General features: G+C 71.4%; 95 protein-coding genes and 1 riboswitch (2 of these 96 running past the window's edge). Of the genes, 61 read left to right on the forward strand and 34 right to left on the reverse strand.

All coding sequences use genetic code 11. The features are described from left to right. From pgsB to OG254_RS29470, 3 genes are all read left to right on the forward strand, one after another. Positions 1-343, forward strand: the 3' portion of a protein-coding gene (gene pgsB, locus OG254_RS29460) for a poly-gamma-glutamate synthase PgsB (protein ID WP_405587462.1). 1,334 nt of this gene lie to the left of the window's left edge; 343 of the gene's 1,677 nt are visible here — the last part of the coding sequence; its start codon lies beyond the left edge, outside the window; it ends in the stop codon at positions 341-343. A 118-nt stretch (positions 344-461) separates the two neighbouring features. After that, positions 462-944 (forward strand): poly-gamma-glutamate biosynthesis protein PgsC/CapC, encoded by a 483-nt coding sequence (locus OG254_RS29465; RefSeq protein WP_147995173.1) that lies wholly within the window; start codon positions 462-464, stop codon positions 942-944. A gap of 17 nt (positions 945-961) precedes the next feature. Further along, positions 962-2,038 carry an NlpC/P60 family protein gene (locus tag OG254_RS29470; RefSeq protein WP_405587466.1) on the forward strand — a complete coding sequence of 359 codons (1,077 nt, stop codon included), beginning with the start codon at positions 962-964 and terminating at the stop codon, positions 2,036-2,038. 24 nt (positions 2,039-2,062) lie between these two features. Here OG254_RS29470 and OG254_RS29475 read toward each other — a convergent pair whose 3' ends face one another. Then, positions 2,063-2,947: a hypothetical protein gene (locus tag OG254_RS29475; protein WP_405587469.1), complete on the reverse strand. Its 885-nt coding sequence runs from the start codon at positions 2,945-2,947 to the stop codon at positions 2,063-2,065. A 1,090-nt stretch (positions 2,948-4,037) separates the two neighbouring features. Here OG254_RS29475 and rplM point away from each other — a divergent pair. From rplM to OG254_RS29495, 4 genes are all read left to right on the forward strand, one after another. Beyond that, positions 4,038-4,481, forward strand: a complete 444-nt coding sequence (gene rplM, locus OG254_RS29480; protein ID WP_147995176.1) for a 50S ribosomal protein L13 — start codon at positions 4,038-4,040, stop codon at positions 4,479-4,481. A gap of 42 nt (positions 4,482-4,523) precedes the next feature. Next, complete coding sequence (gene rpsI, locus OG254_RS29485) at positions 4,524-5,048, forward strand: 30S ribosomal protein S9 (RefSeq protein ID WP_147995177.1); 525 nt, start codon at positions 4,524-4,526, stop codon at positions 5,046-5,048. Between the two features lie 235 nt (positions 5,049-5,283). Continuing rightward, on the forward strand, positions 5,284-6,642 hold the full coding sequence (gene glmM / locus OG254_RS29490) for a phosphoglucosamine mutase (RefSeq protein WP_405587473.1): 1,359 nt from the start codon (positions 5,284-5,286) through the stop codon (positions 6,640-6,642). 134 nt (positions 6,643-6,776) lie between these two features. After that, the gene (locus OG254_RS29495; RefSeq protein ID WP_405587476.1) at positions 6,777-7,301 is read left to right on the forward strand and encodes a hypothetical protein; all 525 of its coding nucleotides are present in this window, start codon (positions 6,777-6,779) and stop codon (positions 7,299-7,301) included. Here the strand turns inward: OG254_RS29495 and OG254_RS29500 are convergent. Beyond that, complete coding sequence (locus OG254_RS29500) at positions 7,298-8,245, reverse strand: DUF389 domain-containing protein (protein ID WP_405587479.1); 948 nt, start codon at positions 8,243-8,245, stop codon at positions 7,298-7,300. The two genes, OG254_RS29495 and OG254_RS29500, sit on opposite strands and share 4 nt — an antisense overlap. A gap of 16 nt (positions 8,246-8,261) precedes the next feature. Continuing rightward, on the reverse strand, positions 8,262-9,251 hold the full coding sequence (coaA, locus tag OG254_RS29505; RefSeq protein WP_405587482.1) for a type I pantothenate kinase: 990 nt from the start codon (positions 9,249-9,251) through the stop codon (positions 8,262-8,264). A 168-nt stretch (positions 9,252-9,419) separates the two neighbouring features. On the opposite strand from coaA, the gene OG254_RS29510 reads away from it, so the two are divergent. From OG254_RS29510 to glmS, 3 genes are all read left to right on the forward strand, one after another. Beyond that, positions 9,420-10,436, forward strand: coding sequence for an ATP-binding cassette domain-containing protein (locus OG254_RS29510; protein WP_405587485.1), 1,017 nt, complete (start codon positions 9,420-9,422; stop codon positions 10,434-10,436). Next, positions 10,433-11,242, forward strand: a complete 810-nt coding sequence (locus OG254_RS29515) for an ABC transporter permease (RefSeq protein WP_405587488.1) — start codon at positions 10,433-10,435, stop codon at positions 11,240-11,242. Before OG254_RS29510 ends, OG254_RS29515 begins: the two co-directional genes overlap by 4 nt. 93 nt (positions 11,243-11,335) lie before the next feature. After that, positions 11,336-13,183: a glutamine--fructose-6-phosphate transaminase (isomerizing) gene (glmS, locus tag OG254_RS29520; protein ID WP_405587491.1), complete on the forward strand. Its 1,848-nt coding sequence runs from the start codon at positions 11,336-11,338 to the stop codon at positions 13,181-13,183. A gap of 6 nt (positions 13,184-13,189) precedes the next feature. Here glmS and OG254_RS29525 read toward each other — a convergent pair whose 3' ends face one another. From OG254_RS29525 to OG254_RS29535, 3 genes are all read right to left on the reverse strand, one after another. Beyond that, positions 13,190-14,374: an FAD-dependent monooxygenase gene (locus OG254_RS29525; RefSeq protein ID WP_405587494.1), complete on the reverse strand. Its 1,185-nt coding sequence runs from the start codon at positions 14,372-14,374 to the stop codon at positions 13,190-13,192. Between the two features lie 186 nt (positions 14,375-14,560). Continuing rightward, the gene (locus OG254_RS29530) at positions 14,561-15,997 is read right to left on the reverse strand and encodes an NAD(P)H-hydrate dehydratase (RefSeq protein ID WP_405587497.1); all 1,437 of its coding nucleotides are present in this window, start codon (positions 15,995-15,997) and stop codon (positions 14,561-14,563) included. Positions 15,998-16,063: 66 nt separating this feature from the next. Then, positions 16,064-16,435: a holo-ACP synthase gene (locus tag OG254_RS29535; protein ID WP_405587499.1), complete on the reverse strand. Its 372-nt coding sequence runs from the start codon at positions 16,433-16,435 to the stop codon at positions 16,064-16,066. Between the two features lie 99 nt (positions 16,436-16,534). Between OG254_RS29535 and OG254_RS29540 the strand changes: the two genes are divergently transcribed. The 5 genes from OG254_RS29540 (at position 16,535) to OG254_RS29560 (ending at position 20,902) form a co-directional block, all read left to right on the forward strand. After that, positions 16,535-17,437: a L,D-transpeptidase family protein gene (locus OG254_RS29540; RefSeq protein ID WP_351196217.1), complete on the forward strand. Its 903-nt coding sequence runs from the start codon at positions 16,535-16,537 to the stop codon at positions 17,435-17,437. A 69-nt stretch (positions 17,438-17,506) separates the two neighbouring features. Further along, positions 17,507-18,673: an alanine racemase gene (alr, locus tag OG254_RS29545; RefSeq protein WP_405587502.1), complete on the forward strand. Its 1,167-nt coding sequence runs from the start codon at positions 17,507-17,509 to the stop codon at positions 18,671-18,673. A gap of 163 nt (positions 18,674-18,836) precedes the next feature. Further along, the gene (locus OG254_RS29550; RefSeq protein WP_405587505.1) at positions 18,837-20,078 is read left to right on the forward strand and encodes an alpha/beta fold hydrolase; all 1,242 of its coding nucleotides are present in this window, start codon (positions 18,837-18,839) and stop codon (positions 20,076-20,078) included. Continuing rightward, positions 20,044-20,556: a tRNA (adenosine(37)-N6)-threonylcarbamoyltransferase complex ATPase subunit type 1 TsaE gene (gene tsaE, locus OG254_RS29555; RefSeq protein ID WP_351196211.1), complete on the forward strand. Its 513-nt coding sequence runs from the start codon at positions 20,044-20,046 to the stop codon at positions 20,554-20,556. Before OG254_RS29550 ends, tsaE begins: the two co-directional genes overlap by 35 nt. A gap of 157 nt (positions 20,557-20,713) precedes the next feature. Further along, positions 20,714-20,902, forward strand: coding sequence for a hypothetical protein (locus OG254_RS29560; RefSeq protein ID WP_405587509.1), 189 nt, complete (start codon positions 20,714-20,716; stop codon positions 20,900-20,902). Positions 20,903-20,954: 52 nt separating this feature from the next. Here OG254_RS29560 and OG254_RS29565 read toward each other — a convergent pair whose 3' ends face one another. After that, on the reverse strand, positions 20,955-21,509 hold the full coding sequence (locus tag OG254_RS29565; protein ID WP_405587512.1) for a hypothetical protein: 555 nt from the start codon (positions 21,507-21,509) through the stop codon (positions 20,955-20,957). Between the two features lie 114 nt (positions 21,510-21,623). On the opposite strand from OG254_RS29565, the gene tsaB reads away from it, so the two are divergent. From tsaB to OG254_RS29585, 4 genes are read left to right on the forward strand one after another with little or no spacing between them, the layout of a single operon-like run. Next, entirely contained in the window at positions 21,624-22,280 is a 657-nt protein-coding gene (tsaB, locus tag OG254_RS29570; protein ID WP_147995192.1) for a tRNA (adenosine(37)-N6)-threonylcarbamoyltransferase complex dimerization subunit type 1 TsaB, read from the forward strand. Between the two features lie 50 nt (positions 22,281-22,330). Beyond that, positions 22,331-22,804: a ribosomal protein S18-alanine N-acetyltransferase gene (gene rimI, locus OG254_RS29575; protein WP_405595255.1), complete on the forward strand. Its 474-nt coding sequence runs from the start codon at positions 22,331-22,333 to the stop codon at positions 22,802-22,804. Continuing rightward, complete coding sequence (gene tsaD / locus OG254_RS29580) at positions 22,797-23,903, forward strand: tRNA (adenosine(37)-N6)-threonylcarbamoyltransferase complex transferase subunit TsaD (protein ID WP_405587516.1); 1,107 nt, start codon at positions 22,797-22,799, stop codon at positions 23,901-23,903. The genes rimI and tsaD overlap by 8 nt, the downstream gene beginning before the upstream one ends. Next, entirely contained in the window at positions 23,900-24,172 is a 273-nt protein-coding gene (locus tag OG254_RS29585; RefSeq protein ID WP_405587519.1) for a hypothetical protein, read from the forward strand. Before tsaD ends, OG254_RS29585 begins: the two co-directional genes overlap by 4 nt. A 521-nt stretch (positions 24,173-24,693) precedes the next feature. On the opposite strand, the gene OG254_RS29590 is transcribed toward OG254_RS29585, so the two are convergent. After that, positions 24,694-27,015, reverse strand: a complete 2,322-nt coding sequence (locus tag OG254_RS29590; protein ID WP_405587522.1) for a glycoside hydrolase family 3 N-terminal domain-containing protein — start codon at positions 27,013-27,015, stop codon at positions 24,694-24,696. Positions 27,016-27,171: 156 nt separating this feature from the next. Here OG254_RS29590 and OG254_RS29595 point away from each other — a divergent pair, with 156 nt between their 5' ends. The 4 genes from OG254_RS29595 (at position 27,172) to OG254_RS29610 (ending at position 31,281) form a co-directional block, all read left to right on the forward strand. Further along, positions 27,172-28,257 carry a LacI family DNA-binding transcriptional regulator gene (locus OG254_RS29595; RefSeq protein ID WP_405587525.1) on the forward strand — a complete coding sequence of 362 codons (1,086 nt, stop codon included), beginning with the start codon at positions 27,172-27,174 and terminating at the stop codon, positions 28,255-28,257. 218 nt (positions 28,258-28,475) lie between these two features. After that, positions 28,476-29,462: an LCP family protein gene (locus OG254_RS29600; protein ID WP_405595257.1), complete on the forward strand. Its 987-nt coding sequence runs from the start codon at positions 28,476-28,478 to the stop codon at positions 29,460-29,462. Between the two features lie 126 nt (positions 29,463-29,588). Then, positions 29,589-29,945: a YciI family protein gene (locus tag OG254_RS29605; protein WP_405587528.1), complete on the forward strand. Its 357-nt coding sequence runs from the start codon at positions 29,589-29,591 to the stop codon at positions 29,943-29,945. A 46-nt stretch (positions 29,946-29,991) separates the two neighbouring features. Then, positions 29,992-31,281 (forward strand): RNA polymerase sigma factor, encoded by a 1,290-nt coding sequence (locus tag OG254_RS29610; protein WP_405587531.1) that lies wholly within the window; start codon positions 29,992-29,994, stop codon positions 31,279-31,281. Here OG254_RS29610 and OG254_RS29615 read toward each other — a convergent pair whose 3' ends face one another. After that, a complete protein-coding gene (locus tag OG254_RS29615) occupies positions 31,282-32,454 on the reverse strand; it encodes a THUMP-like domain-containing protein (protein WP_405587534.1) in 1,173 nt (390 codons plus the stop codon). A 242-nt stretch (positions 32,455-32,696) separates the two neighbouring features. On the opposite strand from OG254_RS29615, the gene OG254_RS29620 reads away from it, so the two are divergent. From OG254_RS29620 to groL, 4 genes are all read left to right on the forward strand, one after another. Next, on the forward strand, positions 32,697-33,599 hold the full coding sequence (locus tag OG254_RS29620) for a polysaccharide deacetylase family protein (protein ID WP_405587537.1): 903 nt from the start codon (positions 32,697-32,699) through the stop codon (positions 33,597-33,599). Further along, complete coding sequence (locus OG254_RS29625; RefSeq protein WP_405587540.1) at positions 33,596-34,414, forward strand: polysaccharide deacetylase family protein; 819 nt, start codon at positions 33,596-33,598, stop codon at positions 34,412-34,414. Before OG254_RS29620 ends, OG254_RS29625 begins: the two co-directional genes overlap by 4 nt. 202 nt (positions 34,415-34,616) lie before the next feature. Continuing rightward, positions 34,617-34,925 (forward strand): co-chaperone GroES, encoded by a 309-nt coding sequence (gene groES, locus OG254_RS29630; RefSeq protein WP_003998759.1) that lies wholly within the window; start codon positions 34,617-34,619, stop codon positions 34,923-34,925. Positions 34,926-35,040: 115 nt separating this feature from the next. Next, positions 35,041-36,666 (forward strand): chaperonin GroEL, encoded by a 1,626-nt coding sequence (gene groL, locus OG254_RS29635; protein ID WP_405587543.1) that lies wholly within the window; start codon positions 35,041-35,043, stop codon positions 36,664-36,666. A 78-nt stretch (positions 36,667-36,744) separates the two neighbouring features. Here groL and OG254_RS29640 read toward each other — a convergent pair whose 3' ends face one another. From OG254_RS29640 to OG254_RS29650, 3 genes are all read right to left on the reverse strand, one after another. Next, positions 36,745-37,437 (reverse strand): ester cyclase, encoded by a 693-nt coding sequence (locus OG254_RS29640; protein WP_351196184.1) that lies wholly within the window; start codon positions 37,435-37,437, stop codon positions 36,745-36,747. A gap of 132 nt (positions 37,438-37,569) precedes the next feature. After that, the gene (locus tag OG254_RS29645) at positions 37,570-38,343 is read right to left on the reverse strand and encodes an SDR family NAD(P)-dependent oxidoreductase (RefSeq protein WP_405587546.1); all 774 of its coding nucleotides are present in this window, start codon (positions 38,341-38,343) and stop codon (positions 37,570-37,572) included. Between the two features lie 157 nt (positions 38,344-38,500). Then, positions 38,501-39,169: an MOSC domain-containing protein gene (locus OG254_RS29650; RefSeq protein WP_405587549.1), complete on the reverse strand. Its 669-nt coding sequence runs from the start codon at positions 39,167-39,169 to the stop codon at positions 38,501-38,503. Positions 39,170-39,250: 81 nt separating this feature from the next. Between OG254_RS29650 and OG254_RS29655 the strand changes: the two genes are divergently transcribed. Beyond that, the gene (locus OG254_RS29655) at positions 39,251-40,147 is read left to right on the forward strand and encodes a LysR family transcriptional regulator (RefSeq protein ID WP_147995207.1); all 897 of its coding nucleotides are present in this window, start codon (positions 39,251-39,253) and stop codon (positions 40,145-40,147) included. A gap of 58 nt (positions 40,148-40,205) precedes the next feature. Here OG254_RS29655 and OG254_RS29660 read toward each other — a convergent pair whose 3' ends face one another. Continuing rightward, a complete protein-coding gene (locus OG254_RS29660; RefSeq protein ID WP_147995208.1) occupies positions 40,206-40,535 on the reverse strand; it encodes a WhiB family transcriptional regulator in 330 nt (109 codons plus the stop codon). Positions 40,536-40,916: 381 nt separating this feature from the next. Here OG254_RS29660 and OG254_RS29665 point away from each other — a divergent pair, with 381 nt between their 5' ends. From OG254_RS29665 to OG254_RS29680, 4 genes are all read left to right on the forward strand, one after another. Continuing rightward, positions 40,917-41,528, forward strand: coding sequence for a response regulator transcription factor (locus OG254_RS29665; RefSeq protein ID WP_003948568.1), 612 nt, complete (start codon positions 40,917-40,919; stop codon positions 41,526-41,528). 317 nt (positions 41,529-41,845) lie between these two features. Beyond that, positions 41,846-42,433: a sigma-70 family RNA polymerase sigma factor gene (locus OG254_RS29670; RefSeq protein WP_030946246.1), complete on the forward strand. Its 588-nt coding sequence runs from the start codon at positions 41,846-41,848 to the stop codon at positions 42,431-42,433. Between the two features lie 165 nt (positions 42,434-42,598). Then, positions 42,599-44,107 carry an IMP dehydrogenase gene (gene guaB, locus OG254_RS29675; RefSeq protein WP_405587554.1) on the forward strand — a complete coding sequence of 503 codons (1,509 nt, stop codon included), beginning with the start codon at positions 42,599-42,601 and terminating at the stop codon, positions 44,105-44,107. 105 nt (positions 44,108-44,212) lie between these two features. Beyond that, entirely contained in the window at positions 44,213-45,337 is a 1,125-nt protein-coding gene (locus OG254_RS29680; protein WP_351196175.1) for a GuaB3 family IMP dehydrogenase-related protein, read from the forward strand. Positions 45,338-46,010: 673 nt separating this feature from the next. Here the strand turns inward: OG254_RS29680 and OG254_RS29685 are convergent. Continuing rightward, on the reverse strand, positions 46,011-47,219 hold the full coding sequence (locus OG254_RS29685; RefSeq protein ID WP_351196173.1) for a nucleotide sugar dehydrogenase: 1,209 nt from the start codon (positions 47,217-47,219) through the stop codon (positions 46,011-46,013). Positions 47,220-47,482: 263 nt separating this feature from the next. Here OG254_RS29685 and OG254_RS29690 point away from each other — a divergent pair, with 263 nt between their 5' ends. After that, complete coding sequence (locus OG254_RS29690; protein WP_405587559.1) at positions 47,483-49,189, forward strand: glycerol-3-phosphate dehydrogenase/oxidase; 1,707 nt, start codon at positions 47,483-47,485, stop codon at positions 49,187-49,189. A gap of 350 nt (positions 49,190-49,539) precedes the next feature. On the opposite strand, the gene OG254_RS29695 is transcribed toward OG254_RS29690, so the two are convergent. Beyond that, positions 49,540-50,676 carry a serine hydrolase domain-containing protein gene (locus OG254_RS29695; protein ID WP_405595259.1) on the reverse strand — a complete coding sequence of 379 codons (1,137 nt, stop codon included), beginning with the start codon at positions 50,674-50,676 and terminating at the stop codon, positions 49,540-49,542. 207 nt (positions 50,677-50,883) lie between these two features. Between OG254_RS29695 and OG254_RS29700 the strand changes: the two genes are divergently transcribed. From OG254_RS29700 to OG254_RS29735, 8 genes are all read left to right on the forward strand, one after another. Then, on the forward strand, positions 50,884-53,034 hold the full coding sequence (locus tag OG254_RS29700; protein WP_405587562.1) for a serine/threonine-protein kinase: 2,151 nt from the start codon (positions 50,884-50,886) through the stop codon (positions 53,032-53,034). A 187-nt stretch (positions 53,035-53,221) separates the two neighbouring features. Next, positions 53,222-56,041: a protein kinase gene (locus OG254_RS29705; protein WP_405587564.1), complete on the forward strand. Its 2,820-nt coding sequence runs from the start codon at positions 53,222-53,224 to the stop codon at positions 56,039-56,041. 152 nt (positions 56,042-56,193) lie between these two features. Further along, on the forward strand, positions 56,194-57,912 hold the full coding sequence (locus tag OG254_RS29710; RefSeq protein WP_405587567.1) for a protein kinase domain-containing protein: 1,719 nt from the start codon (positions 56,194-56,196) through the stop codon (positions 57,910-57,912). A gap of 130 nt (positions 57,913-58,042) precedes the next feature. Further along, positions 58,043-59,218 carry a serine/threonine-protein kinase gene (locus OG254_RS29715; protein WP_405587570.1) on the forward strand — a complete coding sequence of 392 codons (1,176 nt, stop codon included), beginning with the start codon at positions 58,043-58,045 and terminating at the stop codon, positions 59,216-59,218. Positions 59,219-59,310: 92 nt separating this feature from the next. After that, entirely contained in the window at positions 59,311-61,002 is a 1,692-nt protein-coding gene (locus OG254_RS29720; RefSeq protein ID WP_405587573.1) for a serine/threonine-protein kinase, read from the forward strand. Between the two features lie 38 nt (positions 61,003-61,040). After that, positions 61,041-62,792: a protein kinase domain-containing protein gene (locus OG254_RS29725; protein WP_405587576.1), complete on the forward strand. Its 1,752-nt coding sequence runs from the start codon at positions 61,041-61,043 to the stop codon at positions 62,790-62,792. A 136-nt stretch (positions 62,793-62,928) separates the two neighbouring features. Next, on the forward strand, positions 62,929-64,542 hold the full coding sequence (locus tag OG254_RS29730; protein ID WP_405587578.1) for a succinic semialdehyde dehydrogenase: 1,614 nt from the start codon (positions 62,929-62,931) through the stop codon (positions 64,540-64,542). 48 nt (positions 64,543-64,590) lie between these two features. Then, positions 64,591-66,423: a GMC family oxidoreductase N-terminal domain-containing protein gene (locus tag OG254_RS29735; RefSeq protein WP_405587581.1), complete on the forward strand. Its 1,833-nt coding sequence runs from the start codon at positions 64,591-64,593 to the stop codon at positions 66,421-66,423. A gap of 111 nt (positions 66,424-66,534) precedes the next feature. On the opposite strand, the gene OG254_RS29740 is transcribed toward OG254_RS29735, so the two are convergent. Continuing rightward, a complete protein-coding gene (locus OG254_RS29740) occupies positions 66,535-67,536 on the reverse strand; it encodes an LAETG motif-containing sortase-dependent surface protein (RefSeq protein ID WP_405587584.1) in 1,002 nt (333 codons plus the stop codon). A 716-nt stretch (positions 67,537-68,252) separates the two neighbouring features. After that, complete coding sequence (locus OG254_RS29745) at positions 68,253-68,534, reverse strand: chorismate mutase (RefSeq protein WP_148000660.1); 282 nt, start codon at positions 68,532-68,534, stop codon at positions 68,253-68,255. Between the two features lie 338 nt (positions 68,535-68,872). On the opposite strand from OG254_RS29745, the gene guaA reads away from it, so the two are divergent. Further along, entirely contained in the window at positions 68,873-70,450 is a 1,578-nt protein-coding gene (gene guaA, locus OG254_RS29750; RefSeq protein WP_405587587.1) for a glutamine-hydrolyzing GMP synthase, read from the forward strand. 22 nt (positions 70,451-70,472) lie between these two features. On the opposite strand, the gene OG254_RS29755 is transcribed toward guaA, so the two are convergent. After that, on the reverse strand, positions 70,473-70,946 hold the full coding sequence (locus OG254_RS29755) for a pyridoxamine 5'-phosphate oxidase family protein (protein ID WP_405587590.1): 474 nt from the start codon (positions 70,944-70,946) through the stop codon (positions 70,473-70,475). A 142-nt stretch (positions 70,947-71,088) separates the two neighbouring features. On the opposite strand from OG254_RS29755, the gene OG254_RS29760 reads away from it, so the two are divergent. Next, a complete protein-coding gene (locus OG254_RS29760; protein WP_351196151.1) occupies positions 71,089-71,895 on the forward strand; it encodes a class II aldolase/adducin family protein in 807 nt (268 codons plus the stop codon). A 13-nt stretch (positions 71,896-71,908) separates the two neighbouring features. Here OG254_RS29760 and OG254_RS29765 read toward each other — a convergent pair whose 3' ends face one another. After that, complete coding sequence (locus tag OG254_RS29765) at positions 71,909-72,793, reverse strand: DUF4429 domain-containing protein (protein WP_351196149.1); 885 nt, start codon at positions 72,791-72,793, stop codon at positions 71,909-71,911. A 358-nt stretch (positions 72,794-73,151) separates the two neighbouring features. Between OG254_RS29765 and OG254_RS29770 the strand changes: the two genes are divergently transcribed. Further along, on the forward strand, positions 73,152-74,432 hold the full coding sequence (locus tag OG254_RS29770; RefSeq protein ID WP_405587595.1) for a hypothetical protein: 1,281 nt from the start codon (positions 73,152-73,154) through the stop codon (positions 74,430-74,432). A 193-nt stretch (positions 74,433-74,625) separates the two neighbouring features. Beyond that, on the forward strand, positions 74,626-75,156 hold the full coding sequence (locus OG254_RS29775; RefSeq protein WP_147993223.1) for a DoxX family protein: 531 nt from the start codon (positions 74,626-74,628) through the stop codon (positions 75,154-75,156). Between the two features lie 33 nt (positions 75,157-75,189). Here OG254_RS29775 and OG254_RS29780 read toward each other — a convergent pair whose 3' ends face one another. Together OG254_RS29780 and OG254_RS29785 are read right to left on the reverse strand one after the other, a co-directional pair. Then, entirely contained in the window at positions 75,190-75,432 is a 243-nt protein-coding gene (locus OG254_RS29780; RefSeq protein ID WP_405587598.1) for a hypothetical protein, read from the reverse strand. Next, positions 75,419-76,852, reverse strand: a complete 1,434-nt coding sequence (locus tag OG254_RS29785) for a PspC domain-containing protein (protein WP_405587601.1) — start codon at positions 76,850-76,852, stop codon at positions 75,419-75,421. Before OG254_RS29785 ends, OG254_RS29780 begins: the two co-directional genes overlap by 14 nt. A gap of 179 nt (positions 76,853-77,031) precedes the next feature. Here OG254_RS29785 and OG254_RS29790 point away from each other — a divergent pair, with 179 nt between their 5' ends. Then, positions 77,032-78,321, forward strand: a complete 1,290-nt coding sequence (locus OG254_RS29790) for a PspC domain-containing protein (RefSeq protein ID WP_351196140.1) — start codon at positions 77,032-77,034, stop codon at positions 78,319-78,321. After that, a complete protein-coding gene (locus OG254_RS29795; protein ID WP_405587605.1) occupies positions 78,318-79,037 on the forward strand; it encodes a LuxR C-terminal-related transcriptional regulator in 720 nt (239 codons plus the stop codon). Before OG254_RS29790 ends, OG254_RS29795 begins: the two co-directional genes overlap by 4 nt. Positions 79,038-79,088: 51 nt before the next feature. Here OG254_RS29795 and OG254_RS29800 read toward each other — a convergent pair whose 3' ends face one another. Then, positions 79,089-80,153, reverse strand: coding sequence for an NlpC/P60 family protein (locus OG254_RS29800; RefSeq protein WP_405587608.1), 1,065 nt, complete (start codon positions 80,151-80,153; stop codon positions 79,089-79,091). Between the two features lie 531 nt (positions 80,154-80,684). On the opposite strand from OG254_RS29800, the gene OG254_RS29805 reads away from it, so the two are divergent. After that, a complete protein-coding gene (locus OG254_RS29805; protein WP_351196135.1) occupies positions 80,685-81,038 on the forward strand; it encodes a hypothetical protein in 354 nt (117 codons plus the stop codon). Here OG254_RS29805 and OG254_RS29810 read toward each other — a convergent pair. Together OG254_RS29810 and OG254_RS29815 are read right to left on the reverse strand one after the other, a co-directional pair. Further along, positions 81,016-82,047: a tellurite resistance/C4-dicarboxylate transporter family protein gene (locus tag OG254_RS29810; protein WP_405587611.1), complete on the reverse strand. Its 1,032-nt coding sequence runs from the start codon at positions 82,045-82,047 to the stop codon at positions 81,016-81,018. The two genes, OG254_RS29805 and OG254_RS29810, sit on opposite strands and share 23 nt — an antisense overlap. Positions 82,048-82,210: 163 nt before the next feature. Then, positions 82,211-83,404, reverse strand: a complete 1,194-nt coding sequence (locus OG254_RS29815; RefSeq protein WP_405587614.1) for an NlpC/P60 family protein — start codon at positions 83,402-83,404, stop codon at positions 82,211-82,213. Between the two features lie 7 nt (positions 83,405-83,411). Further along, positions 83,412-83,581: riboswitch (cyclic di-AMP (ydaO/yuaA leader) on the reverse strand. Positions 83,582-83,966: 385 nt separating this feature from the next. Here OG254_RS29815 and pcrA point away from each other — a divergent pair. Beyond that, on the forward strand, positions 83,967-86,453 hold the full coding sequence (gene pcrA / locus OG254_RS29820; protein ID WP_405587616.1) for a DNA helicase PcrA: 2,487 nt from the start codon (positions 83,967-83,969) through the stop codon (positions 86,451-86,453). 79 nt (positions 86,454-86,532) lie between these two features. On the opposite strand, the gene OG254_RS29825 is transcribed toward pcrA, so the two are convergent. Further along, positions 86,533-88,098: a M23 family metallopeptidase gene (locus tag OG254_RS29825; RefSeq protein ID WP_405587618.1), complete on the reverse strand. Its 1,566-nt coding sequence runs from the start codon at positions 88,096-88,098 to the stop codon at positions 86,533-86,535. Between the two features lie 235 nt (positions 88,099-88,333). After that, on the reverse strand, positions 88,334-89,194 hold the full coding sequence (locus OG254_RS29830) for an esterase/lipase family protein (RefSeq protein ID WP_405587620.1): 861 nt from the start codon (positions 89,192-89,194) through the stop codon (positions 88,334-88,336). A 650-nt stretch (positions 89,195-89,844) separates the two neighbouring features. On the opposite strand from OG254_RS29830, the gene OG254_RS29835 reads away from it, so the two are divergent. Then, complete coding sequence (locus OG254_RS29835; protein ID WP_147993232.1) at positions 89,845-90,261, forward strand: cobalamin B12-binding domain-containing protein; 417 nt, start codon at positions 89,845-89,847, stop codon at positions 90,259-90,261. Here OG254_RS29835 and OG254_RS29840 read toward each other — a convergent pair. Then, complete coding sequence (locus OG254_RS29840; protein WP_405587622.1) at positions 90,258-91,913, reverse strand: DUF5691 domain-containing protein; 1,656 nt, start codon at positions 91,911-91,913, stop codon at positions 90,258-90,260. The genes OG254_RS29835 and OG254_RS29840 overlap by 4 nt on opposite strands. Before the next feature lie 67 nt (positions 91,914-91,980). Continuing rightward, positions 91,981-93,336, reverse strand: coding sequence for an SWIM zinc finger family protein (locus OG254_RS29845; RefSeq protein ID WP_405587625.1), 1,356 nt, complete (start codon positions 93,334-93,336; stop codon positions 91,981-91,983). A 166-nt stretch (positions 93,337-93,502) separates the two neighbouring features. Here OG254_RS29845 and OG254_RS29850 point away from each other — a divergent pair, with 166 nt between their 5' ends. The 7 genes from OG254_RS29850 to sucD all read left to right on the forward strand — a co-directional run bounded on the left by OG254_RS29850 (position 93,503) and on the right by sucD (position 105,386). Further along, the gene (locus OG254_RS29850; protein ID WP_405587627.1) at positions 93,503-94,633 is read left to right on the forward strand and encodes an AAA family ATPase; all 1,131 of its coding nucleotides are present in this window, start codon (positions 93,503-93,505) and stop codon (positions 94,631-94,633) included. 165 nt (positions 94,634-94,798) lie between these two features. Next, a complete protein-coding gene (locus tag OG254_RS29855; protein WP_405587630.1) occupies positions 94,799-97,528 on the forward strand; it encodes a DUF5682 family protein in 2,730 nt (909 codons plus the stop codon). A gap of 148 nt (positions 97,529-97,676) precedes the next feature. Then, the gene (locus OG254_RS29860) at positions 97,677-98,873 is read left to right on the forward strand and encodes a VWA domain-containing protein (protein WP_405587633.1); all 1,197 of its coding nucleotides are present in this window, start codon (positions 97,677-97,679) and stop codon (positions 98,871-98,873) included. 794 nt (positions 98,874-99,667) lie between these two features. Continuing rightward, positions 99,668-100,264, forward strand: a complete 597-nt coding sequence (locus tag OG254_RS29865; RefSeq protein WP_405587636.1) for a hypothetical protein — start codon at positions 99,668-99,670, stop codon at positions 100,262-100,264. A 290-nt stretch (positions 100,265-100,554) separates the two neighbouring features. Then, positions 100,555-102,702: a hypothetical protein gene (locus tag OG254_RS29870; protein ID WP_405587639.1), complete on the forward strand. Its 2,148-nt coding sequence runs from the start codon at positions 100,555-100,557 to the stop codon at positions 102,700-102,702. 593 nt (positions 102,703-103,295) lie between these two features. After that, on the forward strand, positions 103,296-104,474 hold the full coding sequence (gene sucC, locus OG254_RS29875; protein WP_405587642.1) for an ADP-forming succinate--CoA ligase subunit beta: 1,179 nt from the start codon (positions 103,296-103,298) through the stop codon (positions 104,472-104,474). Positions 104,475-104,501: 27 nt separating this feature from the next. Beyond that, positions 104,502-105,386, forward strand: coding sequence for a succinate--CoA ligase subunit alpha (gene sucD, locus OG254_RS29880; RefSeq protein WP_351196109.1), 885 nt, complete (start codon positions 104,502-104,504; stop codon positions 105,384-105,386). A 111-nt stretch (positions 105,387-105,497) separates the two neighbouring features. Here the strand turns inward: sucD and OG254_RS29885 are convergent, their stop codons facing one another. After that, positions 105,498-106,553: a sigma factor-like helix-turn-helix DNA-binding protein gene (locus tag OG254_RS29885; protein ID WP_405587644.1), complete on the reverse strand. Its 1,056-nt coding sequence runs from the start codon at positions 106,551-106,553 to the stop codon at positions 105,498-105,500. 96 nt (positions 106,554-106,649) lie between these two features. Between OG254_RS29885 and OG254_RS29890 the strand changes: the two genes are divergently transcribed. Beyond that, complete coding sequence (locus tag OG254_RS29890) at positions 106,650-108,581, forward strand: DUF6350 family protein (protein ID WP_405587647.1); 1,932 nt, start codon at positions 106,650-106,652, stop codon at positions 108,579-108,581. A 7-nt stretch (positions 108,582-108,588) separates the two neighbouring features. On the opposite strand, the gene OG254_RS29895 is transcribed toward OG254_RS29890, so the two are convergent. After that, entirely contained in the window at positions 108,589-109,380 is a 792-nt protein-coding gene (locus OG254_RS29895; protein ID WP_405587649.1) for a hypothetical protein, read from the reverse strand. Between the two features lie 271 nt (positions 109,381-109,651). On the opposite strand from OG254_RS29895, the gene purN reads away from it, so the two are divergent. Then, positions 109,652-110,308, forward strand: a complete 657-nt coding sequence (gene purN / locus OG254_RS29900; RefSeq protein ID WP_405587652.1) for a phosphoribosylglycinamide formyltransferase — start codon at positions 109,652-109,654, stop codon at positions 110,306-110,308. Further along, entirely contained in the window at positions 110,305-111,870 is a 1,566-nt protein-coding gene (purH, locus tag OG254_RS29905; protein WP_405587655.1) for a bifunctional phosphoribosylaminoimidazolecarboxamide formyltransferase/IMP cyclohydrolase, read from the forward strand. The genes purN and purH overlap by 4 nt, the downstream gene beginning before the upstream one ends. 48 nt (positions 111,871-111,918) lie before the next feature. On the opposite strand, the gene OG254_RS29910 is transcribed toward purH, so the two are convergent. The 4 genes from OG254_RS29910 to OG254_RS29925 form a co-directional block, all read right to left on the reverse strand. After that, the gene (locus OG254_RS29910; RefSeq protein ID WP_405587658.1) at positions 111,919-113,694 is read right to left on the reverse strand and encodes a protein kinase domain-containing protein; all 1,776 of its coding nucleotides are present in this window, start codon (positions 113,692-113,694) and stop codon (positions 111,919-111,921) included. A 104-nt stretch (positions 113,695-113,798) separates the two neighbouring features. Next, the gene (locus tag OG254_RS29915) at positions 113,799-114,155 is read right to left on the reverse strand and encodes a hypothetical protein (RefSeq protein WP_405587661.1); all 357 of its coding nucleotides are present in this window, start codon (positions 114,153-114,155) and stop codon (positions 113,799-113,801) included. Between the two features lie 71 nt (positions 114,156-114,226). After that, the gene (locus tag OG254_RS29920; RefSeq protein WP_405587663.1) at positions 114,227-114,598 is read right to left on the reverse strand and encodes an ATP-binding protein; all 372 of its coding nucleotides are present in this window, start codon (positions 114,596-114,598) and stop codon (positions 114,227-114,229) included. After that, the gene (locus OG254_RS29925) at positions 114,595-114,783 is read right to left on the reverse strand and encodes a hypothetical protein (RefSeq protein ID WP_405587666.1); all 189 of its coding nucleotides are present in this window, start codon (positions 114,781-114,783) and stop codon (positions 114,595-114,597) included. Before OG254_RS29925 ends, OG254_RS29920 begins: the two co-directional genes overlap by 4 nt. A gap of 116 nt (positions 114,784-114,899) precedes the next feature. On the opposite strand from OG254_RS29925, the gene OG254_RS29930 reads away from it, so the two are divergent. Continuing rightward, on the forward strand, positions 114,900-115,343 hold the 5' portion of the coding sequence (locus tag OG254_RS29930) for a helix-turn-helix domain-containing protein (RefSeq protein WP_405587669.1). It continues 411 nt past the right edge of the window; only the first 444 of its 855 coding nucleotides appear in the window; the start codon lies at positions 114,900-114,902; its stop codon lies off the right edge, out of view.

The raw sequence follows: 115,343 nt of genomic DNA on the forward strand, positions 1-115,343 counted from the left end.
GCCGGGGCGGTACGCCGAGGCACCGGGCGCCTATGCCGCGGCCGCGCCGGGCGGGGAGCACAGGGCGCAGTCGTACGGCCAGGGTCAGTACCACGGGGAGACCGGGCAGTACGGCCAGGGCCGGCCGCACGACTCAGGGCCGTCGTACGCGTCCGGTGGGCCGCAGGGCTCGGAGCAGCAGCCGTACGAGGGCGGGAACGCGGAGCTCTCGGCGTGGTTCCGCACCGCACGTCAGCCGTCGCACGGGCACGGTCAGGAGCAGCCCTACGGGGACGACCCCTTCGGCCGGCCACCCCGGCGGCCGGCGGACGACGACGGAGGTGGCGACCCGTCGCGCGCATGACACCCGTCCCGCGCCCGGCGCCCGTTGCGTGCCCGGCATCCGCGGGGTGGGCGGCCCTCGTCCGCAGGCCGCCGCCCGCTCCGCCCCTGAACCCGCACCCCTTCGTCCGGAGACCCCGTTGACCACCGCCGCCCTGACCCCAGAGATGGCTGCCCTCGGCATCGCCATAGGCCTGTTCTTCTCGCTGCTCTGCTATCTCACGACCAACCTGTCGCCCGGCGGCATGATCACACCCGGCTGGATCGCGCTCACCCTCATCGAGGACCTGCAGCGCGCGGCCATGGTGGTGGGCGTCACCGCCCTGACCTACGGCGGCACCAAGATCATGCAGCGGCTGGTGATCCTCTACGGCAAGCGGCTGTTCGCCGCCGTGGTGCTGCTGGGCGTGCTGTTGCAGGCCACGGTGATGATCGTGCTCTCGCTCGAGTTCCCGCTGCTGTACGGCAACCAGACGCTCGGCTTCATCGTGCCGGGCCTGATCGCCTACCAGATGGTGCGCCAGCCCAAGGGGGCCACGCTGCTGGCCACCGGCACCGTCTCCCTCATGGCCTACATCGTCGTCGCCGCCGGCCTGCTGCTCGGCGTCATGCCGACCGTCTGAGAATCCAGGAGCAAACGATGGCAGGGAAGAAGAAATCGCGGCCCGTCGTCACGGGCCTGGTGCTGCTGGCGCTCGTCGGCACCTCCGGCTACCTCACGGTGGAGCTGCGGGGGCAGGACGAACAGGGCGTCACCGAGGTGCGCAACGTCGGCGTGCTGGAGGGCGGCCGCAGCACCGGCGCCACCTCCGACACCGGCAAGGAGACCTGGTCCCGGCTGGAGAACCCGGCGCGGTCCGTGCTGCGCGGGGGCGACGGCCAGATCAAGGCCGTGTTCACGGACGGCGCCCGCACCGCGACGCTGACGGGGCCGGCCCGCACCTTCCAGGAGCCGACCTCGACCGCGTCCAAGGTCAGCACCACGGACTGGGTGCGGCTGATGCCGGAGCCCTGGGCCAAGGGCGCGGAGCAGAAGAAGTGGTTCAAGGACTGGTACGCCGAGTTCAAGGACAGCAAGAAGGACGACATCTTCGCCTTCGCGTTCCAGTACGTGGCGGGCGCACCGGTGAAGAAGGACGCGGAGGGCACCGTCTACGCCGGTGACGCGAACTTCGGCCCGCTGAACGCGACCGGGGCCGAGGGCGGCGACCTGCGTCTGGAGCAGTCCGACTTCTACGACTACCTCGGTGTGCAGTACCCGTTCCGGGACGGCGTCGTCGGGCAGCCGGAGAGCACGCGGGCCCGCTCCATCGACTGCTCGGGCTTCATGCGCATGGTGCTCGGCTACCGGGCCCGGTTCCCCCTGATGTCCTCGGACACCTCCGGCGACGGCTTGCCCCGCACCGCCAACGGCATGGCCCGCTCCAAGGTGGGCGTCGACATCCTGCCGCTCGCCGGTCTCTCGGCGGGGGACCGGCCGTCCGCCATCGACCAGCTCCAGCCGGGCGACCTCGTCTTCTTCAAGCTCGACACGCGCACCGCCCAGCGACTCGACCACGTCGGCATGGTCCTCGGCCATGACACCGAAGGGCACCTGATCTTCGTGTCGAGCCGCGAGGAGGTCAACGGGCCCACCATCGGCGACGTCGGCGGTGTGTCCCGGCTCGACGGCAACGGCTACTACGCGAAGACGCTGCGCAGCGCGAAGCGCCTGTAGGCGGGCCCGTGGGGCGGCGGCCGCCTACTCGTTGGCCGCCGCCGACGCCTGTGCCTGACCCCGCCTGAGGATCTGGCGGAAGGTGAACTCCTCCAACTCGTCGCTCACCTGGAAGGCCGCGGTGTCCTTGTCCGTCATGTCCTTGCCGTTGGTGAAGCCCGTGATGGTGAAGTAGGCGTAGCGGCCGTAGGAGTTGGACGTCGACAGGCAGACGGACGAGGTGCAGAAGTCCTTGATGCCCTTGCCGGACAGCGACCTGATGATGTCCTTCTTGGTGTTCACCTGGCCCTTGACCTTGGTGGCCTGCGCCGCGGTGTCGAAGACGGCCACGCCGACCGTCACCGCGATGCCGTCCTTCACGTACGACACGCGCATGAAGCGGGTGCAGTCGCTGTTGGTGACGATCTTCGGGAGCCCGCCCTTGGTGACCGCGGAGCAGCTCTTGGTGTCGTCCGTCGCGCCCTTCTTGTACACCGCGCCGCCCACCGTCAGCTGGGTGCCCGGGAAGAGGATCTGAACGCCGAGCGGAGCGGTGTCCTTGCTCTTGCTGGAGATGAAGTCCTTCGGATCCAGCGGCGGCGGAGCGCTCGTCGACGCGAACGACGGGGCGGCGCCCGACTCGCTCGGCAGGTCCGCGGTCCCGGGCAGCTGCGAAGACGGTTTGCTCGAGGCGGAATTGCCGTCGTTCGCGGACACCACGGCCACGGCGACGGCGGCACCGATGGCGACGGTGGCCAGCGCGCCGCCGCCGACGAACAGCAGCCGACGACGCTTGTTGCGGGTCTCGGAGGCCTCGGCGAGCGCGGCCCAGTCCGGGGTCTGATCGGCGCCGCTGTTCCACGGCTGCTGGGATTGCGGTGTCCAGGGGTCCCACTGGGACTGGGGTCCCCCCTGCTGCCCATAGCTCATGGGGCGCATCTTAGACGGAGCTGGGGTGTGCCGGTCCGCCCCAAGAGGCGCACAGGCCCCTGGCGTTCAGTCGATGAGCGAGTACAAAGGCGACATCTCCGGGCGGTTGGTACGACGCGCCTCGTGGCATCTGTGGGTCGCGCTCGGGGCCACGCTGGGGACTCTCGTGGCGCGGACGGTGCGGCTGACCTCGGACGGAGGGATGGACCACGCGATCGTCGCGCGGGCGGCGCGGGTGCGGCCGGCCGGCGGTTCTCGGTATGACGACCCCCACTTCCTCTACTTGCCGAGCGCGGTGATGGCGGCGGCTCCCTGGACGGTGGTCCCGAGGGGTGTGCTGAGCGTGCTGGTGCCGGTGGTGGTGACCGGCTGTCGGGTCGGGGGCTGGGTCTGCGCGCTACGGCTGCACGGCGTCCCGGTGCGCAGCCGCTTCGCGGCCCTGGGGCTGATCGGGCTTGCGGCCGGGTTCGCGCCGTTCGCCCGTGCTCGGTGCGGCGGTCGCGTTGAAGCCGCTGCTGGCGCCGGTGGCGTTGCTCGCGCGGCAGTGGCGGGGGCTGGCGGGGAGGGTCGGGGTGCCGGTGGTCCGGGGGGGGGGGCCTGGTTCTGGCTGGTGCTGGTGCCGCAGCTGCCCGGAGTGACGTGGCCCTGTCTGGAGGCGACGCAGCGCAGGGCCTTTCTGGATGCGGTGACGTTGTGTGGAGTAGCGGTTACGGTGGGCGTTCGTTGCTGGACGGATGCGAGGCGTATGTCGCCCCCGCCGCCCCCTGCCCGTCCCGCCTTCAAAGGGCTCGGCCCCTTCGGCTCTGTCTTGAGGGGGACGGTCGGCTCGGGCCGGGCGGTTACTCTGGGGGTAGACAGCAGAGGTGTCCGTGGGCGACCCGTTTTGACCCGGCCGTGGCGCCGCAGGTATCCTGCATGTTCGTTGTGTATTGGCTTGCTCATTCTCACGGGACGGGCCCTTACACCGGTCCACCGGGCCGATGACCAGCAATCCCACGTACGCGGTATGCGTCGCCGCAGTGGCTCAGGCTGTCGTGATCGTTTCGGTGACCTGTTCAGGTCCATTCAATCGAAGCGAAGGCTACGAACCGTGCGTACGTACAGCCCCAAGCCCGGCGATGTGACGCGCCAGTGGCACGTCATCGACGCCCAGGACGTTGTCCTGGGTCGTCTCGCCACCACCGCCGCGTCCCTTCTGCGGGGCAAGCACAAGCCGATCTACGCCCCTCACGTCGACACCGGTGACTTCGTCGTCATCATCAACGCCGACAAGGTGCACCTCTCCGGCAACAAGCGCACCCAGAAGATGGCGTACCGCCACTCCGGCTACCCGGGTGGTCTGCGCTCCGTCCGTTACGACGAGCTGCTCGACAAGAACCCCGAGAAGGCCATCGAGAAGGCCGTCAAGGGCATGCTCCCCAAGAACACGCTGGGCCGTCAGATGCTCTCGAAGCTGAAGGTCTACAAGGGTGACCAGCACCCGCACGGCGCGCAGCAGCCGCAGCCGTACGAGATCACCCAGGTCGCGCAGTAAGTCCGGCCACCCCCTAAGACTGAAGAGAATCTGAGGAGAATCGTGGCCGAGACCACTGCCGAGCAGCCGCTCGACGAGAACGTCGAGAACATCGACATCGACAGCTACACCACCGAGTCCGAGGTTCCGGTGGAGGGTGAGTACACCTCCGAGTCCCTCGCCTCGCGCTTCGGTGAGCCCCAGCCCGCCGCGGGCCTGGGCCGTCGCAAGAACGCCATTGCTCGTGTCCGGATCGTTCCGGGCACCGGCAAGTGGAAGATCAACGGTCGCACCCTTGAGGACTACTTCCCCAACAAGGTGCACCAGCAGGAAGTCAACGAGCCCTTCAAGGTGCTCGAGCTCGAGGGTCGCTACGACGTCATCGCCCGCATCGCGGGTGGCGGTGTCTCCGGTCAGGCCGGCGCCCTGCGCCTCGGCGTGGCCCGTGCCCTGAACGAGGCCGACGTGGACAACAACCGCGGCGCCCTCAAGAAGGCCGGCTTCCTCCGCCGCGACGACCGTGCGGTCGAGCGCAAGAAGGCCGGTCTGAAGAAGGCCCGCAAGGCCCCGCAGTACAGCAAGCGCTAAGCGCAAGCTGCCTCTGCTCGTACTCCGGTACTCCGAACGCCCCGGCGGCACGCCACAGTGCCGCCGGGGCGTTCGTCTTATCCCCGGGCTCGGGCGTATAACGGCACAAGGCGTTCAAAGGCTTGTGTGATCCGATGCCCAGGCATGGAATGCCTGGAAGCGGCAGTCCTCGGCGATGTGCGCTACAGCGTGCGCCGGCTCCGCATCCGGAACTGATGTTTCCTCAGGAGGACAAGTGGGACGACTCTTCGGCACGGACGGCGTGCGTGGTGTCGCCAACGCGGATCTGACGGCCGAGATGGCGCTCGGACTGTCCGTGGCGGCGGCGCACGTACTGGCCGAGGCGGGCACCTTCGAGGGCCACCGGGCGACTGCGGTGGTCGGAAGAGACCCGCGCGCGTCCGGGGAGTTCCTGGAGGCCGCCGTGGTCGCGGGCCTCGCGAGCGCCGGCGTGGACGTCCTGCGCGTCGGTGTGCTGCCGACGCCGGCGGTGGCGTTCCTCACAGGCGCGCTCGGCGCCGACCTCGGCGTCATGCTCTCCGCCAGCCACAACGCCATGCCCGACAACGGCATCAAGTTCTTCGCCCGCGGCGGTCACAAGCTCGCCGACGAGCTGGAGGACCGTATCGAGACCGTCTACGACGAGCATCGGCACGGTGAGCCGTGGGAGCGGCCCACGGGTTCGGCCGTCGGGCGTGTGCGGTCCTATGACCAGGGGTTCGAAGAGTACGTCGCCCACCTCCTCGGCGTGCTGCCCAACCCGCTGGACGGGCTGAAGGTCGTCCTCGACGAGGCGCACGGCGCGGCCGCGGGGGTCTCTCCCGAGGCGTTCACGCGGGCCGGGGCCGAGATCGTCACCATCGGGGCCGAGCCCGACGGGCTCAACATCAACGACGGCTGCGGTTCCACGCATCTGGACAAGCTGAAGGCCGCGGTGGCGGAGCACGGTGCCGACCTCGGTATCGCGCACGACGGTGACGCCGACCGTTGCCTCGCCGTCGACCACACCGGTGCGGAAGTGGACGGCGACCAGATCCTCGCCGTGCTCGCGCTCGCGATGCGGGAGCGGTCCGAGCTGCGGGCCGGGACGGTCGTTGCGACCGTGATGTCCAACCTCGGGTTCAAGCTCGCCATGGAGCGTGAGGGCATCGCCCTGGTGCAGACCGCGGTCGGCGACCGGTATGTGCTGGAGGAGATGAAGGAGCACGGGTTCGCCCTGGGCGGCGAGCAGTCCGGGCACGTCATCATCCTCGATCACGCCACCACCGGCGACGGCACGCTGACCGGGCTTCTGCTGGCGGCGCGGGTCGCGCAGACCGGCCGTACGCTCAAGGACCTCGCGTCCGTCATGGAGCGGCTGCCGCAGGTGCTGATCAATGTGCCCGACGTGGACAGGTCGCGGGTGAAGACGTCGGCGGAGCTCGCGTCGGCGGTCACGGAGGCCGAGCGGGAACTCGGGTCCACCGGGCGGGTGTTGCTCCGGCCGTCGGGCACCGAGCCGTTGGTGCGTGTGATGGTCGAGGCCGCGGACATCGATCAGGCCCGGTCGGTGGCGGGGCGGCTGGCCGATGCCGTGAAGTCGGCTCTGGGTTAGTTCCGCGGACGCGCAAAGCCGTCCGGGGCGGATCCGTCCTCCTGCCCCGGCGGCGCAACAAAGAGTGCGCTACCGGTGACTGATTGTTTCACTTTCGTTGAGGGGGCTGCCCGGACGAAAGAGGGAAACACCGCATGAAGATCGTGAGCAGCACCCTGAAGCGAGGGGTCGGTCCGGCCCTGGCCGCCGGTCTCGTCGTGACCGCTCTCGCCACCCCGGCGGCGGCCCAGACCCCCGGCTCCACCGCGTTCCGGGTATTCGGCACCGCCTTCCTCAGCGCGCGGGCCGGAGTGGCCAACCACATGACGGCCAGCGTCGTCAGTGGTCGTCTGGTCCTCATGGACACCACGGGCGTCGCGGTGGGACCGGGGTGCACCCGGCTGTCGGCCACGAGCGCCGACTGCGGCAGCGCCGCCACCGTCGGGCGGCTCGCGATCGGACTGGCCGACGGGAACGACAGCTTCCAGGGGATGGTCACGCTGCGGACCACCGTCGATGCGGGCCCGGGCGTCGACACCGTGGCGACCGGCAGCGGCGGCGACACGATCGGCGTGAACGACGGCATGCCCGGTGACACGGTGAGCTGCAACGGCGGCTCCGACGTGGTGTTCCGCGACGCCGGTGACAGCATCGCCGCGGACTGCGAGCGTCGCTTCTAGACGCCGCCCGCCTTCGCCGTACGCTCGCGCTGCCTGGTCCACAGCCATTTCTGGGCCAGCAGTGTGAGCGTGCCGGCCAGGACGATGCCGAGCAGGTTCAGCAGGAGCTGTTCGGTGGAGCCCCAGGCCTGCTTGTACTCGCCGTAGCTGAAGGCCACCGCCGCGTTCGCGGCCGCCGGGACGGTGGTCACCGAGATGGCGACGCCGACGAGGGCGCCCGACTTGGACGAGGTCAGGGACAGGGTGCCCGCGCAGCCCGCCAGGACGGCCACGACGAACGAGAACCAGTCGGGCCGGTAGATGAAGTTCGTGTTGGGACGTTCGGCGTCCAGTTGCTCGACGCTGAACAGATTCACGCCGTCCATGAAGTAGCTGAAGCCCACCGTCACCACCATGGCCACGGCGAAGCCCACCAGCAGCGCGTTCAACGAGCGCAGCGCCAGGCGGGGCGCCCGCTGGACGATCGCCGTGCTGAAGCCCGCCAACGGCCCGAACTCCGGGCCGACCGCCATCGCGCCCACGATCAGGATCGCGTTGTCGAGCACGACACCGCAGGCCGCGATCATCGTGGCGAGCGTGATGAACGCGAGGTAGGTGACGGAGAGGGTCGACTCCTCGTGCGTCGCCTCCGTCAGGTGCTCCCAGAGCACCGCGTCCGCACCCTCGCCCGGCGCCTCCTCCTCGGCCTTGTCTGCCCGCTTGGACAGCGACAGGTCGATGTTCTCGACGGCGATGGAGCCGGACTCCTCGATGCCCAACTGCTGGAGGCTGGTGAGGAGTTCGTCGCCAGCCTCGCGCGCCACGTCACACAGGACCAGGTCCCCTACGGGGTTGCGGGCGGCGCCCGGCAGGACGGCGAGGTGGGTCGTCCCCACCGTCCCCTCGATCAGGCGGACCACCGCGTCGGTCTTGTCGGCCGGTGTGATCAGGCGCAGGTGCAGCATGGGGGCAGGTTAGCCGTCACAACTTGCGCAGGCTCAGCCGCTGCACCTTGTGGTCCGGGCCCTTGCGGACGACCAGAGTGGCTCGGCCGCGGGTGGGGGCGATGTTCTCGACCAGGTTGGGTTTGTTGATCGTGCGCCACATCGTGCGGGCGTAGTCGAGGGCTTCGTCCTCGGACACCTGGGTGTACTTGCGGAAGTACGAGGAGGGGTTCTGGAAGGCGGTCTCGCGCAGTCGCTTGAAGCGGTTGAGGTACCAGTGCTCGATGTCCTCGGTGCGGGCGTCGACGTACACGCTGAAGTCGAAGTAGTCGGCGAGGCCGACCCGGGTGCGGCCGTCCTTGCCGGGGAGGGCGGGCTGCAGGACGTTCAGGCCCTCGACGATCAGGATGTCGGGGCGGCGGACGGTGAGGCGCTGGTCCGGGACGATGTCGTAGATCAGGTGGGAGTAGACGGGTGCCGTGACCTCGTCCTTGCCCGCCTTGATGTCGGCGACGAAGCGGGTGAGGGCGCGGCGGTCGAAGGACTCCGGGAAACCCTTGCGCGACATCAGGCCGCGAGCCTGGAGCTCCTTCGTGGGCAGCAGGAAGCCGTCGGTGGTGACCAGCTCCACGCGCGGGTGCTCGGGCCAGCGCGAGAGCAGGGCCTGCAGGAGGCGGGCGACCGTGGACTTGCCCACGGCTACCGAGCCGGCGACCCCTATGACGAACGGGGTGCCGGACTGGGAGCCCTGTTCGCCGAGGAAGGTGTTCAGCGCGCCTCTGAGGCCGTCGGTGGCGCCGACGTAGAGGTTGAGCAGGCGGGAGAGCGGGAGGTAGATGTCCCGCACCTCGTCGAGGTCGATGACATCGCCGAGGCCGCGCAGCTTCTCGACCTCCTCCGCGGTGAGCGGCAGCGGGGTCTTGTCCCGCAGCGCGCTCCACTCCGAGCGGGTGAGGTCCACGTAGGGAGTCGCCTCCGGCCGCTGCCGGTGGGCGCTCCGGGGTATCGAGGAGACCGGAGAGATCACAGTCCATTGTTACGGGAGTACGAACGGACGGCGGGGTGGGATCCGTCACTCGATGGCTTTTGGGGGAAATCCAGACAAGGCGCGGAATGTCAGTGGCGTGCGTCACAGTTGTGGAAGAGGTGGGCCCGGGCCGGGGTCCACGGGTCCACGAACCCCGAGGGGTGACCCATGACGACGTATGCGATAGAGGCGGAAGGCCTGGTCAAGCGGTTCAAGGAGACCGAAGCGCTGGCCGGGGTCGACCTGGCGGCCCGCAGGGGCTCGGTGCTCGGCCTGCTGGGGCCCAACGGCGCGGGGAAGACGACCGCGGTGCGGATCTTCGCGACGCTCCTTCGGCCCGACGGGGGCAGGGCACACGTGGCCGGTCACGACGTGGTCCGGGAGGCCGGCGCCGTCCGGGCCATGGTCGGGCTGACCGGGCAGTACGCGGCCGTGGACGAGAACCTGACCGGCACGGAGAACCTGCTGCTCATCGGGCGTCTGCTGGGGCTGCCACGCCGGGAGGCGCGGGCTCGGGCGGCCGAGCTGCTGGAGCGCTTCCAGCTGTCGGACGCGGCCGGGCGGGCCGCGAAGACGTACTCGGGCGGGATGCGCAGGCGCCTGGACCTCGCGGCCAGCCTGGTGGGCCGGCCCAGCATCCTCTTCCTCGACGAACCGACGACCGGCCTGGACCCGCACAGTCGCGGTGAGCTGCGGGACCTGCTGCGGGGACTGGTCGCGGACGGTGCCACGGCCCTGCTGACCACGCAGTATCTGAACGAGGCCGATGTGCTCGCCGACGACATCGTGGTGATCGACAAGGGGCGGGTGATCGCCAAGGGCACGCCCGACGAGCTGAAGTCCCAGGTCGGCGGGCAGGTGCTGGAGCTGAGGCCGGTGCTGGGGCAGGACCTCGCGCGGGCGCATGTGCTGGTGGCCGGGGCGGCCGGTCCGCAGGCCCGGATCGAGGGCGAGATGATCACCGCGCCGGTGAAGGAGCCCGAGCTGATGCCGGCCGTCGTGCGCACGCTGGACCGGGAGGGCATCGCGGTGGGGGAGCTGGCGCTGCGGCGTTCGTCGCTGGACGAGGTGTTCCTGGCGCTGACCGGGCACCGGGCCGAGCCGGGCGAGGCGGAGGGAGACGGCGGGGCGGCCGTTCGGGACGACGAGGTGAGTGAGCTGGAGAAGGCGGTGAGCCGGTCATGACCGCCACGACCGTCACGGCGCCCCTCACCAAGTCGGGGCGCGTGCGGCCGATGGACGGGCTGCGGCAGACCTTCACGATGGCCTGGCGGAGTCTGGTCGCGGTCAAGCACAACCCGCTGGAGCTGGTCGACTACAGCATCACGCCCATCATGTTCGTGTTCCTCTTCACGTTCGTGCTGGGCGGGCAGATGGCCGGGTCGCCCGAGGCGTATCTGAAGTACGCGCTGCCGGGGATCATCGTCCAGAACACGTTGTTCATGACGATGTACACGGCGATGGCGTTGAACACCGACCTCACCAAGGGCGTCTTCGACCGTCTGCGCAGCCTCCCGATCGCCCGCTCCGCCCCGCTCGTCGGCCGCATCACCGCGGACCTCGCCAAGCATGTCTGGGCGCTGCTGCTGATGATCGGCCTCGGTCTGCTCCTCGGCTTCCGGATCACGGGCGGGTTCGGCGGGTTCCTGCTCGGGACACTGCTCGTGGTCGTGTTCGCGGCGGCGGTGTCGTGGGGCGCGGTGCTCATCGGGATGCTCGCCGGGGACGCGGAGAAGGTGCAGGCCTTCGCCTTCACGATCATCTTCCCGATCACCTTCACGAGCAGCGCGTTCGTGATGGTGGACACCATGCCGGGATGGCTGCAGGCGTGGAGCGACGTGAATCCGGTGACGCATCTTTCGGACGCGTTCCGGGGGTTGTTGCTGGGCGGGCCTGTGGCTGAGCCGGTTCTGTGGTCGTTGGTCTGGGCGGCCGGGATCGCGGTGGTGTTCTATCCGTTGGCCATGCGGGCCTATCGGGCCAAGACGTGAGGGTTGTCGAGGCGTTCGTACTGCGGTGTGGATTTCCGATTTCGGGCACGCTGTTGCCCTTTCGGGCGCTGATTTGGTCGTAGGCTGCCGCGCATGTGCGGAATCGTGGGATACGTGGGGTCGCAGTCGGCGCTTGAGGTTGTGACGGCCGGGCTGAGGCGGCTGGAGTACCGGGGGTACGACTCGGCGGGGGTTGCCGTGCTCGCGGACGGAGGGCTGGCCGGCGCGAAGAAGGCGGGCAAGCTGGTCAATCTGGAGAAGGAGTTGACGCAGCGGCCGTTGCCGACCGGGACCACGGGGATCGGGCATACACGGTGGGCCACGCACGGGGGGCCGACCGACGCGAATGCTCATCCGCATCTCGACAATGCCGGACGGGTGGCCGTCGTGCACAACGGCATCATCGAGAACTTCGCCTCTCTGCGCGCCGAGTTGGAGGAGCGTGGGCACGAGCTGGCCTCCGAGACCGACACCGAGGTCGTCGCGCATCTGCTGGCCGAGGAGTTCTCCGTCTGTGCCGATCTCGCCGAGGCCATGCGGCTGGTGTGCCGGCGGCTGGACGGCGCGTTCACGCTCGTGGCGGTGCACGCCGACGACCCGGACGTGGTCGTCGGGGCGCGACGGAACTCGCCGCTCGTGGTGGGCGTTGGGGAGGGTGAGGCCTTTCTCGCCTCGGACGTCGCCGCGTTCATCGATCACACGCGGTCGGCGATCGAGCTGGGGCAGGACCAGGTCGTGGAGCTGCGGCGGGACGGGGTGACCGTCACCGGGTTCGACGGGCGTCCGGCGCAGGTGCGGTCGTATCGCATCGACTGGGACGCCGCCGCCGCGGAAAAGGGGGGCTATGACTACTTCATGCTCAAGGAGATCGCCGAGCAGCCCAAGGCGGTCGCCGATACGTTGCTGGGGCGTATCGACGCGTCCGGTTCGCTGACGCTGGACGAGGTGCGGATCAGCGCCTCCGAGCTGCGGGAAGTCGACAAGGTCGTCATCATCGCCTGCGGTACGGCCTTTCACGCCGGGCTGATCGCCAAGTACGCCATCGAGCACTGGACCCGGGTTCCGTGCGAGGTGGAATTGGCCAGTGAGTTCCGGTACCGGGATCCGATCCTCGATCACCAGACCCTCGTCATCGCCATCTCCCAGTCCGGCGAAACCATGGACACCCTCATGGCGCTCCGGCACGCCCGTGAACAGGGCGCCAAGGTGCTGGCGATCTGCAACACCAACGGGTCGACGATTCCGCGTGAGTCGGATGCGGTGCTGTATACGCATGCCGGGCCCGAGGTCGCCGTCGCCTCGACGAAGGCGTTTCTGACACAGTTGGTGGCCTGCTATCTCGTCGCGCTGTATCTGGGGCAGGTGCGGGGCACCAAGTGGGGTGACGAGATCGGGGCCGTCATCCGGGATCTGTCGCACATCTCCGGTGAGGTGGAGCGGGTGCTGGAGACCATGGAGCCGGTGCGGGAGCTGGCGCGGTCGCTGGCCGCGAAGAAGACGGTGCTGTTCCTCGGGCGGCATGTGGGATATCCGGTGGCGCTGGAGGGGGCGCTGAAGCTGAAGGAGCTCGCCTACATGCATGCCGAGGGGTTTGCGGCGGGGGAGTTGAAGCATGGGCCGATCGCGCTGATCGAGGACGATCTGCCGGTGGTTGTCGTGGTGCCGTCGCCTCGGGGGCGGTCGGTTCTGCACGACAAGATCGTGTCCAACATCCAGGAGATTCGGGCCCGCGGTGCGCGGACGATCGTCATCGCGGAGGAGGGGGACGAGGCGGTGGTGCCGTACGCGGATCACCTGATCCGGATTCCGGCCACGCCGACGTTGCTTCAGCCGATGGTGGCGACGGTGCCGCTGCAGGTCTTCGCGTGCGAGCTGGCCACCGCCCGGGGGAACGAGGTGGATCAGCCTCGGAACCTCGCGAAGTCCGTGACGGTGGAGTGAGCGGGCTCAGCGTCCCGGCTCGTCGTCCAGCCCGTCCCTCCTCCTCCACGCCGCCGCCTGCGGCATGAACCTGTTCTCCGCCGCGTGCACCACCATGCGCGCGTTTCTCGCCTCCGCCTCCGGGCCGTCCGGCAGGTGGAAGTCCCTGCCCGCCCGGGTCGAGCCGGCCTGCGTGCTCGTGGCGGTCGGGAGCCGGCGGCCGACGTAGCGGTCGAGGGCGGAGGCGACTTCGGCCGACGTCGTGTCCGTGACGGCGTCTCCCAGTGCCGCCGCGTCCAGGATCGCCTGGGCCGCGCCCTGGGCCTGGAACGGGGTCATCGCGTGGGCGCTGTCGCCGAGGAGGGTCACCCGGCCCACGTTCCAACGGGCCAGCGGGGCCCGGGTGTAGATGCCGTAGCGGAGCACCTGGCCCGCGCGTTCGAGGACGCGTCGTACCCGGGAGTCCCAGCCCGCGAACTCGCGCAGCTGCTCTCCGGGTTCCGCCCGAGCGGTCCAGGACTCCTGTGCCGCCGCCTTCGTGGCGAACACGCCCACGACGTTGAGCAGTTCGCCGCGGCGTACCCAGTAGTGGACGAAGTGGCGGTCCGGGCCGAGCCAGACGCCGAGCGGGGGCAGGCCCAGGTCGGCCACCTCGGCGGACGGGAGCAGGGCCCGGTACGCGGCGGTTCCCGAGAACACCGCCTCGTCCTCGCCGAAGAGCCACTGGCGGGCGGCGGAGCGGATGCCGTCCGCGGCCACCACCAGGTCCGCGCGCAGGCGTTCACCGGTCGCCGTCGTGACGTGCGCGCAGTCGTCGTCCTGGGTGATGTCGACGACCGTCGTGTCCAGGCGCACCGACTCGGGCGGTACCGCGGCGGCCAGGGCCTGGTGCAGATCGGCGCGGTGGAGCAGGAGGTACGGCCCCCCGAACTCCTCCTCGGCCTCGCGGCCCGTCGTGTAGCGGCAGATCTCCGACCCGTCGGACCAGGTGCGGAAGCTGATGTGGGAGGGGTGGGAGGCCTGCGCGGCGACCGCGTCGAGCACGTCCAGCCGGCGCAGCACCCGCGTGGCGTTCGGCGCGAGCTGGATGCCGGCGCCGACCTCGGCGAAGCGGGGTGTCTGCTCGACGAGCGTGACCTCCCAACCCGCCCGGCGCAGACTCAGCGTCGCGGCCAGTCCACCGATTCCGGCCCCCACGACGATCGCCCTCATACGACGGCCCGGCCGGGTGCCCGGCACACAATCGCGGACAGTCGGCGTCCTGACGCGCCGGCCTCAATCCCGTACGTCCCACCGGGCATCCGGCGCGGATTCGCCGACGCGCTCGCCTCAGCCTCGTACGTCCCGCCAGGCACCCGGCCTGGAAACGCCCCTCCCCGGCGGCCTAACGCGTTCCCCTCAACCCCGTACATCCCGCCAAGCATCCGGAATCCCCTCAGCCACGTCGTGCGCCCCCAACGGCGCCCCGTCCGACGTGAATCTCGCCGACAGGCCGTGGAGGTACGCCGCCACGCTCGCAGCATCGAATGGCGGGAGCCCCGTCGCCAGCAGTGATCCCGCCAATCCCGACAGCACATCGCCGCTGCCGGCCGTCGCCAGCCAGGACGTTCCCGTCGGGTTCACCCGGACGGCCCCGGTGCCGCCCGCGTCCGCCACCAGCGTCGTCGAGCCCTTCAACAGCACGGTCGCCGCATACCGCGCCGCCAACTCCCGTACCGAAGCCAGCCGGGCCCCCTCGACCTCCTCCCGGGAGACACCGAGCAGCGCCGCCGCCTCCCCGGCGTGCGGGGTCATCAGGGTCGGTGCCGTACGGCCCCGTACCGCCTCCGCGTCCGCCAGCCGCAGCCCGTCCGCGTCGAGCAGCACCGGTACGTCCGTCGCCAGCACCTCCGCCACGGTTGCCGCGTCGTCCCCGGCGCCCGGGCCGACGACCCAGGCCTGCACGCGCCCCGCCTTCTTCGGCCCCCGGTCCGACACCAGCGTCTCGGGGAACCGGGAGATCACCGCGTCCCCGGCCGGGCCGACGTACCGTACGGCCCCCGCCCCGCCCCGCAGCGCGCCCGCCACGGCCAGTACGGCCGCGCCCGGGTAGCGCGGCGAGCCGGCCGCGATGCCGACGACGCCTCGCCGGTACTTGTCCGACTCCGCCGCGGGCAGCGGCAACAGCCTTGCCACGTCCGCGTGTTGGAGTGCCTCCAGCTCCACCGCGTCCGCCGGCAGCGCCAGTCCGATGTCCACCAGCCGCACCACACCGGCGTACTCCCGCGCCGGATCGATCAGCAGGCCCGGCTTGTGCGTGCCGAAAGTGACGGTGAGGTCGGCCCGCATCGCCGTGCCGCGTACCTCGCCCGTGTCGACGTCCACGCCGCTCGGCAGGTCCACGGCGACGACCGCGGCCCTCGACCGCGCCGCCGCGTCCGCCAGTGGTACCGCCTCCGGTCGCAGGCCGCCCTTGCCGCCGATCCCGACGATGCCGTCCAGGATCAGGTCCGCGCGGTCGAGCAGGTCCCCGGCCGCGTCGATGCCGACCGGGCGGCCACCCGCCCGCCGCAGCGCCGCCAGGCCCTCGGCATGCGCCCGGTCCGGCGACAGCAGTACCGCCGACACCCCCGCTCCGCGCCTTGCCAGCCGGGCCCCGGCGTACAGGGCGTCGCCGCCGTTGTCGCCGCTGCCGATCAGCAGCACGACCCGGCTGCCGTACACCCGGCCCAGTAGATCCGCGCAGGCCGCGGCGAGTCCGGCCGCCGCCCGCTGCATCAGCGTCCCGTCCGGGAGCCGTGCCATCAGCTCTCGTTCGGCCGCCCTTACCGTCTCCACGCCGTACGCAGTCCGCATGCGATCGAGTCTCGCGCACCGGGCGAGGCGCGTCGCATCCATTGACGCTTTGCCGTGGCTTTTGGCTCAGGCCTCCGCCACGACCACCGCCGACGCCACCCCGGCGTCGTGGCTCAGCGACACATGCCAGGACTGCACGCCGAGTTCGGCCGCGCGGGCCGCCACCGTCCCCGTCACCCGCAGGCGGGGCCGGCCGCTGTCCTCGACGTAGACCTCGGCGTCCGTCCAGAGCAGGCCCGCCGGCGCGCCCAGCGCCTTGGCGAGGGCCTCCTTGGCGGCGAAGCGGGCCGCGAGCGAGGCGACGCCCCGGCGGTCCCCGCTGGGCAGCAGCAACTCGCTCTCCAGGAACAGCCGTTCGGCCAGCCCGGGTGTGCGCTCCAGTGCCGCCTCGAACCTGTCGATCTCGGCCACGTCGATACCGACCCCGATGATGCTCATGCCGAGCACCTTATGGGTCCTCGAAAAGGGGCCCTCGAAAGAGTGACCCCGCAGCGCGGCGCCTCCCGAAGGGACGGGCCCCCACGCTTCCCTGTGCCCATGATCAGCGGACGTATCGCATGCCGGAGCATCGCCGTGCTGCTCGCAGGGGCCGCCCTGTTGCCCATCGGCAGTGCCTCGGCCGACCCCGAGGACCCCGTGCCCCCGGCCTCCGGGCCGCAGACGGAACTCGTGCCCGGCCTCCCTTTGAACGCGCTCCCGCTCTGGCAGCAGCCGATCGACACACCCGACCAGGCCATGCCTCCGGAGGTGTACACACCCAGTCCCGAGGAGGAGGCCGTCGAGCCGCGGAAAGCGCCCGTCGGGACGTACGACCTCGTGGAGGAGGTCCATCCCATGGACGCCCTCGGCGACGTGGAGTGCAGCGAGTGGGAGGGCCCCCGCCAGCGGCAGGTCGAGGGATGGCTGAAGGTGAAGGTGGACGGGGAGCAGTCGGAGGCGGACTGCCGGGCCATCCGCGCCTTCCAGAAGAAGCACCGGATCAAGCCCGCCATCGGGTACGCCGGTCCTGTGACATGGGCCACCATGCAGCTCGCTTCCGCCAAGAAGAACCCCAACGCCGCCAAGAAGTGCCCGCAGCGGTCGTACCTCGTGGCCTGCGTCGATCTCGACCGGCAGCTGGCCTGGGTACAGAACGGCAAGAAGGTCGTGTACGGGCCCGTGCACGTGCGCAGCGGGCGGGAGGGATACGGCACGCGGGGCGGCATGCACCGGATCTACTGGCGGCACAAGAACCACGTGTCGACGCTGTACAACAGCCCCATGCCCTACTCCCAGTTCTTCAGCGGGGGCCAGGCCCTGCACGGCGTCTACGGCAACATCTTCAGCGCCGTCGGCTCCATGGGCTGCGTCAACCTCCGCATCGACGAGGCCCGCAAACTGTGGGGCGTGCTGAAGAAGGGCGACCGGGTGTACGTGTGGGGGCACCGGCCGGAAGGCTAAGGCCGGTCGGCGGCCGAGGGGTCCCGGCTCGGCGGTGATGTCGGACCCCTCTGAGACACTGGGGGCGCGATGACAGAGACAACAGCCCTGCGGACCGCGCCCCTGCGAGCCCGCGCCGAGATCGATCTGGCCGCGCTGCGGGCCAACGTGCGGACCCTGCGCGCCCTCGCGCCGCGCGCGGCCCTGATGGCCGTCGTGAAGTCGGACGCGTACGGCCACGGGGCGCAGCAGTGTGCCCGCGCGGCCGTCGAGGCGGGCGCCACCTGGCTGGGTACGGCGACACCCGAGGAGGCCCTCGTGCTGCGGGCCGCCGGGCTGCGCGGCATGCGGATGATGTGCTGGCTGTGGACGCCGGGCGGGCCCTGGCAGGAGGCCATCGAGGCCGACATCGACGTCTCGGTCAGCGGGATGTGGGCCCTGAAGGAGGTCACCGAGGCCGCCCGGCAGATCGGCGCCCCCGCGCGGGTGCAGCTCAAGGCCGACACCGGGCTCGGGCGGGGCGGCTGCCAACCGGGTGACGACTGGGCCGAGCTGGTCCGCGAGGCCCTGAAGGCCGAGGCCGACGGGCTGCTCCGCATCACCGGGCTGTGGTCGCACTTCGCCTGCGCCGACGAGCCCGGGCATCCCTCCATCGCCGCCCAGCTCTCCCGCTTCCGGGAGATGGTGGCGTACGCCGAGGAGCGGGGCGCCCGGCCCGAGGTGCGGCACATCGCGAATTCGCCCGCCACGCTCACCCTCCCGGAGAGCCACTTCGACCTGGTGCGCACGGGCATCGCGACCTACGGCATCTCGCCCAGCCCCGAGCTGGGCAGCCCCGCCGACTTCGGGCTGCGTCCCGTGATGACGCTGTCGGCGTCCCTCGCGCTGGTCAAGCACGTGCCGGGCGGCCATGGCGTCAGCTACGGCCATCGCTACGTCACCCCGGGCGAGACCACCCTCGGCCTCGTCCCGCTGGGCTACGCCGACGGCATCCCGCGGCACGCCTCCGGCGCCGGGCCGGTGCTGGTCGGCGGCAAGTGGCGCACGGTCGCGGGGCGGATCGCGATGGACCAGTTCGTCGTCGACCTGGGCGGGGACGAGCCCGATCCGGGTGCGCAGGCCGTGCTGTTCGGGCCCGGCGACCGCGGTGAGCCCACCGCCGAGGACTGGGCCCAGGCGGCGGGCACCATCGCCTACGAAATCGTCACCCGGATCGGAACGCGCGTTCCACGCGTCTATAGGAATGCGTCCACCTGATGCGGCGCTGTGATGCGGGCTATGTGATGCGTCCATCTGCATGCGGCTAAGTGAATGAGGAACGAGACGGGTATCCCGTAGCGGGACACAGCATCGAAACACCGGCACCATCCACCACCCACGTCACAACGGCACCACCAGACCCAGCGAAGAGGAGCGGTACGTGAGCGAGAGCAGTGCGGAGGCCGTCGCGGCCGTCGCCTCCGCCACGGGGGCGGCCGCGAACTGGCGCAGGGCGACCGGCATCGCCGGTGCGGCGATAGGCGTGATCGCGGCCGGCGCGGCCGCCGGCGTCGCCATAGAGCGGATGACCGTGGGCCGCGGCATGCGGCAGAAGGCGAGACTCGCCCTCGACTCGGCGGGACCCTACGGCTCGCTGCGCGGCACACCCGGCAAGGCGCAGGCCGACGACGGCACCGAGCTGTACTACGAGGTCGACGACATCGACCCCGAGGCAGCCCCCGCCCTCACCCCGCGCCGCCGACGGCTCTTCGGGCGCAAGGCACCCGCCCCCGTCACCGTCGTCTTCAGCCATGGCTACTGCCTGAGCCAGGACTCCTGGCACTTCCAGCGCGCCGCGCTCAGGGGCGTGGTGCGCACCGTGCACTGGGACCAGCGCAGCCACGGCCGCTCGGGGCGCGGTGTCGCCCAGACGCAGGAGGGCAAGCACGTCGACATCGAGCAGCTCGGGCGCGACCTGAAGGCCGTCATCGACGCGGCCGCGCCGCAGGGGCCGCTCGTGCTGGTCGGGCACTCCATGGGCGGGATGACGATCATGGCGCTGGCCGACCAGTATCCGGAGCTGATCCAGGACCGGGTCGTCGCCACCGCCTTCGTCGGTACGTCGTCCGGGAAGCTCGGCGAGGTCAACTTCGGGCTGCCCGTCGCGGGAGTGAACGCGGTGCGGCGCGTGCTGCCGGGCGTGCTCAAGGCGCTGGGGCAGCGGGCCGAGCTGGTGGAGCGGGGACGGCGGGCCACCGCCGACCTGTTCGCCGGGATCATCAAGCGGTACTCGTTCTCGTCCCGGGACGTCGACCCGGCCGTCGCCCGGTTCGCCGAGCGGATGATCGAGGGCACGCCGATCGACGTGGTCGCGGAGTTCTACCCGGCCTTCGCCGACCACGACAAGACCGAGTCGCTCGCCCTCTTCACGGACATGCCGGTGCTCGTCCTGGCCGGCGTGGGCGATCTCGTCACGCCCAGTGAGCACAGCGAGGCCATCGCCGACCATCTGCCGGAGGCCGAGCTGGTGCTCGTGCCGGACGCCGGGCACCTGGTGATGCTGGAGCACCCGGAAGTGGTCACCGACCGTCTGGCCGACCTGCTCACCCGGGCGGGTGCCGTGCCGGCAGGGGCTACGGTTAGTGGCTATGGAAGCACCAGCAGCACCGCACAACGCGGGTGACCTAGAGCTGACCGTGACCGCTCCCGACCAGATGCGGGAGCTGGGCCGTCGCCTTGCCAAGCTGCTGCGCGCCGGCGACCTCGTGATGCTCAGCGGGGAGCTCGGCGCGGGCAAGACGACGCTGACACGCGGGCTGGGCGAGGGGCTCGGGGTCAGGGGAGCCGTCACGTCCCCGACCTTCGTGATCGCCCGCGTCCACCCGTCCCTCGGCGACGGGCCGCCGCTCGTCCACGTCGACGCCTACCGGCTGTCCGGCGGCCTGGACGACATGGAGGACCTCGACCTCGACGTCTCGCTGCCCGAGTCGGTGATCGTCGTGGAGTGGGGCGAGGGCAAGGTCGAGGAGCTGACCGACGAGCGGCTCCAGGTCGTCATCCACCGCGCCGTCGGTGACACGACGGACGAGGTGCGGCATGTGACGGTGACCGGGCTCGGGGAGCGCTGGGCGGCGGCGGATCTGAGCGTGCTGTCCGCCTGAGCGGGCGCGGGTCGGCGGTGGGTCCGCCGAGGCTCATGAACATTCCGACAAGACGTCGGCAAGATATTGCGTTCGCGGTCTTGTGCGTGGTCACATGGTACCCAGTCCGTAGTTAGGTGTACCTAACTACGTCCGCCCCCGGCCCCAGGAGGCGTCCATGCCGGCTTCGGAGAACAAGGCCCAGCCGCGGCCCCAGGTGATGGCAGGCGTCTCCATGCGTGATCTGCTGGCGGCCGGCGCCGCCGCGAACGTGATCTCCACCCCGCCGCGGGTCCCCGACCCGGAGACGACCCGGGCAGCCGCGACCGCGGCCGCAGCCGGTCACGGGCATCGCGAAGCCGCGTAAGAAGCCGCCCGGCAGCCGCCCGGCAGCCGCCCAGCAGCCGCCCAGTAGCCGCCTAAGGGATCACGACGACCGGTCGGCCGATCGTCGCGAAGTCCCACATCGCGTCGCCTTCCGCCTTCGACTCGCGGATACCGCCCGTCTTCAGGGCCGGGTCGGGTGGTGCCGAAGCGGCCCGGACGACCGTGCTGAAGCCGATGGTGACGCTGTCCACGGTGGCGAAGCGGACCACGTGCTCGATGGCTGAGCCGTCGGTGCCGGTGGTCGCGTTGGAGCGGGAGGTGACCGTGTACACGCCCGGGAGAGGGTCGACCGATCCGGGGGTGACGCGGTACGTGCGCTTGACCTTGCTGCTCTCGCCGACCAGCCACACCCGGTCGTCGTCCACCGAGTACACGACCCGCTGGCCCGTGCCGGATCCGTCGGGCAGCGCGCCGGGTTCCTTGCGGTCGCGCGGCGCCTTGGACGTGCTCACCCCGGGCGCGTCACCCGTCCGGGGCTTGGCCAGGCCGGCCGGGACGGTCGCCGAGGCCTGGAAGGCGAGGACGCCGACGGTCGCCAGGGCAGCCGCGGTGAGCCCCGCAACAAATCCGGAGCTGCTGCCTGCCACCGTCACCCACCTCAGCGTTCGCGTCGTATCTCTCGATCCAGGCCGACCGTAGCAGCCGTCAAGCGCCCGACCGGGGCGGCGCTTCCCGGGGCGCGGGCGCCGTAGGCTGTTTGCGTGCTCTTGCTCGCTCTGGATACCGCCACCCCCGCCGTCACCGTCGCGCTGCACGACGGCACGGACGTCATCGCCTCGTCGAGCCAGGTGGACGCGCGCCGGCACGGTGAGCTGCTGCTGCCGGCCGTCGACCGGGTCCTCGCCGAGGCCGGCGAAAGACTCGACGCCGTCACCGGCATCGTCGTAGGCATCGGACCCGGCCCGTACACCGGGCTGCGCGTCGGCCTGATGACCGCCGACACCTTCGGGCTCGCCCTCGGCGTCCCCGTGCACGGCCTGTGCACGCTGGACGGCCTCGCCTACGCCGCCGACATCGACAAGGGCCCGTTCGTCGTCGCGACCGACGCCCGGCGCAAGGAGGTCTACTGGGCGCGGTACGCCGACTCGCGTACGCGCCTGACCGACCCGGCCGTCGACCGGCCCGCCGACATCGCCGACCAAGTTGCCGGGCTGCCGGCCGTCGGCGCGGGCGCGCTGCTGTACCCCGACACCTTCCCCAGCGCCCACGAGCCCGAGCACGTGTCGGCGGCGGCGCTCGCGGCGCTGGCCGCCGAGAAGCTGGCCGCGGGCGAGGAACTCCCCGCGCCGCGGCCGCTGTATCTGCGCCGGCCCGACGCCCAGGTCCCCAAGAACTACAAGGTGGTCACCCCCAAGTGACCGAACCCGTGACTCCTTCCGCCGATCCCGGCGATCCCCCGCTGCGCGAGATGCGCTGGTGGGACATCGACTCCGTGCTGGAGCTGGAGAAGGACCTCTTCCCCGAGGACGCCTGGTCCCGGGGCATGTTCTGGTCCGAGCTGGCCCATGCGCGCGGACCCGAGGCCACGCGGCGCTATGTCCTCGCCGAGGGGCCCGACCGGGTCGTGGGATACGCCGGCCTCGCCTCCTCCGGGGACCTCGGCGACATCCAGACCATCGCCGTCGCCCGGGACCACTGGGGCACCGGGCTCGGCGGGCGCCTGCTCACCGAACTGCTCCGCGCCGCGTCCGACTTCGAGTGCGCCGAAGTGATGCTGGAGTGCCGTGTGGACAACGTCCGCGCGCAGAAGCTGTACGAGCGCTTCGGCTTCGAGGCCATCGGCTTTCGGCGCGGCTACTACCAGCCGGGGAACGTGGACGCCCTGGTGATGCGACTGACCGCCCCTGAAAACTCCGTACAAGGAACCGAGATCAATGGCTGACTCGCGCGACGTTCCCCTCGTCCTCGGCATCGAGACTTCCTGTGACGAGACCGGCGTCGGCATCGTCCGCGGCACCACTCTGCTCGCCGACGCCGTCGCCTCCAGCGTCGACGAGCACGCGCGCTTCGGCGGCGTCGTGCCGGAGGTCGCCTCACGGGCACACCTGGAGGCGATGGTCCCGACCATCGACCGCGCGCTGAAGGAGGCGGGCGTGAGCGCCCGCGACCTGGACGGCATCGCGGTGACGGCAGGTCCTGGCCTGGCGGGCGCGCTGCTGGTCGGCGTGTCGGCGGCGAAGGCGTACGCCTACGCGCTGGGCAAGCCGCTCTACGGCGTCAACCACCTCGCCTCCCACATCTGCGTGGACCAGCTGGAGCACGGGGCGCTGCCGGAGCCGACGATGGCGCTGCTGGTGAGCGGCGGTCACTCGTCGCTGCTGCTGTCGACCGACATCACCTCGGACGTACGGCCGCTCGGCGCGACCATCGACGACGCGGCCGGCGAGGCCTTCGACAAGATCGCCCGGGTGCTCAACCTCGGCTTCCCCGGCGGCCCGGTCATCGACCGCTACGCCCGCGAGGGCGACCCGAACGCCATCGCCTTCCCGCGCGGCCTGACGGGCCCGCGCGACCCGGCGTACGACTTCTCCTTCTCCGGCCTCAAGACGTCGGTCGCCCGCTGGATCGAGGCCAAGCGGGCGGCGGGGGAGGAGGTGCCGGTGCGTGACGTGTCGGCCTCCTTCCAGGAGGCGGTCGTCGACGTGCTGACCCGCAAGGCCGTACGGGCCTGCAAGGACGAGGGCGTCGACCACCTGATGATCGGCGGCGGCGTGGCCGCCAACTCCCGGCTGCGGGCGCTGGCGCAGGAGCGGTGCGAGGCGGCCGGTATCCGACTCCGGGTGCCACGGCCGAAGTTGTGCACGGACAACGGCGCGATGGTGGCGGCGCTGGGCGCGGAGATGGTGGCACGCAACCGGCCCACGTCCAGCTGGGACCTGTCGGCGGACTCCTCGCTCCCGGTGACGGAACCTCATGTACCGGGCACCGCCCACTCCCACGACCATGTGCACGAGGTCAGCAAGGAGAACCTGTACTCGTGACGGTCGCGTTGATGTGGGAGGCGCGGGCGGTTTCGGGGCGGGGGGAGGAGCTGCTCGCGTGGGCCCGGACGCAGGAACTGTCCGCGCGGCCCGTGCGCCGGGAGACCTTCAGGGCCCCCGAGGATCGCGTCCTCGTCATCACGTGGTGGGACGCGGAGCTCGCCGCCGAGCTTCCCGAACTTCCGGAGCCGGATGGGGAGTTGGTGACTCGAGCGGTGCATCGGTGGCGGTTCGAGTCTGTGGTGCTCGAGTTGTCTGACGGGGCGTGAGTTCGTGAATGGGGTACGGGTAGATCCGTAGCGTCCGTCGCGATCGGTGTGAGTCTCGCCGTGCCCCTCGGTCTGCTCCCGCTGAAGCGATCGGCCTCCGAAGCGTCGACGGCGGGCGAACGGTCGTCCGGGGCCGCGGGCTCCGCTGGTGCCGTCACCGAGGACGGGCCACTTCCTCTCGGTCGACCCGGTGATGGACCTGACCGACCCACAGCAGATCAACGGCTACGCGTACAGCGACAACACCCGGACTCGGTGTGGGCGCCGGACCAGCGGGAAGGTGAATGAGATGCATGAAGATTGGCTTGATGAACTCTCATTCAGCCTCTTGCAGGCTGGGTTCGAGCGAATCGATGAGATTTCGGACGGGGCCTTCGGGGATGTATTGATCCGATTCAGGGGGGCTGCATGTGAGGTTCTCGTGGGGCGAGAGAAGCTCAAATGGTACGTAGGGATTGCTCCGCATGGCGGTTCACCTGTCATGCTGCCGAAAATCTGGCAGTGCTACTTGGATGGAACTGTCACGCCGACCCCGACACCGCCGCCTCACACCGCAACCGCCGGTCCCGCCCCAACTCCCGTACAGCGCCGGTGAGTTTCAGTCGTGCCGTATGCCGTACGTCCGCGCTCGACGACCCCACCCGCAGTTCCAGGACCCCCGGTTCGACGATCCGGCGCCCCGAGCGGTCGGTGAAGGACGACAGGTCTGTGTGAAAGCGGAACGTCACCCGTCGGGCCTCGCCCGCCCCCAGCTCCACCCGCCGATACCCGATCAACCGCACATCCGGCCGCGTAACCGACGCCACCGGATCGTGCAGGTACAGCTGGACCACCTCCGCCCCGGCCCGGTCCCCCGTGTTGCGGACGGTGAGGGAGAGGTCGTACGTGCCGTCCGTCGGGATCTGAGAGGCCGTGCCCTGGAAGTCCTCCCACGCGAACGACGTGTACGAGCGTCCGTGTCCGAAGGCGTACAGCGGTGTCGGGTCCAGGTTGCTGACCTCGCCGGCCAGCCCCAACGGCGGCTGGAGGTACGTCCACGGCTGGCCCCCCGGCTCACGCGGCACACTCACCGGCAACCGTCCCGACGGATTCACCCGTCCGGACAGCACGCCGGCCACCGCCGGGCCGCCCTCCTCCCCCGGGAAGAAGGCCTGGACGACCGCCCCCAGCCGGCCCTCCCAGCGGCCCAGCGCATACGGACGGCCCGTCAGCAGGACCAGTACCACCGGAACGCCCGTCGCCACCAGCGCGTCCAGCAGCTCGGCCTGCACCCCCGGCAGCCGCAGGTCCGTCGCATCGCAGCCCTCGCCCGACGTCCCCCGCCCGAACAGCCCGGCCCGGTCGCCCAGCACCGCCAGGCACACGTCCGCCTCCGACGCCCGGGCCACCGCATCCTCGAAGCCGGTCGGGTCCGGATCGGACACGCCGCAACCCTCGGCGAACGTCACCTTGGCGTCCGGTAGTTCGGCGCGGAGCGACTCCAGGACCGTCGGGATCTCGATGCCCATCGGCACCTCGGGGTGGTGCGTGAGGACGTGGGAGGGGAAGGAGTAGCAGCCCAGCATCGCCAGGGCGTCCGCGGCGCGCGGGCCCACCACCGCGACCCGGGCGTCCGGGGGGAGCGGCAACACCCCGTCCGGGTTGTCCAGCAGGACCACCGACTCCTCGGCCACCCGGCGGGCCAGCGCCCGGTTCGCGGGGGAGTCCAGGTCGAGGTGTGACGCGCGCGGCTCCGGGGTCCAGTCCTCGTCCAGGAGGCCCAACTCGCACTTCTGGAGCAGGACTCGGCGAGCGGCGCGGTCCACCAGCTCCTCCGGCACCTCGCCCGCCCGCACCGCCTCCACCAGCGGCTTCCCGTAGCACTTCAGCGTCGGCAGCTCCACGTCGATCCCCGCCGCCAGCGCCACGTGTGCCGCCTGCGCCGGGGTGCCCGCCACCCGGTGCAGGGTCTGAAGGAAGCCGATGCCGAAGTAGTCGGCGACCACCGTGCCCGTGAAGTCCCATTGCTCGCGCAGGAGTTCGGTCAGCAGCACCGGGTCCGCCGACGCCGGCACCCCGTCCGTCTCGTTGTACGCCGCCATCACCGACCGCGCCCCACCCTCGCGCAGCGCCATCTCGAAGGGCGGGAGGGTGATGTCCGCGAACTCCCGGACGCCTGCCCGTACCGGTGCCAGGTTCCGTGCGCCCGCCGAGGACGCGTACCCGGCGAAGTGCTTGAGCGTGGCGATGACGCCGGCCGACTCCAGGCCCCGGACGTACGCCGTGCCGATCGTGCCGGTCAGGTACGGGTCCTCGCCGATCGTTTCCTCGACCCGGCCCCAGCGCGGATCGCGTACGACGTCCAGGACCGGCGCCAGACCCTGGTGGACGCCGGCCGAGCGCAGGTCCTCGCCGATGCGCCGGGCCATCTCCTCGATGAGCGGGGGGTCGAAGGTGGCGCCCCACGCCAGCGGTACCGGGTATGCCGTGGCCCGCCAGGCCGTGAAGCCCGCCAGGCACTCCTCGTGCGCGACCGCGGGGATGCCGAAGCGGCCGGCGGCTGCGATACGGCGCTGGGCGCGGGCCAGGGCCTGCGCCCCCAGCGCCGGGTCGACGGGGGCCGTGCCGAAGGAGCGGGTGAGCTGGCCGAGGCCGTGGGTGATCAGTTCGGCCCAGTCGTAGTCGGCGGTCATGTCGTGCTGGTGCGGGGCGACTCCCTCGGTCCGTGCCTCGCCGTCCGTGGCGGCGCCCACCCACACGCCGTACAGCTGGGCGGTCTTCTCCCGCAGGGTCAACCGGGAGAGGAGGTCGTCGACGCGGGCCGCGGCGGGCAGGGCGGGGTCGCGCCAGGGGGCGGTGGTCATGAAACTCCTGTCCGGGCGATGGCTGGAAACCCCTGTTGGGGCGGCGGCCGCGGGATGAGCCTCGCGAATGTTTCGTCGTTAACTTCGAATGTTCCGGGAACCTAGGCGCGGTGAGAAGGGTTCGTCAAGAGGTCGCGCAGGGATACGATCGCCGCCATGACACCCTCGGAGCCCGCCGAAAGCCGGACCACAACGCGTGAAACCCGGACGACATCACCGTCGACCGGCCGGTCCACCCAGACCGCGACGCTCGCCGAGATCGCCCGCGAGGCCGGCGTGTCCGCGCCGACTGTTTCGAAAGTCCTCAACGGACGCGCCGACGTCGCCCCGGCCACCCGCGCCCGCGTCGAGGAACTCCTGCGCGCCCACGGCTATCGCCGACGGCGGGCCGAGGCGAGCCGTTCGCCCCTGATCGACCTGGTCTTCCACGAGTTGGAGAGCGCCTGGGCGATGGAGGTCATCCGGGGCGTGGAGAACGTCGCCCGCGACGCCGGGCTCAGTGTCGTGCTGAGCGAGAGCGCGGGGCGGCTCACCCCGGGCCGCACCTGGGCCGACCAGGTCGCCGCCCGCCGCCCGCACGGCGTGATCCTCGTCCTGTCCGGCCTCGACGAGTCCCAGCGCGCCCTGCTCACCAGCCGGTCGATCCCGTTCGTGGTGATGGACCCGGCGGGCGACCCGGGCGCCGACGTGCCGTCCATCGGGGCCACCAACTGGCAGGGCGGCCTCGCCGCCACCCGGCATCTGGTCGAGCTCGGGCACCGCAGGATCGGCGCGATCACCGGGCCGTCCCGCATGATGTGCAGCCGCGCCCGCGTCGACGGCTACCGCGCCGCCCTGGAGACGGCCGGGCTCCCCGTCGACCAGGACCTCGTCCGGCCCGGCGACTTCCACCACGAGACCGGTTACCGCCAGGGCCTTGAGCTGCTGCGCCGCCCGGACCGGCCGACCGCCGTCTTCGCCGGCAACGACCTCCAGGCGCTCGGACTGTACGAGGCCGCGCGCGAGTTGGGGCTGCGCATCCCGGAGGACCTCAGCGTCGTCGGCTTCGACGATCTGCCGATCGCGCGCTGGGTGGGGCCGCCGCTGACGACCGTACGGCAGCCGCTGACGGAGATGGCGGAGGCGGCGGCGAAGCTGGTCCTCGACCTCGCGCGGGAGGAGGGGACGCCGGTGGCGACGCGGGTGGAGCTGGCCACCAGCCTGGTGGTGCGCAGCAGTACGGGGGCGCCTGCGGAGGCTTAGCGGCGAAGGCGGGGTGCTGCGAAGCCAATCGGACGTCCAATCGAAACTTTCGAGCCTCGCACCGTCGGCCGGGGAGTCTGAGAATTTCCGAAGAAAAGCCGGTCTGCCGTCCCTGCCCGTAATAAATCGGACGTACGTTCCTGCCTGTGACGGGACTTGGCGCGAACGGGCGGGAAACGAACGGGGACGACGGCAGAGGACGGGGCCGGCGGTCGACCATGCTCAAGGCCGCCGGCCTTCTCCTGGCGGGCACCCTGGCCCTGGCCGCCGCGGCCGCGGGCTGGGTCTACTGGCACCTCAACGAGAACATCAAGAGCGTCGACATCGACAGCGCGCTCGGCGACAACCGGCCGATGAGCGGCATGACGACTCCGGCGCCGTCGGCCTCGGCGGTGCCCACGGGATCCCTCAACATCCTTGTCCTGGGCTCGGATTCGCGCAGCGGCGAGGAGAACCAGGAGCTCGGCGGCGGCAGCAGTACCGGCGCCCGCTCGGACACGGCGATGGTGGTCCACATCGACGCCGGACGCACCGCGGCGACGGTCGTCAGCATCCCGCGCGACACCCTGGTCACCCGGCCGTCCTGCCCGCTGCCGTCGGGCGGTTCGACCGAGGTGGCGTACAACTCCATGTTCAACAGCGCGTACGCGGTCGGCGGCCCCGTCTGCGCCGTCAAGACCGTCGAGTCGATCACGAACATCCGCATGGACCACTACATCGAGATCGACTTCTCGGGCTTCGCGAAGCTGGTGGACGCGCTGGGCGGCGTCACGGTCACGACGGACGAGGACATCGACGACGAGGACAGCCACCTGACCCTGGCGGCGGGCACGCATCACCTGGACGGCGCACAGGCGTTGGCCCTGGCCCGCACCCGGCACGGCATAGGCGACGGCAGTGACCTCGGCCGCATCGGCCTCCAGCAGAACCTGGTGAAGGCCCTTCTGGATCAGATCTCCGCCACCTCCCTCCTCACCGACCCGGCCCGGCTCTACCGGGTCGCCGACGCGATGACGGCCGGCCTGACCACCGACACCGGCCTGGACTCCCTGACCGAGCTGACGAGCCTCGGCCGCAGCCTGAGCGGCCTGTCCTCGGACGCCGTGCGGACGGTGACGATGCCGGTCGTCCCGGCGCCGTCGGACCGCAACCGGGTGGTGGCCCGGGAGCCGGAGGCGGGGGAGCTGTGGGAGTCGCTGCGGTGAGGGGGGTCGGGGGCGGTGAAAAAGAATCCTCGAAGAAATCCGGGGAGCGTGTCGATCGGGCGGTCCGCCGTTCGACGCAGGGGTGAGAGGCCGGGAAGGACCCGGCCCCCGCACCGAGGAGCCACCATGCCCCGCTACCTGTCGCTCGTGAAGGTCGACGAGTCCACCGCCCCCGCCGAGGGCCCGAGCCCCGAGATGATGCGGCGGATGGGCGAGCTGCTGGAAGAGATCACCAAGGCCGGCGTCATGCTCGACACGGCCGGACTGACGCCGTCCGCGCAGGGCAGCCGTGTGCACTGGGAGGGCGGCAGCATCTCCGTCACCGACGGGCCCTTCACCGAGTCCAAGGAGGTCATCGGCGGCTACGCGCTCATGCAGTGCAAGGACATGGCCGAGGCCCTGGAGTGGACCAAGCGGTTCGTCAAGGTGCACGGCGAGGAGTGGACGGTGACCTGCGAGGTGCGGGAGATCGCCGAGGGCTGAGCCGGTTCCTTGGCTCCGTAGCCGTACGGGTGTCTGATGGTGGGCTGTGGAACCACAGCCCCAGCCCACCGCAGCCACCGGCCGTGCCCCCGCCGACCCGGCCGCGACCGTCGAGACCGTCTTCCGCATCGAGTCCCCGCGCGTCATCGCTGCCGTCACCCGCATAGTCCGCGACGTCGGCATCGCCGAGGAACTCGCGCAGGACGCGCTGGTCGCCGCGCTGGAGCAGTGGCCGCGCGACGGCGTGCCGGACAACCCCGGCGCCTGGCTCATGGCCGCCGCCAAGCACCGCGCCGTGGACCTGATCCGCCGCCGCGAGAACTACGCCCGCAAGCTCGCCGAGATCGGCCGCACCCTGGAGACGACGGCACCTCCCGAGGAGCCGTCCGACCCCGATGACATCGACGACGACCTGCTCCGCCTCGTCTTCACCACCTGCCACCCGGTCCTGTCGCCGGAGGCCCGCATCGCCCTCACCCTGCGCCTCCTCGGCGGCCTGACCACCCCGGAGATCGCCAGAGCCTTCCTGGTCCCGGAACCGACGGTGGCCCAGCGCATCGTCCGCGCCAAGCGCACGCTCGCCACGAAGAACGTCGCCTTCGAGGTCCCGTACGGCCCCGACCGCGAGGCCCGCCTCGGCTCGGTCCTCGACGTCATCTATCTGATCTTCAACGAGGGGTACGCCGCCACGGCCGGCGACGACTGGCTGCGCCCGGCGCTGTGCGAGGACGCGTTGCGGCTGGCCCGCGTGCTGTCGGGGCTGATGCCGAAGGAGCCGGAGGTGCACGCCCTGACGTCGCTGCTGGAGTTCCAGGCGTCCCGCGCGGCGGCCCGCACCGGCCCGTCCGGCGAGCCGATCCTCCTCAAGGACCAGAACCGCCGCCGCTGGAACCGCATGCTCGTCGCCCGCGGCATCACGGCCCTGTCCCGCGCGGACGCCACCGCCACCGGCGCCCCCGGCCCGTACGCCCTCCAGGCGGCCATCGCGGCATGCCACGCGCACGCGTACGCGTACGAGGAGACCGACTGGCGGACCATCGCCACCCTCTACGGCCTCCTGGCCGCCCGGTCCCCCTCCCCGGTGGTCGAGTTGAACCGTGCGGTCGCCGTGTCGATGGCCGACGGCCCGGAGCCTGCTCTGGAGATCGTCGACGCCATCGCCGCCGAACCGGCCCTGCGGGAGTACCACTTGCTGCCGAGCGTGCGCGGCGACCTGCTGCGGCGGCTCGGCCGTACGACGGAGGCACGGGCGGAGTTCGAGCGTGCGGCGGCGCTGACGCGCAACGAGCGGGAGCGGGAGATGCTGCTGAAGCGGGCGGCCGGCGACGAGGAGTGACTACGCCGGCCGGCCGACCAGCATCGTCGGCGCCCCCGCCACCCGGGTCAGGAACACCGTCGCCGAGTTCGGCCCCTGCGGCTTGACCTTCTTGCGCAGTTCCTCCGGCTCGACCGCGGAGCCGCGCTTCTTGACGGTGAGGACGCCCACCTCGCGCTCCCGCAGCAGCGCCTTCAACTTCTTGACGTTGAAGGGAAGTTGGTCGGTGATCTCGTACGCCGTCGCATACGGCGTCGGCCGCAGTTCGTCCGCCGTGATGTACGCGATGGTCGCGTCGACCAGCCCGCCGTCCAGCTCGTCGGCGACGTCGGCGACCAGATGGGCGCGGATGACGGCGCCGTCGGGCTCGTACAAGTACCGCCCGACGGACCGGACTTCGGGGTCGGGGAGGCCGCGGGCGAGCAGCGAGCGCGGGCCTGGCAGCAGGGTGGCGCGTACCGCCCCGGGGTCGGTGCCGAACCACAGCACCGCCTCCTTCACATCCCCGCCGTCGGAGATCCACTCGGCCTCGGCGTCGTCGGGGATCGCCTCGTGGGGGATGCCGGGCGCGATCTTCAGTGCGGCACGCGGCGCCTTGCGTGCCGCCTCGACGGCCCAGGACAGGGGCGGCGAGTACGCCTCGGGGTCGAAGATCCTCCCGCGACCCCCGCGCCGCGCCGGGTCGACGAACACGGCGTCAAAGCCGCTGGTGTCCACCCCGGTGACGTCCGCCTCCCGCACCTCGACCAGGTCCCCGAGCCCCAGCGCCGCCATGTTCGCCCGTGCCGCCGCCGCCGTCACCGGATCCCGGTCCACCGCCAGCACCCGGATCCCGGCCCGCGCCCACGCGATGGCGTCACCCCCGATCCCGCAGCACAGGTCGGCGACCGAGGCGATGCCCAGCTCCTTCATCCGTCCGGCCCGGTACGCCGCCACGCTCGCGCGCGTCGACTGCTCGACCCCGTTCGGCGTGAAGAACATCCGGCCCGCGTCCGCCGCCCCGAACTTCGCCACCGCCCGCTGCCGCAGCCGCGCCTGCCCGAGCGCCGCCGACACCAGCTCGGCGGGGTGCTCGCGGCGCAGCCTGGTGGCGACGGCGAGTTCGTCGGCGGGGTCGGTGTCGCGGACGGTGTGGAGGAGGGTGCGGCCCTCGGGGGTGAGGAGGGAGTCGAAGGAGGCGAGGTGGTCGTTCACCGGGTCATTGTCGGCCAGGCGGCCTACCGCCCGCTCACCGCCGGTTCGCTGTGGGCCAGTCGGTGGATGGTCCGCCGCCTGCGGCGGTGTCGGCCCGGCTTCGGGGCGGGCGCCTGCCAGGATCCGGCTCCATGCGACTAGTAGTACAAAATGACAAAAGGCTCCGAAAAGGGATCCCCGCAGGTCGTCGTCGTGGGACCAGGGAGGCGGCCCGGCGTGCACGGGTCCGGGGAGTCGTCGCCGTGCTCGCCGTCGCCGCCATCGCGTCCGGCTGCGCGCAGGGCGGCGGCGTGGGCGGTGGACGTGGCAGCGGGATCGAGGCCCCGGACGCCACCGCCGGCCAGGGGCAGCCGCACAAGGCGCCGCCCCCGGCCGCGACATCGACCCCGCACGCCAAGAAGTTCCAGTCCGCCCAGTCCGCGCACGCCGCCCGTGTCGCCGCCGCCAGACGCTGGCGCCTGGAACGAGTCCCGCTCACGCCCCCGCCGCCCCCGGCCAAGAAGCCGGGGATCACCACCCGTGACGGCTTCGAGGTCGACGGGCACGAGGAGCTCGGCCTCCCGCCGGTCTTCACGACCGTCCCGACCAAGGAGCGGGTCGTCTTCCTCACCATCGACGACGGCGCCGAGAAGGACCCGGTGTTCCTGCGGATGATGAGCGATCTGAAGGTGCCGTACACCGCCTTCCTCAGCAACTACGTGATCGAGGACGACTACGGCTACTTCAGGAAGATGCAGCGCAGGGGCGTGGTCCTGAACAACCACACCCTCCACCACCTCTACCTGCCGGCCCTCTCCTATCGCCGTCAGCAGCACGAGATCTGCAGCATGCAGGACGTCATCGAGGAGCGCTACGGCAAGCGCCCGCTGCTCTTCCGCCCGCCCTTCGGCAACTACAACCGCAACACGCTGCGCGCGGCGAAGTCCTGCGGCGTCCGGTACGTCCCCCTGTGGAACGAGGAGGTGTTCGTCGACCACTGGGAGTACCGCGAGTGGGACCGGAAGATCCGTCCGGGTGACATCGTGCTCAGTCACTTCCGGGGCCGGGAGGACTGGAAGGGCACAATGCCCGACATGATCCGCCGGTTCCTGAACAAGGTGACGGCCGAGGGGTACGCGGTGGCCCGGCTGGAGGACTACCTGTGAGGTCGGCCCCCGGGGCGCTCGCCGCCCTGGTCCTGACGTCCGCCCTGCTCGCCGGCTGCGCCGGGTCGGCCGGTCCTGCCGACCCGCGCGGAGAACCCGGCGAGCGGGCGGCACGGTCGGCGAAGAACCCGGCGCACACGGACCGGCCGTACCGCCGCTGGGGCCTGAGCGCCCCGCTGCCCGAGCCGCCGCCCCCGCCCGCCCGGCGGCTGCCGCACCCGGCCGGCGACGCGCTGCCCGTCGTGCACCGCGTCCTCACCCGCGACAAGGTCGTCTTCCTCACCTACGACGACGGCGCCGAGAAGGACCCCCGCTTCGTCGACATGGTCCGCGAACTGCGGCTGCCCGTCAGCATGTTCCTCACCGACAGCGTGGTCGGCCCGGGCTACGGCCACTTCGCCCGGCTGCGCTCGGTCGGCGCGTCGATCCAGAACCACACCCTCGACCACGCCGCCCTGCGCGGTCTGCCGTACGCCGGCCAGCGCGCCGAGATCTGCGGCCAGCAGAACAAGCTCCGCGCCCGCTTCGGCATCCGCCCCCGCCTCTTCCGCCCGCCCTACGGCACCTACGACACCACCACACTGCGCGCGGCGGCCGACTGCGGCGTGACGGCGGTCGTGCTGTGGCGTGCGGCGCTGGAGGGGGACGGCGAACTGACGTACGCGCACGGCCCCCAGCGGCTGCGGGCCGGCGACATCGTGTCCGTCCCCTCGGGGGAGCCGGCCGGCCTGTCCCTGCGGGAGCGCACGACGAGGCTGCTGCGGGAGGTCCAGCAGCGGGGGCTGACGGTGGGCCGCCTGGAGGACTACCTGTAGGCCATCCAGCCCGGGTCCCCCCGACGTGATTGGCACTCCGCTTGACCGAGTGCTAATCGCGGTCATAGTCTCAGGTCTGGCACTCCCCACTGGAGAGTGCCAACAACGCGACGGGCAGGTCCGGCACCCGCGACGACGGATCCACCTGGTCGCCACCTCAGACAGTTAACCCCGTGAGATCTCCGAAGGGGGAGGTCGGATCGTGACGACCACCAGCTCCAAGGTTGCCATCAAGCCGCTTGAGGACCGCATTGTGGTCCAGCCGCTCGACGCCGAGCAGACCACCGCCTCTGGCCTGGTCATCCCGGACACCGCCAAGGAGAAGCCCCAGGAGGGCGTCGTCCTGGCCGTGGGCCCGGGCCGCTTCGAGAACGGCGAGCGTCTCCCGCTCGACGTCAAGACCGGCGACATCGTGCTGTACAGCAAGTACGGCGGCACCGAGGTGAAGTACAACGGCGAGGAGTACCTCGTCCTCTCGGCTCGCGACGTGCTCGCGATCATCGAGAAGTAGTTCACCCGAAGCATTTGCTTTGAGCTGCGCCCCTGGCCCCCGCGACCTTATGAAGCCGGGCGTCAGGGGCGCGGTTCGTTTCACCCACGTTTTCCGAGAGGGCTGAACCGCTCCCATGGCGAAGATCCTGAAGTTCGACGAGGACGCCCGTCGCGCCCTCGAGCGCGGCGTCAACAAGCTGGCCGACACGGTCAAGGTGACGATCGGCCCCAAGGGCCGCAACGTCGTCATCGACAAGAAGTTCGGCGCGCCCACCATCACCAACGACGGTGTCACGATCGCCCGTGAGGTCGAGATCGACGACCCGTTCGAGAACCTCGGCGCCCAGCTGGTGAAGGAGGTGGCGACCAAGACCAACGACATCGCTGGTGACGGCACCACCACCGCCACCGTGCTGGCCCAGGCGCTGGTCCGCGAGGGCCTGAGGAACGTCGCCGCGGGTGCCTCCCCGGCGCTGCTGAAGAAGGGCATCGACGCGGCCGTGGCCGCGATCTCCGAGGAGCTCCTCGCGACCGCCCGTCCGGTCGACGACAAGTCCGACATCGCCGCCGTGGCCGGCCTGTCCGCCCAGGACAGCCAGGTCGGCGAGCTCATCGCCGAGGCGATGGACAAGGTCGGCAAGGACGGTGTCATCACCGTCGAGGAGTCCAACACCTTCGGTCTGGAGCTGGACTTCACCGAGGGCATGGCCTTCGACAAGGGCTACCTGTCGCCGTACTTCGTGACGGACCAGGAGCGCATGGAGGCCGTCCTGGAGGACCCCTACATCCTCATCAACCAGGGCAAGATCTCCTCCATCCAGGACCTGCTGCCGCTGCTCGAGAAGGTCATCCAGTCGGGTGCCTCGAAGCCGCTGCTGATCATCGCCGAGGACGTCGACGGCGAGGCCCTGTCGACCCTGGTCGTCAACAAGATCCGCGGCACCTTCAACGCGGTCGCGGTCAAGGCCCCCGGCTTCGGTGACCGCCGCAAGGCGATGCTGCAGGACCTGGCGGTCCTCACCGGCGCCACGGTCATCTCCGAGGAGGTCGGCCTCAAGCTCGACCAGGCCGACCTGGACGTGCTGGGCAGCGCCCGCCGCGTCACCGTCACCAAGGACGACACCACGGTCGTCGACGGCGGCGGCGACTCCGCGGACGTCACGGGCCGCGTCGCCCAGATCAAGGCCGAGATCGAGAACACCGACTCCGACTGGGACCGCGAGAAGCTCCAGGAGCGCCTCGCGAAGCTGGCCGGCGGCGTGTGCGTGATCAAGGTCGGCGCCGCCACCGAGGTGGAGCTGAAGGAGAAGAAGCACCGTCTGGAGGACGCCATCTCCGCGACCCGCGCCGCGGTCGAGGAGGGCATCGTCTCCGGTGGTGGCTCCGCGCTCGTCCACGCCGCGAAGGTGCTGGAGGGCGGCCTCGGCAAGACCGGCGACGAGGCCACGGGCGTCTCCGTCGTCCGCCGCGCGGTCGTCGAGCCGCTGCGCTGGATCGCCGAGAACGCCGGCCTGGAGGGTTACGTCATCACCTCCAAGGTCGCCGAGCTCGACAAGGGCCAGGGCTTCAACGCCGCGACCGGCGAGTACGGCGACCTGGTCAAGGCCGGCGTCATCGACCCGGTCAAGGTCACCCGCTCCGCCCTGGAGAACGCCGCCTCCATCGCCTCCCTCCTCCTGACGACCGAGACCCTGGTCGTCGAGAAGAAGGAAGAGGAAGAGCCGGCTGCCGGTGGCCACGGCCACGGGCACGCGCACTGAGCCCAGTCGCTCAACCGCTCGTAAAAGGCCCCGGTCCCGCACTCACGTGCGGGACCGGGGCCTTCCCCTTCGCGGGCTTCACCGACCGAGTACCCCCAGCTGCTCCAGCAGCCCGGCCCGGTCGTACAGCCAGTGGCTCTCGCAGATCCTGCCGTCCCGGAACCGCTGCCAGGTCATGCCCCGCATGGTCACGTCCTGCCCGGTCGCCGCGATCCCCAGGAAGTCACCCTTGTGCCGCGCCGTCCACATCCACCGCGTGCACACCTGGTCGTCCTGCGCCATCTGGTCGTCGATCCGGAAGGTGAAGTCGAACGCGGCCCGCCAGCCCGCGTACTGCTCACGGATCCCGTCGACACCCCGCACGGGCTGCGGATACGACGGATCGTGATCCACGTAGTCGTCGGTGAGGTGCTCGCCGATGGCCTCCGGCGCCATCGTCCCCATGTTCTCGAAGAAGGCCCGCGCGGCCAGGACGTTCAGCTGCTCGTCCCGGATGACGTCCAGATCGGTGAACGTCGGCGTCTCGTCGCAGAGCGCGACCATCTCCCGGAAGATCCGATCGGTCTCGGGAAGGTTGGAGTTGCGCATCGCATCCTCGTACGACGCGAACTCCACGATCTCGATGAAGTGCCCCGAGTCGGACCGGTCCTTGCCGATGATGTCGTGGGTCGCCGTCCGCTTCCCCTCGGTCTGCTCGACCCACCTGTCCATCAGCCGGTTCATCTCGTCGAAGCGGCTGGTCCTGCAATCGATGAGCTGCACGAAGGTCATAACGCCGTCGCCTCCCGGTGGCGCTGGGTGCGGCCGAACACCACCATTGTCCTCGCCGCAGGAGCGGTGTGCCTGTCGAGTCGCGGAACACCGCCGCCATGCCGGTCCTCGGAGCAGCCTTCCGGCAGCTGCCTACTGCGGCCCGTACTTCCGCCCCGTCCTCGAACTGACCGCCCCGAGCATCCCCCGAGGCAGCAGCTTCACCGCCCCCATCATCGCCTTGTACCGAGGGTCCGGAATCGACAGCGACTTCCCCCGTGCCAGATCGTTGAGCGCCGCCGCCACCAGCTTGTCCGCGTCCAGCCACATCCACCCCGGGATGTTGTCCGTCCCCATTCCGGCCCGCTCATGGAACTCGGTCCGCACGAACCCCGGGCACAGCGCCATCAGCCGCACCCCGCTCCCGGCCAGATCCCGCGCCGCCCCCTGCGTGAACTGCACGACCCACGCCTTGGACGCGCCGTACGTCCCCCGCGGCACGAAGGCCGCGACCGACGCGACGTTGACGACACCGCCGCGCCCCCGCTCCCGCATCGCCTCCGCGGCCGTCGACGTCAGCCGCAGTACGGCCTCGCAGTGCACCTTGAGCATCGTCAGCTCGTCGGCCATGGAGACGTCGAGGTAGCGGCCCTTGTTGCCGAAGCCGGCGTTGTTGATCAGCAGGTCGACGGGGTTCCTGCGGTCGGCGAGGCGGGCGGCGACCGCCTCGATGCCGGTGTCCTCGGCGAGGTCGGCGGTCAGCACCTCCGCCTCGATGCCGTGCCGGTCGTGCAGCTCGGTCGCCTGCTCCCGCAGCCGCTTGGTGTCCCGGGCCACCAGGACGAGGTCGTGCCCGTCAGCGGCCAGCCGCCGTGCGAACGCGGCGCCGATACCCGCGGTCGATCCCGTAATCAATGCCGTTGTCATGGCCCAAGATTAGTGACCCGGACCGGGTGGATCCGCTTACTGCACAGGCCCTCCCGGTCGGTGAAGCCCGGGCGAAGACCGCGGCCGTGAGAGCCCGTCGGCGCTCGCCCTGCGCGTGTTCGCCGACCGGTGTCGCGACGCCGACGGTGACGGCTCGTCAGGACCCGTGCCGCTCCACGTACTTACGCGCCGCCTCCCGCGTCTCCGAGTGCAGCGCCTCGCCCGCGGCGAGCAGTCGCGGCAGCAGCGTCCGTTCCGTGGTCACCGCGCGGAACTGAAGCGCCACCGTCACGTCATGGTCCGGCCGGTGAATGATCTCCACTGTGTCGCCCGCCCGGATCTCGCCCGGCTCGATCACCCTCAGATACGCGCCCGGCGCACCCTTCGCCGTGAACCGCTTCACCCACTGCTTCTCACCCACATGGCTCTGGAAGGTCCGGCACGGAATCCGGCCGGACGTCACCTCCACCACCACCTCGGGTCCGATCCGCCAGCGCTCGCCGATCAGCGCGCCGGACACGTCCAGGCCCGACGTCGTGAGGTTCTCGCCGAAGCCGCCGTTCGCCAGCGGGCGCCCCAGCTCGCGCTCCCAGTCGTCGAGGTCCTCGCGCGCCACCGCGTACACGGCCTGCTCGTCGCCGCCGTGGTAGCGCAGGCTGCACACCTCGTCCCCGGCCACGCCGCTGCCCGCGACCCCCTTGGGCCCGGGCGCCGCCACCCGCACCGGCCCCTCCACCGGCTGCTTGTCGATCCCGGTCACACCCTCCGGGTGATCCGTGTACGACACGTACTTCCGGTGGCCCAGGTTCACTGACAGAAGCTTCATAACGGCACATTAATTGACCGGCAGTAAAAGCGTCCATGCACTATTCGGCGCCATATCCAAGGTTCGCTTATGCTCATACCCGTGATCGAGGCTCGTCATCTCCGTGTGCTGCGCGCCGTCGCCGCCACCGGTTCCTTCTCTGCGGCGGGGCGTGAACTGGGCTGCACCCAGCCCGCCGTCAGCCAGCAGATGAAGGCGCTGGAGTCGTCCGTGGGCACGCCCTTGCTGGTCCGCAGCGGACGCGAGATGCGCCTGACCCAGGCGGGGGAGGCCCTCGTCCGGCACGCCGCGGGGATCCTCGCGGGCCTCACCGCGGCCGAGGAGGAGGTCGCCGCGATCGCCGGTCTGCGCGCCGGGCGCGTACGCCTCGTCTCCTTCCCCAGCGGCAGCTCCACCCTCGTCCCCACCGCCCTCGCCGCCCTGCGCGCCGCGCACCCCGGCACCCGCGTCTCCCTGGAGGAGGCCGAGCCGCCGAAGTCCGTCGAGTTGCTGCGCGAGGGCGACTGCGACGTGGCCCTCGCGTTCCGCTACGAGGGCGCGCCCCAGGAAGGGGAGTGGGACGACCTTGTCGTACGTCCCCTGCTGACGGACCGTCTCGTCGGCCTCGTACCGGAACGGCACCGGCTGGCGCGCTCGGGTTCCGTCGGCATCGGCGAACTCGCGGCCGAGCCCTGGATCGCCGGGTGCCCGCGCTGCCGAGGGCAGTTGATCGAGGTGTGCGAGAGCGCCGGTTTCACGCCCCGCATCGACTTCGCCACCGACGACTACCCGGCGGTCGTCGGCCTGGTGGGCGCCGGCCTCGGAGTGGCCGTCCTGCCTCAGCTGGCCGTGGAGTCGGTACGGCCGCGAGGTGCGCGCATGCTGACGCTGGAACCGGCCGTCCGCCGGGAGATCGTCGCGCTCACGCTGAGCGACCTCGCGCAGGTGCCGGCCGTGGCCGCGACGCTGGAGCAGCTGACCTGGGCCGCCGCCCGCTAGCGAAGCGAACAGAAGGAAGGGCACGCAGTCCGCGCGCCCTGGTTGCAGAAACGTTCCTTCAAGTGTTCGGGCCGGTCTCACCGCTGGTCGTCGATGCCGACACCAGCCGGTTGCGCGCCCGCCCCATGAGCTCTTCGCGCTCGTCCTCGGTCAAGCCGCCCCAGACGCCGTACGGCTCGCGCACCGCCAGCGCGTGCGCCGCGCACTGCGCGCGTACCGGGCACCTCATGCAGACCTCTTTGGCCGAGTTCTCTCGAGCGCTCCGAGCCGCACCGCGTTCGCCCTCGGGGTGAAAGAAGAGCGAGCTGTCCACCCCGCGACATGCAGCCAGCAGCTGCCAGTCCCACAGGTCCGCGTTCGGTCCGGGAAGGCGGGAGAAATCTGCCATTGCGTGACCCCTTGTAGCCGTTCTGGGCGGATACGGTGTCTACGACCGTACATCTACGATCTAAGGAGATGAAAATATGACTCATTGCGAATCTAGCCCCAAACGCCAAGAAACGGGAAGAAAAACGGCTGAATGGGGCATGGGTTGTGATGAAACATTGAGGGTCCGTCGTGCATGTCTGCCCCGTGTCCGCCCCCTCACGTAGAGTGCCGAAGACGGCACATGCCCCCGTAACTCTTTCGAGTGACCGTCGTTGAGAGGGCGGAGGCGGTTGAAGGAACAAGCGCTCGGGCAAGCGTCCGAGACGGTCGACCGCACAGGTGACGATTTCGTACCAGCCTGGAGGCTCAAGGTGACGTGCATCAGCTGCGGAGGGCGGCCATGACATCCGTCCTCGTCTGCGACGACTCCCCGCTTGCCCGAGAGGCGCTCCGCCGCGCGGTCGCGACCGTGCCCGGCGTCGAGCGCGTGACGACGGCGGCCAACGGCGAGGAAGTCCTCCGCCGCTGGGGCGCCGACCGCTCGGACCTGATTCTGATGGACGTACGCATGCCCGGTCTGGGCGGCGTAGAGACCGTTCGGCGGCTGCTGTCCGCCGACCCCGGAGCGCGCATCATCATGCTCACCGTCGCCGAGGACCTGGACGGCGTGGCCCTCGCGGTCGCCGCCGGGGCGCGCGGCTATCTGCACAAGGACGCCTCGCGCGCCGAGTTGCGTGCCACGGTGACGCAGGCGCTGGCAGACCCGACCTGGCGTCTTGCCCCGCGTCGACTGCGCTCCGCCGAGATGGGTGCGGCGCCGACTCTCACCGCGCGTGAGATCCAGGTGCTGGAAGGCATGAGTCACGGCCGCTCCAACGCAGAGATCGGCCGTGAGCTGTTTCTCTCGGAGGACACCGTCAAGACACATGCCCGGCGGCTGTTCAAGAAGCTCGGCGCCTCGGACCGCGCGCACGCGGTGGCGCTCGGCTTCCGGTGGGGCCTGGTTCGTTAGGCGCCCCACCGTGGGTGCCGCGTTGTGTCGTCTGGCGGCCGCGGATTCGTCGTGGCTGGTCGCGCCCTCGCGGCGGTGCAGTTCCGCGCCCCTTCGGGGGCGCGGCTGCGGGGTCGGTCAACCGGTCCTTTCGGTGCCCGCTGCTCGTTTCGCCGCGGATGCCGCATCCTTGAGATGTGGAGTCTCTCGGGGACGAGTCGGTCGAGCGGAAGGGGAGGGCGCAGCGGATGAGTGCCGGCGCACCTGCTCATAACGCTTCGGTGCACAACATCGGACGCGATGCAACGGACCCTTCGGCCGCAAGGCACCATGGACCGATGCGCGACGACGAGGCGGCCAAAGCCGCAGGGGCGATCGGTGCACTCGTCCATCGCGCCGTGGACGGGGACGAGCAGGCCACGCACGATCTGCTCGCGCATGTCCACCCCCTGGCGCTGCGCTACTGCCGCACCAGGCTGTCCCGCCTGCCGGGCGACGCCCGGCACTTCGTCGAGGACCTCGCCCAGGAGGTCTGCGTCGCCGTCCTCCTCGCGCTGCCGCGTTACAAGGACACCGGCCGCCCCTTCGAGGCGTTCGTCTTCGCCATCGCCGCGCACAAGGTCGCGGACCTCCAGCGGGCGGCGATGCGGCACCCGGGTTCCACCGCGGTCCCCTCGGACGAGATGCCCGAGCGCCCGGACGACTCCCTCGGCCCGGAGGAGCGCGCGCTGCTCAGCAGCGACGCCGAATGGGCCAAGAAGCTGCTGGCCAACCTGCCCGAGAACCAGCGGGAGCTGTTGCTGCTGAGGATCGCGGTGGGGTTGACCGCGGAGGAGACGGGTCAGATGTTGGGAATGTCACCCGGCGCCGTCCGAGTGGCCCAGCACAGGGCGCTGAGCAGGCTGCGCGCGCTGGCCGAGCAGTAGTGCTCCGTCAGTGCTCCCTTGAGTGCGCCCCCAAATGAACAGGCTTCTCTCCGATTCCGTACGAACATACGAAGCCCGGGGTCGGCCGTAACCGTGGAATTTGCAGCCCATGCTTCCCGTTAGCATGGACATCCGCACCGATCAAGGCCATTTGGGGAAGGTGTCATGACTGCCAACGTCGACGGAGTGCCCGGCAAATTCGCAACCCTCGGGCTGACCTACGACGACGTGCTGCTGCTGCCCGGCGCGTCCGACATGGCACCCGACGAGATCGACACCGCCTCGTACGTCTCCAAGAACGTGCGGGTCAACATCCCGCTCCTGTCCGCCGCCATGGACAAGGTCACCGAGTCGCGCATGGCGATCGCGATGGCCCGCCAGGGCGGCGTCGGCGTACTGCACCGCAATCTCTCCATCGAGGACCAGGCCAACCAGGTCGACCTGGTGAAGCGCTCCGAGTCCGGCATGGTGGCCAACCCCATCACCATCCACCCGGACGCCACGCTCGCCGAGGCCGATGCCATGTGCGGCAAGTTCCGCATCAGCGGCATCCCGGTCACCGACCCCGCCGGCAAGCTGCTCGGCATCGTCACCAACCGCGACATGGCTTTCGAGAGCGACCGCGCCCGCCGGGTGCGCGAGGTCATGACGCCGATGCCGCTGGTCACCGGCAAGGTCGGCATCTCCGGGACCGACGCCATGGAGCTGCTGCGCCGCCACAAGATCGAGAAGCTGCCGCTGGTCGACGACCAGGGCGTCCTCAAGGGCCTGATCACGGTCAAGGACTTCGTCAAGGCGGAGAAGTACCCGCACGCCGCCAAGGACGCCACGGGCCGGCTGCTCGTCGGCGCCGCGGTGGGCGTCGCCGGCGACTCCTTCGAGCGCGCCCAGGCGCTCATCGAGGCAGGCGTCGACTTCATCGTCGTGGACACCGCGCACGGCCACTCCCGCCTGGTCGGCGACATGGTCGCCAAGATCAAGTCGAACTCGGCGGGTGTCGACGTCATCGGCGGCAACATCGCCACCAGGGACGGCGCCCAGGCCCTCATCGACTCCGGGGTGGACGGCATCAAGGTCGGCGTCGGCCCCGGCTCCATCTGTACGACCCGTGTCGTCGCCGGCATCGGCGTCCCGCAGGTCACCGCCATCTACGAGGCGTCGCTGGCCGCCAAGGCGGCAGGCATCCCGGTCATCGGCGACGGTGGCCTGCAGTACTCCGGCGACATCGCCAAGGCCCTGGTCGCGGGCGCCGACACCGTGATGCTGGGCTCGCTGCTCGCGGGCTGCGAGGAGTCCCCGGGCGAGCTGCTGTTCATCAACGGCAAGCAGTTCAAGTCGTACCGCGGCATGGGCTCGCTCGGCGCCATGCAGACCCGCGGCGACCGCAAGTCGTTCTCCAAGGACCGCTACTTCCAAGAGGGCGTCGCCTCCGACGAGCAGCTGGTCCCCGAGGGCATCGAGGGCCAGGTGCCCTACCGCGGCCCGCTGTCCTCCGTCGTCCACCAGCTGGTCGGCGGTCTGCGCCAGTCGATGTTCTACGTCGGCGGCCGGACGGTATCCGATCTGCAGGACAAGGGCCAGTTCGTGCGGATCACCTCGGCGGGCCTCAAGGAGAGCCACCCTCACGACATCCAGATGACGGTCGAGGCACCGAACTACAGCCGTAACAAGTAGTCACCAGGCATCGACAAGGGCGGCTCCGGAACCACCGGGGCCGCCCTTGTCGTACCCGTCGGCGATACTGGAAGACGCTGAACGCATCAGGGAAAGGCCACAGACGTGACTGAGATCGAGATCGGGCGCGGCAAGCGCGGGCGCAGGGCGTACGCCTTCGACGACATCGCCGTCGTCCCCAGCCGCCGTACGCGGGACCCGAAGGAGGTCTCGATCGCCTGGCAGATCGACGCCTACCGCTTCGAGCTGCCCTTCCTGGCCGCCCCCATGGACTCGGTCGTCTCCCCGGCCACCGCGATCCGCATCGGCGAGCTCGGCGGCCTCGGCGTGCTGAACCTCGAGGGCCTGTGGACGCGGTACGAAGACCCGCAGCCGCTGCTCGACGAGATCGCCGGGCTGCCCACCGAGGCCGCCACGCGCCGCCTCCAGGAGATCTACGCCGCTCCCATCAAGGAGGAGCTGATCGGGCAGCGCATCAAGGAGGTGCGAGACTCGGGCGTGGTCACGGCCGCCGCGCTCTCCCCGCAGCGCACGGCCCAGTTCTCCAAGGCGGTCGTCGACGCGGGCGTGGACATCTTCGTCATCCGCGGCACGACGGTCTCGGCGGAGCACGTCTCGTCCTCGCACGAGCCGCTGAACCTGAAGCAGTTCATCTACGAGCTCGACGTCCCGGTGATCGTCGGCGGCTGCGCCACGTACACCGCGGCCCTGCACCTGATGCGCACCGGCGCGGCGGGCGTCCTGGTCGGCTTCGGCGGCGGCGCGGCGCACACCACGCGCAACGTGCTGGGCATCCGCGTCCCCATGGCCACGGCGGTCGCGGACGTGGCGGCGGCCCGCCGGGACTACATGGACGAGTCCGGCGGGCGGTACGTGCACGTGATCGCGGACGGCGGCGTCGGCTGGTCCGGCGACCTGCCCAAGGCGGTCGCCTGCGGCGCGGACGCCGTGATGATGGGCTCCCCGCTCGCCCGCGCCACGGACGCGCCCGGCAAGGGGAACCACTGGGGCATGGAGGCGGTCAACGAGGATCTGCCGCGCGGCAAGAAGGTCGACCTGGGCACCGTCGGCACGATCGAGGAGGTGCTGACGGGTCCGTCGCACACTCCCGACGGCTCGATGAACTTCTTCGGTGCGCTGCGGCGGGCGATGGCGACGACCGGGTACAGCGAGCTGAAGGAGTTCCAGCGCGTCGAGGTGACGGTCGCGGACTCGCAGCACATGCGGTAGCCATTCCATTGGCGTCAGGGAAGGGCCGGTCACTCCGGGTGGGGTGACCGGCCCTTTTGCGTGCCCAAGTGGGCTTGGGCGGGGGCGCGTTGTGCCGGAGGGGGCGCGTGGTTGCGTTTGGGGCGAATGTGGGCTGAACGGGCGAAGGGGGTCGGTAGTGTCCGTGTCTGGCGACCCAAGCTCTCTGGGGCGCCCCCTTCCAAGGAGATGTTCCGGACCCCGGCCCTCGGGGCCCGGCCCGAGCTCCAGACGGACCGCCTACCGGGTCTATGGGCGGCATCGTGGAAGGGGGCGCGCCCATGGGCCGTCACCGCAAGCCCACCCGCTGGGATCGCACTTGGCTTCGGCTGGTGAAGTTCCGGAGGAGGTGCATCTTGTGGTATTTCGGGAAGTGAGCGGCCGCCCCCAGGTGAGCTAGGGGCGGACACCCGTAACTTCCCAGGAGCCTGTCGCAGTACCCGCTGCGGCAGGCTCCATCTCTTTTGTACGGTACCGGATCGCCCGTCTGACGGCAGAGCGATGAGCGGCCGCCCCAATGAGAGCCAGGGGCGGACACCCGTTACCAGCTCGGAGCCCGCCGCCGGGCCGACGAGCTCCGAACTCGTACGCTACCGACGCCAGGGAATCGCGCGCCACCAGCCTCAGAAGCGCAACCACCCCCACGCGCCCCCCTTCACAACCGATGCGCCGCCCCCGTAGGCGCCGCCCCCCGTGTGTCCAGCAACAGCTGCGCCTTCACCGACAGCCCCTGAAGGTCATACGTCCGATGCTGCTGAAGCAGGATCGTCAGGTCGGCCTCCGCGACCGCCTCGTACAGGGCGTCCGCGCGCGGTACCGGGCGGTCCAGGACGTTCCAGGAAGCGACGAAGGGGTCGTGGAAGCTGATGCAGGCGCCCAGCTCCAGCAGGCGGATCGCGACCTCCTGGGCGGGGGTGGACTGCTGGTCGGCGAGGTCGGGCTTGTAGGTGACGCCGAGCAGGAGGATGCGGGCGCCGCGCGCGGACTTGCCGTGCTCGTTGAGGAGGGTGGCGGCGCGCTGGATGACGTATCGGGGCATCTGGCCGTTGACCTGCTGGGCCAGCTCGACCATGCGCAGGGTGCGGCCCGCGGGGCCGGAAAGGTCCTGGGGGACGGCGTGGCCGCCGACGCCGGGGCCGGGGCGGAAGGCCTGGAAGCCGAACGGCTTGGTCTCCGCGCAGCGGATGACGTCCCACAGGTCGACGCCCAAGTCGTGGCAGAGGACGGCCATTTCGTTGACGAGGGCGATGTTGACGTGCCGGAAGTTGGTCTCAAGGACCTGCACGGTCTCCGCCTCGCGCAGTCCACGCGCGCGTACCACCTTGTCGGTGAGACGGCCGTAGAAGGCGGCCGCCGACTCGGTGCACGCGGGGGTGAGGCCGCCGATCACCTTGGGGGTGTTGGCGGGCGTGAAGTGGCGGTTGCCGGGGTCGACGCGGCTCGGGGAGTAGGCCAGGTGGAAGTCGCGGCCGGCGCGCATTCCGGAGCCCTCTTCGAGGAGGGGCCGCAGGACGTTCTCAGTGGTGCCCGGGGGGACGGGCGACTCCAGGATGACGGTGGTGTGCTGGCGCAGCTCTGCGGCCAGGGTGCGGGCGGCCGCCTCCAGCTGGCTGAGGTCGAGCCCGCCGTCCGCGCCGCGTGGGGTGGGCGGACAGATGACGGCGGTGCGTACGCGGCCGAGCTCGGCGGGGTTGGTGGCGTGCCTGAAGCCGCCCGAGAGCATCCGGCGCAGCTCGGCGGGACTGAGGGAGCCGGACTCGGGCCCGGTCCGGTAACCGAGCGTGGCGATGCCGGCGGCGACGGCGGCCTTGGCCAGGGGCAGGCCGTACGGGCCTAGTCCGATGACGGCGAGATCTGCGGGCATGGCGTGGGCCGTCCTTCCCAGTAACCGAAGCGGGGCAGGTGCGCAACCCCTGTGGACAGGACGAGGGAGCGCAATGTCAGACTAGGAGTAAATATGACCGATTTGCGGCATTGAATGATCGCGTTTCCGTGAGTGTTGTCCACAGGCTGGGGGCGAGTGGTGGCTGAAGTCGGCCAACCCGGTCAGAATTTTGGGCATAGGGGGTACGAAGCGGGCTTCGCCCGACGGGTGCGGCCTACGCGACCGATGAGCGGGAGGCAGCGGTGAGGACAGCGACACTGGGGCCGGCCGAGCGCGCCGAGTCACTGGCGGCAATGGCCGAGCGCGAGCTGGACCTACTGGTCGTGGGCGGTGGCGTCGTGGGCGCGGGCACAGCGCTCGACGCGGTGACCCGCGGACTGTCCACCGGACTGGTCGAGGCCCGCGACTGGGCGTCGGGCACCTCCAGCAGGTCCAGCAAACTGATCCATGGCGGACTGCGCTATCTGGAGATGCTCGACTTCGTGCTCGTAAGGGAAGCCCTCAAGGAGCGCGGGCTGCTGCTGGAGCGGCTCGCACCGCATCTGGTGAAGCCGGTGCCGTTCCTGTATCCGCTCCAGCACAAGGGCTGGGAGCGCCTGTACGCCGGTTCGGGCGTCGCGCTCTACGACGCCATGTCGATGGCCCGGGGCCATGGGCGCGGCCTGCCCCTGCACCGCCACCTGAGCCGCCGTCACGCCCTGCGTGTCGCCCCCGCGCTGCGGAAGGACTCACTGGTCGGCGCCCTGCAGTACTACGACGCCCAGATGGACGACGCCCGCTATGTCGCCACCCTCGTGCGCACGGCGGCGGCCTACGGTGCCAAGGTCGCCAACCGCGCGCGGGTGACCTCGTTCCTGCGCGAGGGCGAGCGCGTCGTCGGGGCCCGGGTGCAGGACGTCGAGGGCGGCGGGGAGTACGAGGTCCGCGCCAAGCAGGTCGTCAACGCGACCGGCGTCTGGACCGACGACACCCAGTCGATGGTGGGCGAGCGCGGACAGTTCCACGTCCGTGCCTCCAAGGGCATCCACCTGGTCGTGCCCAAGGATCGCATCCACTCCTCGACGGGGCTGATCCTGCGCACCGAGAAGTCCGTGCTGTTCGTCATCCCCTGGGGCCGGCACTGGATCGTCGGCACCACCGACACCGACTGGGACCTCGACAAGGCCCACCCGGCCGCGTCCAGCGCGGACATCGACTACCTGCTGGAACACGTGAACTCGGTACTCGCGGTGCCGCTGACCAGGGACGACGTGGAGGGTGTGTACGCGGGGCTGCGGCCCCTGCTCGCCGGCGAGTCGGACGCCACCAGCAAGCTGTCGCGCGAGCACACCGTGGCGCACCCCGTGCCCGGGCTCGTGGTGGTGGCCGGCGGCAAGTACACGACGTACCGGGTGATGGCCAAGGACGCGGTGGACGCGGCGGTGCACGGGCTCGACATGCGGGTCGCCGAGTGCGTCACGGAGGACATTCCCCTGCTGGGCGCGGAGGGGTACCGGGCGCTGTGGAACGCGCGGGCGCGGATCGCGGCGCGCACGGGGATTCACGTGGTCCGCGTGGAGCACCTGCTGAACCGGTACGGGTCGCTCGCGGAGGAGGTCCTCGAACTCATCGCCGCGGACTCCACACTGGGCGAGCCCCTGCAGTCCGCCGACGACTATCTGCGCGCCGAGATCGTGTACGCCGCCTCGCACGAGGCGGCACGCCATCTGGACGACGCGCTGACGCGGCGCACCCGCATCTCCATCGAGACGTTCGACCGGGGCACGCGGTGCGCGCGTGAGGCGGCCGAGCTGATGGCGCCGGTGCTGGGCTGGGACAAGGACCACATCGACCGCGAGATCGAGCACTATCAGAAGCGGGTGGAGGCCGAACGGGAGTCGCAGCGCCAGCCGGACGACCTGACGGCGGACGCGGCGCGGTTGGGGGCGCCGGACATCGTGCCGTTGTAGGTCTGTCGTGTCGGGCGCCGGTTGTGTGTGGAGGGGGTGGCTCGGGCCGGAGCGTCGGTCGGACGCTGCTTACGTGCGGTCTGCGCCGGGCGTGTCGGGTTGGCGGGCGTGCCGGGCTGCGGCTGCGCGGAGTGTGCGGTGGTCTGCCGGGGGGGGCACGCAGAGTCTGCGGTGGTCTGCCAGGTCGGGCCGCGCGGAGTCTGCGGTGGTCTGCCAGGTCGGGTTACACAGAGTCTGCGGTGGTCCGCAGCGGCGCCTGCGCCGGGCTGCCGTTGCACGGTGCTGCTGGCCTCGCTGCCGTCGCCCGGCCCGGCCGCCATGGTCGCAGACCCCGCCGACCTGGGAGAACGTCACTCGAATGGGTGATCGGAGTCGGGATCTCTGCTCGAATCTCGGCCGTTCTCACTGGTGCGAGGGCAGAACTCGGCAGCGAGCAGCCGGGATTCGAGGCGGGGTTCTGCGATCGCCGTCGTGTTCACCCGGAATGTCATGACACGACGCCCGTCGATGGTGGCCGCGGAGCGCACGTAGCTGCCGGAGATGCGCCCGCTGTGCCCCCACACGACGGTGCCGCAGCGCAGTTTCACGGGGAAGAGCCCCATGCCGTACGAGCCGTGTGCGGCACGGGTGTCGAGCATCTCGCGCAGCCAGCGCGGGGGCAGCAGACGGCCGCCGAGCAGCGCGGCGTAGAAGCGGTCGAGGTCGGCGAGCGTGGTCACCAGCTCACCGGCGGCGCCCGCGACCCGTGGGTCGAGTTCGGTGACGTCGGTCCCGTCGGTGGCGTAGGCACGGCCGTGCGGGGAGGGCAGTGAGGTGCGGGATCCGGGGAAGGAGGTGCCGGTCAGACCCAGCGGAGCGATGACGCGCCGCTCGGCCTCGGAGGCGTAGGAGCGGCCGGTGACCTGTTCGACGACCAGGCCGAGCAACACGTAGTTGGTGTTCGAGTAGGCGAAGCCGCCGCGGGCGGCAGGGGGGTGGGTGAGTGCGATGCGGACGGCCTGAAGCGGCGTCACGGGGACGGCGCCCCCGGTCGCGGCGGTGAAGTCGTACAGGCCGCTGGTGTGGGTCAGCAGGGAACGAAGGGTCAGCGCGCGCCCGTCGTTGCCCGCCCCGCGCACCAGACCCGGCAGGTGCCGCTCCACCGTGTCGGACAGGGACAGCCGTCGCTCGGCGGCCAGTTGCAGGACGACCGTCGCGATGAGGCTCTTCGTCATGCTGCCGGCGCGGAAGTGGTCGGTGCGGGAGATGCCCTGGCCGGCCAGGGTGTACCGGACGCCGGTCTCCTCGCGGGCCAGCAGGGCCGCTGCGGGTGCCTTGCCCCGGGTGACGAGCCGTGCGAGGAGGGCGTCCGTCGCCGGTGCCCGGGATGTCGACGAGGCGGTGAGAGCCGGCAGGCCGGCGGGGTACAGGCCGAGGAACGCCGGGGACACGAGGCCGAGGAGGGTCACAAACACAGGGAAGGCCAGTAGTGTCCGAAGCAGTGGCATCGCCGGTCGCGCCATACGAGGTCCTCCTCACCGCGGCTCATCATGCCGGGCGGCAGAGCGCGCGGTTCACGGGGCCTTGGCCGAGAAGGGACCCGGACGCCCGCGCCGCGCGGCCGGATGGCGGTGCGACAGGCACCCTGGGCGTTGGGCACTTGTCGGGTGAGAGACAATGGAGGCTCTTTCAGGGCGGGTTGTATGAGGGGACGCATGTCGGAGGCGGAGCGGGCGGGGACATCTCGTCAGGACACTCGTCAGGACGACCGTGAGCGTCTCCTCGCGGGGCGGTACCGGCTGGGCGGAGTCCTCGGCCGGGGCGGCATGGGCACGGTGTGGCGTGCCGTCGACGAGACGCTGGGGCGCACCGTCGCCGTCAAGGAGCTGAGGTTCCCGTCGAACATCGACGAGGAGGAGAAGCGGCGCCTGATCACGCGCACCCTGCGTGAGGCCAAGGCGATCGCGCGGATCCGCAACAACAGCGCGGTGACGGTGTTCGACGTGGTCGAAGAGGACGACCGCCCCTGGATCGTGATGGAGCTCGTCGAGGGCAAGTCGCTCGCCGAGGTCATCCGGGAGGACGGCCTGCTGGAGCCCAAGCGGGCGGCCGAGGTGGGACTCGCGGTGCTCGACGTGCTGCGGTCCGCGCACCGCGAGGGCATCCTGCACCGCGACGTGAAGCCGTCGAACGTCCTGCTGGAGTCCGACACCGACCGGGTCGTGCTCACCGACTTCGGCATCGCCCAGGTCGAGGGCGACCCGTCCATCACCTCGACCGGCATGCTCGTCGGCGCGCCCTCCTACATCTCCCCGGAGCGCGCCCGCGGCCACAAGCCGGGCCCCGCGGCCGACCTGTGGTCGCTGGGCGGGCTGTTGTACGCGTCGGTCGAAGGTGTGCCGCCGTACGACAAGGGCTCCGCGATCGCCACGCTCACAGCGGTGATGACCGAGCCGATGGAGGAGCCGAAGAACGCGGGGCCGCTGAAGGACGTCATCTACGGCCTGCTCACGAAGGACCCTGAGAAGCGGCTCGACGACGCCGGTGCGCGGGCGATGCTCAGCGCCGTCATCCACGCGCCCGCGCCCAAGGACGACCCGGAGCCGGCTGACGCGACCAAGGTCGTGCCCCTGCCGCCGCAGCCCGACGCGCCTGAGGGCAAGGGGCGTTCGGGTGCCAGGACCGGGGGCAAGCGGGGCGAGGAGGCAGGGGAGCGGTTGCGCGGGGCGTTGCGTTCCGTGCGGAAGGCCGCCGTGAGCGCGGGGGCGGCCGGAGCTGCCACGCGTGGCAAGTCCGCCGGCGAGAAGGCTGATTCCGGTTCCGCATCCGATTCCGGTTCCGGCGCTGCGGCGGCCGGTGGGTCGGCCACGGCGGTGAGTGGAGCCGGGGCTTCGTCGGAGGCCGGGAGTTCGGGTCGGGGTTCCGCTTCGGCGGGCGGTGGCGTGGCTGCCGGGTCCGGCGCGAGTGCCGGTGCCAAGGCGGATGCCAAGGCCGGTGCCGGTGAGCGGGAGGCAGCGAGCGGGAACGGGCAGAGCGGGGGCCGGAGTTCGGGGTGGCCGGTCATGCCGCCGCCGGATCTGCCGTCGCGGCCCGCGCCGAGGGCGCCGCTCACCGATGTGGTGCCCAGGCGGACGTTGGTCATCATCGCGGTGGTCGTGACGCTAGCCGTGCTCGGCGTGGTGCTGGCGGTGGTGCTCCGCGGCGGTGACTCGGACGACGCGGCGAGCGGTGGCGGGGCCAAGGCCTCCGGCAAGGCGAGCGCGAGTGCCGACACCAAGCGGGACGGGGACGAGGGGACTCGTACGGACGGTGAGAAGTCGTCCGGGACGGACGGGTCGGGTTCGGGTTCCGAGGCGGAGAGCGGGAAGACGCCGAGTGCCGGGGCGAGCGCGACCGGTGGCAGCGGCGCCGGCGCGGGGTCCGGCAGCGACAGCGGGGCCGCCACGACTCACAAGGGGAGCCAGGGGTATTCGATCGGGCTGCCCAAGGGGTGGAAGTACGCGTCCACGGGGTTGTCGGGGGACCAGTTCACCGGGCCCGACGGACAGAAGCTGCTCGTCGCCTGGACGTCCACGCCGAAGGACGACCCGGTGGCGGACTGGAAGAACCAGGAGCGCTACATGGAGCGCTCGCAGTACGACCAAATCCGCATAGAGAAGGTGGAGTACCGCGGCTGGAACACTGCCGACTGGGAGTTCACCTATACCGACGGCGGGACGAAGTACCGGACGATCGACCGTGGGTTCGTCGTGGACGACCGTCGCGGCTATGCGCTGATGTACACCGCGAAGGCCGCCGATTGGGACGGTGATCTCCGTAAGGACACCTGGAAGACATTGACCGGTTCGTTCCAGCCGAAGTCATGAGGTGAGCGGCTCTCGGCAAGGGTTCGCGAAGACCGGGTTTGAGCCGTGAGATACGGCAACCCCTCTTTGCGGGTTGCCTCCGGCACGTATCGTGAAAGCTTGCGGACCGTGCGCATCCAGTCGTGCGTCCGGAACGCAACGCAAGGCGAGCGGAATTGACCAACCGGGCGGCCGGGGGAGGCGCAACGTGGACGACTACGCGGGTCGGGTGCTCGCCGACCGCTACCGCCTGCCGCTGCCGCCCTCCGACGAGTACGAACTCACCGAGACCCGGGCCTTCGACACCTACAGCGGGCAGGAAGTCCTGGTCCGGCAGGTGCCGTTGCCGGAGGTCGTCGAGGCGGAGGTGCTCGACGCCGAGGGGCTGCCCGACGGTTTCACCGCGCGGGACGAGCGCGGGGCGGGGCGCCGGACGTCGGCGCGTTCGAGCACCCGCCGTCCCAGTGACCCCGCCGTGCGACGGGCGGTCGAGGCGGCGCAGGCCGCGGCGCGGATCCCCGACCATCCGCGGCTGGACCAGGTCTTCGACGTGTTCGCCGAGGGCGGCTCGTTGTGGATAGTGAGCGAGTTCGTGGCCGCGCGCCCGCTGGCCGCGCTGCTCGCCGAGCAGCCCTTGACGCCGTACCGGGCGGCCGAGGTCGCCTCCGACGTCCTCATGGCGCTGCGGGTGCTGCACGCGCATGGCTGGGTCCACCGGAACATCACCGCCCGCACGGTGCTCGTCTGCGACGACGGCCGGGTCATGCTGACCGGGCTCGCGGTCGGGGCCGCGGAAGAGGCGCTGTGCGGGTACGACCCGGTGCCGGCCGAGGACGGTGACGGGGGCGGTGGGCTCGCGACGTTCGGCGGTGGGCCGTCGACTCCGAGTGGCGGCTTCGGTGGCGGGACGACTCCGGATGGCGGCCCCGGTGGCACGGGGGGCCTCGGAGCTCCCGGACAGCTTGTGGGTGGCTCTGGGGCGGCCGGTGGCCCCGGCGACGGTGGTACGGATCCCGAGGCTGCTCGGCGCGCCGCCATAGAGGCACGAGCAGCAGGTGGGCTGCCGGTGCCCGCGGCCGACGCCGGCCATGGCGCAGGGGCACCGGGAGCGGCATCACGCGGTGCTCTGGAGACCGGCGGGGACATCAGGGCCGCGCGGGCCGGGGCGATCGCCGCGTATCGGGCGGGCGCCCGTGCAGCGGCCCGGGTGCAGGAAGGCGGGCAGAACGGACGTGTCGCGCTGCCCGGTGCCCGTCCAGCGCCCGAAGGCGGCCCCGCGCCCCACGCCAACGGCGCGGCGCCACAGCCGTACGTCGGCGACGGCGCCACGACTCCCTCGGGGCAGATCGCCGACCCGTACGGCGTGCAGACCACGCCCTGGCCGGGTGCCGCGCCTCGCGGCGGGGCCGCCGGCACGCCGACGGAGGCGGGCCGCGACCGTGCGGCACTGCCCCCGGCGGGCCCAGGCGTCCAGCCCGGCCTCGGCCCACCGCCCGGCACCGCCCCATCTGCATACGGCACCGCCGTGCCCCCGTCCGGCACCGCCGCGGCGCCTCCCGGCACCCCCGCACCCGCTCACGGCACCGCCGTCCCCCCTCCCGGCGTCGGCCGTTTCCCGACGCAAGGCACCCCCGCCCCCGGCGCTCCCTCCTCAGCGGGCGCCCCCTCCACCGGCACCCCCACCACCGGCGCCCCCACCACCAACTCCCCCCACCCGCCGACCCGCTGGAACGACCTCGCGAAAGGCGTCCCCGCTCACCGAGGCCCCACCACCGCGCTTGCCGCGGAGCGGGCCCGGCAGGCGCGGATGGCCGTGGTCGGGCCCGTGACCGAGCGGTGGGCGCCGGAGCAGGCCGGGCCCGTGCACGAGAACTGGCGGCTGGCCGCGCCGATCGGCCCCTCGACCGACCTGTGGGCGCTGGGGGCGCTGCTCTTCCGGGCCGTGCAGGGGCACGCGCCGTATCCGGAGGAGTCGACGGCCGAGCTGGTGCAGATGGTGTGCGCGGAGCCGCCCGCCTTCGCCGAGGAATGCGGGCCGCTCAGGCCGGTCGTGGAGTCGCTGCTCCGTCAGGACCCCACCGAGCGCCTCGACTACGAGGAACTGAGCGGCTGGCTGCGCTCGCTGGTCCGCTCCGCGCCCGAGCCGGAGGCCGGTGCGCATGTCGTCGCCGCCCCGCCCGTCGACCCGAACCGGCTGCCGATCGTGCGGCGCCGGGGCGAGCTGGTGCGCCGGCGCCGGGCCGGGCTGCCCGCGCATCACGGGCGGCACAAGCGGGCCAAGCAGGAGTCGTCTTCGCCGCGCAGGCTGGGGCGTACGTTGCTGCTGCTGGTCCTGCTCGGCATGGCCGCGGCGATCGCGTACGCCATGCTGTTCATGCCGAAGACCGGTGAGGGCAACGCCGGTACGGCGGGCGGGGATCGCACCGGCGCCGCCGGCCAGGCCGGTGACGCGGACACCGACCAGTCCCCCGAGGCGAGCAGCGAGCCGCGGCCCGACCAGACCTCCCCGGAGTCCGGCAACGGCCCTTCGGAGTCGGCAGGTTCCACCGAGACGCAGAGCAACGACCCCGAGGTCCCCGACGGCTTCACGCTGCGCAAGGACGACGCCGGTTTCCAGGTCGCCGTGGCCAACGGATGGGACCGCACGCCGAAGAACGGGCGCGGGCAAGTCGTGTACTCCCACGGCGACTTCGACCTCTTCGTCGTACCGGGCCGGGACACCACGGACCAGTACGGCAGCGACCCGATGGTCTACCAGCGGGAGCACGAGCGGGAGTTGCAGCCCTACCGCGACTCCAGCTGGGCGTCCTCCGGCGGGCTGAAGACCATTCAGGTCGGCGAGCGGACCATGGCCGAGGGGCAGTTCACCTGGACCGACGGCGAGGGGCGGGAGCTGTTCGTGCGCAATCTCGCGATCCTGATCGACGGGCGGTACCACGTGGTGCAGGTGCGCGGGCCCGAGGCCGAGCGGGACGAGGTGACGCGGCTGTTCGAGCAGGCGTCGGCGACCTACCAGGTCACCGGATGATTGCGCCCGCGGACCCTGCGTGATGGTTGCTTCCCGATGGCGAATGCGACAACCATCACAGTGCGGTCTCCATGGCACCCCCGTGGTTCCGGTCGCGTCGGCCGGTCCTTAACCTGACCCTGTCAAGAACATTGCGGGGCAACGTGAATCAGATGCAGGGCCAGCTCGTTTCGGGGCGCTACCGGCTCGCCGACGCGATCGGCAGCGGCGGCATGGGGCGTGTCTGGCGTGCGCACGATGAGGTGCTGCATCGGGCCGTGGCAATCAAGGAGTTGACCGCCGCGCTCTACGTCTCCGAGAGCGACCAGGAGCGGCTGCTCGCCCGTACGCGGGCCGAGGCGCGGGCCGCCGCGCGCATCAACCACTCGGCGGTCGTCACCGTGCACGACGTGCTGGAGCACGACGGCCGGCCGTGGATCGTGATGGAGCTGGTCGAGGGGCACTCGCTGGCCGACGCGGTCAAGGAGCGCGGGCGCGTCGAACCGGCCGAGGCCGCCCGGATCGGCCTCTGGGTGCTGCGGGCGCTTCGCGCCGCGCACACCGCCGGGGTCCTGCACCGCGACGTCAAGCCCGGCAACGTCCTGCTGTCCGAGGACCGCCGCGTCCTGCTGACCGACTTCGGCATCGCCCAGATCGAGGGCGACTCGACCATCACCCGCACCGGAGAGGTCGTCGGCTCGGTCGACTACCTCGCCCCCGAGCGGGTCCGCGGCCACGACCCGGGCCCCGCCTCCGACCTGTGGGCGCTCGGCGCGACGCTGTACACGGCCGTGGAGGGCCGCTCGCCCTTCCGCCGCACCTCGCCACTGGGCACCATGCAGGCGGTCGTCGAGGAAGAGGCCACCGAGCCGCAGCACGCCGGCCCGCTCGCGCCCGTCATCACCGCCCTGCTGCGCAAGGATCCGGCCACCCGGCCCGACGCGGCCGAGGCGGAGCAGATGCTGGCCGAGGCGGCGGAGGGACGGCGGCCGAGCGCGGCGCAGGTGTATGTGCCGACGCAGCACAACCGTTACGAGCCGGAGGCGCACACCGGGCCCTCGCAGGCGGGCCCCGCGCACCCCGGAACGGCCGCACGCACCGGCGCGGAGACACCGGCGGGCAACACGCCGTACCCGTCGGCGAGCAACACCCCCTACGGCTCGGCGAGCAGCACCCCGTACCCGCCGGTGACCGGCACCCCGTATCCGCCCACCCGCACGGGCGCCGCACCGACGCGCAAGCGCCGTCGGCTGCGCACGCTGGCGCTCGTCGTCGCGCTCGCCGCGATCATCGGCGGCGGCACCGCGGTGGTGCTCCAGAAGTGGGGGCCGCAGAGCGGCACGTCCGGCTCCGCCTCGACCGGGCCCTCCGACTCGCCGGGCCCGTCGCAGGACCCGGGCGCGCAGGGCGGCGTACCGGCCTCCTGGAAGCGCTACGACGACCCCCTGGGGTTCAGCCTGTACCTGCCCGAGGGCTGGGAGCGGGAGGTGGTCGGCAAGGAGGTCGACGGCCTCCAGCAGGTCGACTACTCGCCGGACGGCGGTGACCACTTCGTCCGTATCGCCGTCGACACCTCGCCCCAATTCGCGAACTCCTACGACCATCTGCGCGACCTGGACGACCTGTTGGGGCGGAAGCTGGTCGACTACGAGGCGGTGTACCTGAAGCAGAACCTGTACCGCGACCGCCAGGGCTCCCTGTGGGAGTACACGTGGACCGCGCTGGCCAAGGACACGCCGTTCCCCGGGCCGCGCCGCGCCATCGACCAGGCGTACATCGACCGGGACGGCACGGAGTACGCGATCTACATGTCCACGCCGATCGCCGACTGGACGACCATGCGCAAGCAGTACACGTCGGTGCTCCAGGGGTGGCAGGCGAGCGGGTCTTGAGGCGTCCGATCGCCGGGCGGTCCCGTGGGATTCCTGACCGGCGGGCGGCTTTTGAAGTCGTTTGCTCCTTTGCATAGTTGGCCGATCGGCACCCCGGAGTCGATCCGTCCGGTGCGGCATGATGGGGCGCATGGGGACCGAGGGGGCCAACTTCCGTGTGATCGCGGGGCGTTACCGCCTCGAGACGAGGCTCGGTCGCGGCGGCATGGGCGTCGTATGGCGGGCGACCGATCAGTTGCTCGGGCGCAGGGTGGCCGTCAAGGAGCTCCCCCGCGACGAGACGCTCTCCGCGGCCGAGGCCCGGCACCAGCGGGAACGGACGTTGCGTGAGGCCCAGGCGGTGGCGCAGCTCAGCCATCCCCATGTGATCGTCGTCCATGATGTCGTCGAGGCGGACGAACGCCCCTACATCGTCATGGAGTTGATCGACGGAGACTCTCTCGCCGACCGGATCGCCGCGCGCGGGCCCGTCGACGCACGCGAGGCCGCCCGGATCGGCGCCGACCTGCTGAGCGCGCTGCGCACGGCACACGCGGCCGGGGTGCTGCACCGGGACATCAAACCGGCCAATGTGCTCATCGAGAACGGCAGCGATCGCGTCGTCCTCACCGACTTCGGCATCGCCCAGGTGCCGGGCGCCTCCACGCTCACCGAGTCCGGGTCCTTCGTCGGCTCGCCCGAGTACACCGCGCCCGAGCGGATGTCCGGTGCCGGGACCGGCCCCGCGTCCGACCTGTGGTCGGTGGGCGCGCTGCTGTGTGCGGCGCTGAGCGGTGAGTCGCCGTTCCGGCGCGACTCGTTGAGCGGCGTGGTGCTCGCCGTGGTGTCCGACGAGATACGTCCGCCCGCGCAGGCGGCGCCGATCCTGCCCGTCGTACAGGGGCTGCTGGATCGGGATCCGGGGCTGCGGCTCGACGCCCTGGAGGCGGAGCGGCTGCTGCGGGAGTTTCTGGAGACGGGGCTCGCCCTCGTGCCGAAACGGTTCGGCAGGGCGGAGCGCACCTACTCGCCCCGCAGCGTGCTGGCCACCGTCGTGCTGGTCGCCGCCATGGCGGTGGCGGGGGTGTCGGCGGCGGCGCTGCTGGTGAACGGGGGCGGGGACGGGGGCGTCGTGCCGACCAGTTCGGCACCGGAGACCTCGGAGAAGCCGTCCCCGACGGCGAGTTCCGCCGACCCCTCCACTAAGTCCCCGTCGCCGAGCCCGTCAACCAAGTCTCCGTCGCCGAGCCCATCCACCACGTCTCCCTCACCCACCACGTCTCCCTCATCGGCCACTCCGGGCCTCTCTCCCACCAACTCCGAATAAAGGGGAGATAAGTAGCGACCTGAGTCACGGCTCTGTGACTGGAAAGCATTCCCGCTGGATACCTGGGCGCCCGCCGCGATACGAATGGAGCCATGAGCAGCAACGGGGGAGTCCCTTATCGGTCCGACGAGCCGACGAGTTTCGAACTGCAACCACCGCAGCCGAACTTGTCGGCGCCGGCGCCACACCCGGACAATCCGTACGCGGCGCCAGCTCCGACCGCACCGCAGCAGGCCGCACCCGCGCCCGCCGGGCCCGCGCACCCCGCCGCGCCCGCTCAGTCGCCCGCCCCGGGCCCCGGCACCGGGCGGCTGATCGCCGGCCGCTACCGGCTGCTCGCCAAGCTCGGGCACGGCGGCATGGGCACGGTGTGGCGGGCCAAGGACGAGACGGTGGACCGCGAGGTCGCCGTCAAGGAGCCCCGCGTTCCGGATCACCTTCCCGAACGGGAACGCGCCAACGCCTACGAGCGGATGCGCCGCGAGGCACGCGCCGCGGCCCGGCTCGACCACCCGGCCGTCGTGAACGTCCATGACGTCGCCGTCGTGGACGGCCGGCCGTGGATCGTGATGGAGCTGGTGCAGGGCCGTTCGCTGGGCGACGCGTTGCAGGAGGGCACGCTCGGTGCCCGGGACGCGGCGAGAATCGGCCTCGAAGTGCTCGGCGCGCTGGAGGCCGCGCACGCGGCGGGCATCCTGCACCGCGACGTGAAGCCGGACAACGTCATGCTCGGCCGCCACGACCGCGTCGTCCTCACCGACTTCGGCATCGCCCAGATCGAGGGCGAGACCAATCTGACCGACACGGGCGGGTTCGTCGGCTCGCCCGAGTACATCGCGCCGGAGCGGGTGCTGGGCCAGCGCCCGGGCCCGGCCAGCGACCTGTGGTCCCTGGGCGTCGTCCTGTACGCGGCGACGGAGGGCGTCTCGCCGTTCCGTCGCAGCAACACCCCGGCGACCCTCCAGTCCGTGCTCAACGCCGTGCCCGCGGCGCCGGCCTCCGCGAAGGGCCCGCTCGCCGACGCCATCAACGGCCTCCTCCAGAAGGACCCGGCACGCCGCCCCAACGCCGCGCAGACGCGTGCGCTGCTGGAACAGGCGGCCAACCCGCCGGTGCAGGCTGCCACGCAGGTCGTGCGCATACCCGAGGGCGTCAAGGCCGGCATACGGCTGGGGCCCAAGGCGCTGCTCGGGATCGGGGCGGCGGTCGTCGCCGGTGCGGTGGCGGCGTATCTGGTGATCGCCGACCCGTTCGCGGGGCCGTTGCCGGACGGCTGGCAGACGCGCCAGGAGAAGGAACTCGCCGCGAAGCTGGCGGTGCCCGACGGCTACAAGCGGAGCGTGCCCGAGGACACGGACGACGGGCACTGGGTCACGTACACCGACGCGAGCGGGGCCATCTGGATCGGCCTGAAGCTCGACAAGAAGGCCGAGGACACGAGCGACAACATCGCCGGCTCCGCGGGCGCCGAGATGTACGACGACGACAAGGGATTCAAGCAGAGCGGCGACTACGACGTCAGCATGGCCGCGGGCGCCGCGAAGACCAAGCCCGAGGACGGGGCCACCTACCAGGGCAAGCCGGCTGCTGAGAACACCGTCACCTACGACACCAACGACACCCAGAACCCCCGCCCCCGCGAGCTGCGGATCTTCTACTACAAGACCTCCGCCGGCAACATGTACAAACTCACCATCAGCTACCCCGGCGGCGGCGACTTCCTGAAACGTGGCCAGGAAGTGGCGAGGACGGCCATCGCGAACCTGGACGTCGACAAACTCTGAACTGGCCAACGGCCCGCCCCGCAGGGTAGGCATGGACCATGACCAACGACGGTGGCCGCACCGGACCCAACGGGCGTGTGCTCGGCGGGCGTTACCGCCTGGCCGAGCGCATCGGCTCCGGCGGAATGGGCACCGTCTGGCGGGCGCTCGACGAACTGGTGGACCGCGAAGTCGCCGTCAAGCAGCCGAGGTTGCCCGGCGACCCGGAGGACGCGGCCCATCAGCGGGCCGCGGGCCGGCTCTACCGCGAGGCCCGCGCCGCCGCTCGGGTCGACCATCCGGCCGCCGTCTCCATCCATGACGTCGTCGTGGACGAGGACGGACTGCCCTGGATCGTCATGGAGTTGATCCGCGGCGAGTCCCTCCACGAGGTCCTCAAACGCGGCCCCGTGGAGGCGCCCGAGGCGGCCCGCATCGGCATCGCCGTCCTCGGCGCCCTGCGCGCCGCACACGCCGTCGGCATCGTCCACCGTGACGTCAAGCCCGCCAACGTCCTGCTCGGCGCCCATCGCCGCGTCGTCCTCACCGACTTCGGCATCGCCCACATCCAGGGCGAGGAATCCCTCACCGTGAGCGGCGAGTTCGTCGGCTCTCTGGAGTTCATCGCCCCCGAGCGGATGTCCGGCCGCGGCGCCGGCCCCGCCTCCGACCTGTGGTCGCTGGGCGTGCTGCTGTACGCCGCCGTGGAGGGCTGGTCGCCCTTTCGCCGTACGACACTGGAGTCCACGCTCGCCGCGATCCTCGCCGCCGATCCGCCCGAGCCGAAACAGGCGGGTCCGCTGGGGGCGCTGATCGTGCGCCTGCTGCTGAAGGACCCCGATCGACGGCCCGACGCGGACGAGGTCGGCGCCGCGCTGGAGGCGGTGGCGAAGGGGTGGCCGGTGCCGGAACCCTCCGGGGGTCCGGCGGTGGCGGGGGCACAGGACGCCTCCGGATTACGGGAGTTCGCGGAGGACTCCGGGACGGTACGGCTGAGGGGCGGGGCGGCGTCCGAGCCCCTACCCGAGCCGGCAGCAGGATCCGGCCCCGAGCCGGCCACGGGCCCCACCCCCGAGCCGGCATCAGGATCCAGCCCCGAGCCCGCCACAAGCCCCACCCCCGAACCGGCAACTGCCACCTCGACCGCCACCTCAACCGCCTCCTCGACCGCCGCCCAGAAGCCCCGCCCCCACCGCTCCTGGCTGCTGCGCCCCGTCCCCGTGGCCGTCCTCGGTGTGCTCCTCGTCGCCGGTACCTGGTTCACCACCTCCTCCTTCCTCGTCGACAAGGGCGACGACGTCCGGGAGATGAACCCGACCTACAGCTCGGCACCCCTGGTCCCGGCGACCTCCGCCGGCACCTGGACCGAGCACCGGGAGAAGGACATGGACGCCGTCCTCTTCCTCCCGGCCGAGTACAAGGAGGCCGCGCGCGAGGGCAGCGCCGCCGACCAGCCCCGCCTCGTCGTCTACGACATCGGCCTCGTCCAGGTCCGCCTCACCCGCTGGGACCAGGCACCCCGCCCGCTGCTCAAGCAGGCGCAGTACGCCCACGACACCTGGGACAGCTACAAGCACGACGCGAGCACCCAGGCCACCCGCACCACGTTCAAGGGCTACGACGCCGTCCTGTCCGACACGACCTATGACAAGGACGAGTCCCCGACCCGCGTCATGCAGCTGATCGTCGTCACCGGCGACGACGTCATGTACGAGCTGCGCGTCGACATGCCCAAGGGCACGCCCACCGAGAAGAAGGGCACCGCGGTCTTCAAGGGCGCCCGTGACCGACTTGAGATCGGACGGGACTGACCCGCACCCGATCTTCGTCGGCAACGCCCTGATCAGCTCGTTTGTTGCCAGTGGACACTGGCGGCATGTGAGCACTCGGTGAATCCCCGTTACCGACGGGTACACAAAGCCCCCGCTCCGGCATACTCTGCGCCTCATGACGGACGCGCAGGCCCCGGCCAAGACCGGCACCAACCCCCTCGCCCCCGCCCCGCAGGGCGCCCGTACCGCCGCCGACGTGGTCACGCCGGAGCTGGTGGCCCAGCTCACCAAGGGCGTGGTCGGCTCCGGCCGTACCGCGAACCACACGCCGTTCACCGGCGAGAAGCTGGCCGACCTGCCGGAATCGACGCCCGAGGACGTGGAGAAGGCCTTCGAGGCGGCCCGCAAGGCGCAGGCCGTCTGGGCGCAGGTCCCGGTGCGGCAGCGCGCCGCCGTGCTGCTCCGCTTCCACGACCTGGTGCTCGAACGCCAGGCGGAGGTCCTCGACCTCGTCCAGCTGGAGACCGGCAAGGCCCGGCTGCACGCGCACGAGGAGGTGCTGTCCGTAGCCGTCACGGCCCGCCATTACGGCCGTAAGGCACCCGCCTACCTCGGGCCGAAGCGGCACACGGGTGCCATACCCACGCTCACGAAGGTGACCGAGCTGCGCCACCCGCGCGGCGTCGTCGGCCAGATCGCCCCCTGGAACTACCCCTTGGAGCTGTCCGTCGGCGACGCGCTCCCGGCGTTCGTCGCGGGTAACGCGGTCGTGATGAAGCCCGACACGGAGACCTGCCTCACCGCGCTGTGGGCGCGCGACCTCCTGATCGAGGCCGGACTGCCCGCCGACGTCTTCCAGGTCGTCCTCGGCGAGGGCCCGGTCATCGGCCCCGAGGTCGTCAAGCACGCCGACTACGTCTCCTTCACCGGCTCCACCCGCACCGGCCGCCAGGTCGCGCAGGGCGCCGCCGCCCGGCTGGTCGGCGTCTCCCTCGAACTCGGCGGCAAGAACGCCATGCTGGTCCTTGAGGACGCCGACATCGAGAAGGCCGCCGCCGGCGCCGTCCGCGCCTGCTTCTCCTCCGCCGGCCAACTGTGCATCTCCATCGAGCGGTTGTACGTCCACGAGTCGATCGCCGACGCCTTCGTGGAGCGCTTCGCCGCCCGCACCAAGGCGATGCGGCTCGGCACGTCCCTCGCCTACGGCGCCGACATGGGCTCCCTGGCCGGCGAGCGCCAGCTGGAGACGGTCACCCGGCACGTGGAGGAGGCCGTCGCCAAGGGCGCCAAGCTCGTCGCGGGCGGGTCGGCCCGCCCGGACATCGGCCCGTACTTCTTCGAGCCGACGATCCTGGACGGCGTCGAGCCGGAGATGACCCTCTGCTCCGAGGAGACCTTCGGCCCGGTCGTGTCCATCTACCGCTTCAAGACCGAGGACGAGGCGGTCGAGCACGCCAACTCCACGCCGTACGGCCTCAACTCCTCGGTCTGGACGAAGGACGGCAGCCGTGGCCGCGCCGTCGCCGCCCGCCTGCGCACCGGCACGGTGAACGTCAACGAGGGCTACGCCCCCGCCTACGCCAGCGTCCAGTCGCCCATGGGCGGCATGAAGGATTCCGGACTCGGCCGCCGCCACGGCTCCGAGGGCATCCTCAAGTACACGGAGGCCCAGACGGTCGCCCAGCAGCGGCTGCTGCCGATTGCGCCCTCGCTGGGCATGGACGACGAGAAGTACGCGCAGTTCATGAGCCGGAGCCTGCGCCTGATGAAGGCGTTCCGTTTCCGCTAGGCCCGGTTCCGAGCCCCACCGCACCACCGCTTTCAACGAGGAGAGCACGTGTCACAGGAGAACTCCGCCCCAAAACAGGCCGACGGCTCGGATCACGACGGCTCGGGTCACGACGGATACGACTACGACGTCATCGTCGTCGGGTCCGGCTTCGGCGGTTCCGTCACCGCCCTGCGTCTGACCGAGAAGGGCTACCGCGTCGGCGTCCTGGAGGCGGGCCGCCGCTGGACCCGCGAGAGCCTGCCGAGGAACTCCTGGGACCTGAAGAACTACCTCTGGGCGCCCAAGCTCGGCATGTACGGCATTCAGCGCATCCATCTGCTGGGCAACGTCATGGTGCTGGCCGGAGCCGGCGTCGGCGGCGGCTCGCTCAACTACGCCAACACCCTCTACGTACCGCCGAAGGCCTTCTTCGACGACCCGCAGTGGCGTGGGATCACCGACTGGCAGGACGAGCTGAAGCCGTACTACGACCAGGCCCGGCGCATGCTCGGCGTACGGCTCAACCCGACGATGACCCCGTCCGACGTGCATCTGAAGGCGGCGGCCGAGCGGATGGGCGTCGGCGACAGCTTCCACATGGCGCCGGTCGGCGTGTTCTTCGGGGACGGCGAGGACGCCGAGGGCGAGGCGAAGGTCAAGCCGGGGCAGGAGGTGGCCGACCCGTACTTCGGCGGGGCCGGCCCGGCGCGCAAGGCGTGCACCGAGTGCGGTGAGTGCATGACGGGCTGCCGGCACGGCGCGAAGAACACCCTGAACGAGAACTACCTCTACCTGGCCGAGAAGGCGGGCGCGGTCGTCCACCCCATGACGACGGTCGTCTCGATCACCGACGACTCGCAGGGCGGGTACGCGGTGGCGACGTTGCCGACCGACGGGAAGAAGACGGGCGAGGGCCGGCTGTTCAAGGCCCGCCGGGTGGTGCTGGCGGCCGGTACGTACGGCACCCAGACCCTCCTGCACCGGATGAAGGCCGGCGGCCAACTGCCGTACCTCTCCCCGAAGCTGGGCGAGCTGACCCGTACCAACTCCGAGGCCCTCGTCGGCGCGCAGACCGACAACCGGCGCTACCGCAGGGCCACGGGCGAGGCGAAGGTCGACTTCACGCGCGGAGTCGCCATCACGTCCTCGATCCACCCGGACGACAGCACCCACATCGAGCCGGTCCGCTACGGCAAGGGCTCCAACTCGATGGGCGGCCTGTCGATCCTCCAGGTCCCGTACGCGGAGGGCTCCTCGCGGGTCGCGGCCTGGCTGGCGAACGCGGCCCGCCACCCCCTGCTGGTCCTGCGCTCGCTGTCCAACCGGCGCTGGTCGGAGCGGACCATCATCGGCCTGGTGATGCAGTCGCTGGACAACTCGCTGACGACGTATCTGAAGCCGGACGGCGTCGGCAAGGGCCTGCTGACGGCACGCCAGGGCCACGGCGCCCCCAACCCGAAGCAGATCAGGGCGGCTTCGGAGGCGGCCTCCGCGATCGCCGCCGACATCAACGGCTTCGCCGGCTCCAACGTCGGCGAGCTCATGGGCACCCCGCTCACCGCCCACTTCCTCGGCGGCTGCCCGATCGGCGACTCGCCCGAGACCGGCGTGATCGACCCGTACCACCGTCTGTACGGCCACCCGGGCATCTCGGTCGTCGACGGGGCGGCGGTCTCGGCCAACCTGGGGGTGAACCCGTCCCTGACGATCACCGCGCAGGCCGAGCGGGCGATGTCCTACTGGCCCAATATCGGCGAGGCCGATCAGCGCCCGGCGCAGGGAGCGGCGTACGAACGCCTCAACGCGGTCGAGCCGAAGTCCCCGGCGGTCCCGGCGGAGGCGTTCGGCGCGCTGAAGCTGCCGTTCCTGGGGATGCCGGCGGTACCGCCGAAGAAGTAGGCCGCGCTTTCGAACGACCGACGTCGACTTCGAACGACGAACAGAGAAGGACCTGCACCCCCCTCCGAGCGCAGGTCCTTCTCTGTTTCTTGCGTGCAGCTCTGCTGAGGCTTACGCCTCCGCGCCCACCTTGCGGCGCTTCATCGCGAACACGACGCCGGCACCGGCGACGATGGCGATGCCACCGATGGTGCCGATCACCGGAAGGTTGGAGCTGGACCCGGTCTCGGCCAGGTTGCCGGTGACCTCAGGCGTGTTGCTGCTCGGCTCCTTGTCCGTGACGGGGGCCTTGCCGCCTTCCTGCGGCTCGGTGCCGTCCGTGTCCGTGCCCGCGGCCACGATCTGGAACTTGTACGCGACCTCGCCGAAGCCGACGCACTCGTCGTCGGCGTCCCCGTAGATGGTCGCGCCGAGGGTGAAGCCGGCGCCGGCCGGGGCGCTGGACTTCACGTTGATCCGCATCGGGATGTTGACCTCGTAGTCGGGCTTGAGCGCGTCGGTGTAGCCGACGTACCCGACCGCGTAGCCCTCCTCGTCGAGGGTCACCCAGACCTTGCCCTCAGGGTCCCAGGCCTGCAGCTCGACCTGCTTGCTCCGGAACAGCTCCATGCCGTCCGCGTCGGGGGAGGCCCCGGCGAAGAAGTCGAGGTCCTCCAGCGTGGAGTCGGAGCTGTTGAGGACGTTCAGCGAGAACTTGTGCCAGCCGCTGCCTGCGGCGATCTTGCCGGGCAGGCCGGTGTAGCTGACGTCGACCTTGGAGTCCTCGCACGCCGACACCTCGGGGTCCGGGGTCTCCGACTCCTCCGGAGCGGTGGTGCTCTCCTCGGGGGCGGGGGTGCTCTCGCTCGTCTCCGGAGCGGGAGTGCTCTCCTCGGCGGCGGGGGTGCTCTCTTCGGCGGCGGGGGTCGACTCCTCGGCGGCGGGGGTGCTCTCCTCGGCGGCCGGGGTCGACTCCTCGGCCGCAGGCGTGCTCTCCTCGGCGGCCGGCGTGCTCTCCGACACCGTCGGCGTCGGGGTCTCGTCCGTGGCGAACGCGACCGGCGCGGACAGCAGCGCGATCGGCGCTATGACAGCCGTCGCGGCCGCAGCGGCCATGGCACGGCGAAGCTTCATGAAGACCTCGGAAAGTCCGGCGTGCCACGGCATCGCAGCACGCGCATATAGGGAGGCCTCCGCGTGTGGGGCGCGGGTGTGGCCCTAGTTGTGCAGCGTTGGATAGGTGACGCCGGTGAATGGTTGTGCGTTCACTAACGAATTCTTTATGTGTCCTGCGTCACATGCGCGGACGAGCGCGAGACGGTCCTGAGGAGGACATGAGGAGGACATGAGAAGGGCCCCGCAGGGCGGGGCCGCGGGGCCCTTCTTTCGTCAGCACCGACGTCAGGGCAGCGTCGGTGCTTCGGGAGCGGCGCCGGGGGGTGCGCCGCTGGTCCTTGGTCTCGACCTCTGGCAGTGCGGCAACGCACAGCCGGACGAGCGAAATGCGGTTGTCCACGGAGGGGCTGGGAGCCTGCTTCGCATCGTGCTGGACGGGCGCGGTCATCGCAAGCGTTCGACCCGGCCCCGTACTCCTTCTCGCCCTCTCCGCCGATCGGCCCCGGGCGTCCCCGGAGCCGACCGTTCTCTTCAGTGACCGGGCTGCTGTCCCCTGCCGTCCGGTCACTTTCCTGGAGCGAGGTCCCACGGCACACGGTGTGATCCGTGCACCTCATCGCCCCAGCGAGCCACGCGTGGTTCTATCGGGCCCGCCCCTGGCTGGCACGGACACCGGTACCAACGAAGGGGTGCGGGAGGCGTCACGCGCCGGACGGGTGAGAGGGCGGCCGAACTCAGATGCGACCGCGGCACAGTTCGAGCAGCGTCATGGCGAGGGCCGTGCCCGGCTTGCCCAGCGCGTCCCTGTAGTGGCCGAGGACCTCCATCTCCCGGGAGAGGTTCACGCGCCGCCCGCCGGAGCCGATCCGCGCCTCCTGGATCACGGCTGAGACGGCCATCCGTTCCTGGATCAGGCCGATGATCCGGTCGTCCAGCGAGTCGATGCGCTCGCGGGCGCCGGTGATCACGTCGGCGGCCTCGGGGGTACGGGCACCGGTCACGTCGGTCGCGGTCATGGGGGTCATGGGGGCTCCTCGTCGGTCTCGTGTTGCGGCGGTGGGTGCCCCGGAGCGACAGGACCCGGAAAACGCCAGACGCCCCGGGCCTTGTCGGCCCGGGGCGCCTGGGAAGTCGCTTGTCAGTTGCTCAAGCAGCACGACCATGGCAGCCGGCGGGCCGGGTGCCATAGGTAAAGAGGAAGGTCGTCTGCGTGAGCATGGGGTCAGTATGCCGCGCGGCGAGCAGGTGTCCAAGCCGGTTCGCATCCTGAGACAGGGCTTGCCCCGAGGGCGGCCCGCCGGATCCCGGTAGACTCGGCCCCACACACACCTCGCTCACCGCCGGAAGGCAACCCGTGTCATCAGCGAACCCCGCCGCCGCCCCCGACACCGTCCTGGTCGTCGACTTCGGTGCGCAGTACGCCCAGCTCATCGCCCGTCGCGTCCGCGAGGCCCGGGTCTACAGCGAGATCGTGCCGAGCACCATGCCGGTCCAGGAGATGCTCGCCAAGAACCCGGCGGCGATCATCCTCTCCGGCGGCCCCTCGTCCGTGTACGAGGAGGGCGCCCCCGGCCTCGACCGCGAGATCTTCGAGGCCGGCGTCCCCGTGTTCGGCATGTGCTACGGCTTCCAGCTGATGGCGCGGTCCCTCGGCGGCACGGTCGACAACACCGGCGCCCGCGAGTACGGCCGTACGGATCTGCACGTGTCGAAGTCGTCCTCCACCCTCTTCGAGGGCACCCCGGCCGAGCAGCATGTGTGGATGTCGCACGGCGACGCCTGCTCCGCCGCCCCCGAGGGCTTCTCCGTCACCGCGTCCACGGACGTCGTCCCGGTCGCCGCCTTCGAGAACGACGACAAGAAGCTCTACGGCGTCCAGTACCACCCCGAGGTCATGCACTCCACGCACGGGCAGCAGGTGCTGGAGCACTTCCTGTACCGGGGTGCGGGCCTGAAGCCGGACTGGACCACCGGCAATGTCATCGAGGAGCAGGTCGCCTCGATCCGCGAGCAGGTCGGCGACAAGCGCGCCATCTGCGGGCTGTCCGGCGGCGTGGACTCCGCCGTCGCCGCCGCCCTCGTGCAGAAGGCCATCGGCTCCCAGCTGACCTGCGTGTACGTCGACCACGGCCTCATGCGCAAGGGCGAGACCGAGCAGGTCGAGAAGGACTTCGTGGCCGCGACCGGCGTACAGCTGAAGGTCGTGGACGCCGAGGAGCGGTTCCTCAAGGCGCTGGCCGGGGTCTCCGACCCCGAGGAGAAGCGGAAGATCATCGGCCGCGAGTTCATCCGGGTCTTCGAGCAGGCGCAGCTGGAGATCCTCCAGGAGGAGGGTCCCGAGGTCGCCTTCCTCGTGCAGGGCACCCTCTACCCGGACATCGTCGAGTCCGGCGGCGGCACCGGCACCGCCAACATCAAGTCCCACCACAACGTGGGCGGCCTCCCCGACGACATCGAGTTCGAGCTCGTCGAGCCGCTGCGCCAGCTGTTCAAGGACGAGGTCCGGATGGTCGGCCAGGAGCTCGGGCTCCCGGACGAGATCGTCCAGCGCCAGCCCTTCCCCGGTCCCGGCCTCGGCATCCGCATCGTCGGCGAGGTGAACAAGGAGCGGCTCGACCTCCTGCGCGAGGCCGACGCCATCGCCCGTGAGGAGCTCACGGCGGCCGGCCTCGACCGGGACATCTGGCAGTGCCCGGTGGTCCTGCTCGCCGACGTCCGCAGCGTGGGTGTGCAGGGCGACGGGCGGACCTACGGCCACCCGATCGTCCTGCGGCCCGTCTCGTCCGAGGACGCGATGACGGCCGACTGGTCGCGGCTGCCGTACGACGTCCTGGCGCGGATCTCGACGCGGATCACGAACGAGGTGCGGGACGTCAACCGTGTCGTCCTCGACGTGACCTCGAAGCCGCCGGGGACGATCGAGTGGGAGTAGGCCCTCCGGGCCTTCATGTGCCCTAGGTGCGCTTGATCGTGCGCAGGGGCCGGCCGGGCTGCCAGATCTGGACGACGAGGTACTTGTCGTCCTCGATGTAGGTCCTCACGACCTCGGTGAGCTCGGTGCGGAAGAGGTGGAACGGCTCCGGCGGTTCCACCTCTTCGCCGTATGCGGCCTTCTGCCGCGGGTCCTCGACCTCGATCGCCCGCCCGGCGATCCGCACGTCGCCGCCGCCCATCGACTGGCCCTCCCCGGGGTTCGCCTGGAGCGCGAAGCGCGGGTCGCGGCGCAGGTCGAGGGCCTTGAGCGAGTCCGGCATCATGCCGAGCCACAGCTCGCCGTTCAGGAAGCGGACCTCCAGGCCGGTGGTGCGGGGGGAGCCGTCCTTGCGGAGGGTGGCGAGGGTGTGGTGGGTGAAGGCGCCGAAGCGTTCCTCGGCGGTGCGGGCGAGGTCGGGTTCCGCCTCCGTGAAAGCTGCCCAGTTCACTGTCATACGGCCAGTCTGGCCCTCATACCCGACATCTTCTGTCCGGTTTCCGCTGTCCGGGTAGCGGGATCTTTACAGAACAGCTCTGTTCTCCTGCGCTGACCGACGGTAACTTCCGCCCCGTAAGCAACCCAGTGCGGGAGGACATATGCACGGGACGCCCCTCGGGCCCACTCCGCCCTCGCCGCTGCCGACCGACCAGCTGCGGTTCGCCATGCCGCCGATGCACGAGTCGCTGGACGACGAGCGCCGGCATCGAAAGGAGCGGCTCGCGGGCGCGTTGCGGATCTTCGGGAGGCTCGGGTTCGAGGACGGGGTCTCCGGGCACATCACCGCGCGCGATCCCGAGCTCAGCGACTGTTTCTGGGTCAACCCGTTCGGGATGCCGTTCAAGCACGTCACCGTGAGCGATCTGGTCCTCGCCAACTCCGAGGGCCAGGTGATCGAGGGCCGCTATCACGTCAACCAGGCGGCGTTCACCGTGCACTCCCAGGTCCACGCCGCCCGCCCGGACGTCGTCGCGGTCGCCCACTGCCACTCGGTGCACGGGCGTGCGCTCGCGGCGCTGGGGGAGCTGCTCGACCCGATCACCCAGGAGAGCTGCGCCTTCTACGAGGACCATGCCCTCTACGACGCCTACTCCGGCGTCGCCGTCGACACCCTGGAGGGCCGCCGGATCGCCTCCGCGCTCGGCTCCCACAAGGCCCTCGTCCTGCGCAACCACGGGCTGCTCACCGTCGGCGACTCGGTGGACGCGGCGGCCTGGTGGTTCCTGTCCATGGAACGCTCCTCCCAGGTGCAGCTGACCGCCAGGGCGGCGGGCCGTCCGGTGCTGATCGAACACCGGCAGGCCGTCGCGACGCGGGAGCAGCTGGGTGGGGATCTGGTGGCGTGGATCAACTATCAGCCGTTGTGGCAGGACGTCAGCCGCAGTGAACCGGATCTGTTGAGCTGACCGACACCGGTGATCAGAAGCCCCGGAGGACCACGGCCTTCGTCATCGCGAACTCCTCGTCCGTCAGTACGCCGTCGCGGTGCAGCTCGCCCAACTCCCGCAGTCTGCGCAGGAGTACGTCGTGATGGTCGGCCGGGGCCGGGACGGATGCGGCGAGCTGGGGGCGGTCGGCGTGGTCGAGGCCCGTGCGGGTGGACGGGTGCGGCAGACGGGCGGTGACCGCGGTGGCGACCAGCGCCGTGAGCAGGTCGCGCCGGACGCTGCCCCACAGGTCCAGGGCGTACGGGTCCTTCTCCGGCGGCAGCTTGGAGAACACCGTCTCGGGGGTCACGAAGCGCAGGAAGCCGTCCTCGTAGCCGGAGTTGGGCAGCCACTCGACCTGGACCAGGTCGGCCACGTTGATGATCCGCGGGCCGGTCGCCCGTTTGACCCGGTCGGAGGTGTCGGACCAGTCGATGCGCACCTGGGCGCCGTCGAAGGAGACCGTGCCGTCGGAGGAGCGGACGGAGACCGGGACCGGTGGGCCGGCGAGGAGATAGGCCTTGGTGGGCTCCTTGGGGATCTGGTCCAGGAGCAGCGCGTGGCGGATCTCCTCGGCGACGTACTCGGCGACCCCCGCCCGGTCGACGTCCACCGTCAGCCGGTACGGATCCGCCGTGTCCGGCAGCCTGCCGCCGGTCGCGTGGAGCAGCGGGTCGGCGCCTTCGCGCAGCCGCATGCGCAGTCGGCCACGCTTGCGTTCCGGCTCGAAGACGATGCTCGCGACGGCTTCGAGGGGCACGGCGATCTCTCCGTACGTCTGCCGGAACAGTGGCACGGAGCGGTGGAGTCCCGGCGTGATCCGGACCGTTGTGCCGTCGAAGGCCCAGGTCCCGTCGCGCTGGATGATCTCGGCCATAGAGGAATTCTCGCAGCCGGGTCAACTCGCCGGGTGCGTGCATCACCCGCGCCGAGCGGACCTGCCGGACGGGGAGTGAGTGGCGTACGGCACAATTCGCTGTCGTCGTGCGGGAGTTGCGGGCGGGGCGGACGGCGGCCGAAATCGGTGATGGCCGGTATGTGAGATGCGGCTGCCGGTGGTGGGGTTGTGGGTTATAAGGCCATGAGGCCATGAAGTGATGTGGCCACCTGGTCGGCAGGGTTGCTGGGGTCACTGGGATCTGATGTGCGTGGCCCTGAAGGTCGTGGGTCGTGGGTCGTGCGTCGTTGGTCGTGGGTCGTGGGTTCGGAAAAGTCTGGGAAGGCGGGCGTCGGGCGTGGCGGTGCAGGAGGCTGGGCAGAGCGGCGCGGTATTGGGCGCGCATGGAGGCGGCTGCACCTGTGGGGACTGTCCGCACGGGGCACGTGCGGGGCATCGGCGGGCGGTCGCCGCATTCCTGCTGAAGCGGGACGAGTTCGCCGCCGGGCAGGGGCTGCCCGCCGCGGTGGCCCACTCGGCGTCGGCCTCCCGGCAGTGGGTCTCCGAGGAACTGACGCAGTCGGCGGAACTCGTCGCCGAGCGGGGGCGGGCCGAGGGGGACGCGTGGCTCGCCCGGCTGTGGTGGCGTACGGCGACCGTGGTCTGGGCGCTCGTCGTGGCGCTGCTGCTGGGGCAGGCGCTCACGGCGATCGGCGCGGGGTGGACGGCGGCGCGTACGGCCGGACTGCTCGCGGCCGTGGTGACGGCCGGGGCGCTCACAGCGGCGTCGTGGTTCCACCGGGCACGGGGCGGGGCGCTGGCGCCGGTCATCGGTGAGGACAACCGGCTGTCCACGTCGCGGGCGGTGGCCGGCGCGTGGGTGCTGTTCGTGGCGTTCGCCGTGCTCGTGCTGGTGGGACGGTTGGCGGCGGCGTCCGGGCACGCCGAGCGGGATGCGCTGATCGCCGGGCTCGGGCTCGGGAGGGGGGCCGGTGTGGTGACCGTGCTCGCCGTGGTGTGTGCGATCGCGGTGCTGGTGCGGCGGGTTGTCGGGGTGCGGGTGCTCGGGCAGCGGCTGCAGAAGGTGCGGGCGCATCGGCCTCGGGCGGCGGATCTGCTGACGGATGACGCGGGGCGGGGGTCCTTCGCCGACATTCAGTACGTCGTGATCGGTGGGGTTGCTCTGCTGTTCGCGGCGGTGCGGTTGGGGCGGCGGCCGGATCAGTTGCCGGATCTGCCGTGGGGGCTGGCGGTGGTGGTGCTGATCTCGGCGGCGACGTATCTGGCCGGGAAGTATGCGGAGGGGGGCCGGCCGGTGATTCTGTCCGTGGTGCGGGCACGGGAGGCCGGTGACCTGGACGCGCCGATCCGTACGGGGGACGACATCGAGATTCGGGGTGCCGGGTTCGTGCCGCCCGGGGCGCAGGGGGCCGATCGGCTGTCGCGGATGGTGGTGCGGATCGGGGCGGTGCATGTGCATGTGCCGTTGGTGCCGGTGGCTGGGGGGTTCAGCAATCCGACGGATGCGGTGTTGACGGTGCCGGTGCCGGCGGATGTGGAGCCGGGGCGGGTGGAGGTGCAGGTGGTCACTGCGGTGGGGGTGGAGACGAATCGGTATGTCATTGATGTGACTGAGTGACGGTGCCTCCGGCGGGTGGGTGGGGGTGCCTGCGACGGCCCGTTGCTGCCCGGTGAGGCCGATGTGGTTGGGGGGGTGTTCACCCGGCAAGGCGCGGCGCAGAATACGGGCGGCATGGTTGAGCGGCGCAGCGATTGCGTACGTATCGTCTTTGAGGGGTCACGGCACGGCGGGCGAGAGGCGGCTACGGGCGATGACTCACGGTATGCACACGGACACGCAGTCCCCTTACCTCAACGGCAACCGGGGTTGGCGGGACACCGCTGCCCATTACGCACTCCTCCCGCTCCGCGTCTTCCTCGGCGTCACCTTTATCTACGCCGGCCTGGACAAACTCACCGACAGCGCCTTCATGAAGGACTCCGGCGCGGGCTCGATCGGCGACATGATGCGGGCCGTGAAGGATTCGGCGGCCATTCCGGCGATGGTCGACATGGCCCTGGACGCCCCGGTGGCTTTCGGTTACGCCATCGCCTTCGGTGAGCTCGCCGTCGGGATCGGCACGCTGATCGGGCTGTTCGCCCGTCTGGCGGCACTCGGTGGGGCGCTGATCTCGCTCAGTCTGTGGCTGACGGTCAGCTGGGCCTCCGATCCCTACTACTACGGCAATGACCTCGCCTATCTGATGGCCTGGCTGCCGCTCGTGCTCGCGGGTGCCCCGATGTTGTCGCTGGATGCCGCCTTGCGGGCGCGGCGACGACAGCGGACGGGTGGGTATCGGTAGCTCCCGTCCGCTCCCGGTGGCCGGGGGAGCCGGTCAGGTGTGTGCGTCCGGCGAGGGTGGTGTGTGGGGCGCACGCGGTGTGCCGCGGCGTCTGCGTATCGCTCGGGTCAGGAGTGCCGTCACACCTGCCAGGAACAGGCCGCCGACGACCAAGGGGATCACCGCGAACCACGGGGTCTCCCAGGCGTCGCCGGCGTCACCGGCGTAGGCGATCCCCGCGATGGTCAGGAAGGCGCCTGCGACGAGCCTTCCGGGCTGGAACTCATGACGTAGCACGGCTCACCTCCGCCTGTCCGACGCCGACGCTCAGATCGAGGTCCAGCGTGCCCGCAATCTTGGTGCCCGCGGCCGGAGTCAGGGTCAGTTCCTTGTGCTTGCCCGGTGCCACGTCCACGTCCTGTTCGTCCTCGCCCGGCAGCTGGATGTCCCCCACGCCCACGTCGATGCTCACCTTCACCGTCGCGTCCTTGGGGACGATCACCTTCAGCTGGCCCACGCCCACATCGGCTCTGGTCGTCACCGTCCGGTCCTTCGAGAGATCCAGCCGGGTCAGGTCCAGGGTGCCGACGCCGGTTCCCAGGTCGTACTGGTTCTGTACGTCGGCCACGGCCGCCGGTTCCCAGGTGCGCTCGATCCATTGCGTACTGATGTCCTTGGGCAGCGCTGCCGAGGCGGCCAGCAGGCCCGCGGTGATGATCGCCAGGAAGACGGAGCCCGCTCCCGTGCGGCCCAGGAACGCGCTGATGGCTATGCCCAGGCCTATGACCAGCAGCGCGCAGGCCAGACCCGTCTGGAGGCTGGTGCCGAGTGTGTGGTCCTCCCAGGTCGCGGCCGTGCCGGCGGCGCCCGCGAGGAGGGCCAGCAGGAAGACCCAGCCGCCGATCCAGCGGGCGCCGCGGGGCTTGGGCTGCCGGGAGCGGCGGGCCCGTATGTCCTGGCGGCTGCTCCAGGTGGCGCCGAGGCCGATGTTGACCGCCGCCGCGATGTCGCGGTCGCGGGAGTCGCGGGGGCCCCAGAGATAGCCCGTGCCGCCCTCGTGCGTGCCGTCCTTGACGATGGGCTCGCGCCACCAGGACGGGTGGGCGGCGGGGACCGGTGGGGCCTGCGCCTCCGGCGGGGCGTCGGCGACGGCCTGGGCGGCGAGGGGGTCGGGGTCGGGGGTGCCGCGGTGACGTGACCAGTAACCGGCGCCGGCCACGAGGAGGGAGAGGACGACGGCGAAGGCCAGCACACCGCCGTTGTTCAGCAGCGTCAGGAAGACTCCGCAGCCGACCAGCGCGAACAGCACGCCCGTGAGCGCCTGGCCGTCGACGCGGCCGGTCAGCAGCTTGCGCACCTCGTTCTCGTCCTCGTCGTCGTACGGGACGAAGAGCCAGGCGAAGCCGTAGAAGATGAGGCCTATGCCGCCGGTCGCGGAGAGCACGGCGAGGGTGATCCGGAAGATCACCGGGTCCATGTCGCACTGCCGCCCGAGCCCGGCGCACACGCCGGCCAGCATCTTGTGCCGCCGGTCGCGCCGGAACCTGTGCGGCGGGGCGAGTCCGCCCGCTTCCGCGGACGCCTCTGCTTCCGCGTCCGCGGGTGCGCGCGGTTCCTCACCCGCGGCGCTCGCGGGTGCCGGGCCGGACGGGGCGCCCGCGGGGGGCACGGCCTCCGGCTCGGGCACGGAGTCCGCGGCGTGCTGGTGATCAGTCATGTGTCCATGGTGACGGGCGGGTCGGCGTGACGGGAGTCGGAATGACCCTGGTCGGACCCTGATATCGGCCCTGAGTCGGGTGCGGGGGAAGCCTTCGAGGCGACGGACCTCGAAGATCAGGGGAGTCTAGGGGGTCGACCCTGATGCTCCGGCCGTCCGGGCGTGTGAACATCGATGGCATGCCGGAAGCCGCAGCAGCGCCACTCGCCGAACCGCGGCCGCCGCGCAAGCTCTACCGCAGCAGTGACGGACGCTGGCTCGGGGGCGTGGCGCGGGGGCTCGCCGGGCATCTCGGCCTGCCGGTCATCTGGGTGCGGCTCGTCTTCGTCGGCCTGTTCATGGCGGACGGCCTCGGCGCGCTGCTGTATGCCGCGTTCTGGTTCTTCGTGCCGCTCGGCGTCGGCGGGGTCGACGCGCAGCGCCCGTCCCCCTTCGCCACCGAGACCGCGGCCGACGGCCGCCGCAGACTCGTCACCCGCAAGCCGGACAAGGGCCAGATCGTCGCGCTGCTCCTGATGGTGGCCGTGGCGATGGTCTTCGTCGGCAGCGTGGACCTGGGCAACGGCGCCAAGGCCTATCTCCTGCCCGCCGTCCTCGTCGGCGCGGGCGTCGCCCTCGTCTGGCGCCAGGCGGACAATGCGCGCCGGGCCCGCTGGATGGAGGTCGGGCGGCGCCGGCGCACCCTTACTCTGCTGCGTGCCGCAGGCGGCGTCGTCCTCGTCACGACCGGCGTCTCCGGAATCTTCGTCCTGCAGGGCTCGGCCGCCCACCTCGGCTCCGTCCTCCAGGCGGCCCTGGCGGTCCTCGTCGGCATAACGCTGCTCGCGGGGCCGTACCTGGTCCGGATGACCCAGGACCTCTCCGAGGAACGCCTGATGCGCATCCGCGCCCAGGAGCGCGCCGAGGTCGCGGCCCACGTCCACGACTCGGTGCTGCACACCCTCACCCTGATCCAGCGCAACGCGGAGAACGCGAACGAGGTGCGCCGCCTCGCCCGCGCCCAGGAGCGCGACCTGCGCACCTGGCTGTACAAACCCGAGGGCACCGGCAAGGACGAGGCCGACGAACCCGCCAACCTCGCCGACGCGGTGCGGCGCAATGCCGCCGAGGTGGAGGACAAACACGGCGTCCCCATAGAGGTCGTGGTCGTCGGCGACTGTCCGCTCGACGAGAGGATCGGCGCACAAATGCAGGCCGCGCGCGAGGCGATGGTGAACGCCGCGAAGTACGGTGGCGAGGGCGGCGCCGTGCAGGTCTACGCCGAGGTGGAGGGAAAGACCGTCTTCGTGTCCGTCCGGGACCGCGGTCCGGGCTTCGACCTCGACTCGATACCCGCCGACCGCATGGGCGTCAGAGAATCGATCATCGGCCGCATGGAGCGCCACGGCGGTACGGCCCGGCTGCGGGCAGTGCCCGACGGCGGCACGGAGGTCGAGCTGGAGATGGAGAGGGCGGAGAAGACGTCATGAGTGACCCGACCGAGGCGAGCGAGCCCGTGGAGTCGACCGGCGGGGGCGCGGCCGAGCGGCACGCGCGCGTGGTCCTCGTCGACGACCACCGCATGTTCCGTACGGGAGTCCAGGCCGAGATCGGCCGGACCGAGCAGACCGGAGTCGAGGTCGTCGGCGAGGCCGCGGACGTCGACCAGGCGGTCACGGTCATCACCGCGACCCTGCCCGAGGTCGTCCTCCTCGACGTGCACCTGCCGGGTGGCGGCGGGGTCGAAGTCCTGCGCCGCTGCGCCCCGTTGATGGCGGACGCCGAGCAGCCCGTCCGTTTCCTCGCGCTCTCCGTGTCGGACGCCGCGGAGGACGTGATCGGGGTGATCCGGGGCGGTGCGCGCGGCTACGTCACGAAGACGATCACCGGCACGGACCTGGTCGACTCCATCTTCCGGGTGCAGGACGGCGACGCGGTGTTCTCGCCGCGCCTCGCCGGGTTCGTCCTGGACGCGTTCGCGTCGACGGACGCGCCGCCGGTCGACGAGGACCTCGACCGCCTCACCCAGCGCGAGCGGGAGGTGCTGCGGCTGATCGCGCGGGGGTACGCGTACAAGGAGATCGCCAAGCAGCTGTTCATCTCCGTCAAGACGGTCGAGTCCCATGTCTCGGCGGTGCTGAGGAAGCTCCAGCTGTCCAACCGGCACGAGCTGACGCGGTGGGCGACGGCACGGCGTCTGGTGTGACACCGGGGCTGGGGCCGGGGCTTCGGCCGGTTCGCCGTGGCCCGGGCTCGGTCAGGACACCCTCGTGGCTCCCGCGAACGGCATCTCGTCCAACGGCGCCACCCGCACGGGTGCGGACGGGTTGGGGGCGTGGATCATCTGGCCGTTGCCGATGTACAGGCCCACGTGGCTGATGCCGGAGTAGAAGAACACCAGGTCGCCCGGGAGCAGTTCGGAGCGGGAGACGCGGCGGCCCGCGTCGATCTGGGCGTAGGTCGTGCGGGGCAGTGAGAGGCCGGCCGAGCGGTACGCGGCCTGGGTGAGGCCGGAGCAGTCGAAGGCGTTGGGGCCGGTCGCGCCCCACACGTAGGGGCTGCCGAGCTTGGCGTAGGCGTAGGAGACGGCGGCCGCCGCGCGGGCGTTGGGGGCCTGGGCGGTGGCGGAGCCGGGGGCGGTCAGGGCTTCGCGGGCGCCGGTCGAGGAGCGGCCTGCGCGGTCCGTGCCGCTCTGCTGGAGCTGGGCCTGTTCCTCGGCGGTCAGCCGGCTCAGCAGGGTGCGGGCCGTGTCCAGCTTGCCGGTGATCGTCTTCTTGTGCTGCTTCAGTTCCGCCTGGCGGGACTTCAGTGAGGTCAGTTCGATGTGGGCGGCGCCGCGCAGCTGCTCGATCTCGCGCAGCTGTCTGCGGACGCTCGCGACGGACGCGGCCTGCCGGTTGCCAGCGCGTTCGGCGAACTCCGCGCCGTCCAGGTAGCGGTCGGGGTCTGCGGAGAGGGCGAGCTGGAGGGCCGGGTCGAGGCCGCCGTCGCGGTACTGCGCCGCGGCCATCGAACCGAGCGCCTCGCGCGCCGAGTTGAGCTTCTCCGTCTTGCGGGCGGCCTCGTCCTGAAGCGCCCTGATCCGCCGCTCGGCCGCGTCCGCCTTCTCCTTCGCGCCGTTGTACTTCTCGGTGGCGGCCTCCGCCTCCTGGTACAGCCTGTCCACCTTCGCCTTCACCTGCGCCGGTGTCAGCTGCGGCTCGGCGTGTCCGGTCCCGTCGAATCCGGTCGCCGTCGCCGCGCCCGCCAGTGCGATCGTCCATGCCGTGCGGGCCGTGTTGCCGCCGGCCGAGCGCTGACGGGGCTTTCGGTGCGCTGCCACGTGGACTGCACGTCCTTTCGTACGACCGCCTCGTCCCGTACGTCCGTCAGGGCGGCGCCGGGCGTACTGCGCCCCGGAGGACGGCGGCTGTACGAGCGCCTGGGGGGAGCGACGTACGACCGCCCGGGGCGGGTTACGCGTCCGGCGGCGGCCTGCACAGGGGGAGCGGGCCGCCGCCGGACTTTCTCGGCGGTGGTGTCCGACTGCCGCCCCTGGCCCGGGGCGGCGGTGGGGAGCCGGTCACCTGGTGGAGGACGCTAAACCTCGCTGTGTTGGGCCGGTGACGCGTTGTGCGGAAGTGCTGGGTGCTGGCCGGAGGTGACCGTAAGTGAGCGTGATCCCGGGACGGGGGCGTCGAGTTCACGCTGTGTGCTGACCGAAGTGGCGGTTTGGGGGTGCGTCGGGGTGGCGGAGTGCTATGGCGCGCATATATGCGGGGTTCGGCAGCGGAGCGGTGAGCGGAGTAGTGAGGGGAATCAGGGTGCGGGGCGGTGTCGGGTGGGATTTTCGTGATGGTTAGGCTCCGGCCCCATGGACCTACTCATCCATTTGTTCGTCGGTCTGCACATCATCGGTATCGCCGCGCTGCTCGGTGGTTTCTTCACCCAGATGAAGGCGATGGGGCAGGGCACCGCCCGGTTCGTGCCCGCGATGTTGCACGGCGCGCTGACCATGCTGGTCACCGGCGTGATCCTCGTCGGCCTCAATCAGGCGGACGACCAGTCCGTCAACAACATCAAGATCGGTGTGAAGCTGGCGCTGCTGATCGTGATTCTCGGGCTCGTCTATGTGAAGCGGGACGAGGAGACGGTGGACAAGCGGCTGTTCGGGGTCGTGGGGCTGCTGACCGTGGCGAACGTCTTCATCGCCGTATTGTGGACGTGACGCCGGCTCCAGGGCCGGGGGGTGCCTGGGTTCCGGGCCGGGAGCCGCGGCCCGTGTAGGTCCATGCCGCGCCCGCGGCCACCGCGAGCCATGCCGCCACCGCGATCCACAGCAGTGCCTTGCCCAGGGGCTCCAGCCACGAGACGTCCACGGCGGTGCCGACGGAGAGTGCCGCCGCCGCCGTCATGCCCATCGGGAACACCGTGGCCCAGCGGCGTACGTCGTAGCGCAGGCGTGGCCATGCGAACTCGGCGAGGAGCAGGACGACGTACCAGGCCAGGTCGAGTACGAGCAGGGCGACGCTCACCGTGCGCAGGACGCCGTAGTCGTCGTCGTTCCAGAGGTACAGCTCGGGGCTGTCGGCGGCGAGGAGTCTCGAGCCGGCCAGTGCGGAGATGGCGAGGGCGCCGCCTGCCACCCACTGGTCGCCGGCGCCCCGGGCGAGCTGGCTCCGGTCGAAGTGGGGCAGGGCGACGACGTAGAGGACGAGACCCAGCCAGAAGAACACGAGCGACACGTGGGCGAGCCATGCCGTCGTCTCGGCGGCGGCGAGGGTCGCGCCCAGGACCGCCAGGCCCTGGGTGGCCACGCAGACCAGGAACACCGCGCCGGGCATGTGGCGGCGCCAGTGTCGCAGGACGGCGAGCAGGAGGACCGGCCAGAGCACGGCGGCGAGGGCCAGGAGGGCCTCCGCGAGGGTTTCCCAGCCGAGGGCGGTGAAACGGGTGCCGAGGACTGTCGTTGCGGCGACGGCGGTCAGGGCGGCCGGGGTGGCCGCCTGCTTCAGCCAGTTCGGGCGGTCCAGGAGGAACCGTGCGGTGAAGTCGGCGGCGAGGGCGAGCCAGGCCGCGCAGGCGAGGGCGAGGGCGATGCGGGAGAGGGTCTCGTAGCCCGTCTGGTGGAAGCCCACCGAGAGGATGCCGGTGGCCAAGACTGCGGCACCGGCTGCGGGGGGTCGCTGCGACCACCAGGTGTGGAGGGGGGAAGTGGGGGTGGTGGTGGCGGGCATGGGGCGATGCTATGGAGCGCCGTGGGGGTTGGAGGCGGGGCGCGCTCGGGGGTGGGGTGAAATCGCCCGGTGCCGGGGGGTGGGGCGTGCTCGCTCCCCCTCGATCCCCCCGGCACGTCCGATCCCCCCGGTACGTCGCGAGGTCACCCGATCCTGACCGGTGTCAGGCCGGGCGGACCACGCTGTGGATCGACGACTCTCCGTCGTAGTAGATCGACTCCTCGCGGACGTACGTGCCGGGCTTCGGGGCGTGGATCATCATGCCGTTGCCTATGTAGATGCCCACGTGGGTGATGTCGTCGTAGAAGAAGACCAGGTCGCCGGGCTGGGCGTTGGAGAGGGAGACCGTGGTGCCGGCGTTGACCTGGTCGTAGGTGACGCGCGGGATGTCCACGCCGGCGGCCTTCCAGGCAGCCTGGGTGAGGCCGGAGCAGTCGTAGGAGTCGGGGCCGGTGGCGCCCCACACGTACGGCTTGCCCACCTGGGAGCGGGCGAAGGCCAGGGCCTTCTCGGCCTTGGTGGCGTACGAGGAGTCCGCGGACGAGTCCGAGTTGCTGGAGTCCGAGCCGCTCGAGTCGGCGGGCGGCTCGGTGCTCTCCTGCTGCTGCTGCTGGGCGGCAGCCTCCTGCTCCTGACGCTGGCGTTCGGCTTCCGCCTGCTGCCGGGCCAGTTCGGCGGCCTTGCGGGCGGCCTCTTCCTGCTTGGCCTTCTCGATCGCGGCGAGGCGGGCCTTCTCCTCCGCCGTCAGCTTCGAGAGAAGTTCGCGTGCGTCGGAGAGCTTCTGCTGGACGGTGGTCTTCGCGGACTGGAGGTCGCTCTGCGACTCGGTGAGCGTCTCGAGGCTCCGGGTGGCCTCCTGGCGCTTCTTCATCGTCGCGGACTGTTGGGTGAAGTAGTCGTCGACCGCTTCCTTCTGACGGCCCGTCATGCGGTCCATCAGCTGGTTCTGGTCGAAGTAGTCCTGCGGAGTGTCCGCCAGGAGGAAGGTCGCCGTGTCGGGCGCCGCGGCACCCGTGCGGTACTGCGCGGCGGCGTTGCGGCCCAGTTCCTCACGCGCTTCGTTGAGCTTCTGGGTGCGCTGGGCGACGTCGTCGAGGAGCGTGTCGACGCGCTTGCGCTGCTTGGTGGTCTGGTCCTTCGCCGCGTTGTACTTCTCGGTCGCCGACTCCGCCTGGCGGTAGAGGTCGTCGACCTTCTTCTCGACCTCTTCGAGGCTGGGCTTGTCGTCCGTCGAGGGGCTGGCGTTGGCCGTCTGGGACAACAGGGCCACGGACGTGAGGGCGGCCGTGGCGAGGGCAGGGGTGCGTATGCCTGCTACGCGCGTACCGGCGGGACGCGACTTGCGGTGCGACGCCAAGGGAGGCGACTCCTTCCATACTCCGCCTACCGAGTTAGCTGTCGGGTTCGGGCGGGTGGATCGGAAGGGTTGCCCTACGGCCACTTCCGGGAGGGAAGTCGGGCCGATTCACCCCAAGTTCGGTGGGTCCCCGGCTCCGGCTTGCCGTGAGGCGTGCGGACTCGGCGGAGGCCGTGCGGCCCGGCGTCGTTCGCCGGAGGGGGTCGTACGGCCTGTCCGGCACGGTAGCCAACTCGTGTGGCCCCTGTGAAGGTTGATGTTCGATATGCCCGATACATTTTCGTGACCTTGAAGCGAAATCTTGTGGGCGGTGGTTGGTTCGGGGTGGTGTGCGGAGGTGTGGGATGCCTTCTGCTTGATGTCTCGGTTGAACCGATATGGGACTGACAGTGGCGGCCTGGCCTGGTCGGTTGCCGGTCGTGGTGGAGCGGTCGCGGGGGGTGATGGGGTGGGTGATGGGGCGGGCTGGGGGAGCGGGTCGGAAGATCGTCGGGTTCCTGGGCCGGTGATGTTCCGAGGGCGGCGGCGGGTTGTCAGTGGCGCGGCCTAGACTCGGAGAGCGATGAGCAGCCTCTTTGACGACAGCTTCCTGGCGGACCTCCAGGCCCCACGGGCCCGCGAGGAAGAACACCCGCCGCCGCCCGAGGACGATCACACTCCGGAACCGGTTCCGGACGATCTGTTCGGTGGGAAGTTCGACGTGCCACCGGACCGGGACGGCTACTACCGCGACGGCGCCCCGCGCCCCGCCATCGACGCCGCGGCGCTGCTGGAGGGGCTGAACGAGAACCAGCGTGCCGCCGTCGTCCACTCCGACACCCCGCTGCTCATCGTGGCCGGGGCCGGGTCCGGCAAGACCCGGGTGCTCACCCATCGCATCGCCCACCTGCTCGCCGAGCGGAGCGTGCATCCGGGGCAGATCCTCGCGATCACCTTCACCAACAAGGCCGCGGGCGAGATGAAGGAGCGCGTCGAGCACCTCGTCGGCCCGCGCGCGAACGCGATGTGGGTGATGACCTTCCACAGCGCGTGTGTGCGCATCCTGCGCCGGGAGAGCAAGAAGCTCGGGTTCACCTCGTCCTTCTCGATCTACGACGCCGCCGACAGCAAGCGGCTGATGGCGCTCGTGTGCCGTGATCTGGATCTCGACCCCAAGCGGTTTCCGCCCAAGTCCTTCAGCGCCAAGATCAGCAATCTGAAGAACGAGCTGATCGACGAGGAGGACTTCGCCGCCCAGGCGACGGACGGCTTCGAGAAGACCCTCGCGCAGGCGTACGTCCTGTACCAGTCGCGGTTGCGGGAGGCGAACGCCCTCGACTTCGACGACCTGATCATGACGACGGTCAACCTGCTGCGCGCCTTCCCGGACGTCGCCGAGCACTACCACCGTCGCTTCCGGCATGTGCTGGTGGATGAGTACCAGGACACCAACCACGCGCAGTACGCCCTCGTGCGCGAGCTCGTCGGCACGCGCGAGCACCCCGTCGACGTGCCGCCGAACGAGTCCGACGTCCCGCCGGCCGAGCTGTGCGTGGTGGGCGACGCCGACCAGTCGATCTACGCCTTCCGCGGCGCCACCATCCGCAACATCCTCCAGTTCGAGGAGGACTACCCGGACGCGACGACGATCCTGCTGGAGCAGAACTACCGCTCCAGCCAGACGATCCTGAGCGCCGCCAACGCGGTCATCGAGCGCAACGAGTCCCGCCGCCCCAAGAACCTGTGGACCAACGCTGGCGCAGGCGCGCGCATCACCGGCTATGTCGCGGACACCGAGCACGACGAGGCACAGTTCGTCGCCGAGGAGATAGACCGACTGACGGACGCGGGCGACGCGAAGGCCGGCGACGTCGCCGTCTTCTACCGTACGAACGCCCAGTCCCGTGTCTTCGAAGAGATCTTCATCCGCGTCGGCCTGCCCTACAAGGTCGTCGGCGGCGTCCGGTTCTACGAGCGCAAGGAGGTCCGGGACGTCCTGGCCTACCTGCGCGTGCTGGCCAACCCCGAGGACTCCGTGCCGCTGCGGCGGATCCTGAACGTGCCCAAGCGCGGCATCGGCGATCGCGCCGAGGCGATGATCGACGCGCTGTCGCAGCGCGAGAAGATCAGCTTCCCGCAGGCGCTGCGGCGGGTCGACGAGGCGTACGGCATGGCCGCGCGGTCGACGAACGCCGTCAAGCGGTTCAACACGCTGATGGAGGAGCTCCGTACGATCGTCGAGTCCGGCGCGGGACCGGCGACCGTCCTGGAGGCGGTCCTCGAACGGACCGGGTACCTGGCCGAGTTGCAGGCCTCCACCGACCCTCAGGACGAGACCCGGATCGAGAACCTCCAGGAACTCGCCGCCGTCGCCCTGGAGTTCGAGCAGGAGTCGGGCGAGGGCGAGGCCACCGGTGGGCTCGCGGACTTCCTGGAGCGGGTCGCGCTCGTCGCCGACTCCGACCAGATCCCGGACGAGGAGGAGGACGGGTCGGGTGTCATCACCCTCATGACCCTGCACACCGCCAAGGGCCTGGAGTTCCCGGTCGTCTTCCTCACCGGCATGGAGGACGGCGTCTTCCCGCACATGCGCGCCCTCGGCCAGAACAAGGAGCTGGAGGAGGAGCGGCGGCTCGCGTACGTCGGCATCACGCGCGCGCGTGAACGGCTGTATCTGACGCGCTCGTCGATGCGCAGCGCCTGGGGGCAGCCTTCGTACAACCCGCCGTCCCGCTTCCTGGAGGAGATCCCGGCTCAGCACGTCGACTGGAAGCGCACGGGGGCGACCGCGCCCGTCTCCTCCGGTCCGGCGTCCGGCGTCGCCGCCTCGCTGTCCTCGTCCCGCTCGCGCTCCTCGGCCTCGGGCGCGTCCGGCTTCGCCACGCGCCGCACCGGCGAGAAGCCGGTCGTCCAGCTGGCCGTCGGTGACCGCGTCACGCATGACCAGTTCGGGCTCGGCACGGTGATGGCGGTGAAGGGCACGGGCGCGAACGCCGAGGCGACGGTCGACTTCGGCGACACCAAGCCGAAGCGGCTGCTGCTGCGGTATGCGCCGGTGGAGAAGCTGTAGCACTCACGCGAATGCGCCCCCGTCAAGGACGGGGGCGCATTCGTGAAGTCGTCAGTACCGGCAAGTCGTCAGGCGTTGCTCACGTGGGGTCGAGCCCGTGGCTGCGCAGCCAGGACAGCGGGTCTATCGCCGAGCCGCCACCCGGCCGCACCTCGAAGTGCAGGTGCGGACCCGTCGAGTTGCCGGAGTTGCCGGAGTACGCGATGGGGTCGCCGGCCTTGACCGTCGTACCGGAGGCGACGCGGTAGCTGGAGAGGTGGCAGTACCACGTCTCCGTGCCGTCCATCGCGGTCACGATCATCATGTTGCCGTAGGCGCTGTTCCACTGCGTGCGGACGGTGCCGTCGGTCGCGGCCATCACCGTCGTGCCGTACGAGACGGGGAAGTCGATGCCGGTGTGGATGGACATCCAGTTGATGCCGGACTGGCCGAAATAGGCGCTGAGGCCGTGGGTCGCGACGGGAATCGCGAACTTGGGGCGCAGCCGCTCCTTGCGGGCCGCCTCCTCGGCGGCCTTGCGCTTCTCGGCCGCCTGCTGGGCCTTGAGGTCGATGCGCTCCTGCGTCCGGCTCGCCCGGTCCGCGAAGTCGTCGGCGCCGGCAGAAAGGCTCTCCAGCTGGCTGTCCAGCTTGTTGTTCGCCGCGGAGGGCTTCACGGCCTCGCCTTCCGAGGCCAGCGTGGACGACGCGTCCTTGTCGTCGGTCAGCGTGCCGACGGAGGCGGCGGCGATACCCGCGACGCCCATCACACACGCCGACGGCACAGCGATCGTCAGCAGCGCGGAGCGCTTGGGGGGCGTACGGCGACGGGAGCGCGCCCCGCTGCGGGAGCCGGCGCGGGGGGAGGGGGCCGGAGTGGTCTCCTCCTGGTCGTCGAGGAGCGGGGCCGCGGCGGGGAGTTCGCCGGTGGCGGTCAACTCGCCTTCGTGCTGGGCCGGGTCGTCGTACGAGGTGTGGTCGTACGGCGTGTGCTCGTCGTAGGCCGGGTGCTCGGCGTAGGCCGTGGCATCGTCGTACGACGTGGGGTCGTCGTACGACGCAGGGGCGCCGTGCTCGATCTGGTCGAAGTGCGCGGTCGCCTGCTGGTCGAAGGATTCTGCTGGCTGCTCGTAGCCGTCGGGCGCCTGCGCCGGACTGCCGTCCGAGTTCCACTGGGTGGCGTCGTACGCCCCGGTGTCGAAGGCCGTCGTGCCCCATTCCCAGTGCTGGGTCTGGTCGGCAGGGGCCCCGGACTGCTCGGGCTGGAGCCAGGCGTTCGCGTCCCACTGGCCGGAGACGTCATGGCCGTTGGCCTGCTGCGGGACGAAGGCGAGTCGCTCGTGGTCGGTCGTCCAGGCCCCGGTCTCGTACGCCCCGGTGTCGTAGGCGGCGTGGTGCTGGGCCGCGTAAGCGTCGTAGTGCGCGCTCTGGTGGCTGCCCGTGGACCACTGGGTGGCGTCGTACGCGCCCGTCGCGCCCGTGCCGTCGCCGGGGAGGCTGCCGAAGAGAGGGTCCGCGTCGAAGGTCGGGGCGCAGTGACCGGCGGTGGCAAATCCGTTGGCGTCGTAGGTGCCGTACGTGGTGGAGTCACCGTAGTGGGCTTCCTGGGCGCCGTACGACGCGTAGTGCGCCGAGGTGGCATCGGGAGCCGAAGCCGGAGACGTCATGGTCCCCGACGGGTGACGATCGTTCACCAACTTCTCTCTCGCCTCGACAACAGGGGCTGCCAGAGCAGTGCGGCGACTGTACCCGGCAGTACGCGGGCACGACAATCTTCCGCAGGTTTCGCGCGCGCAGGAAACGGGCATTCGGCCGTGTTTTGGCGGAGTACGGGCGCGATGTTGGCCTTGTGTTCGAGGGTTGTTCGATGTCGGACGGCCGTCCTGGGGCGCCGGGGCGCGGTTACGCCACGGTCATGCCGTCGGACTGGGCGACGGCTGCGGCTCCCGGGCGTGTGGAGTCGAGGGCCTGCCGTATGCCGGTCGCCACGGCGGGGTGCACCGGAAGGGCGAGGTGGCCGACGCCGCTCACGCGGACGTTCTGCGCGAGCAGATCCGGGTGGTCGATGCAGGCGGTCTCCAACGGGTCCATCAGGTGGTCGAGGTCGCTCCAGAAGCTCACGAAGTGCGTACGGCAGCCCGGTGCGGGGCGGGCCAACTCCTCGAGGATGGGCGAGCCGGGGCGCATCTGGCGCACGATCGGGTGCGCGTTCGCCAGCGGGACGACACGGGTGCCGGAGTGCGGGGTGCCGAGCGTGACGAGGGTGCGGACCCTCAGGTCGCCGCCGAGGCGCTGCACGTAATAACGCGCTATCAGCCCGCCGAGGCTGTGTCCGACGACGTCGACCTGCTTGCTGCCGGTGCGCTCGCAGATCCCCTCTATGTGCCGGCCGAGCAGTTCGGCGGCGGTGCGGATGTCGCAGGTCAGCGGGGAGTAGTTGAGCGACTCGACCTGGTGCCTGCCGTGCTGGGCGAGGTTGCGGCGCAGCAGGACGAAGACCGAGCGGTTGTCTATGAAGCCGTGCAGCAGGACGACGGGGGGTTTGGTCTGCGTCGGCAGCTTGGCGGTTTCGGGGGAGGGGAGCATGGGGGTGGTGCGGCGCTCCTGTGTGATGCCTGAGGGGTAGAGGAGAAGGTGCCCGGCGAGGATCGCGATCTCCAGGGCGGTCGCCTTCAGCAGGGCCAGGGAGAGGCCGGCGAGCCTGCTCGGGAGCAGACGCCGGTAGAGCGGGAGAAAGGGGAGTGCTGCCCCGGTGACCTTCATGGCCGACCTCCTTGCGGCACGCAGGAGGACGGCTCCGGCCCCCGTGTGCCCTCGTGGGAAGTCGCGGCCGAGGGGGCCGGCGGGGTATGGCGAGGGCGCGTGGGGCAAGCGAGGCGCCCGGTGCGCGAGCCGGCCCTGGTGGCCGTGGTGCGCCGATGACCTGACGGGGGTCCCTGCCGGTGTGGCGACGAGGCTTCCCCGCTGTCGTGCCTTACCTGCCCTACGTGCCCTTCGTACCACCGTCGGCGCGCCGCACCGTCGCGTCGCGCGGCCTGCGGCGCGGTGGTGCGGCGACCTCGTTGCGGCTCCCGTTGCGCTTGGTCCCGCTGCGACGCGTGTACCGCAGGCTGCTGCGGCCCGTGTGCCGCAGAGATGTGGAACGGTGCGCGGCGAACGTGTCCCACCGTGTGATTTCCCCCTCGGTCTGCACCGCGAAACTGCCGGTTGCGGGATGCTGGCGATAACGTTCGTTCACTTCTCCGGGCGACGTGGCCCGGGGCGTCCGTTCCGTGAGGGCGCGTCCGGTGCGGTGAGCGGCGGAAATGTGCGATACGCGCACCATGTATGACATGTGCCGTGAGTGCGGCATAACTCATACATGAGTAGTGCTTGTCGGTACGGATGGATGTAGTCGCTTCATGGAGGCAGTGATGGGTGTGGCAGCCGGTCCGATCCGCGTGGTGGTGGCCAAGCCGGGACTCGACGGCCACGATCGCGGGGCCAAGGTGATCGCGCGGGCGCTGCGCGACGCCGGTATGGAGGTCATCTACACCGGGCTTCACCAGACCCCCGAGCAGATCGTCGGCACCGCGATCCAGGAGGACGCCGACGCGATCGGTCTGTCCATCCTCTCCGGGGCCCACAACACCCTCTTCGCCGCCGTGATCGAACTGCTCAAGGAGCGCGAGGCGGAGGACATCCTCGTCTTCGGCGGCGGGATCATTCCCGAGGCGGACATCCCCCCGCTCAAGGAGAAGGGCGTCGCGGAGATCTTCACGCCGGGCGCGACGACGCAGTCGATCGTGGACTGGGTGCGGGCGAACGTGCGACAGCCGGCCGGGGCCTAGGCCGTCGTGCTCTGTGGGTGAGCTGGGGTGAGGGTCGGCTCCAGCTCCTCGATCATGGCCGCCCGCAGGCGCAACGTCGTCACCAGTCGCTGGAACGCCTCCGCCCAGTACCCGCCGGCCCCCGGTGACGCGTCCTCCGGTTCGTCCGGTACCGCCAGCAGGCCGTCCAGGCGGCTTCCCTCGGCCGGGTCGAGACAGCGCTCGGCCAGGCCCATCACTCCGCTGAAACTCCATGGATAACTCCCCGCGTCCCGCGCGATGTTGAGCGCGTCGACCACCGCCCGCCCGAGCGGCGCGGCCCAGGGCACGGCGCACACCCCGAGCAGCTGAAACGCCTCCGACAGGCCGTGCGTCGCGATGAACCCCGCGACCCACTCGGCCCGCTCGGGCGAGCCCAGCGTGCCCAGCAGCTTCGCTCGCTCGGCCAGGGACACCGCCCCCGGACCGCCGGCCTCCGGGGCCGAGGGCGAGCCGAGCAGCGCCCTCGCCCACTCGGCGTCCCGCTGCCGCACCGCCGCCCGGCACCATGCCGCGTGCAGCTCGGCCTGCCAGTCGTCCGTCACAGGGAGCGCCACGATCTCCCCGGGCGCACGCCCGCCGAGCCGGCCCGCCCAGGTGCCGAGCGGTGCCGCCTCCACCAACTGGCCGAACCACCACGACCGTTCACCCCGCCCCGCCGGAGCCTTGGCCACCACGCCGTCGCGCTCCATGCCCGGGTCGCACTCGTGCGGTGCCTCGACGCTGATCGTCGGCTCGTCACCCGTGTGATCCAGCGCCACGCAGGACCCGGCGCGCACCGCCATCCGCGCCGCGAGCGCCGAACCCGGCAGCGCCGACAGCAACTCCGCCGCAGTCGCGCGGACATTGCGGCTGCGGTCGGCCAGCGCCTGCTCCAGGAACGGCTCGTCCTGCGGGCCGAGCCCCATGCGCAGCGAGTCGAGGAACATCAACCGGTCCTCGGCCCGCTCCGTCGCCCATGTCGTGGTCAGCAGCTCGCGCGCGGCGACGGGCTCACGGGCGCGTATCGCGGAGAGCAGGGCGACCCGCTCCGCGAACAGGCCCTCCCGCCACAGCTGTTGGACCTTGGCCGAGTCCTCGAGATGCGGCAGTGCCGCGCCCCCGCCCGGTGTCGCGCGCAGGGCGAACCGCCAGTCCGGGTTCAGCCGGGCGAGCCACACCGCGCGCGGGCCCGCGAACGTCAGCGCCGCCGGCCGCAGATCCGTACGCCCCCGTGCCGCGTCCAGCAGTGCGGGCAGCACCTCGGGAGACGGCGCGAGACGCCGGTCGTTGGCTCGCGCGAGCCACTCGGGCAGCAGCTCCACGAGGTCCGGCGCCGTGCCTCTGCGGCCGCCACCGCCGACGCCGGGACGGTCGGCCAACAGCATCGCCAGCCTGCGGGCTGCCGGAGCGGGCAGCGTCGCTCGGGCGTCCTCGGGGGCGGGCTGGGGAGGCTCGGCCGCCCGCGCCGGTCGCAGTCCGGCCCGCCGCCGTACGGTCTCCACGGCCGCCGCGTCCAGCAGTGCCACCGGCGCCTCCCGGCCCGGCGCGCACCCCGGAGGTGTACGCCGGTCCGTCCCGAGCAGTGCCGCGGTGACGAGTTCCTCCCAGGCGCTCGGCGCGGGCGAATCCACGGGAACGGAGGGACTGTTCATGAGGTTCGTTCCTCTCTGCCTCGGTGTGCTGGGTGCCGTGGAGCGGTCGGGGGAAAGGGCGCGTCGCTCAGCACAGCTGCACGGGCTCGCCCGCCCCCTGCGGCCAGGCGGTGAGCGGGGTGAAGCCGCGGTGGCCGCACTCGCCGAACACCTTCACCGGCGCACCTCCCGACAGCGCGACCAGGCGCCACAGGCCCGGACGGGCACGGGCGGCCGGGGTGAGCGGCAGGGCCGTGTCCGCGTCGGCGTCCGCCAGCTGCCACGAGTCGCCGTCCTGGGTCGGTATGACCCGGTCCAGGGTCACCGGGACGGAGTCCAGCCACGGATCGTCGCGGAGCGTCTCGCCGTAGCGGACGGTGGCCTCGGCCGGCGTCATGCCCGGCGGTCGTATCGACGCGGGTGCCGGTGGCGCGAACTGCTCGCCGAGCGACGCCCGCAGTTGGCCCGCCCCGGGGTACGCCGCCAGCTCCGCCTCCAGGGCCAGCCCCACCGGCAGCGTCAGTTCCGGCGCGCGGCCGGCCGCGCCATAGGAGACGAGCAGCGCGGTACGGCCCGAGTCGGCGCCGTGCAGCCAGATCCGGCGCGTCGTGAGCTTCACGTCGGCCGTGTCGTACTGGGCGAGGACCAGCCAGCGATCCCGTATCGGCGGCCCGTCCGCCGATGCGGGCAGGCCGATGCGGGAGCGGACCGTGTCCGCCAGGCCGTCGGGCAGCCGCTCGCGGCGCAACCAGCCCTGGTCGAGGAGATGGAGCAGGGCGCACTCCTCCAGCAGACGCACCGGCCAGCCCGGCCCGGATGCCGGGATCGCCCCCAACTCCCGCACCCGGGAGGCCAGTCCGGGAGCCTGGGCGTCGACCATGCGGGCGGCCGTCTCCTCCCACAGCCCGTACCCCGCCTGTTCCGCTCCGGCCAGGCCGCCGCGCAGCAGGTCCGTCAGGCGCTGCTCCAGCTCCGTCGCCCCCGCCGTGACCCGCTCGGCGCGGCGCTCCGCCCTGCGTCGAGCCGCCTCCGGATCAGCGGACGCCGACTCGGAGCCGGACGGGCCCGCCGTCCGCTTCTCCTCGGCGCGCTGCCTTCTCCCCTTTATCCACTGCTCCGCCCAGTCCGGCGGCTGCCCCGGCGGCACCGCGCCGTCCCCGCCCGCCCAGAGCAGCAGCAGTCCGAGCGCGTGCTTGCACGGGAACTTCCTGCTCGGGCAACTGCACTTGTACGCGGGCCCGGACGCGTCCGCGATGTCGATGACCGTCTGATACGGCTTGCTGCCACTGCCCTTGCACAGCCCCCACACCGTCCCTTCGTCGGCACTCCCCGCCTCGGACCACGGCCCCGCCGCGCCGAGTTTGCTTCCCGCTTTGCGTGACGCGGCGTCAGGCGCCAGCGCCAGCACCTGGTCCGCGGTCCAGCGCACCCCCTGCTGAGTCATGTCATCGAAGGTAGATCCCACCACTGACAATCGGCCGGGGCAGCGGGCCGACGGAAGCCGGCGTGAGCGCGTTTGCGCAGGTCGGAACGCGTTGTCAGTGGCGTGGTGCAACGTGGGTGCCAGATCCGAAACGGCTGAACCGGCCGAGCTGGAGGGGGACTTTGCCATGCCTGTGTCCGTAGAACCGACATCCGTCGAGGCGGGGGAGACGGAACCGACCGAGGCGTTGCGACCGCATGCCGAGGACGCCTTCGCCCATGAGCTCGCCGCGCTGGCCGCGCAGGACGACCGTCCACGGCCGGCACGCTGGAAGCTGTCGCCGTGGGCCGTGTCCACGTATCTGCTGGGCGGCACGCTTGCGGACGGCACGGTGATCACACCCAAGTACGTGGGCCCGCGCCGCCTCGTCGAGGTCGCCGTCACCACGCTCGCCACGGACCGTGCCCTGCTTCTGCTGGGTGTGCCCGGCACCGCGAAGACGTGGGTCTCCGAGCACCTGGCCGCGGCGGTCAGCGGTGACTCGACGCTGCTGGTCCAGGGCACCGCGGGTACTCCGGAGGAGGCGATCCGGTACGGCTGGAACTACGCGCAGCTGCTCGCGCACGGGCCGAGCCGTGACGCCCTCGTGCCGAGCCCCGTCATGCGGGCCATGGCGGAGGGGATGACCGCCCGCGTCGAGGAGTTGACCCGTATTCCGGCGGACGTACAGGACACGCTGATCACGATCCTGTCGGAGAAGACGCTGCCGATACCGGAGCTGGGGCAGGAGGTGCAGGCGGTCGGCGGCTTCAACCTCATCGCCACGGCCAACGACCGCGACCGTGGGGTCAACGACCTCTCCAGCGCTCTGCGCCGACGCTTCAACACGGTCGTGCTGCCGTTGCCGGCGAGCGTCGAGGCGGAGGTGGACATCGTCTCCCGCCGCGTCGACCAGATCGGCCGCTCCCTCGACCTGCCGGCCGTGCCCGACGGCATCGACGAGATCCACCGTGTCGTCACCGTCTTCCGCGAGCTGCGCGACGGGGTCACCTCCGACGGCCGCATCAAGCTGAAGTCGCCGAGCGGCACGCTGTCGACGGCCGAGGCGATCTCCGTCGTCACCAGCGGCCTCGCCCTGGCCGCCCACTTCGGCGACGGGGTGCTGCGCCCCGGCGATGTCGCCGCGGGCATCCTCGGCGCCGTCGTCCGCGACCCCGCGGCCGACCGCGTCATCTGGCAGGAGTACCTGGAGGCGGTCGTGCGCGAGCGGGACGGCTGGACGGACTTCTACCGGGCGTGCCGAGAGGTGAGCGTGTGAACGAGGACGACCTCGGTTGGGGGCGCCCGCGCGGGGGTTCGGCGCGGAGCCGATCCGTGAGGGTGGCAGGTCAGGGGAAGGCCGGGACGGTGAACGACGACTCGCGGTGGCCGCGGAGTTGAGGGGGTCGGTGTGAACGGCGTTGAGAGGGAGGGGAGTCGGGGGATGGACGCGGGCGTCGCTGGGGCGGGCGATGAGCGGACGGATTCGGACGGCTCGGCCGCATCCCGTTCGGGGGCGAAGGTGTCGGGGACGAAGCCGTCGGGGCCGTTGCTGCTCGGGGTACGGCACCACGGGCCCGGGTCGGCGCGGGCCGTGCGGGCGGCGCTGGACGCGGCCCGGCCACGGACGGTGCTGATCGAAGGGCCGCCGGAGGCCGATGCCCTGATCCCGCTCGCCGGTGATGAGGCCATGCGGCCCCCGGTCGCCCTCCTGGCCCACGCCGTGGACGAGCCCGGCCGCTCGGCCTTCTGGCCGCTCGCCGAGTTCTCCCCGGAGTGGGTCGCGATCCGCTGGGCCGTGGAGCACCAGGTCCCGGCCCGCTTCATCGACCTGCCGGCCACGCACACGTTGGCGTGGGGGAGGCAGGACGAGGCCGCCCTCGATGCGGAGGCCGGTAGGGGGAGTGAGCCGGCTGCGGGCGGCGGGCCGGGCTCCGAGGACGACACCCGGCCGGACCCGGCGAGCGACCCTGCGCCCGACGCCGGTGGCGGGGCGGATGCCGACGCGGGTGACGCGGACGATCCTCGTGCCGCCGTCCGGGTCGACCCCCTCGCCGTGCTCGCCGAAGTCGCCGGTTACGACGATCCCGAGCGGTGGTGGGAGGACGTCGTCGAGCACCGGGGCTTGGGGGACGGGGACGCGTTCGCGCCGTTCCTCGGGCTCGAAGAGGCCATGGGGGCGTTGCGGGAGGTGTATGGGAGCGGGGGACATGAGCGGGATCTCGTGCGGGAGGCCTATATGCGGCTCCAGGTGCGGGCCGCGCAGCGGGAGTTCGGCGATGACGTGGCGGTCGTGTGCGGGGCCTGGCATGTGCCCGCGCTGCGGCAGAAGAGCAGCGTGGCCGCCGACAAGGCGCTGCTGAAGGGGCTGCCCAAGGTCAAGGCCGACATGACCTGGGTGCCGTGGACGAACCGCAGGCTGGCCCGGGTCAGCGGGTACGGGGCGGGGATCGACTCCCCTGGTTGGTACGGGCACCTGTTCAGCGCGCCGGACCGGCCGGTCGAGCGGTGGATGACCAAGGTGGCCGGACTGCTGCGGGACGAGGACCGGATCGTGTCCTCGGCGCATGTCATCGAGGCGGTGCGGCTGGCGGAGACGCTCGCGGTGATGCGCGGGCGCCCGTTGCCGGGGCTGAGCGAGACGACCGACGCGGTGCGGGCCGTGATGTGCGACGGCTCGGACGTGCCGCTGGCGCTGGTGCAGGACCGGCTGGTCGTGGGGGACGTGCTGGGGGAGGTGCCGCGGTCGGCGCCGGCGGTGCCGTTGCAGCGGGACCTCGACCGGATCCAGCGTCGGCTGCGGCTCAAGCCGGAGGCGTTGGAGCGGGAGTTGGAGCTCGACCTGCGCAAGGAGAACGACGCCGAGCGCAGCAGGCTGCTGCACCGGCTGCGGCTGCTGCGCGTGGAGTGGGGCGAGCCGGTCGCGTCGCGGGGCAGCACGGGGACGTTCCGGGAGACGTGGCGGCTGCGGTGGGAGCCGGAGCTGTCCGTGCGGGTTGCCGAGGCCGGGGTGTGGGGGACGACGGTGTTCGCCGCGGCGACCGCCAAGGCCGAGGCGGACGCCGTCTGCGCGCAGAGCCTCGCCGACGTCACCGCCCTCGCCGAGCGCTGCCTGCTGGCCGAACTGCCGGACGCGTTGCCCACGGTGATGCGGATCCTCGCCGACCGCGCCGCTCTCGACGCCGACGTCGGCCATCTCGCCCAGGCCCTGCCCGCGCTGGTCCGCTCCCTGCGGTACGGCGATGTGCGCGGCACGGACACCGGGGCGCTCGCGGAGGTCGCCGCGGGGCTCGCCGAGCGCGTCTTCGTCGGCCTGCCCCCGGCCTGCGCCGCGCTGGACGCGGACGCGGCCGAGTCGATGCGGCGCCATGTGGACGCGGTGCATGGCGCGGTGGGGCTGCTGGGCGACGCGGTGGCGTCGGGAGGGGACGCGCGGGGCGGGGGGAGCGGGTCGGGGCCGGAAGACGCGGGTGCTGCGCCGGGGAGTGGCGGCTCGGGTGAGGTCCCGGTACCTGGCCGGGAAGTGCCGGGCGAGGTCCCGGCGCCGGGTCGGCAAGCGTTGGGCGAGGCCCCCGCACCGGGCCGGAAAACCCCGGGCGAGGCTCTGCGTAAGCGCTGGCATGCCGTGCTGCGGGTGCTGGCCGGGCGGGACACGGTGCCCGGCGTCATCAGGGGGCGCGCGGTGCGGTTGCTGCTGGACGACGGGGAGTTGGCGCAGGAGGAGGCGGCCCGGGCCATGGGGCTCGCGTTGTCGCCGGGGACGCCGCCGGGGGACGCGGCCGCGTGGATCGAGGGGTTCGTCGGGGGCGGCTCGGGCGGCGGGATGCTGCTCGTGCACGACGAGCGGTTGCTCGGGTTGGTCGACGCGTGGTTGACGGGGGTGTCGGCGGAGGCGTTCACGGACGTGCTGCCGCTGCTGCGGCGCACCTTCTCGGCGTATGAGCCGGGGGTGCGGCGGACCCTCGGGGAGCTGGTCCGGCGTGGGCCGGCGGAGCGGGGCGGCGCCAGGGTGGGCGGATCCGGGATACCCGGATTCGCGGCCGAGTTCGATGCCGAGCGGGCGGACGCGGTCCTCCCGGTGGTGCGGCTGCTGCTGGGGCTGGACCAGGTGGAAGTGGACGAGGGCGCCGACGGTGGCCTCACGGACAACAACCTTGTGGGGGCGACGGGATGACGACTCACGGAGTGAGGGAGTCGGGGGAGCGGACCACGGCGGCGGCTGCCGGGAGGCAATCGCACGGGTTCGCGGCGCAGGGCCGACCCATGACGACGACCGTGCCGGTGCTCCCGCTGTGGGAGCGGCCCCGGAATGGAGCGCGCCGATGACGAGCGCGCCGATGCCGACCGAGGCGATGTCGATCGAGGCGATGGATCCGGCCCGGGAGCGGCTGCGGCGGTGGCGGATGGTGCTCGGCGGGGACGACGCCGACGGCACCGGGTGCGCGCTCTCCGGCAAGGACGCCGCGATGGACGGGGCGTTGACCGCGCTGTACGGGAAGGGGGACAAGGGGACGCAGTCGGGGAGGGATCGTTCCGCGGGGCTCGGGGCGTCGGCGCCGTCCGTGGCGCGGTGGCTCGGGGACATCCGGACGTACTTCCCCTCGTCCGTCGTCCAGGTCATGCAGCGGGACGCCATCGACCGGCTCGGGCTGTCCACGCTGCTGCTGGAGCCCGAGATGCTGGAGGCGGTGGAGGCGGACGTGCACCTCGTCGGCACGCTGCTCTCGCTCAACCGGGCGATGCCGGAGACCACCAAGGAGACGGCACGTGCCGTCGTGCGCAAGGTCGTCGAGGACCTGGAGAAGCGGCTCGCCACCCGCACCCGGGCCACCCTCACCGGTGCGCTCGACCGCAGTGCCCGGATCAGCCGGCCGCGCCATCACGACATCGACTGGAACCGCACCATCGCGGCCAACCTCAAGCACTATCTCCCGGAGTACCGCACGATCGTGCCGGAGCGGCTCATCGGCTACGGGCGGGCGTCGCAGTCCGTGAAGAAAGAGGTCATCCTCTGCATCGACCAGTCGGGGTCGATGGCGGCGTCCGTGGTGTACGCGTCGGTTTTCGGGGCCGTGCTGGCGTCGATGCGGTCCATCAACACACGGCTGGTCGTCTTCGACACCTCCGTCGTCGACCTCACCGACCAGCTCGACGACCCCGTCGACGTCCTCTTCGGCACCCAGCTCGGCGGCGGCACGGACATCAACCGGGCGCTCGCGTACTGCCAGTCGCAGATCACCCGGCCCGCGGAGACGGTGGTCGTGCTGATCAGCGACCTGTACGAGGGCGGGATACGCAACGAGATGCTCAAGCGGGTCGCCGCGATGAAGGCGTCGGGGGTGCAGTTCGTGGCGCTGCTGGCGCTGTCGGACGAGGGGGCGCCGGCGTACGACCGGGAACACGCGGCCGCGCTCGCCGCGTTGGGCGCACCGGCCTTCGCCTGTACGCCCGACCTGTTCCCGGAGGTGATGGCGGCGGCCATCGAGAAGCGGCCGATTCCGGTGCCGGACGCGGTCTGAGAATGGCATTGGGGAGGTAATGGCGAGGAATTACCGGTGATTTGTCGACCAAGCGATGACCGACTTCGGCCAGCAAAACGGACATGAGTACGCATCGGTAGCAGGGGGCTTGCGCGACCGCATGAGGGGCGTGCGAGGATCGACGCCTCATCGCCGGTGCGCCGTCGCGCCGCCCGTCCGTACCGCGTCCAGCCGACGCGACGCTCATCACGTGCACTTCGTCCACCGCCCGGAGGGACCACCCCGTCTTGACCTGGCCAGCCACTTTGCCCGGTGCCGCCGCGCGCGTCCTGCGCGTCGCGGGTGGGCGGCGTGCGCTGCAACTGGTGCTGGTGGCGGGCGGTCTGCTCGCGATCGGATTCCTCTGCGGGGAGCGGGCATACGCGGCGGACGGCGTGTCGGTCGGCGCTTCATCGGTGTCCTCCGCGTCGGGCACGGCGGCGGACGAACCCCGGTCGTCGGCGCAGGGCACGGTCGAGCGGCTCCTGAGCGCGCCTGCCCCGAATCCTTCCGCGTCTGCCGCCAATCCTTCCGCGCCTGGCGTGAATCCTTCCGCGCCTGGCGTGAATCCTTCCGCGCCTGTCGCGAATCCTTCCGCACCTGCCGCGACTCCCTCCAAGCCTGCCGCGACTCCTCCCGCGTCTGCCGCGCCGTCCAAGCCCGGCCCGCACGACGAGTCGACGGCGCCGTCCGCCAAGCCGGCGGCACCTCGGACTCCGGCCCCCGAGGACCGAACTCCTCAGGTCCAGGCACCTCACCTTGTCGTGCAGCCGGTCGGCGATGTCGTGCGGACGGTGACCGAGGAGCTGGCCGCGGGGCTGGCCGAAGTGCAGGCGGCGGTGCCGCCGTTGGCCTCGCTGCCCGCGCTGCCGACCGCACCCGAGGCGCCGACCTGGCCGACCTGGCCGGGGTCGGACCTCCCCGTCCTTCCCGGGCTGCCGGACCTGCCGGGCGCCGGTGTTCCCGCGCTGCCCGTGCTGCCCGCGCAGACGTTGCCCGCTCCGGTCACCGCGACGCCGCAGCCGCGGCCGGACGCGCCCGGCTCGGCTGACGGACCTGCCGACAGGGGACGTACCGGCAAGGAGGCGAACGGCGCCTACGGCCCCCGTTTCGTCGCCGACGGCACCGCGTCCCACGCCGCGTCGGCCGGTCATGCGCACCGCACCGCGCCGTCCGGCTACGCCCCCGCGCCTCAGGCACCGACCGACCACCCCGGCGGCGTGCAGGGCAACCACGCGGCGGGCGACAACGGCACGCCCCGGCACGGAGACGCGCACGCGGTCTCGTTGAGCCGACGCGTGGCGTTGTGGCTGGTGCCCGGCTCCGCCGCCCGCGTCGAAGCGGACGCCATACAGGACAGGCACCGGGACATTCCGGTTTCCCCCGCCTAGGTCCGTAGGCCAGTAGGCCGATCCTCCCCGCCTTAGACCTGCCGCGCGGGGGCGGAAACAGGTCTGCCCCTCCCGTCCGGACACTCCCCAGTTCCCGGATGTCCCGCGACATCCCCCGGACCCCGGACGGAAGCCGCCGGTGCCGTACCCGGTCCCGCTGGTCCCGACTTGCCGGACCGCGACCGTGATCGGTGCCGGAATGTCCCCCAACCGTCCGAAGTCCCGGAGCTTCACTTCTCCGATCCTCCGGGGGCCTTCGGAACCCCAAGATCTAGGGATCCGACGCACGCATGAACAAGAACATCCGCCGTTCGATCGTCATAGCCGCAGGTGTCACCGGCGCCTGGGCGCTCGGTTCGACCGCCGCCAGCGCGGACGAGCTGCCCGCATCCACCCTCTCCGTCCCGGACCAGGCCAGTGAGGTGACCGACACCGCCGACACCCCCGACAGCGCCGACGCCCCGGGCCTCCTCGGCGGCGTCGCCGACACCGTCAACGGCGTCGTCTCCGGCGTGACGGACACCGTCGCCAACGTGACCGAGGGTGCCACCGACGGCCCCGCCGACACAGTCGCCGGTACCGCCAGGACCACGCCCGCGAACACCGCCGAGCAGGCCCGCCGTTACGTCGACGCCAAGGTCACGCCCCCCTCCGCCACCAAGGCAAAGGGCGCGGCCCAGGCCATCCAGGGCGCCAAGGCCGCCCGCGCGGACAAGGCTGCCGCGCAGGCGCAGGCCGACGTCTCCGCCACCGTCACCGACGTCCGCGACGCGGCGCACCCCACCCCGAACACCCCGAACACCCCGGGCATCCCGAACACGCCGCCCACCCCTCACCACCCCGGCAGCATCGACTACCTCTTCGGCCCCCTCGCCGCCTTCGCCCCCGAGCTGGAGCGGGCGCTCGCCGCAGCGCAGACGAAGTTGCAGGGCAGCCAGGCGGCCGTGCGTGCGCAGGCGCAGGGCGTGGAGGGCGTCGTACGGACGAAGGCGCAGTACGCCGTCGCCGGCGCTGGGCGAACCGCAGGAGGTGCCGGCGACGTCGCGCACGCCGCCGACGGCAGGGTCGCCGACACGGCAACGGCCGCCAAGGCCACCGCCACAGGCCGGGCCACCGCGGTCACCGCCGCCGCCGAGGCCTCCGTCTCCGCCGTCCCGAGCCACGTCACCGGCACGGTCGGCGGTGTGGAGCAGCGGGTCGTCGGCACGGTCGCCACCGTCCCCGGCACCGTCACCCCGGTCGTCGGGCAGACCGCCGACGCGGTCGTCCCGCCGGTCGTCACCGGAGCCGTGCACGGCGTCGTCCCGGTCGCCGGCCGCGCCGTCGAAGGCGTCGTCCCGGCCGCAGGGCACGCCGTCGGGGGCGTAGTCCCCGCCGCCACCGGCACCGTCGCCGCCGTGACTCCGGTCGCCGGGCATGCGGTGCACGGCGTCCAGCCGGTGGTCGGCGACGCGGTGTACGGGGTGACCCCGGTCGTGGGCCAGGCGGTGGACGGCGTGGTTCCGGTCGCGCACGGCGCTGTCGCCGGGGTCGGCCGGACCGCCGGGCACACGGTCGGCGCCGCGACCGCGCTGGCGTACGGCGTGGTCGCCGACGTCCAGCCGGTTGTCGCCGGGGCCGTCCAGGGGGTCCAGCCCGTCGCGGGTGGAGTCGTTCAGGGCGTGCGGCCCGTGGCCCACGGCGCGCTCGGCGATGCCGGGCACCTCGCACACGGCACCGTCTCCGACGTCCACCCCGTCGCCTCCGGCGCCGTCTCCGACGTCCGGCCCATCGCCTCCGGCGCCGTCTCCGACGTGCGGCCGGTCGTGCACGGGGTCGCCGCCGACGTACCCCTCTACGCCACCGGCCTGGTCGGCCAGGTCACCGCGGACGCCACCGGTACCGTCCTGCCGCCCGTCGCCGACACCGCCGTGCACGGCGTCGTGCCCGTCGCCGGGCAGGCCGTCGCGGACGCGGGTGCGGTGGCGTACGGCGTCACGGGCGACGTCCGGCCCTTCGCGGGCGGTGTCGTCGGCCAGGTCGACCCGCTGGTGCACGGCGTGGCCGGGCAGGCCGTGCCCTTCGCCGAGGGTGTCACCGAGCAGGTGCCGCCGTTCGCGTACGGCGTCACCGGCGCCGTGCGGCCCGTCGTCGACACGGTCGTGGACACCGTCCGGCCGGTCGTGGACGGCGTCGGCGGCAGCGCCACGGCCCTGGCGTACGGCGTCACGGACGACGTCCGGCCCTTCGTGGGCGGCGTCGTCGGCGAGGTCGACCCGTTCGCGTACGGGGTCGCCGGGCAGGTCGCGCCGTTCGCCGCGGACCTGACCGGCACGGTCCAGGACTCGGCCGGCCCGCTGGCGGGTCACGCCGTCACCGGCGTCCAGGGCGTCGCCCACTCCGTCACGCCGGGTTACGCGCAGGACCTCCGCGACGACCTCGGACGGTACGGCGTCTGACCGCACCGCCCTCCCCCCTCGTCGTACGACAGCCCCCGGCGGAGCCGAGTACGACACCCCAGCCGCCACGGCGAGCGTGATCACCGCGCTCCCCGGCGACCGACGACTCCGCGAGGCACACGGATCCGGACGGCCGAAAGCCGTCGGTCTCATCCGGCCGGAACCTCGCGGACAGGACGGGTGATCCCCATTGGGGTGGGGATCACCCGTCCAGAGCCCACAGGGGCGGCCCATTCGTGCCCCTTCGGGCTGTTCAAAGGACCTCACCGGGTCAACCCCAACCCGGTGAGGTCCTGGCCCGACTGCTCGCCCGACTCGTCACCCGGCACCTCGCCGCCACCCCACCGGCACCTCACAGTCGGCACGCCGTGCCAGTGATTCCCGCTGTTCGCGGCATCATGTGACAGGTATCACCGCTGAGGTGTGACCCTCGATTTAGGGGCCTCCTTCAAGCAGCGATAACCTGCGAGACGGACATGCCGCGCGCTCGGACACCGTGTGCGCCTCCCTTGTGACAGCGGACGTCACGTTGCCCTTCGCGGCACGCCCACGCATCCAACGAACCGCGAGATCACTGATAGGGACGGAAGCGCGTGGACCTGTTCGAGTACCAGGCGAGGGACCTCTTCGCCAAGCACGATGTACCGGTGCTGGCCGGTGAAGTCATCGACACGCCTGAGGCGGCCCGCGCAGCCACTGAGCGTCTCGGTGGCAAGTCCGTCGTCAAGGCCCAGGTGAAGGTCGGCGGCCGTGGCAAGGCCGGTGGCGTGAAGCTCGCCGCCACCCCGGACGAGGCCGTCGCCCGCGCGACGGACATCCTCGGCATGGACATCAAGGGCCACACGGTCCACAAGGTGATGATCGCCGAGACGGCCCCGGAGATCCTGGAGGAGTACTACGTCTCCTTCCTCCTCGACCGTGCCAACCGCACCTTCCTCTCCATCGCGTCCGTCGAGGGCGGCATGGAGATCGAGGAGGTGGCGGCCACCCGCCCGGAGGCCGTCGCGAAGATCGCGATCGACGCCATCGACGGTGTGGACGAGGCCAAGGCCCGCGAGATCGTCGCGGCCGCGAAGTTCCCGGCCGAGGTCGCCGACAAGGTCGTGAACGTCCTCGTCACGCTGTGGGACACCTTCATCAAGTCGGACGCCCTCCTCGTCGAGGTCAACCCGCTCGCGAAGGTCGCCTCCGGTGACGTCCTCGCCCTGGACGGCAAGGTGTCGCTCGACGACAACGCCGAGTTCCGTCACGACTGGGACGAGCTGCACGACAAGGCCGCGGCCAACCCGCTCGAGGCCGCCGCCAAGGAGAAGAACCTCAACTACGTCAAGCTCGACGGTGAGGTCGGCATCATCGGCAACGGTGCGGGTCTCGTCATGAGCACCCTGGACGTCGTCGCGTACGCCGGTGAGAACCACGGCAACGTCAAGCCGGCCAACTTCCTGGACATCGGCGGTGGCGCCTCCGCCCAGGTCATGGCCAACGGCCTCGAGATCATCCTCGGCGACCCGGACGTCAAGTCCGTCTTCGTCAACGTCTTCGGTGGCATCACCGCCTGTGACGAGGTCGCCAACGGCATCGTCCAGGCCCTGAAGCTCCTTGAGGACCGCGGCGAGAACGTCTCCAAGCCGCTCGTCGTCCGCCTCGACGGCAACAACGCCGAGCTCGGCCGGCAGATCCTCACCGACGCCAACCACCCGCTGGTCCAGCGCGTCGACACCATGGACGGCGCGGCCGACAAGGCCGCCGAACTGGCTCACGCCGCCAAGTAAGCACTCAGGACGAGGACACAACACACCATGGCTATCTGGCTCAACAAGGACAGCAAGGTCATCGTCCAGGGCATGACCGGCGCCACGGGCATGAAGCACACCAAGCTCATGCTCGGTGACGGCACCGAGGTCGTGGGCGGCGTGAACCCGCGCAAGGCGGGTCAGACCGTGGACTTCGACGGCACCGAGGTACCCGTCTTCGGGACCGTCAAGGAGGCCATCGAGAAGACCGGCGCCAACGTCTCCGTCATCTTCGTGCCGGAGAAGTTCACCAAGGACGCGGTCGTCGAGGCCATCGACGCCGAGATCGGCCTGGCCGTCGTCATCACCGAGGGCATCGCCGTGCACGACTCGGCGTCCTTCTGGGCGTACGCCGGCAAGAAGGGCAACAAGACCCGGATCATCGGCCCGAACTGCCCCGGCATCATCACCCCGGGCCAGTCGAACGTCGGCATCATCCCGGGCGACATCACCAAGCCGGGCCGTATCGGCCTGGTCTCGAAGTCCGGCACGCTGACGTACCAGATGATGTACGAGCTGCGTGACATCGGCTTCTCGACCGCCGTCGGCATCGGTGGCGACCCGATCATCGGCACCACGCACATCGACGCGCTCGCCGCGTTCGAGGCCGACCCCGACACCGACCTGATCGTCATGATCGGCGAGATCGGTGGCGACGCCGAGGAGCGGGCCGCGGACTTCATCGCGAAGAACGTGTCCAAGCCGGTCGTCGGCTACGTCGCGGGCTTCACCGCCCCCGAGGGCAAGACCATGGGCCACGCCGGCGCCATCGTCTCCGGTTCGTCGGGCACCGCCCAGGCGAAGAAGGAGGCCCTGGAGGCCGCGGGCGTCAAGGTCGGCAAGACGCCGACCGAGACGGCGAAGCTGGCTCGCGAGATCCTGGGCGGCTGACCTCGGTCACGGCCATCAGCAGGAGGCCGGTGGGCCCGTTCCCCGAGAGGGGGCGGGCCCACCGGGCGTTTTCGCCCTCGGTCTGGGTACGCCCGCGGCCCGCGTACGCCTTCACGTGGTCAGCGGCAGGAGTCTCACCGGGCCGGCCTGCAACTGCGACCGCAGCTTGTCCCGCAGCTCCAGCTCCTTCTCCGACAGCGGCCCCGGCGCCATCCTCGGCGGCACCCCGCGCACCGTCGCACCGGGCGGCACCGGCGGCTCGTACTGCGTGGGAGCGGTCCGCAGCGTCAGTGCCGTCGTGCCGATCAGCGTCACGGTGAACGCGATCGCGGCCCGGGTCCAAAAGCGCGCCCGGCGTTCGCTGCCGTCGCGGACCGTCGTCGGCCTGGCGGCGCGCAACCGCTCCGTGGCGGCCAGTTCGGCCAGGCGGTGGTGGAGTTCGACGGGGTCGGACAGGCCCGGGAAGCGGGCGGCGACCGCGGTGCGCGCGTGCAGGAGGCGGGTCGCGGCGGCCGGTGTGCTCGCCTCCGTCTCGGCCGCCGTTTCGGGCAGGTCGAGGCCCACACCGTCGTAGAGGACGAGCGTGCGGCGCTGTGCCGGCGGCAGCTGGAGGAGTACGTTCAGCAGGGCGCGGTCGGACGCGTCGGAGGGCGGCGGTTCGGGGTGCCGGTAGCGGGGGCGCAGCCGGTGCCAGGGGGAGAGCGCGAAGTCGTATGCCGTCGCCCGCACCCAGCCCGCCGGATCCCGGTCGCGGGCCACCTCCGGCCAGCGCTGCCAGGCGTGCTGGAAGGCCCGCTCGACCGACTCCCGGGCGAGCTCGCGGCGCCCGGTGAGCAGGTAGGTCTGCCGCACGAGAGCGGGCGCGCAGAAGGCGTAGAGCGCGTCGAAGGCCTGCGCCGCGGTGAGCCGGCCCTTCTGATGTGCCGTCATCTCATGTACTTCCTCGGGTTCCTGAACCTCCGTCTGGTCGGCGATGGACCGCAGCAGTTGTGCGTACGCCTCCCTCCTTCGGCCCCGTGGTGCCGTACGGCCGCTCTCCCACGCGCGTACCGTCTCGCGGCTGACGCCCACCCGTTCCGCGACCTGATCCTGCGTCAATGAACCGGCCTCGCGCAGGCGTCGGCGTTCCTTGGGCGGAGGAAGCGGGGCTGCGGGGTTCTGCGTCACCGGGCGCCCTTTCGGTCGAAAAAGTACATAAACATATATTGAGCGACACATCGGAGGTTCGCCTGTTACGACGGGAAAGCGCGTGTCGTTGGGAGCATGGCGATCGTGATCGAGATGACCGCTCGTCGAACGCCCCTGCTCACACGCGTGCGCCGCCGCACGCCCGGCCTGGGCGCCAGCCTCTTCGGTGGTGCGGTGGCGGCCGGACTGGGGCTCGGCGTGTTCGCCGTGGTGGTGATCGCGCTGTGGATCAGCTCGCCCTATCCGGACAGCGGACCGGGCGGCGCCCTGCGGATCGCCTCCGTGCTGTGGCTGCTGGCGCACGGCGCCGAACTGGTCCGCACCGACACCCTCTCCGGCGTCCCCGCACCGGTCGGAATCACCCCGCTGCTGCTGCTCGCGCTGCCGGTGTGGCTGGTGCACCGGGCGGCACGGGACGCGGCGGCCGACGGGGGCGAGGGGGTGCCGCTGGTGTCGATCGGTACGGCGTGGGCCGGCGTCGTGCTCGGGTACCTCGGCGTCGGATTGGCGGCCGCGCTGTACTCGGCCGGGGGCGAGCTGCGGCCGTCCTGGCTGTGGACGGCGATGCGGGTGCCCCTGGTTACGATGGCGGCGGCGGGGGTCGGAGTGTGGACGGCGTGCGAGCGGCGGCCCGAGGTGCTGGACGGTCTGCTGGTCGTGCTGCCGGCCCGGGTACGCCGTCTCGTACCCGGGATCGAGGGGCGCGCACGGGTCGGCGCCGCGGCGCGGGCGGCGGGGGCGGGGGTGGCGGCGCTCGCCGGAGGCGGGGCGTTGCTGGTGGGCGGGGCGCTGCTGTGGCACGGCGTGGCGGTGCGGGGGTCCTTTCTGGAGTTGACGCAGGGCTGGTCGGGGCGCTTCTCGGTGCTGCTGCTGTGCGCGGCCCTCGTGCCGAACGCGGCGGTGTGGGCGGCGGCGTACGCGCTCGGACCGGGGTTCGTGCTCGGGTCGGGGCATGTGGTGGGGCCGCTGTCCTCGGCACCGGCGCCGTTGCTGCCGCCGTTCCCGCTGCTTGAGGCCGTACCGGAGACGGCGGTCGGCGGGCCGCTGCGGTGGGGGGTCGCGGTGGTGCCGGTCCTGGCGGGCCTGGTGGTGGGGTGGTTCGCGGCGGGCTGGGGGGACGGGCTCGATGACCGGTACGGCGGTGGTGACGGGTCCGCGACGGCACGCTCCCGGACCGGGCAGGTGTCGGCCACGGGCCGGTCCCGGGTCGGGCAGGGGCCCTCGAACGGGCGGTCCGAGAGCGGGCCGGCGTCCGCCGTCACCTGGTCGCCCGGGCGGACCGCCGTGACGGCAGTGCTGGCGGCGGTGTTCTGCGCGGTGGCGTTCGCCGTGCTGGCCACGCTGTCGGGTGGGCCGCTGGGGCTGGGGGCGCTGGCACGGTTCGGGCCGGTGTGGTGGCAGACCGGGGCGGCGACGCTCGGGTGGGTCGCGCTGGTGGCCGTGCCGGTGGCGGTGCTGGTGCGGGGCTGGCGGTGCTGGTGGGAGCAGCGGCACGCGGAGCCGGTGGGTGACACGCAGGGTGCCCGGATCGGCAGGCCTCGGGTGGAGGCGCCGCAGGAGGCGGAGTCTGACGAGCAGGCCGGGTCGGCAGGGGCAGGGGCAGAGGCAGAGACAGGGCCTCCGGCGTCCGATCAGGCCACCGCGGACCAGTCCGACGAGAAGAGCCCTCCGGCCGCCATGTACGGCGAGGGCCCTCGCTACGAACCCTTCGCCCAGGGCGTCCCGTACGCGACGTACGACCACGACACGACCTTCGAGCCGGACGACTTCCCGCCCTCCGGGCAACTCTCGGAGCCCCCGCCGCCCCCGCCCCGGCCCTCGTCCAGGCACGACGACGAGGAACCGGACGCACGCGATGTCCCAGAGATGCCGGACGCGCCGGAACAGCGGGAACTGCCGGTCACCCGGGAGGCACCGGCCACCCACGAGAAACCGGCCACCGAGGAGACCCCGCCCGCCGAAGACAACCCGGACTCACCGAACGCCCCCGAGGGGCACCCCCGATGACCCGGGCTCAGCTCTCCGCGCCCAGAATCCCCCGCAGCTCCTTCGGCAGATGCTCGTTGCACGACTGCTGCGCCTCGTTCGTGAGGGCGTCGTCGCGGCACGTGTAGTAGTCGCTGTAGACCACCTGCGCCGCGAACCCGGCCGCGACCACCGCGATGGCGAGGGACGCCGTGACCAGGCCGCTCACCGCCGCCGTCGTCTGGGGGCGGCCGGTGTTCTGCGGGGCCGGGGTGTCCGGGTCGGGGCTGCGGGGCTTGGTGCGCAGGCTGGTGATGCCCCAGTAGAGGGCCAGTGCGCCCAGGAGCAGGGCCATGTACGGCCAGCTGAACAGGGCGAAGAAGAAGGCCCACATGCCGGACAGCAGGGCGTAACGAGCCCGGCGCTGGGCCGGGTCGGTCGGGTCCCAGCGCATGCCCGAGCCGGGGCCGCCGCCACCGGGGCCGTCCTGCCCGGTGCCGCGCGGGTTCTCACCGAAGCCGCCGGGGGAGCGGCCCGGCTGGCGGTCGCTCCACTGATTCCCCCACGGGGAGTTGTCGCCACCCTGGTCGGAGCCCTGCGAGCTGTCGTCGCCCGACGGGCGGCGCGGCTGCCACGGGCGGTCCGGCGTGCCCTCCGGCGGTGGCGCGAAGGGGTTGTCGTCCTGCCCTTGGCCGCCGCTGCCCTGCTGGTCGCCGTGCTGCCCGCCCGACGGGGCGTCGGGCGGCGAGGTGGGGCGCTCCCGCAGCAGCACGCCGCTGCGCTCCCCTCCCGGCAAGGACTGCGGGGGGAGCGTGAGGAGTCGCAAGCTGCGGTCCGGCATCAAGTGAGCGTCTTCCCCTTGGTGATACGGCTGGCTGTCCTGAGCTGTCACACGAAGAACGCACCGCACGACGACCGCGTTCCCGAGCCCGCTCCCCCCAGACGCTACCTTCCGGCCACGCCCCCGTCCCGTGGGGGCTGTCGGGAGTGCCGGTATCGTTGCTGACGGTCGGCCGCTTCGTAGACTTCCCCGTATCCCGGGGCGCGATGCATTCGTACGAATATACAAAGCGTCGGCCGCGAAGAAAATACCCCCGAGAAAGGGCCCCACAGTGGCCGCCAAGCCCGTGGCCGACCGTCCCGAGCGTCCCGAGTCTGCCAAGCGCCTCGTCGTGCTGGTCTCCGGATCCGGCACCAACCTGCAGGCGCTCCTCGACGAGATCGCCGCCGTCGGCACCGAGGCGTACGGCGCCGAGATCGTGGCCGTGGGCGCCGACCGGGAGAACATCGAGGGGCTGGCGCGGGCCGAGCGTGCCGGGCTGGCGACCTTCGTGCGGAAGGTCAAGGACTACGGCACCCGCGACGAGTGGGACGCGGCGCTCGCCGAGGCGGTGGCCGCGCACGAGCCCGACCTCGTCGTCTCCGCCGGGTTCATGAAGATCGTCGGCAAGGAGTTTCTCGCGCGCTTCGGCGGCCGGTTCATCAACACCCACCCGGCCCTGCTCCCCAGTTTTCCCGGCGCCCACGGCGTCCGTGACGCCCTCGCGTACGGCGCCAAGGTCACCGGCTGCACCGTCCACTTCGTCGACGACGGCGTCGACACCGGGCCGATCATCGCTCAGGGCGTGGTCGAGGTCCGGGACGAGGACGACGAGAGCGCTCTGCACGAGCGCATCAAGGAAGTCGAGCGAAGGCTGCTCGTCGAGGTCGTGGGGCGGATCGCCCGCAACGGCCACCGCATTGAGGGACGAAAGGTAGTTATCCAGTGACCGCCGAGAGCAACAAGCGGGCCATTCGACGGGCGCTCGTCAGCGTCTACGACAAGACCGGTCTGGAAGACCTCGCGCGCGGCCTGCACGAGGCGGGCGTCGAGCTCGTCTCCACCGGCTCCACGGCCGCGAAGATCGCCGCGGCCGGTGTCCCGGTGACCAAGGTCGAGGAGCTCACCGGCTTCCCCGAGTGCCTGGACGGCCGCGTCAAGACGCTGCACCCGCGCGTGCACGCGGGCATCCTCGCCGACCTGCGCCTGGAGGACCACCAGCGGCAGCTGGCCGAGCTGGGCATCGAGCCGTTCGACCTGGTCGTCGTCAACCTCTACCCGTTCCGCGAGACTGTCGCCTCCGGCGCCACCCCCGACGAGTGCGTCGAGCAGATCGACATCGGCGGCCCGTCGATGGTGCGCGCCGCCGCCAAGAACCACCCGTCGGTCGCGGTCGTCACCGACCCGGACGCGTACGCCGCCGTCCTCCAGGCGGTCCGCGAGGGCGGTTTCACCCTCGAACTGCGCAAGCTGTTCGCCGGGCGGGCCTTCCAGCACACCGCCGCCTACGACGTGGCGGTGGCCTCCTGGTTCGCCTCCTCCTACGCCCCGCTGGACGACTCGCAGTTCCCGGAGTTCCTGGGCGCCACCTGGGAGCGCGAGAACACCCTGCGCTACGGCGAGAACCCGCACCAGCCGGCCGCCCTGTACGTCGACGGCAATGGCGGCGGTCTGGCCAAGGCCGAGCAGCTGCACGGCAAGGAGATGTCGTACAACAACTACACGGACACGGATGCCGCCCGCCGTGCCGCGTACGACCACACCGAGCCCTGCGTCGCGATCATCAAGCACGCCAACCCGTGCGGCATCGCGGTCGGCGCGGACGTCGCCGAGGCGCACCGCAAGGCGCACGCCTGTGACCCGCTGTCGGCGTTCGGCGGCGTGATCGCCGTCAACCGCTCGGTCAGCAAGGAGATGGCGGAGCAGGTCGCCGAGATCTTCACCGAGGTCATCGTCGCGCCCGACTACGAGGACGGCGCCCTCGAAGCCCTCGCCAAGAAGAAGAACATCCGCGTGCTGCGCTGCCCCGAGGGCCCCGGCAACCCCGTCGAGATCAAGCCCATCGACGGCGGCGCCCTCCTCCAGGTCACCGACCGCCTCCAGGCCGACGGCGACGACCCGGCGAACTGGACCCTGGCGACGGGCGAGGCGCTCTCCGCCGAGGACCTGGCCGAGCTCGCCTTCGCCTGGAAGGCCTGCCGCGCCGTCAAGTCCAACGCGATCCTGCTCGCCAAGGACGGCGCCTCGGTCGGCGTCGGCATGGGCCAGGTCAACCGCGTCGACTCCGCGAAGCTGGCCGTGGAGCGGGCCGGCGCCGAGCGCGCGCAGGGTTCCTATGCCGCCTCCGACGCCTTCTTCCCCTTCCCCGACGGCCTGGAGATCCTGACCGAGGCCGGCGTCAAGGCCGTGGTCCAGCCGGGTGGCTCGGTCCGTGACGAGCAGGTGGTCGAGGCCGCGAAGAAGGCGGGCGTCACGATGTACTTCACGGGGACGCGCCACTTCTTCCACTGAGCCGTACCGGTCGCGGGGCCCGTCGTTCGATGAGCGGCGGGCCCCACGTCATGTCGAACTACGAAGCGCCGCCCAGGTGTTGGGGCCCACCTCGCCGTCCACCTCAAGGCCCTTGGCCCCCTGGAACTGCTTCACGGCGGCCAGCGTGGCGGTGCCGAACTCACCGTCCACGCCCGACGAGCCGACGCTGTAGCCACGCTGGGTGAGCATGCACTGCACCTGGACCACGCGCTGGCCCTTGTTGCCCTGCACGGTGAGCTCGCTGCCGGAGTAGTACGTGCACTGGGAGATCCAGGGCGGGGTGGCGGGTGTGGTGGGCGCCGTCGGGGTGGGGGTGGCGGTCGGGGTGGTGCCGCCGCCGGACGGGGTGGAGGCGTCGTCGGTGGGGGTGGGCCGGGTTCCGCCCGCGCCGCTGTCGGGCGTCGCCTTCGAGCTCTCGGACGCCGTGACGTCCGATTCCCGAGGCTCGGCCTTCTCCGACTCCTTCTTCTTGCCGGAGGGCGAGGCGGACGAGCTGGGGAGGGCGGAGGTCCGTGCGCCACCGGGGAGGGCGCTTTCGGCCGCCCCCGGTCTGGCCGACGCCTTCTCGTCGAGGGGCGGGCGAGTGAGGGCGAACGCCCCCGCTGCGACCGCGCACACGGCGAGACCCGCGGCGACGGCGAGGTAGACCCTGCGCCTGCTCCGCCTGCCGCCGTTCTCGGGGGCCGGGGTCTGCACAGGGGTGGCGTGCTGCCAGGGCGGCGTAGGCGATCCGGACACGGGGCCGGACACGGGGCCGGAGCCGGGGCCGGAGCCAGGGAAGGCCAGCGGCTGTACCGGCGTACGCAACTGGACGGTCTCCTGTACGGCGACCCGCTCCAGCACCTCGCACGCCTGCTGCCGGGCGAGCAGCCGAGCGCCCAGGGGCTCGTGCCAGGCGGGCGCGCGGCCGTGCCCGTGACCGGCGGCCGTGGCGGCCTCGATCAGCTGCCGCGGGAGGGGCCGCCCGGCCGGATCCTTGGCGAGGCAGGCGGACATCAGGGCCGCCAACGCGGGGTCCACGGCGGCCAGTTCGGCCATGATCTCCTGCTTGGGCTCCTCGAAGGCGACCCGGTGCATCACGTCGACGCCCGTGCCGTCGCCGAACGGGGCGTGCCCGGTGGCGGCGTAGATCAGGCTCCCGGCGAGCGAGAAGACGTCGGAGGCGGTGTCGCAGCTGCCCTCGCGCAGATACTCCGGCGCCATGAAGGCGGGCGTGCCGACTCGGCTCCCGCTCGACGTGATGGCGCTGCCGTCGGCGGCCTGGGCGATGCCGAAGTCGATGACGTACACGCCCTGGAGGGACAGGATCACGTTGGACGGCTTCAGATCCCGGTGTACGACGTCGGCGGCGGCCAGCGCCGACAGCGCCTGACCCATCTCCGCGACCAGCCGCCACACCCCGGCGGGCTCCAGCCGGCCGCACTCGCGCACCGCCTCGGCGAGGTTCAGGCCGGGTAGGTACTGCGTCGCCATCCACAGCAGCGAGTCGTCGAACCCGGTGCCGAGCAGGTCCGGCGTCCGGGGCGTGTGCACCCGGGAGTGCACTGCGGCCTCCCGCTCGAAGCGCCGGCGGAACCGGGGGTCCTCGGCGTACTCGGGACGGATCACCTTGACGGCGGCGAGCCCGGGGGCGCCGTCGGCGGGGCGGGCGAGGTAGACGTGGCCCATACCGCCGCTGCCGAGGAGGCCGAGCGGGACGTAGGGCCCGATACGGCCCGGGTCGCTCGGCCTCATCGGACTGGCACCGGCCTGCTGCAGGGCGGCGCCGGCGGACGCCGGCGTGGGCTGCCGCTGGTCTGTCATCGATCCCCCGAGAGCTGCTCTTCCCAACGGTCGCTTGTGTCACGACGGTTGGTGCGAGGCTATCGCGTGGGGCGGGGGAGTGGCCCGAGGGCTGGTGGTCCCGCTCAGGTGTTCTTCGGGTACACGGTGTACTCGTGGCAGTCGGCGCATCCCTTGACCAGCGCCTTGTCGAACTTGCCGTGGGGGCTGTTGAGGGTGACCGAGCTCTTGTGGTGGTGCCAGTCGCCCCAGCTGTCCCCGTGGACTCGCACCCATACGTCGCCCTGGCAGCCGGTGTTGTACTTGATGCCGGTGGCCTTGACGGTGCTGAGGTCGAGCGAGTAGACGGACCCGCACGAACGGGTGTACATGAGCCATCCCCGCTCCTCTTCGAGGATCGCGTCGCGTGCGGAGGCCGGGGTGGTGGCGAGCATGAAAGCCGCGGCGACAGTGCCGAGGACGGTGATGGTGCGCTTGGCCATGAGGGTTCCTCCCGTTGTCGAAGCAGGTACCACTGTGGGACGGCGGAGGGCCGCGCGGTACCTCGAACGTTTCAGGGTCCGGACAGCTCGCACCACACCGTCTTGCCGGCGGGCGTCAGCCACACGCCCCAGCGTCGGGCGACCGCGTCGAGCAGGAGCAGGCCGCGGCCGGTCTCGTCGTCCTCGCCCGGGTGGCGGGCGATGAGCCAGGCGTGCGGATCGGGGTCGGTGACCTCCAGGCGGGTACGGCCGTCCGGGGTGCGGAACACGCGGACGGTCACCGGGGTGCTCTCGCCGACGTGCTTGATCACGTTGGCGAGCAACTCGCTGACGCAGAGCTCGGCTTCGGGGCAGGGTGCGCCGAGGTGCTCGCGCACGGCATGGCGTACCTCCGGTACGGCCTTGGGGAGCGCGAGGAGGTCCAGGACGAGCGGGTCGGTCACCGTTCAGCCGCCTTGCGGAGGGCGGCGGCCAGGGCCTCGGCGGTGGCGAGATTGCAGTTTCCGAGCGCGATGAGAGGGCGTGCGGGCAGCGCGGTGAAGGAGGGCAGGTCGACACCGAGGGAGGGGAGCGTGATGCCGTTCGCTTCCAGCGCGGTGCGGAGTTCTTCGAGGTGGGTGTCGGGCATGAGGGGAAGCCTCCGTGTGCGTTCTGTAGTGAACCGCTCACAGAGTGGCGGGGAGTTGCGTACCGTGAAAGGCGTTTCAGCTGCGCACGGCAAGTACGAAACGGCGGTGATGGGCTGTGCCCGCGAAGAAGGACCCTGACGCCTCGATGAACGTCCCCTGTTTCTACGGCGCCGAGTTGCGCTGGAAGAGAGAGCAAGCGGGGATGACGCTGGAGCAGTTGGCCGACGGGAGCTTCCGAGGGATCTCGTTCCTCAGCCAGATCGAGCGCGGGGAGCGGCGGATGCCGGTGGATCTGGCCCTGCATGTGGATCGCAAGCTCGAGACGGACGGGTTTTTCGAGCGGCGGTGCGAAGACGCGGCCAAGGCGAGGCTGACGGGGCATCCGCTGTACTTCCAGGACATCCCGGACCTGGAGAAGCAGGCGGAGACACTGGAGGAGTGGGGGCCCAATGTCATCCCAGGGCTTCTTCAGACCGGGGCGTACATGCGGGGGCTCATCCGGTACGGGGCGCCGTTGACGCCACCGGACAAGATTGAGGAACGCGTCCGTGCCCGGGTG

Origin of the sequence: Streptomyces sp. NBC_01092, from assembly GCF_045039535.1 — a bacterium.
In the GTDB taxonomy this organism is placed as follows: Bacteria; Actinomycetota; Actinomycetes; order Streptomycetales; family Streptomycetaceae; genus Streptomyces.

What these genes read in the sequence shown, in the direction of transcription:
- OG254_RS29470 (WP_405587466.1), top strand. Translation starts at nt 962, where the DNA reads ATGGCAGGGAAGAAGAAATCGCGGCCCGTCGTCACGGGCCTGGTGCTG.
- OG254_RS29475 (WP_405587469.1), bottom strand. Translation starts at nt 2,947, where the DNA reads ATGAGCTATGGGCAGCAGGGGGGACCCCAGTCCCAGTGGGACCCCTGG.
- OG254_RS29495 (WP_405587476.1), top strand. Translation starts at nt 6,777, where the DNA reads ATGAAGATCGTGAGCAGCACCCTGAAGCGAGGGGTCGGTCCGGCCCTG.
- OG254_RS29500 (WP_405587479.1), bottom strand. Translation starts at nt 8,245, where the DNA reads ATGCTGCACCTGCGCCTGATCACACCGGCCGACAAGACCGACGCGGTG.
- OG254_RS29510 (WP_405587485.1), top strand. Translation starts at nt 9,420, where the DNA reads ATGACGACGTATGCGATAGAGGCGGAAGGCCTGGTCAAGCGGTTCAAG.
- OG254_RS29515 (WP_405587488.1), top strand. Translation starts at nt 10,433, where the DNA reads ATGACCGCCACGACCGTCACGGCGCCCCTCACCAAGTCGGGGCGCGTG.
- glmS (WP_405587491.1), top strand. Translation starts at nt 11,336, where the DNA reads ATGTGCGGAATCGTGGGATACGTGGGGTCGCAGTCGGCGCTTGAGGTT.
- OG254_RS29525 (WP_405587494.1), bottom strand. Translation starts at nt 14,374, where the DNA reads ATGAGGGCGATCGTCGTGGGGGCCGGAATCGGTGGACTGGCCGCGACG.
- OG254_RS29530 (WP_405587497.1), bottom strand. Translation starts at nt 15,997, where the DNA reads ATGCGGACTGCGTACGGCGTGGAGACGGTAAGGGCGGCCGAACGAGAG.
- OG254_RS29535 (WP_405587499.1), bottom strand. Translation starts at nt 16,435, where the DNA reads ATGAGCATCATCGGGGTCGGTATCGACGTGGCCGAGATCGACAGGTTC.
- OG254_RS29540 (WP_351196217.1), top strand. Translation starts at nt 16,535, where the DNA reads ATGATCAGCGGACGTATCGCATGCCGGAGCATCGCCGTGCTGCTCGCA.
- alr (WP_405587502.1), top strand. Translation starts at nt 17,507, where the DNA reads ATGACAGAGACAACAGCCCTGCGGACCGCGCCCCTGCGAGCCCGCGCC.
- tsaE (WP_351196211.1), top strand. Translation starts at nt 20,044, where the DNA reads ATGGAAGCACCAGCAGCACCGCACAACGCGGGTGACCTAGAGCTGACC.
- OG254_RS29560 (WP_405587509.1), top strand. Translation starts at nt 20,714, where the DNA reads ATGCCGGCTTCGGAGAACAAGGCCCAGCCGCGGCCCCAGGTGATGGCA.
- rimI (WP_405595255.1), top strand. Translation starts at nt 22,331, where the DNA reads ATGCGCTGGTGGGACATCGACTCCGTGCTGGAGCTGGAGAAGGACCTC.
- tsaD (WP_405587516.1), top strand. Translation starts at nt 22,797, where the DNA reads ATGGCTGACTCGCGCGACGTTCCCCTCGTCCTCGGCATCGAGACTTCC.
- OG254_RS29590 (WP_405587522.1), bottom strand. Translation starts at nt 27,015, where the DNA reads ATGACCACCGCCCCCTGGCGCGACCCCGCCCTGCCCGCCGCGGCCCGC.
- OG254_RS29595 (WP_405587525.1), top strand. Translation starts at nt 27,172, where the DNA reads ATGACACCCTCGGAGCCCGCCGAAAGCCGGACCACAACGCGTGAAACC.
- OG254_RS29600 (WP_405595257.1), top strand. Translation starts at nt 28,476, where the DNA reads ATGCTCAAGGCCGCCGGCCTTCTCCTGGCGGGCACCCTGGCCCTGGCC.
- OG254_RS29605 (WP_405587528.1), top strand. Translation starts at nt 29,589, where the DNA reads ATGCCCCGCTACCTGTCGCTCGTGAAGGTCGACGAGTCCACCGCCCCC.
- groL (WP_405587543.1), top strand. Translation starts at nt 35,041, where the DNA reads ATGGCGAAGATCCTGAAGTTCGACGAGGACGCCCGTCGCGCCCTCGAG.
- OG254_RS29640 (WP_351196184.1), bottom strand. Translation starts at nt 37,437, where the DNA reads ATGACCTTCGTGCAGCTCATCGATTGCAGGACCAGCCGCTTCGACGAG.
- OG254_RS29645 (WP_405587546.1), bottom strand. Translation starts at nt 38,343, where the DNA reads ATGACAACGGCATTGATTACGGGATCGACCGCGGGTATCGGCGCCGCG.
- OG254_RS29650 (WP_405587549.1), bottom strand. Translation starts at nt 39,169, where the DNA reads ATGAAGCTTCTGTCAGTGAACCTGGGCCACCGGAAGTACGTGTCGTAC.
- OG254_RS29660 (WP_147995208.1), bottom strand. Translation starts at nt 40,535, where the DNA reads ATGGCAGATTTCTCCCGCCTTCCCGGACCGAACGCGGACCTGTGGGAC.
- OG254_RS29665 (WP_003948568.1), top strand. Translation starts at nt 40,917, where the DNA reads ATGACATCCGTCCTCGTCTGCGACGACTCCCCGCTTGCCCGAGAGGCG.
- OG254_RS29670 (WP_030946246.1), top strand. Translation starts at nt 41,846, where the DNA reads ATGCGCGACGACGAGGCGGCCAAAGCCGCAGGGGCGATCGGTGCACTC.
- guaB (WP_405587554.1), top strand. Translation starts at nt 42,599, where the DNA reads ATGACTGCCAACGTCGACGGAGTGCCCGGCAAATTCGCAACCCTCGGG.
- OG254_RS29685 (WP_351196173.1), bottom strand. Translation starts at nt 47,219, where the DNA reads ATGCCCGCAGATCTCGCCGTCATCGGACTAGGCCCGTACGGCCTGCCC.
- OG254_RS29695 (WP_405595259.1), bottom strand. Translation starts at nt 50,676, where the DNA reads ATGCCACTGCTTCGGACACTACTGGCCTTCCCTGTGTTTGTGACCCTC.
- OG254_RS29700 (WP_405587562.1), top strand. Translation starts at nt 50,884, where the DNA reads ATGTCGGAGGCGGAGCGGGCGGGGACATCTCGTCAGGACACTCGTCAG.
- OG254_RS29710 (WP_405587567.1), top strand. Translation starts at nt 56,194, where the DNA reads ATGCAGGGCCAGCTCGTTTCGGGGCGCTACCGGCTCGCCGACGCGATC.
- OG254_RS29715 (WP_405587570.1), top strand. Translation starts at nt 58,043, where the DNA reads ATGGGGACCGAGGGGGCCAACTTCCGTGTGATCGCGGGGCGTTACCGC.
- OG254_RS29720 (WP_405587573.1), top strand. Translation starts at nt 59,311, where the DNA reads ATGAGCAGCAACGGGGGAGTCCCTTATCGGTCCGACGAGCCGACGAGT.
- OG254_RS29725 (WP_405587576.1), top strand. Translation starts at nt 61,041, where the DNA reads ATGACCAACGACGGTGGCCGCACCGGACCCAACGGGCGTGTGCTCGGC.
- OG254_RS29730 (WP_405587578.1), top strand. Translation starts at nt 62,929, where the DNA reads ATGACGGACGCGCAGGCCCCGGCCAAGACCGGCACCAACCCCCTCGCC.
- OG254_RS29740 (WP_405587584.1), bottom strand. Translation starts at nt 67,536, where the DNA reads ATGAAGCTTCGCCGTGCCATGGCCGCTGCGGCCGCGACGGCTGTCATA.
- OG254_RS29745 (WP_148000660.1), bottom strand. Translation starts at nt 68,534, where the DNA reads ATGACCGCGACCGACGTGACCGGTGCCCGTACCCCCGAGGCCGCCGAC.
- OG254_RS29755 (WP_405587590.1), bottom strand. Translation starts at nt 70,946, where the DNA reads ATGACAGTGAACTGGGCAGCTTTCACGGAGGCGGAACCCGACCTCGCC.
- OG254_RS29760 (WP_351196151.1), top strand. Translation starts at nt 71,089, where the DNA reads ATGCACGGGACGCCCCTCGGGCCCACTCCGCCCTCGCCGCTGCCGACC.
- OG254_RS29765 (WP_351196149.1), bottom strand. Translation starts at nt 72,793, where the DNA reads ATGGCCGAGATCATCCAGCGCGACGGGACCTGGGCCTTCGACGGCACA.
- OG254_RS29775 (WP_147993223.1), top strand. Translation starts at nt 74,626, where the DNA reads ATGACTCACGGTATGCACACGGACACGCAGTCCCCTTACCTCAACGGC.
- OG254_RS29785 (WP_405587601.1), bottom strand. Translation starts at nt 76,852, where the DNA reads ATGACTGATCACCAGCACGCCGCGGACTCCGTGCCCGAGCCGGAGGCC.
- OG254_RS29790 (WP_351196140.1), top strand. Translation starts at nt 77,032, where the DNA reads ATGCCGGAAGCCGCAGCAGCGCCACTCGCCGAACCGCGGCCGCCGCGC.
- OG254_RS29795 (WP_405587605.1), top strand. Translation starts at nt 78,318, where the DNA reads ATGAGTGACCCGACCGAGGCGAGCGAGCCCGTGGAGTCGACCGGCGGG.
- OG254_RS29805 (WP_351196135.1), top strand. Translation starts at nt 80,685, where the DNA reads ATGGACCTACTCATCCATTTGTTCGTCGGTCTGCACATCATCGGTATC.
- OG254_RS29810 (WP_405587611.1), bottom strand. Translation starts at nt 82,047, where the DNA reads ATGCCCGCCACCACCACCCCCACTTCCCCCCTCCACACCTGGTGGTCG.
- pcrA (WP_405587616.1), top strand. Translation starts at nt 83,967, where the DNA reads ATGAGCAGCCTCTTTGACGACAGCTTCCTGGCGGACCTCCAGGCCCCA.
- OG254_RS29825 (WP_405587618.1), bottom strand. Translation starts at nt 88,098, where the DNA reads ATGACGTCTCCGGCTTCGGCTCCCGATGCCACCTCGGCGCACTACGCG.
- OG254_RS29830 (WP_405587620.1), bottom strand. Translation starts at nt 89,194, where the DNA reads ATGAAGGTCACCGGGGCAGCACTCCCCTTTCTCCCGCTCTACCGGCGT.
- OG254_RS29835 (WP_147993232.1), top strand. Translation starts at nt 89,845, where the DNA reads ATGGGTGTGGCAGCCGGTCCGATCCGCGTGGTGGTGGCCAAGCCGGGA.
- OG254_RS29840 (WP_405587622.1), bottom strand. Translation starts at nt 91,913, where the DNA reads ATGAACAGTCCCTCCGTTCCCGTGGATTCGCCCGCGCCGAGCGCCTGG.
- OG254_RS29845 (WP_405587625.1), bottom strand. Translation starts at nt 93,336, where the DNA reads ATGACTCAGCAGGGGGTGCGCTGGACCGCGGACCAGGTGCTGGCGCTG.
- OG254_RS29850 (WP_405587627.1), top strand. Translation starts at nt 93,503, where the DNA reads ATGCCTGTGTCCGTAGAACCGACATCCGTCGAGGCGGGGGAGACGGAA.
- OG254_RS29855 (WP_405587630.1), top strand. Translation starts at nt 94,799, where the DNA reads ATGGACGCGGGCGTCGCTGGGGCGGGCGATGAGCGGACGGATTCGGAC.
- OG254_RS29860 (WP_405587633.1), top strand. Translation starts at nt 97,677, where the DNA reads ATGACGAGCGCGCCGATGCCGACCGAGGCGATGTCGATCGAGGCGATG.
- OG254_RS29870 (WP_405587639.1), top strand. Translation starts at nt 100,555, where the DNA reads ATGAACAAGAACATCCGCCGTTCGATCGTCATAGCCGCAGGTGTCACC.
- sucD (WP_351196109.1), top strand. Translation starts at nt 104,502, where the DNA reads ATGGCTATCTGGCTCAACAAGGACAGCAAGGTCATCGTCCAGGGCATG.
- OG254_RS29890 (WP_405587647.1), top strand. Translation starts at nt 106,650, where the DNA reads ATGGCGATCGTGATCGAGATGACCGCTCGTCGAACGCCCCTGCTCACA.
- OG254_RS29895 (WP_405587649.1), bottom strand. Translation starts at nt 109,380, where the DNA reads ATGCCGGACCGCAGCTTGCGACTCCTCACGCTCCCCCCGCAGTCCTTG.
- OG254_RS29910 (WP_405587658.1), bottom strand. Translation starts at nt 113,694, where the DNA reads ATGACAGACCAGCGGCAGCCCACGCCGGCGTCCGCCGGCGCCGCCCTG.
- OG254_RS29915 (WP_405587661.1), bottom strand. Translation starts at nt 114,155, where the DNA reads ATGGCCAAGCGCACCATCACCGTCCTCGGCACTGTCGCCGCGGCTTTC.
- OG254_RS29925 (WP_405587666.1), bottom strand. Translation starts at nt 114,783, where the DNA reads ATGCCCGACACCCACCTCGAAGAACTCCGCACCGCGCTGGAAGCGAAC.